Here is a 115,343-nt window from a genome sequence, read left to right on the forward strand (position 1 = left end):
TGCAAAACGGTAAAGTAAAATGGTTTAACAACGAAAAAGGCTTTGGTTTTATCGAAGTTGAGGGTGGCGACGACGTATTCGTACATTTCAGCGCGATCCAAGGCGAAGGCTTCAAATCATTAGAAGAAGGCCAAGAAGTTTCTTTCGAAATCGTTGAAGGAAACCGTGGACCACAAGCAGCTAACGTAGTAAAACTATAATCCTAACTTATAATGACCAATCAAAGGCTGACGAATCTCGTCAGCCTTTTTATTTATTTAAGTTTATTCCCGTATTCTTGCAGCTTTTCCCCCACGGTACATTGGGAAATACAAAAACGATGCGCCACTCTTCGCCCGCCTTCTTTCTTTAGCTGCTGATGCAAAAAACAGCCATCACAGTATTGATTAATCATGCTTTCTACTTGGCTAAACAGTTCCTTTCTAACTGAATGCTTCATTTACTGATTATCACCCTCTTTTCATAGAATTAGCGTTTTGGCGAAGATTTCTTTCCCTTCTAATGCCTGGGTGGCCAATTTATCCGCTTCCTTGTTATCCTTTCTTGGTATAACCGTATATTTTGGCAGCAATCCTAACACCTTCATTTTTTCTTCAATCCGATCAAGCCAGGCATTAAGCGTTTCCTCATAACAAGGCCATTCCCCTTCAAGCTGCTTTAATACACCCTGGGAATCTCCTTTAAATTCACAGGATAGGTGATGAACACCCAAATCCTCTAGAATATTTAATGCATAATAAAAAGCGGCATATTCTGCTTCATTGTTGGTTTCCATTTCATCAACCCGCTCGTTGGCACGGATGCGATATTTCTTTTTTCCTTGCCTAAAAAAGATAACAGCTCCTAGCCCTGCCTGATTGGTTTCCTTGTGAAATCCGCCGTCAAAAAAAACAGTAATCTCGTGGGGATCTTCTTCAATCTCTGTTAACAGTTTTTTCATTTCTTTTATAATCCAAGTTGTCCCTTTTTCATCATAAACATACAACTCACTCACTTTGCCGGTTCCCTCAAGTTCCTCACCCATTTGTAATGCCAATTCCCCCGAAATCCACTCAGATGAACATCGGACTTTTTCATTACTACTCTTTACCTTATAGTTCCACTCAAGCCTATATTTCATTGTTTTCAGCCTCTCAAAAATGATTTTCACGCTTTTACCAATTAGCTTATTCATTAAGCCACTAGAATATATATTATTATCATACCCATTTAAGCAGCCTGAAAATATTTTCCCGCATCAATGTGATAAAATATGTTAAACTTTCATTATTATATTATTGGGGGAATCACCATTGATTGAAATCTATATTGATGGGGCAAGTGCCGGTAATCCTGGCCTGAGCGGGGCTGGAATTTTTATTAAGGGAAACGGCATCACAGAAAAATATTCGGTCCCGCTTGGCAATATGACAAACCATGAGGCAGAATTTCATGCTTTTATTGAAGCGCTAAAAATATGCATAAAGAAGGGCTTTATCCATTCGGTCGTCTCATTTCGGACGGATTCCGAATTAGTGAATAAGTCTTTTGAAAAAGCATTTGTAAAAAATAAATTGTATGCCCCACTGCTTAAAGAAGCCCTTGATTTAACGAAAGAGATTGATTTATTTTTTATGAAATGGATCCCAAGTAGTGAGAACAAAGTGGCCGATGAACTGGCACGACTGGCGATACGAAAAAACACTAGCGAGGAGCCCAATATATCCATATGAAAAAACCCATATTTGCAGATTTAAGTCTGCTTCTTGTCACGTTTATCTGGGGCACAACCTTTGTGTTAGTCCAAAATGCGATTGATTTCCTGCCACCCTTTGCCTTTAACGGAATCCGCTTTTTCATTGCAGCGCTTTTGCTCATCCTATGCCTACTAGTATTTGAGAAAAAGCAGCTTAAACAATTGAATCTGAAATTAATTGGCTCGGGTGTGTTTATTGGATTTTGGCTATTTCTTGGTTATGTCTCACAAACCATCGGCCTATTATATACCACTACATCAAAGGCGGGATTTATCACAGGCCTTAGTGTCGTTTTGGTCCCCTTATTCTCGATGTTTTTACTCAAGCAGTATCCAAGTAAAAATGCCATTATAGGAGTTTTTACGGCAACAATTGGCTTATTTTTGCTTACCATGACTGACGTAGCATCATTAAATATTGGTGATGGATTTGTGTTTATTTGTGCGATTAGCTTTGCGATGCATATTATTTTAACCGGCAAATTTAGCAGTCAGTACCCAACCCTATTATTAACAGCTATTCAAATTTCAACCGTTGCCATCCTGTCGATGGGATCTTCGTTTATTTTTGAAGATTGGAAAAGGTCACTTACGTTAGACGTTCTTTTATCACAAAATGTCATCACTGCCTTAATTATAACGAGTGTGTTTGCTACCGCGCTTGCCTTCTTTATTCAAACAAATTTTCAAAAATATACATCGGCAACAAGGGTGGCATTAATTTTTGCGATGGAACCGGTTTTTGCGGCAATTGCCGGCTATTTTTGGGCTCAGGAACGATTAGCTATTGGCGCTCTTTTCGGTTGCGGCCTTATTTTTATGGGAATGATTTTCGCCGAACTCCCAGTAAATAGAATTCCATTGCTGAGAAAAAGCAAAGAACTTGAAGGTTAACGAAAAAACTCCCTGTTTATGGGAGTTTTTGATTTATATCACAAGTAAATCTTGTTCCGTCACAAAATCAATCGCTGCTTGTCGCGTATGAATCTCGTTTGCAATGAATGTTTCCAGCAATGACATATAGAAACTTCCATCAAAACTCTTTTGTGCCTTTAACGTTAACTCAATTGCAGTATTCATCATTTCATCGGAAGCATTTGTATAATGTTTCCCAAAGAAAATAAAGCCAATAGCATCTTCTTGAAATAGAAATCCCTTTCCTTTCAAGTAATGCAAATACTCTTCAACCGTCCGCACTGACCACCCATTCCTCTCTCCCAATTTTCTAAAAATATCCCTTTAAAATCTTAACCTAAAATTCAAGGCTTTTCTATTCTTTTTTGTACATAAATGGCCAATCACTCCGACGGCAATTCCAAGCAACGCACCGCCAATAACTTCATCCGGCTGGTGACCTAACATTTCTTTTAGCTTTTTTGGAGTTTCTTGTTTAAATTCCACACTTTCTTCTTTGTGAATTTTTTCAATTAATTCGTTCATTGAATTTACTTTTAGAGTGAGCTCACCTGTTTGCCTCCGGACACCTTGTGCATCGTACATGACAATTAATCCATAGACAAGTGAGAGCGCAAAGTCAAAGGTCGGCAGCCCCCTTTGTAAGGCAATATAGGTGGTTAACGTGGAAACTCCCGCGGAATGCGAACTAGGCATGCCACCCGTTCCAAAAAATAGTTCAGGCCGCCATTCTTTCTTTTTAAAATAATGAATGGGAATTTTTACCCCTTGGGCAAGTCCAATACTTAAAAGGGCTAAATAAACGCCTTTGTTCATTTTTTCATCACCTCTGCCATTATTGTTAGAGATCCCGAGTTAGATTATTCCTAATGGAAATACTACCTATAATGGGAGGTGATTTGTTATGAGTAATAATGCTAAGAGAAACCGCGGCGTGAAGGCACATGGAGTAAATCCACAAGGCTATGGACAAGATGCGGAGTTTGCGGAGGAACCAAAAAGCAAACTGGAAAATGCAGCAAAAAAAAAGAATACGAAATAATACTTATGTAGTCCTGGCTGTCCCCTTGCCTGAGACAGCCAGCTAGCAAAATCCTGTTACAGAGGTTCCAAGTAAAACTTTATTTCCATTGCGGCAGCCGAAGCAATCTGTTTTGCTAGTTCTGGTGTGTCGGAGGAAGCTATGACATATGCATAGCGGTCGCCAAGCGAATAGGGTTTTGTTAAGATTGCCCCCATTCTTGGCTTTACGAACACCTCCACTACCCCTTCATAGGCAGATGCGATATTTTGACCGGTTACCTTTATTAATTTCCCTCTAATATCAATCGTTACAAATTTGGCATACACGTGCCTGGCGCTGGTTTTTTCTAATGAAGGTGCCTCACCTAGGGAAAGTTTAATTATTTCTTTTACTAAATGAATGCCTGTACCTTCCTGAATAATTCGGTTCATCGCCCCGCCTGACATTCTCGGATTAATTTCAATTAATTTCCACTCCCCATCCACATGCCGCATTTCTAAATGACATGAGCCATTTACTAATCCAAGATGCTCGATCACGCTTGTAACAGCAGCTTCTAATTTAGCATAGTCCTGTTCCGATAACGCAACAGGGTATAAATACCCCGTGACAATAAATCGGTCACCTTGCTGAATTTCTTGTTCAATGACGGCCACTATGGATAGTTCCCCTTTGTAAACAAATACTTCAATCAAATATTGCGTTCCCTCCAAATATTCTTCCACTAAAAGGGATGTTTTTGGGTATTTCCTTCTCAGAAAGCGCAGACTATCTTTCAATTCTGAAATGGAGGAAGCAAGTATGACGTCTTTTGAACCATTTGAAGCAGGGGATTTTATGATAAGCGGCAATTCATCTTGAGACCAGGTAGCAAATGGAAGGATAGGTTGATCGTGTGTAAGTATTGAATATCTCGGGGAAATGGGGAGCGATTTTAACTCTTCACGAAAGCGCGTTTTGTCTTCCATAATCGCTAAAGCTGATGCCGTTTGCGAAACAAGTCCTAATTTGCTTGCAATCCTCGCTGCCAATGACACAAAGGGATCGATAAAACTTAATACAGCAGCAATTTGCTTTTTATCCTTTTGTAATTCCTCTAGAATGACGAGGATATTTTCTTCATTCATTAAATTCTCTTCATAAATTATCTGATGAACTTCCGGGAAATCCTCTCTTTTCGATAGGAAACCCACTCTATTTGTTAATAGAATCGTGCAATAGCCCATTTGAGTGGAAGTAATTAGTGCTTCCCTGCTCGACCCTGATTTATTACATCCGATAAAAACGATGGTTTCCATGCCGATCATTCATCCCTAAAAATTAGTGATATATTTATTATCCTATTAATGTTAGACACAAGAGTTCTCGAAAATTTCGCCTATTTAAAAAGGTTGTCTCATATCGAGACAACCTTTTAAACTAAGAAATAATGAGTTCATCGAACGGGAGCAGCCGCTGGATACCGCGAAGCTCAATTTCCATCAATTTATTTACCGCTTTTTCTTTTTCAATTTTTAGCCCTGCCTCTTCTAAGGCACAGCTGACAGGAACATCACATTTTATTTCAGCAAGAATCCTTGAGAGGTGAAGCATATCTAAATCCTGCTCAATTTTCGTCTTATTGGATTTTGATAGCCGGTCCAAGTTCGAAATGATCCCCTCAACATGGTCAAATTCCTGTAAAAGTTTCAATGCAGTCTTTTCACCAATTCCCCTTACTCCTGGATAATTATCGCTCGTATCACCCATTAGTGCTTTTAAGTCAATCATCTGCCGAGGAGTAATTCCTTTTTCCTCAAAGAAGGTTTGCGGTGTGTGAACAAGATAATTCCCATACCCCTTTTTCAACAGAATGACAGAGATGCTTTCATCAAGGAGCTGAAGGATATCCTGGTCACCGGTTAAAATCGATACATGCGCATGATCCTTCATTTGACTAGCAATGGTGCCGATGCAATCATCCGCCTCATAGCCTGCTAATCCAATATTAGGAATATCAAAGGAAGCGACGACCTCTTTTACTAGGTCAAATTGCGGGATCAATTCAACTGGTGCCTCCCCGCGATTTCCTTTATAATCCGCAAATAACTCTGTGCGAAAGGTTTTACTGCCCATATCCCAGCAAACAGCCAGGTGTGACGGTTTAAATGAAGATACTGCTGTAAATAAATGTTTTATAAAGCCATGGATTCCATTTGTCGGAATTCCTTTAGAATTTATCATAAATTGACCTGACACGGCCGTAGCATAAAAAGCACGGAATAATAGGGCCATTCCATCAACAAGCATAAGTGAAGGCTTTTGATTTTCCATTTTTTCAGTCCCCCTTATTAAGAAAAGCGCAAGCGCCTTGGTCAGCCTCAGGCATAGCACAAGACGAGCCGGCCGAAAGGTTGCATTTTACCTTTTGGACGGATTGGCTTGTGACCTCGAGGGGCTAGGCGCTGGAGCTAGACATATATAAACAACACGGGTACCATTATAACATAAGATGAGCCTGAGAATTATTCAATTTTATTCTCCTTATAGGAAATCCAATCGCTAAAGCTGCCAACATATAACTTTACCTTTTCGAAACCAGCCTCTTTTAAGGTGAGGAAATTCGGCACTGCCGTAACACCTGAGCCGCAATAAACAATAATTTCACTATCAGGATTGATATCTGAAAACCTTTGTTTTTGTTCATCAATTGGTAAATATTGATTGTTCGTTAATCCCTTCATCCACGGCTTATTGATCGCACTGGGGATATGACCTGCCTTTTTATCAATTGGCTCTTCCAAACCCAGATACCGCTTTTCTTCACGGGAATCAATTAGGATTTTGTTTTGTTTTTCAACTGCTATCTTTACTTCTTCAACGTCCGCAAGCAATTCTGGTCTCAGATTAACATGTAGATTTCCTTTTTCAAAGGCAGGGATAACTACTGTTATGGGATTATTGTCTTGCAGCCATCCTTTATAACCGCCATCAAGGACGTACACATGATCATGACCAAGATAGTGAAGAAGCCACCAAAACCGAGCAGCAAAGGATCCTTCACCGTTATCATAAGCAATGACAGTTGTGTCAGTGCCAATACCCGCCTTCCTTAATTTCTCAGCCAAATCAGCAATATCTGGCAGTGGATGCCGGCCTCCATGCTCCCCAACCGGAGATGACAAATCCCGTTCTAAATCAAAAAAGACTGCACCGGGAACATGACCGCTTAAGTAGTCCAGTCTTCCTTTTTCCGGTTCTGCCAAAGAAAATCGGCAATCGACAATTCTTACATTCATTTCATTAAAATTTTTCAGTAACCATTCATTGTTTTTTACGTATTTCATGCCTGTGCCCCCTCAATTATCTAATTCCTCCAAAAGCCTTTGTTGAATCCCAGTTAAAAGCTCGATGGAAACGCCGCCTTCCAAGGCCGAAAGAAGACTTAAATAGAAATCAGCCGCCTCCTCACTGGTTTGCGTTACTAAACAGGCGAATTCACTGTTTAGTTCTGTTGCATAATGAGTGTTTAATCGGCCGGATTCCTGCTTCAAATAACTGTCCGCAAGACCGGATAGGATATGATTTAGTTCATCACTCATGAGTTTCTTTTCATTTTTTTCGAAAAAGGAACGCGGATTTTTAAAATAGGACATGGCCTTAGCGAATATCTGCTGATCGATATCAATAAAGGCACTTGAAAAATTAATTTCCATACTTTCGCTTTTTTCAAATGCAGAAAAGGAAAGGTCTTGGTTAATTTCTAACAGGTTTCGATGGAGCCCTATTTGATAATCCATTAGCAGCCTACCCATGAAGCGATCTAATCTAACGGTTGTTGCTCGCATTTCTTGGGCAAAATCATAACCTAGGCTTTCAAGAAATTCGTCGAGTGCAGTTTGCAGTGCTTTTTTTAGATTGCGCCCATCGTCCCGGAGTGTAGACGGATTAAAAGCCTCTTTAAAGAAATCACCAAAACGCAGGAAAACCCTTTGTTTAATATAGAACACTAATTCTTCTGCTTCCATTTGCAAACGCTTTTGCATCGTCTCGGCTGTTTGTTTCTCTATTAATGCCTTGATCTGCGCCTTTTGCATTTCCATTTCGGTTCTTTTTTGTTCCTTTACTGATTGATCCTCATTTGAGCTTTGAATAAGTTTGCCCACCAATTCATTTACTCGGCTCAATTCTCTCTCAGCTGCTGAAATGCTCATTTCCGTTAAATCATTCGAAATAAAGTGATAAAATTTCTCTTCAAACTGACCCATTCCAGAATTCACAGCAGGTGTTACATTCAATTTTTCCTTGATGGCCAGCAAACTTGATACTGGGTAAAGATGTGGATTCCTTATTCCATATTTCATTAACTGTTCCGCAACATAATCAGAAACCGTTTCCTGTTCTTCGTCATTTTCAGCAAGATCAATGGCATTAATGATGAAAAACATTTTATCCATTTGGAACGATTCCTTCACACGTCCTAACTGGATTAAAAATTCACGGTCGGCTTTTGAAAATGCATGATTGTAATAGGTAACAAATAGGATTGCATCTGAGTTTTTAATATAATCAAAAGCAACACCTGTATGGCGAGCGTTAATGGAATCCGCTCCCGGTGTATCGACAAGGGTAATTCCCTTTTGGGTTAACTCACAATCGTAGTACAATTCAATCCATTCAACATAACAGGACTTTTCTTCCTTTGCGACAAATTCCTGAAAATCATCTAAATCTGTTTCAAGTAAGGTTCCAAGTACTGGTACAAAGGCAGTATTTCCTCTTTTAAATGCCTGCAGAAAGGCAAAATGGGTTTTCTCCAGTACCCCTTCCTGCCCTTTCTCAAGCGTAATTTGGTCAATCATTTTAGCGGCTGCAGCGAAATCACCGGCATGTAAATCAAAAACCTTTAAAGCACGATTCACATCTTCAAGCATGATATCCTTGTCTTTGAACTTCACCAATACGGTTCCATGTGGATGTTCAGCTGAAACCGGCTTAATCTTATTGATGGCAGCTGTTGTCGGATTTGGCGATACCGGTAATACTTTTTCACCCATTAATGCATTAGCAAAAGAAGATTTACCAGCACTAAAGGCACCAAATAATGCAACAGTAAAGCCTTTATTTTCTAGCCTGTCTGCTTTATCCGTTAATTCCTTTGCCAGCTTCTGAAAACCGGGCAATGGCTTTATTAGTTCCGATGCATGAAGAAGTCGTTTAGTAGTATTCTTCAAACGTCCTTCACCGTGACCAATTTCCATTGATTTTTTTTCAATACCGTTTGGGGATTTACTGATTTTATCAGCCTTTTTCGGTTCTTGTTTTATAGGATTAGTTTCCCCCATGGAATTGATCACTTCAAATTCTTCATCTTCAATTTCAAAGAGCTTATAGACATCATCTTTCAAAGGGATATTAGATTGGATAAAAAGATCATCGATTGTTTTTTCTCGTAAAAAAATAGTTTGTTCGTACTTGTTAAGCTCTTCTAATGCTTTTACATATCGCTCAATTTTACTAAATTCTTTTTCATATTGTTCTTTTAACTTGGCCGTTTGACTTTTTAAGGCCTCAAAGAAGCTCGCTTTTATTTCTACAAGTTGATTTCTTCCAATCCTTTTAATCTCATTGGCAACATCCTCGGTATAGTGGAGGACATAATCTCCTGTTACACGGGCTCCCGGTTTCACTGTGTTGGTTACAATATCGATTGGGACAGGGATGGAGTAGGATTGCGCTAAGCTTTGAAGCTCACCATGATTAAGTTCAGTTTCCTTTAAGGTTTTAAGCAGAAATTCTCGTAAATGCCACTCTAGCTGTAATTTTGTTTTTTCAAGCAGATCCTGATAAAAACTGTCCAGCCTTTTATTCTTCTCTTCTAAAGTCTTTTGCTTTGTAAACATGAAACCCACTTTAAATTCCGGCTGGCAAGCTTCTAAATAGCTTTCAGCTAATTCTCGCGTTTGAAACGGCAAAAGATAGGCATTTTTCATGATTTGGGCAATGGAATGATCAAATTCCTGTTCTTTATGCATAGAACCTTCTTTTATCATGTGTAGCGTAGACGATAATTTTTGATAAGAAGCTGTTAAATCCTGTTTTTCTTGCTCGGTTAATTCATCTAGGATTTCAAAGGTGGTGGTTAGCTTCTCCCCTTCAATCTTATTTGCTTGATTAACATGATCTTGCGCAATTTTCCTTAAGGAATGCAATATGGATGGAACCAGTAATTGATCCTTCGCGGCCAATTTTTCGGCAATAAATGCCTGTAGCTGCTGGAATTCATTATAAGGGTGATCTTTATGCTTTAATGATGTATAAAAAATCCTTGGGGGTTTGACTCCCCATGAAGCAAACGAATTCACCACACTCTTTTGAAAGTCAGAAAAACTTAATTCCTCGTCCTTGTGTTTATCAATCTGGTTAATGACTAAATAAACGTCTTTTCCTGCTTCTGACAATTCCTTGGTAAATAAAAAATTCAACTCTGCTTGGACATGATTGTAATCCATCACATAAAAGATTAGATCGGCCAGATGGATCGCAGATTCCGTAGCAATTCGGTGTGCATCATCAGCAGAATCGATTCCCGGTGTATCCATAATCACTGTATTTGAAGGCAGACGTGAATCGCTATGACTAATCTCTAATTCTTCGATTTTGTCTCCGTCCTTACAAAAGTTTTTCACTATTTCATAATCGTATGGTGCTAAATAAAGCCTAGGCTTATCATTTTTAAAAAATACTTTCGCGTAATCTTCACCTGATTTTACTTTCACTAGGTTTGCGCTTGTCGGTATCGGACTTGATGGTAGTAACTTTTCTCCGACGACTTGATTGATCATAGTAGATTTTCCAGCGGAAAAATGCCCGCAGAATGCAATTAGAAATTCTCGATTTTCTAATTTATGTGCTAGTTGCTTTACCTTATTAGCCTGTATTGGATCATGCTGTTCACTTAAATATTCATATATTGAAGCGATTTTTTGTTTTAATGATTGAATTGTTTCTTGCTGATTGGCTGTTTGCACCATTTTTGATTATTCCCCTTAACAACTTAGTAATATTTTTTATTTTATACGATAATTCAAACTTTTCCTATCTTGACATCCCATTTGTTAAAACAATTTTTAACAGCAAAAAGGCCAAGGTCTAGAACCTTGGCCAAGTTATGAAACTTTTTTTATTGGGTAACATTTTTTAAAACGTGCTTCATGACAAATGCATAGACAATAACCGTACAGCCGACAAACGCAAAAGCCATATGTAACACCCCTTATCAGACTCTCACCTGAGAATGATTTTCATTAATGAGTTTATTTTAACACGGCTGATAATCATTTTCAATCCCCACCAAGGAACTGTCACAATCATTTATCAATTCTTGGGATAAAGCGATGGCAGTCCTTAAAGGCTCCATCATATTCTGTTAATGCACGTAGTGCCTTTTCCTCCTCAGGGATCCGAATCATTAGCATGATGACATTTAATAATGTAAAAAGAAATGCGGTATAGTATGCGGTAAACAGCAAGGGCACAACGAGCAATTCAATCGCGACAACAAAATAATTGGGGTGTTTTAAAAAGCGGTATGGCCCTTTTCTAACCACTTTAGCACCCGCTAGAACAAGAATTTTTGTGTTCCAATACATGCCGAGAGTGGCAAGTGCCCAGATCCTTATAAACTGAGCAAAACAAAATAGGCAAAGGACAATTGGCCAAATGGGTGATAGCAGTCGATTAAGCAACACCTTTTCCGTTATGAATACGAGAAAAAACAGCACATGCATCGCTACCATATATTTATAGTGTCTTTTACCAAACTCAACTGCTCCATGGCGCTTCATCCATTTTTCATTTCTCTTGGCAATAAATAGTTCCACCACGCGCTGAAGGATAACAAAACTTAGGAATAGGATAAATGGAATGAGGTCATTCATTTAACTCCACCTCAGTAGGAGTAATTCCGAGCTAAAGCCCGGCCCAAGTGCGGTTGCAAGACCCATTGTGTTTTTAGGAATGTCCATCTCCATATATCGCTTTAATACAAAAAGAATCGTTGCTGAAGACATATTTCCAAATTGCTTTAAAACCTCTAAAGAGATTTCATTCATCGAAGGCGGAATATCCAGTGCCAATTCATAAGCATCAAGCACTTTTTTTCCACCGGGATGGGCAATGAAACAATCGATTTGATCAAGTTGTATGTTGTTCTCCGCTAAAAAGCACTTTACATTTGGCTTCAGCCAGCCTTCGACAATATGAGGGATATCACGAGAAAAGACAACGAATAATCCCGAATTTCTTAATTCCCAGCCCATCACATCTAAGGAATCAGGCATAAGTGTCGATTGCGTTGCGATGATCCCGGGTGATGCGGCCTTCTTGTTAAACTCCTCTGCTTTAGCTTCATCACCGCAAACCAATGCACAGGCAATTCCATCGGAAAAAAGAGATGTTCCAATAAGATTACTTTTTGACAGGTCATTCTTTTGAAACGTGAGGCTGCAAAGCTCAACAGATAGGACAATCACTTTTGCCTTTGGAAATGCTAAGCAATAGTCAAATGCCCTTGATAATCCGACTGCCCCGCCGGCACAGCCAAGCCCCCAGATCGGCACCCTTTTTGTATGCGGGTTGAAGGGCAATAGATTCATAATTCTTGCTTCAATACTTGGCGTTGAAATGCCCGTGGATGAGATAAAAAAAATAGCGTCAATCTTTTCGCAAGGAATGTTCTTTTGAAGGAAATTTTGGTCATTTAAACAGGTCACAATGGCTTCTTTTCCTAATTCCACCGCCGACTCAATATAGGCATTGTTCTTCTCTTCAAAGGTATGATTTGCTTTAAACCATTCTAAATCTTTGACAAAATGGCGTTTTTCTATTTGACCGTTCTGAAAGGCTTTTAACAGTCTGTCAATATCTTTAAAGGAGTCGGCAAAGAGTTCTCTTGCAAACTCAGATGCTTCGTTTTGGGTAATTTCAAAAGGGGGACTGACCACTGAAACGGAAATAATGGCAGGCATCATCATTCTCCTTCGACATATGTATAGGTATTTTTTCCAATATCTAGCGAATTATTCGGGAGAAGTCTCCTGTTTAGTGGCAAAAAAAAAAGCTCCCCTTTTGTCAGGGAAGCAAACGTTTTGAAGGTTGTTGTTGTGCACTTCAATTATAACGCGGATGATGATTTTCATCATTACATAATCATTTCCAATTTCTATTATTGCTTTTCTGATTGCTTTTGAACTTCGATCATGATTTTATTACTTGCCAATGATCCGCAAACGTTACAGTATTCTACTTTATTATATAAAAGGCGACATTGTTCGCAATAATATTTTTCCACAAAAGACCACTCACTTCTTAAGGAGATTAACAGATCTACTTCTATTTTATTTTTGGAATTCAATAATGTGAATGTATTTTTAAATCAAGGCAATATAGTTTGTGAACCATTAATCAATTACTTTTATCACAGCTCGAGTGTGATAGTTCACATTTTCTTCACATTTACTCTTTGTTAATTGTGATATAAATCACTGTTACATCAAGTTTATAACATTAACATAGTAGATACCTAAGGAATGAACAATTTGTGAACTTCGGAATTTGATATTTTACTTTCGCAATTGTTTTGTATTATGAAAGAGAACTTATTTATTTAAATCCATTTTTAGAAGGGGGTCACAGGGGATGGCGAAAGCGGAACTGAAAACTAAGCAAAAGACAGAAGTGGAAGACAGCTCCTCTCTCAAAGGGACATTAGCGTCCGTTTTCATGTTGGGAGCATTTATTATTGTCACCTGGGTAGGCGTTTACTACCTATTCGTAGATCGTTTTTAATTGATTGAAGGGGGAAAAAATGATGCACATGCATAAATTAGAAAAGATTTGGCTGACGTTCGGAATTAGCTGCCTTGTTATTTTCTTGGCAGTCATTGGTGTAAGTGCCTTCTATCTTGGCAACAAACCACCGAGCTGTTTAACGACAATTAATCCTGAAAAAGTGGATGAAACGAAACCATTTGATAAACCAGGCCTACATAAAGTAGAGGGAAAAGACTGGGACTATGAATTAGTATATGTTGCAGCTGCTTTCTCTTATAGTCCGGCTAAAGTGGAAGTGCCGCTTGGCGCAAAGGTAAAAGTCATTGCCACCACAAAAGACGTCGTTCATGGCTTCGAAATGGCTGGGACTAATGTTAACATGATGCTTGAACCGGGATATGTTAGCGAATATACGACAACATTTGATAAAGCTGGCGAATATTTAATAGTTTGTAATGAATACTGTGGTGCTGGGCACCATTTAATGAGTTCGATGATTGAGGTGGTAAAATAATGGTTAACACTACAGCTACAAAAGTAAAAGTCGACCCTCGTGATGCAAAGCTTTCCATGGCACATTTCTTTGTTGCGTTTTCGGCACTTGCCCTTGGCGGATTAATGGGTCTCCTGCAAACCTTAGTACGTTCAGGTAAATGGGAGCTTCCATGGGGAATTGATTACTATCAAATTTTAACGGTTCATGGTGTTTTAATGGGTCTTGTCTTAACAACCTTCTTTATTATGGGTTTTCAATATGCTGCTGTCAGCAGAACAACCGGAGGTCATTCGAACGCTGCTAGACGAACTGGCTGGATTGGCTTCTGGATTATGTTACTCGGAACTTTAATGGCAGCAACAATGGTTCTCCTTAAGGAAGCATCGGTACTTTACACTTTCTATGCGCCACTTAAAGCACACTGGATTTTTTACTTGGGATTAACATTCGTGATTGTCGGCAGTTGGATAGATGGTGCGGCGCAAATCATGACATATGCTAGATGGCGGAAAAATAATCCTGGTCAACCAAGTCCATTACTAAGCTTTATGGCAGTAATCAATACTGTTATGTGGATTGTAGCGACATTAGGTGTTGCTGCAACGGTTTTATTCCAACTACTTCCTTGGTCACTTGGATTAGTTGATACTGTTGATGTCCTAGTCAGTCGTACATTGTTCTGGTATTTCGGTCACCCATTAGTGTATTTTTGGTTATTGCCAGCATATATGTGTTGGTATGCGATTATTCCAAAAATTATCGGTGGTAAGATTTTCTCAGATTCGTTAGCACGCTTGTCATTTATCTTATTCTTGCTTTTTTCCATTCCGGTTGGTTTCCACCACCAATTAACAGAGCCAGGTATTGATCCTGCTTGGAAGTTTTTCCAAGTAATCCTGACGTTCATGGTTGTTATTCCATCATTAATGACTGCCTTCTCACTTTTCGCAACCTTTGAGAGATACGGGCGTTCTAAAGGTGCTACAGGTTTGTTTGGCTGGTTTAAAGTGCTTCCATGGGGCGATGCCCGCTTTATTGTTCCATTTATCGGGATGGCTTCGTTTATCCCTGCCGGTGCCGGCGGAATCATCAATGCTTCTAACCAAATGGACCAAGTCGTGCATAACACCATTTGGATCACAGGTCACTTCCATTTAACAGCAGCAACTTCCGTTGTGTTAACATTCTTTGGAATTTCCTATTGGTTAGTTCCGCATTTAACTGGACGTAAATTAACGAAAGCAATGAATAAATTAGGCATTATCCAGGCATGGGTTTGGTTCATTGGGATGGTATTCATGTCAGGTTCAATGCATATCCAAGGCCTGCTTGGCGGGCCAAGACGTTCTGCCTTCTCTACCTACGGCGGTGCAAAGCAAGCGGCCGAGTGGATTCCATATCAAATCGCTCAGGCTGTTGGCGGATCGATTTTATTCCTTGGGATTATTTTAGTGCTAATCATTTTTGTGAACCTTGCCTTCTTTGCTCCTAAAGAGGAGGAAGAATTCCCTGTTGCTGAAGCAGAAAACATGGGAGAAAAAGCACCAATGGTATTCGAAAACTGGAAATTATGGCTTGGCATTACAGCCGCTCTCATTTTATTCGCTTACACGATACCGTTTATCGATATCATTCAAAATGCACCTCCAGGCTCAAAAGGATTCCAGACTTGGAGTAAATGGTAAAAGGAAAAGCGGAAGCGCCTTGCTAAGGCGCTGGAGCTGGACAATACAGAAAGAGCTTCAATCTATGTGATTGAAGCCCTTTTTTTATTATTTATTTCGTACTTTTTTATAGGACGATTAATGAGTAGAACTGACATTAGGATCAAGATTGTGCCCACGGCCTGGATGGCTCCAAAACCTTCTGCATACAGAAAAACACTTAATATCGTAGCTACAACAGGTTCTACGGTGGCAATGATAGCTGCTTTACTGCCCTCCACTTTTTCAAGCCCTTTTGTGTACAATAAATAAGCAATTACTGTTGGGAAAAGTCCCAGACCGATTCCGTATAGGACGATCTCCCCGCTAATAAGAAGATTCCATTTATCCCAGAGATGTGTCACGGGCAGTAAGACAAGCGATGCAACCATAAAGGTGTACAATGTTACCGTAAAGGTGGGATACTTTTTTAAGGCAAACTTGCCAAATATCGTATATAAGGCATATCCAAAGCCTGCTCCAAGCCCTATCAGAACCCCAATTGGCCGAATGGCTGCAGTAGCATTTAGATTGACACCTGCGACCAATACGCAGCCTGCAATTGTCGCGAAAACGGATAGTATTTTTGTTGCATCCATTTTTTCCTTTAAAAATAAATAGGACAATATCGTCACAAAGGCCGGTGCTGTATACAATAAAATCACGGCAAGAGACAAATTCATTTGATTAATGGCGGAAAAATAACACCAATTGAATAAGACGATACTGCAGATCCCCGTGCCAATAAACAGCCCAATGTCAGGGAATTTGATTTTCATTTGCGGCCGGTATTTTACTGCACCAATCAGTCCTAGCAAAATTGCCGCAGTGACAACCCTGATGGTAACTATCTCCATTGGGGTAAATCCAGCATCAGTAAGTTTCCTCACAAAGATGGCAATCATCCCCCACAATGATGCACTTATCACAATGAAGATAACCGGAATGACCTTCTTCAATTTAACTGATAAACCTTTCCATATTTCTCATAAAGGTACTCAATTAAATACTTCGCATTAAGGCCTTCACCAGTGATATCCTGTAAGATTTCAAGCGGCTTTTTCATTTTGCCGTATTGATGGATATTTTTCGTCAGCCATTCCTTAATAGGCAGCAAATTTCCTTCCTCTACTAATTGATCGAAGCTCGGAATTTCTTCAAGCATTTTATGCTTAAATTGTGCTGCATACATATACCCTAAGGCATAGGAAGGGAAATAACCGAAGCTGCCTCCAGCCCAGTGAACATCCTGAAGGACGCCCAACGCGTCATTTTCAGGGCGAATGCCTAGGTATTCTTCGTACTTGTCATTCCAAATTTTCGGCAGATCCTTCACTTCTATTTCATCATTAAATAACCCTTTTTCAATTTCATAGCGGATGATTACATGGAGTGGATAGGTTAATTCATCTGCTTCAATGCGAATGAGTGATGGTTTTGATTCATTAATAGCGCGGTAAAATTCTTCCAATTTAACTTGATCAAACTGACCATCTGCATAATCCTTCAATAGGTCGTAGTTATTTTTCCAAAATGAAAAACTTCGTCCTAGAATATTCTCATAGAAAAGTGACTGTGATTCGTGAATTCCCATTGAAGTACCGGAACAAAGCGGTGTCCCAATTAGGTCTGCTGAAATATTTTGTTCGTATAGGGCATGACCGCCTTCGTGAATCGTCCCAAAAACTGCAGTACGGAAGTCATTTTCGTCATACTTTGTGGTAACACGGACATCACCAGGGTTTAATCCGATCGCAAAAGGATGAACGGTTTCATCCAGTCTGCCTGCATTGAAGTTATAGCCCATTTTTTCAAGGATCTTCAGGCTTAATTCCCGCTGATTTTCCTTTGGAAAATTCTTAAATAGAAAGTCCGTTTTAGGATGATGGTTTGATTCCGCAATCCGTTTAACCAATGGGACAATTTTTTCCCTTAATTCACCAAACACTTGATCCAATACTTCCATTGTCACGTCGGGTTCGTATATATCTAACAATACATTATACTTATTCTTCTCGTGGCCCCAATAGCTAATGAATCGTTTTGTCATCGCTACCAGCTTCTCTAGGTACGGACTGAACAAAGCAAAATCAGCCTTTTCCTTTGCTTGCTCCCAGACACTTTCCGCTTTTGATTGGAGAATGACAAATTCTTTATATTCTTCGACCGGGACTTTCTTGTTTCGTTCATATTCTTTTTTACATTCTTCCAAAATTTTGCTCGTCTTTTCAGACAGCAGCTGTTTTGATAAATTGGCTATGTATGCGGCCATTTCTTCAGAAGTGGACATTTTAAATACCTCGGATGAGAGCATTCCAATCACTTCTGAGCGTTGTTCCACAGCCTGCTTCGGGGCACCTGTTCTAAGATCCCAGTAAATCAATCCCAGTGCCTCATTATAAGCGGACATTTTTTTCACATATTCCAAGAATTCTTTCTCTAATTGATCAATACCCATGTAAATCCCCCTCTTTTACTGACAGTTAAATTTTATCATATTTTTCTGAAAAATGGATGTTACATGGTAGTAATGTGGAAAAAAAACAACAGAAACGGATTTCTGTTGTAAAATATAAAGTATAGGAAAAAGAGGATGTTACTTGGAAAAAAATTCACGTAAAATGATGAGAGAGGGTTAAGTGCCCCGTTGTTTCAAAGACACTAACACCAGAAATTACTTCTTACTAATGGCAACTTTCCATGTTTCTGGACCTTCTTCAAGGTACTCCCAAGAAAACTGCTCAGGTCTTTCCAACATGAATTGATATAAAAGCGGTCTCGGGTCATGGTCATTAACAATCATCATCATCTCGCCAGATGCCAATTCATCAAAACCGTTAAAAATAGTAGGATGTTTTTCCTTTGGTGGAAAATCTGGCACGTTGATTACTTTTGCGTAGGTTTGCATTATTATCACTCCTTATAGTTTGTTAATTTCTACTTTATTATAAAGAAACTATTATTTAGTTTTAGTGCACCGCATCACACCTAGAACATGATTTTATTAATACTATTGCTGTCAGGGGGAATGGGTCTTGAAAGAATTATTGGGGATTTGTAAATGCTGCAACAAAGAAGTCTATTGTTTAGATGGATTTTTTAACGGCGTCCATTCGGAAGAAAAAGAGATTTATTGTTTTGAATGTTATGAAAGTCTAAAAGTTGAAAAAGAAAATCCGCAAAGCTAAGCTTTGCGGATTTTCATATCTTTTATTCCTCATCAAGCGATAAGTCTCTAACAGGAAGCTTTTCCCCTTCTTGATGTGTTGGTTTCCGTAAATTAAACAGCGCTTTTATACAGAATACCACTAATACCACTACACCAATAAGGAAAATGGTGTCAGGCACCGCACGCCAAGTTAATAATGTTTGCACGATATCCTTTTGCAGGAAGGAAGCAGAACGAGATGTAGCGTATCCGTGATTGAAGGCTTCTTTAATTTGGATGATCCCGACTGGAAGCAGGGATAAAAAGACCATTCCGGCAAGGCCAACGTTTAACATAATACAGCTGAATTTAAGCCACTTATCGGTTTCTTTCTTAAGACCCGCTCTAATTCCTCGATAAACAATAAACAGCCAGATAAACATACCGGCAATCAAGATCAGTTGCCAAATGCGTCCAAGCTCGATATATTCCCAGCCAGAGTGTCCAAACAAGAACCAGTTATTTCCTAAGTAGCCGTTTGCTCCAAGCCACTCACCAACCATACTACCGACAACAAGGACAACCAACGCCCAAAATAAAATATCGACGAGTAATCCTTGTTTCTTTGGCTCGTAACCGCCGACAAGCGGGGCAACGTAAATACCCATCCCAAGCCATGCCGTTGCAATCCAGAAAATAGCAAGTTGCAAATGATACCCTTTTGTAATATTGAACGGTAGAATATCATGAATCCACTTTATTCCAAAGAAACTATCAGGCTCTATGTAATAGTGTGCTAGTAATGCCCCAAACATGCACTGGACAAGAAATAAGGCTGAAACGATAACAAAATATTTGCCGCTCTTTACTTGAGAGCTTGTCACAGGCATTTTCCGTAAATCAATTTGAGGGAAATTTCCGTCTTTATATGCTTATTGCATACTAAATTGATAGCGGTAGAAAACAAATAAAATAATTCCCAGCACTAAAACAAAAATGGTGATACTTGCACCACTCCACTAAACAGCAGAGAAGGATAAGTGGTTTCCGGCATCTTCGTAGTAAGGCCAGTTATTTGTATATGTGATGTTATCCCCTTTCCGAACTGTACTAGAAAGCCAAGCTGTCCAGAAAAAGAAATCAGATATTTGTGTAATTTGATCGCCTTTTGCAACATAGGCACGATCTGTTTTCGGCATATCGCTTTCTTTAATAAGATTTGCCTTTAATCCCCAGTTGTCACCTTTCGTAAAGATTTCTAAGTAATGCGCTCTTACCTTTTCAAGCCCGAAAGCTTGTGCATCTGTTAGCACCATCGTATCTTTATTACTGTCATAGCGATTTTTGCGCATTTCTTTAATTACGTTATTTTTAATAACGATTTTTTCATCTTCTTTTAATGAAGAAAAGTCTTTTCCAAACTTGTCATTTGCTTTAAAATCCTGCATTCCTTCCGTATAAAGCTTTAGGGATTCAGCCGTATAGTCTGGCCCCATATAGGAACCGTGTCCTAAAACGGTACCGTAGTCCATCAATCCGTACTTTTGAAAAACTGCCTGTCCCCCCATAATGGAATCTTTCGTAAAAAGAACATCACCTTTTTCATTCGTAACCTCTAGCGGTCTTGGGGCTTGTTCTTTAAATATCCAATAGCCGCCAACAAGTAAAACGGTGAAGCTAATTAAAATGGTGGCAATTAATACAGATTTTAAGAGGCCATTTTTATTGGTCTTCAACACTTTATTGGTTGACGTCCTGTGTTGTATTTCCATGCTATTCATCCTTTCTATTTGCAATACAAACTGTATTTTAGCTTTGAAAAAGACAGCATAAAGTGAAGATCTTCATTTCATCGCTGTGATAATTGTCACACTTGAAAAACTTTTTTCACAAAGTCACAATGAGAATTATTTTCAATAAATATGATCTACCTATGATGGAGGTCACATATTCGATTTTCAATCATTGCTACAATGTAACTAAATCGAATTAATAATATGAAGGTGATGTTAATGAAGCAGGAGGACATAGTAAAACGGTTGTCCGAAGTCCCTATCTTCAAGGAATTATCTGCTGAAGAGCTTGATCCAATCGTAAAAATTGCACAGACTCGCTTTTATAAACACAAAATGTATATTTTTATGCAGGATGATCGACTTGACCGCGTGTTTTTTATTCATAGTGGGAAAATCAAAATTTACAAAACCGATCAATCAGGTAAAGAACAATTAATTTCCGTCCTGGAACCGGGAGAAATGTTTCCGCATGCCGGCTTTTTCAGAAAAGGGAATTTCCCAGCGCATGCTGAAGTGATGGAAGATGCGAATCTCATTGTCATTCCAATTGATAAATTTGAAGAAATCCTCCTAACCTATCCGGAACTTTGCATTAAGCTTTTTAAAGTGTTGGGAGAAAAGATTGTTGACCTGCAGGGAAGATTGGAAGCACAAGTTCTCCATAATACGTACGAACAAATTATCTTACTTCTTATTAGACTATGTGAATCAAATGCTGAAAGGATCGGGGATGGTTTCAAGCTGACAACCCAGTTCACCAACCGGGAATTAGCCAATATGATTGGCACATCAAGAGAAACCGTCAGCAGAACCATTAATCATGTAAAAAAGAAGGATTTTGTGATCCAGGATGAAGACGGGTTTTACTTAATCAACCGGGAAGCATTACAAAACGAGGTATTCTATTAATAAAAAAGTTTTTTCAATTAAAAATAGAAGGAGCTGTAAAGCAAATGGAACAAAGAATCATTGAAATAGATGTACGTGAGGATTTAAAAAATAAAATAGAACCCTTTCAAAAAATTATGGAAGCTGTAAAGGAATGTAAAGAAGAGAACGATGTTTTTATTCTTCATGCTCCGTTTAAGCCTGTTCCCCTTTTCGCGGTATTAAAGGCACAAGGGTTTACACATGAGGAAGAAGAACTTGATAAGAAGCATTGGAAGGTAACGTTTACTAAGAAAGGATGACCTGAAATGATATTAGATAATCGTGGTTTAGAGCCGCCTCAGCCAATGATGAGGACCTTAGCAGCCTTAGAAACACTTGGGGAAAATGAGGTTTTGACGATTATTAATGATAGAAGACCGATGTTCCTTTATGAGCAGCTTGAAGAATTAGGTTACCGGCAGCGCACAGAACCACAAGACGATGGAAGCTTTAAAATCGAGATCTTTCGCTAAGAAGGTGTACTATTATGGTTCCTCAAAATATGGGGAGTGAAACAAATATTAAACTTCCTTTCTCATTTATCTTTTTTAGTTTAATTTCACTTGTCCTTTCCCAAATTCTATTACTTGTAAATGGACAATTGATGGCAGACGGGAGCTTTAGGATCCCGCAAATCTGGTCATCAGCCCATTTATTAGTGCTGGGCTGGGCGTTAATGGTCGCAATGGGTGCGATGTACCAGCTGGTACCTGTGGCATTCCTAACGAAAATATGGAATGAGAAATTCGGTTTTGTTCAATTTTTCGTAACTGCAGCCGGCATTGCCACATTCTCGGGGATGCTCTATTGGTCACCGAAAGATGCCTTAATACCCGGTATCATCACATTAATTGGGATATTAATGTTTTTATTTCAAATGTTTATGACTTTAAAAGCACAAGCGAAACCAACCATTTTAACCGCATTTGTCGGGACGGCATTAATTTGTTTGTTTATGACGATTTCATTAGGGATTACATTGGTCTATTGCTTAAAAACGGGGTTTGGTGCTGAATACTATCAACCGATTTTTAAAAGCCATTTATTAATGGGTGTTACCGGCTGGTTTACCCTGTTAATTTTCGGATTTTCCTATAAGATGGTACCAATGTTTTCTTTGTCCCATGGATTCCCAATGGTACAGGCAAAATATGTTTATGGATTTTATGTTACCGGTCTTGTTGCAACATTGATTTCTTTCTTTACCGATAGCAGTATCTTGTTGAAATTTGGGTTCTTTTTATTATTTGCAGGCTTTTCCATTTTTAGCTGGCATATTAGCATTATCATCAAAAAAAGATTAAAGAAAAAGCTGGATAAACCATTTACGTTTTCTTTAATTGCCATTGGGTTAGGTTCTATCATTCATTTGGCCGCATTTGTATTATTGTGGAGTCACCATTTTAGTGCACTTATCGGCCCGCTTATCTATCTTTATCTTTTACTTTGGATTGTCCTAAGCATTGTCGGATATTTATATAAAATTGCTCCATTCCTTTGGTGGACGTATAAATACAGTAATGAAATTGGTAAAGCAAAGGTTCCGACGTTAAAAGAGATGATGAATGAAAAAATCATTACCCCTGTCCTTTCCATCTTTATTGCGGCAGTTCTTATTGTGTTTTGTGCATTGGCCATGAAGTCAGCCCTGCTCTTTAACATTGGACAGTTCGTACTATCAATCATGTTTATCATAATCGCAGTTAGTATCTTAAGCGTTCTAAAAAAATAGTGAGGTGTTTATCATGAATTTAGAAGAAAGAATCCTTGAAGAATTAAAAAGTGTTTATGATCCGGAATTAAATATCAACGTTGTGGATTTAGGCTTAATTTATGGTATTGGGATTACTGATGAGAACGATGTTACCATTACGATGACCCTGACAACACCTGGATGCCCGCTTCATGACAGCATTACAAGAGGTGTACGCTATTCTGTCGAAGGAATCGAAGAAACTAGAAATGTAGAGGTTAATCTTGTCTGGGAGCCAGCTTGGTCACCTGACAAAATGACCGCAGAAGGGAAAAGTTATTTAGGGATGAGATAAACAGAGAAAAGCTGAAGCTGGACAAAAAAGCAGGAAGCACTCGTAAAGAGAGCTTCCTGCTTTTTTAACCTTCTGTTGGTGTTGTTGGCAGTGCTTCTGTAACACTTTGTAAAACAAAAGAATCGATTTCTTCATCTATCATGATATGAACCGTTCCCCGGTCATGCTCACTTCGAATTAATCGTCCTATACCCTGACGCAACCTGAGAAGCATATACGGTAAATCAACCTCTAAGAATGGATTATCTACCCCTTCTCTCTTTGCCGTAAAAACCGGATCATTTGGCGGGAAAGGAAGTGAAAAAATCAAGACATTTTCAAGTGATCTTCCTGGAATATCAAGACCTTCCCAGAGATGAATGGAACAAAGTATCGCATGCTCCTCATTTTGAAATTTCGAAACGAGAGTGCTGATCTCCTCTTCCCCTTCAAAATAAATGGGATAGGAAATGACCCCTGCCATCTGCTTTTTAAGCTCTGACAATTCTTCCTTATTATTTAAAAGAATCAGGGCCCGGCCTTCTGATTGCTGTACCATTTTTATCAGATAATAAATTTTATCTTCCATGCTGCCTTTTGGAAACCGCGGGAGGAAGATGTCCATCTTTTCATCATAGGCAAATGGTGAGGCAACTGTAAAGGATAGGTAATCCTTCACCCCAAGACTATTTGCAATATAATCAAAGGATTTTTGATTTGACAGTGTTGCTGATGAGAATATAAACGGCTTTTGCTGTGAGAACACTTCTTCACGCATCACTTCTTCGACCATTTTCGGCATAATTACAAGTGTCCGTTCGCCGCCACCTTCTTCAAACCAGGTGATCCCGTTCAGTTCTTGTAGGAATAGTGATAACGAGTAGGTGATTTGCTCCAAATATTCCTCAACAATTTTTAAATCATATTCATTAATGACAAATAACTCACTTTCAAAAACAAGCTCCTCTTCCAAGGCTTGCAGAGTTGAAAGTAACTTCCTGCACGTCTTTAATACCAGGGGATGCTTCGTAATGATTTGTTTTTCAGAGCCTTTTTGCAGCACAGAAAATTGGGAAATGGAGTCAAAAAACGCTTCATTGTCTAAAAGGGCATCTTCTATCGTGTACAATGTTTTTTCACGGACTTCATTTTCCATTAACCTTGTAAGGAGTGTATCCAACGTATAATCTGTAAAACGGTAGCTTAATGCTTTTTGCGCCGCATATTCCAGAAGATGGCCTTCATCAAATACAACGGAGGAATGCTCCGGTAAAAGCGGCAGCTGTCCCTCACGCTTTCTCGATTCCTTTGTCCAAATATGTTCCATATAAAAGTCATGAGAACAGATAATTAAATCAGTTGAATGTCTGTAAAATTCCCGGTGCAATGTCAATCCGCAGCGATGACGTTTATCACAGGAAAAACAATCCTGCAGAGGATCCCAATTGAGATTGCTCCATAATTCATCAGTTAAATGAGGATAATCGCGTCTGTCACCGTATCTTTCAAAAGACTGCATTGAGCCTTCCATGTGGATAAAATCGGGCAGTTTTTGATAAATATCGGATATCTCATCTGAAAAATCTTGATTCCGAACCTGATCAAGTTTCTTAAGACACAAGTATTGATCCCGCGATTTTGCCAGGCGAGTATCAATATTTAACCCAAGTACCTTCTCAAGCTTGGCAATATCCCCTTCTTTTTTCACTAGCTGCTCGATAAGAGACTCGTCCGCACAGGCGATTACTGCGGGCCTATTTGTGTACCTTGCATACATAATGGAATAGAGCAAATAAACAATTGTTTTCCCGGTTCCAACACCCGCTTCTGCGAACATTATTTTTTTATCCTTGAAGGCTTTTTCTAATTGAAAAGCCATATAAATTTGTTCATCCCTTAGTTCAAATCCGGCTTCAGGCAAGATATCATAAAATAGATCACCAATCCACTCGGCTAATTTATCATAAAAGGATTCTGTTTTGGAAACTTCAAACGGCATCCGGTTTTGCATGTTGACCCTCCCCTAAAAAGAATAGCGCCAAAAATGACGCTAACTGTTAATCATTCTTGTATGGTTAATTTGTTTTAATTACTTTGACGTGGAGGTCTTTTTCCCCAATATTGATATAAATCTGTACGGATAAATCCATTAAACAGTTTGCGTTTCTTTGTTGCTGGTTTACCGTAAAGTTGCTCAAATCCTTCATTCGAGGTCATGATATAGATGGACCAGGTGTCAAGCTTACTGAATGCCTGTCCCATTTCCTTATACATCTGCTCCACAGCCTTTTTATCCCCCAGTCGTTCACCGTAAGGAGGGTTTCCAACAATCACCCCGTATTCCTTGCTTGTTGAAATATCTCTGACCTGCATTTGCTTAAACTGAATGATATCAGCAAAACCAGCCTCGAAAGCATTCTCTTGAGCGATTTTTACCATTCGGTGGTCAATATCAGAACCGGTAATGTCTAAAGGCTGATCGTAATTTGCCAAATCTTCGGCTTCATTCCGTGCTGCATCCCAAATCGTGGGTGATATCCATTTCCAGCCTTCTGAAACAAATTCACGGTTAAAACCTGGTGCAATATTTTGTCCGATCATTGCCGCTTCAATCGGAATTGTCCCTGAGCCGCAGAATGGGTCGATAAAGGGACTGTCAGCCTTCCAATTAGTTAACATCACAAGGGCGGCTGCAAGTGTTTCCTTTAAAGGAGCTTCACCTTGGTCAATACGGTAGCCACGTTTATGAAGCCCTTGACCGCTTGTATCAATGGTGATGGTTGCAACATCCTTTAGCAAGGCGACTTCAATCCGGTAAAGGGCACCTGTTTCCTCAAACCAGGTACTCCGTTTATAGTGTTTTTTCAGACGTTCCACTACTGCCTTTTTGACGATCGCTTGGCAATCAGAAACACTAAAAAGTTTCGATTTTACAGATTTCCCGATGACAGGAAATTCCGCATCTTCAGGCAGGAATTCTTCCCATGGCAGTGCTTTAGTCTTTTCAAATAATTCATCAAAGGTAAATGCCTTGAATTCACCCACCTTGATTTTTATTCTGTCAGCCGTTCTGAGCCACAAATTACTGCGGGCAATTGCAGTTTCGTCCCCTGTATAGGTAACCTTGCCATTCTCAACCTCACAGTCGTAACCTAACGACCTAACCTCTTTTGCTACTAAGGCCTCAAGTCCCATCGCCGCTGTAGCAATTATTTGATAATTTCCCATTTTTTCACCCTTAAAGTTAAATTGTTATGTATGTTCCATTTTCTATTTGTTAAGATATATTCGCTACCATTATTGACAAAAAACTTATCTGAAATGCAATTATAACCAATAAAAAAGCTCCCCATATCAGGAGAGCCGTTACATCCTAGCATACTATCCCATTAATAACGTTCTGTAAGCCATGTTCTGTACCAGAGTACTGCAAACGGCAAAAATGCCTCGTACTTAGGTGGTAATCATCTATCTACAGATCCTCATTGGAATCTGTCCTTCTCCTCGTTCAATTCCTCAGAGAAAGCGCCCCTACCATAATTTGGGTTTCTCGCTCGTGGGGTTTACCCGTTCCACCCTTTCTATTTCTAGAAAGGCTACGTCACTGTGGCACTTTTATAGGTATTCATACCATATCCAAGAAGGACTTAGGTATTTTCCCGGCCGTCAGCTGAGTATACACCCAACTGCCCTAGCTTATCTTTTCGCTAGGCACGAACACTACGAGCATCTCAGCCCGTGCGAGCATGGACTTTCCTCAACAAATAGCATGAAGCTATATTGCAGCGATTACCCGAACGTCATTAATGATACTTTATTATTATATGTATTTCCTGCTGTTTATTCAATAGTTTTTATTAGGAAATCCCGGTACAATTTGTCAATCGTATAATTTACTGCCAAAAACATGCTTTTCCAGATTAGATAATCGTTTTAAAATATCAAAATTTGTCGTACCTGCAGGTTGCGCCACGGGCTGTCGCTTCGATGACTCCTCAAGCTGTTTACGTAGTCTTAGGTTTTCTTGCTGCAGATCCTCTATTTCTTGATGGAACGTTTCATAATCTTTAATAATTAAATCCAAGAATTTATCGACATCTTCTTGTTTATAACCTCTAACACCTGTCTTAAACTCTTTTTCTAAAATATCCTTAGCTGTTAATTTCACTTTATCAGCCAACATTCAAATCACCTCAAGTTTAGCCAATCATTACCTATTATTTTTTCAAAAATAAGTCCTTTTGTCAATTTCTTTTGTTTTTAAATTAAACTGCCTATAAATTCCCTAAAAATCAGACTGTTTAATTTGCTCTTCCTCCACAACCATTTGTAAATCGTAAAATGTGATCAACTCAATTGGGTATGACTGTTTTCTCTGATATTGAACGGCCATTTCGTATATATATTTCGGGCTACCTTCCTTTTCTTGATCGTAAAGAAGAAGGAGTCCATCGCTCTTTTCGATAAAGAATTGATTTTTCAAGCGAAATTGCCACGGCTTCTCATACCCCTTTTTCGATACGGAGTCGATGTAATCTGCCCCAGCCAAAACAGATTCGTACCATTCCTTATTTATTTCATTCCAAGATGACTCTTGGTCAAGAAACGGCGTGATTACTGCTAGCTTTAACTCAGGAAACTCCATCTGCAAATCAAATACAACCTCTGCTGCCCAAAGCTCTACCCCCAATTGACCGCTGATCAAAACCCATTCTAACCCTTCTTCGATTATTGGCAGCAATGATTTCTTTAATGCAGCCTTAATATAAAAAACAGATGGATGGTCTTTTTTAAAAATGCCTAATTCAAATGGTTTATAACCTGAAATGGCCAGTACTTTACTCAAGAATGTTCTCCTTACCTAAAATTTTTTTTAAAATGGACAAACATTTTTTTTTAAAAAGCATATCATAAAAGTAAACAACAATAAAAAGCAAGGGCTAAAGAGCCCTTGCAAATCACATAAACCCTGTTAAGGTCTAGGTCCCATAAATGGTCCCGGTGCGAAGCCTGGGCCGCCTGGTGCGAAGCCTGGGCCTCCAAACCCTGGGCCTCCCATTCCAAAACCTGGACCTCCTGCTCCGAACCCTGGACCTCCCATTCCGAAGCCTGGGCCTCCAGCCCCGAAACCTGGGGCACACGGGTTACAACAGTTGATATGCTGATTGCATACATCTTCACAGCATGAAGCCGTTTCTGTACAGTAATGTTTATGTTGGTACATATGATGATTGACAGTTGTAACGTGTGTTGGATGAATATGCGGCACCACCGTTGTTGAGAAAGTGTTGTTCACAATCTGCTGAGTCGGATGAATGACTGGCGGTGCGAAATTTGTTCCTAGATACATATTTTTGCTCTCCCTTCAAATATTCTGTTTACATTAACAGCCTATGATAGGGGAGTTACTCTTGTACTAAGGAAAATACCTATTTTTCATTCAACAGACGATATTAGGTAAAATAATTTTTATGATTTTCTTACAGCATCGAATAAAAGCTATCTTTTAAGCTTGTAAAAACAACGGCAGTAAGGCAGACAACGATAAAAAATAAAAATAAAATCGTTTTATACATATTACCAGCTCCATAAGGTTTTAATGGTCGCTTTTTCACAACCCAATTTCACATTTTACCGTTTTCATCTAGGATAAACAATATGGAATTACTGGATTTCATCATAAAATTATTAAGATTTTGTGACATATTTTCGTTCTAGCCGTTTTAGCCTTTTTTCAAACTGATCTAATGTCATGTGACTCTTCCATTTAGTCGGAGTATTAGATTGTGTTATTTGTGTTATCGCTTTCTGACAATAAACTATAGCAAGTTTATAATCTATAATTCGATGCTCATGAATTTTAGCAAGCTCCAATAATGCCTCTGAGCTCATCTGAATTTCACCGCAATCGACAACCTCAAGGAACAATTTCCGCGCATTTTCCCAATTCCGTTCTTTTTTGTGCTGAAATGCCAAAATATGCTTTGCCTGATAGGATGTAGGATCTTTGCCGTTTGTCAGTTTGCTTAATACTTTTTCTGCTTCGTTTTTTTCTCCTAACGAGACAAACCAACGCCCCACTTCATAGATTTCAGGTCTTGTTTGATTCCGGTCAATCCCATGAAGTTGGAAAGTTAAATGGCTGTATAATGTAACGAGCGATAAAATGTCGATTTCATTATGTTTAAGAACTCCGAGCATGCCTTCAGGCTTTTTACTTTCAATAAAATCAAAATAAATCATAGGCGCCAAAAAGCCGGGAATATCGTCCGTTCTTTCCACCCCTAAAACCTCTTTCTCCACAATTGCCAGTTTCATCCGGTCTAATTTATGTTTCCAAAGTCTTCTTGCCGCATGAAAAAGATCAAAATGACCAAATTCAGGCAGCTTCGGAACATGCTCCCTTACAAGGGTATGCCTTGTCTTTACCTGGGGCCAATCAAACGATTTTCCATTGTAGGTAACAAGCGTACGATAATTCACTTTTTCTAAAAAGCTTTGATATAGAGGAACTTCTGCACCCGGATGCGGTAGAATATGCTGTCTTAGGACTAACTGGTCACCTGCAATACTGGCATATCCAAGAATAAAAATCGTATTCCCAACCCCGCCGCCAAGTCCGGTTGTTTCCGTGTCAAAAAAGAACAAATCTCCAGCCTGATGACCCTGTGCCGATAATGGGTGACTGATTGGCTCCTTATTCCAAATGTCAACTGCAGTGAGAAAATCTCGAAAGCAATAATGCCCGTGCTGTTGTGAGAGTGGATATTTCACTTCCCTTATTAAGCAATAATTTTCATCGATAAAATAGGGATAAACATTTTCTTGCTCCCATTTTTTACGAAAAGGCACTTCCGTTACTAACGGAACGGAGGGTTGCAAAATTTTTTCCGGTGCAGTCCGGGCGGATAAATGAGGCTTTAGGCGATCTAACTTACTCTTTAATGACATGGCAGTACATCCTTATCAAGATTGGAAGGTTGTAAAAACGCATCAATTATTTTTAAGACATCCATTTTTGCCATTTCACCAACGGTGTCTGCTCCAATACACGAAGGACAGCCAGACTCACATTGGCAGCTATTAATCATTTTCCTTGTTTCAGCAAAAACCTCTGGCATCCCGCCATAAATTTTTTCACTTAAACCAATTCCTCCCGGATACCGATCATAAAAAAAGACAGAAGGCTTTTCATTATGATCTGCTTTTACTTGCGGGATGACATGAATATCCTGCGGGTCAGCCATCACGAATAATGGTGCAATATGATTTAACGCATGTGCCGTCCCAACAAGACCTTGCTCCAATCGTTCATGCCCCAATTCAGTTAGCGGCTTATTTAATGAAATCCATGCTGCATTCGTATGAAGCTCCTCTTCCGGGAGATGAATCGGGCCTGACCCGATATTTTCATGTGTTTCGAATTTAATCTTTTTAAAAATGGTTGCCATCGCCCTGACACTAACGTCCCCATAGCCGATCTCAGCTTCCACCATTGATTGAAGCTTGTCTTCCTCCAACACCTTTAATTGGACAGCTAAATTAGCATCGGTAAAATAGTCGACATCTACTTCCCTGACAAACGCCTTTTTCTCCTCCCAATCAAGTTTCTCTACCTGGAATTGCGTACCCTGATGTAAATAAATAGCTTCATCGTGGAGAAGCGTCATTGCGGAAAAGCGATCCATTTCGCCAATAACTTTTACATTCGCTACATCTGATTGATCAACAATAATGACATTTTCCTGTGAGGCAGATCGTAAGCTAATGTTATGTGCCGGAAAAGAATCATTCATCCAATACCATTTATCTCCATTACGGTAAAGAACCCGTTCCTCTGTTAAATACTCTAGCAATTCATCGGCCTCGACATTACCAAACTGTTCTCCCAGCTTAAATGGGAGTTCATAGGCCGCACATTTCATGTGATCGATTAAAATAATGAGGTTATCGGGATTAATTCTTGCTGTTTCCGGACTTTTATTAAAAAAGTAATCGGGGTTCTGAATGATATATTGATCGAGCGGGCTAGAACTCGCCACCATGATGACTAGTGCTTCTCCATGCCGTCTTCCTGCTCTCCCAGCTTGCTGCCAGGCACTGGAAATAGTCCCTGGATACCCTGTCATGATACAAACCTGCAGCTGGCCGATGTCGACACCTAATTCAAGGGCATTCGTACTGACAACCCCATAGATGTCTCCTGAACGCAGACCCTTTTCAATTTTTCTTCTTTCAGTTGGCAGGTATCCACCGCGATATCCCATGATTGATTTTGCACCCAACTGATTTTTCACCAATTCCTGGAGATAAGTTAGTATAATTTCTACTCTTACCCTGCTTCTCGCAAAAATAATGGTTTGAATTTTATTTTTTAATAGTTCACCAGCAATTTTTCGAACCTCTAAGGTGGCACTCCTTCTTATATTCAATGGTTTATTGACGATTGGCGGATTATAGAAGAGAAAATGCTTCGTCCCACTTGGTGCACCGTTATTATCAATTAAACACATTTTTTCTTCCGTAAGAATTTCGGCGTGCTCCAATGGGTTTGCAATTGTTGCAGAGGTGCATATAAACACAGGATTACTGCCGTAATAATGGCAAATCCGTTTTAGCCTTCTAATGACATTGGCTACATGGCTGCCAAACACGCCGCGGTAAGTATGGAGTTCATCAATAACAACAAATTTAAGATTTTCAAACAACGATACCCATTTTGTATGGTGCGGCAGGATGGCCGAGTGGAGCATGTCAGGGTTTGTAATCACCACATGCCCCGCCTGTCTTACCCTTTGCCGGATATTCGCTGGTGTATCCCCATCATACGTGTAGCTGTTAATCTCAACACCCGCAGCTTGTATGATTTCATTAATTTCACTTTTTTGATCTTGGGCAAGTGCTTTAGTTGGAAACATATACAGCGCCCTTGATTCAGGGTTTGCAAGAATCGTTTGCAAGACTGGCAGATTATAGCAAAGAGTTTTTCCGGACGCCGTCGGAGTTACCGCAACAATACTATTCCCGTTGGTGATTTTCTCATATGCTGATTGTTGATGTGTATACAGCTTTTCAATTCCCTTACTTTGCAGGGCTTTTATTAACACCGGATGTAAATCTTCTGGAAACGACATTTCCTCTGCCGGCTTTTCTTCAATAGTCTTCCAGGTGACAATATTCTCTTTAAATTGATCATTTATTTTTAAATCATTTAGTATTTCTTGCAGGCTCTTTTTTATTTTCATGGTCTCACCTCATACCCTTATTTTACCGAATGAACGTTCGTTGTTAAAGTATTATAAGAAATTTATTATCGTTATCCTGCTGGAACATTCCTCCAATCAAAAATGAAAACATTTCTTCTTTAAAAAAACATGAAGGAATTTAAACATTTGCCGAATATTTGGTACAATAGATGGTAACTGAAAAGAAGTTGAAGGTGATAGAATGAAAATAGAAGAAATCAAAAGGGTACTCGCTGTTTTTACTCTTTTTCGCGAATTAACTGATTTTGAATTAACGAAGGTCGCTGATATCGCAATTACGAGGGACTGGCAAAAACAAAGTCATGTTTTTCTTCAGGGTGATCCGCTTGAAAATGTTTACTTTGTTTTTGATGGTAAAATCAAAATCTATAAGAGTGACGTGAACGGGAAAGAACAAATTGTTGCTATGGCCAAAAAGGGTGAAATGTTCCCACATGTCGGATTTTTCAGAAAAGGAGAATACCCTGCCTATGCAGAGGTACTTGAGCCATCAACGCTTATTGCTGTTCCAATTTCAAAATTTGAATCAGTATTGATTGAAAATCCCGAGCTTTGTATCAAGGTATTTAAGGTGCTTGGTGAGAAAATAGTTGATTTGCAGGATAGACTTGAGGAACAAATTCTTAATAATACATACGAACAAATTGTCAAGCTTCTCATTAGACTTGCGCAAAATCATGGGATGGAGCAAGAAGATGGTACAATCCTATTAAAGTCTGAATTCACTAACAAGGATCTTGCCAATATGATTGGAACTACACGGGAAACGATTAGCCGCACGTTAACAAAAATGAAAAAAGATGAGCTAATCGAAGTAGATGAGACCGGAAATATGATTGTCGATGTCGAAATTCTTATGGAAGAAATAAACTTAATTTAATGGTGAAACACCGCTGCTACGTTTGCAGCGGTTTTTTTCGATTTATGTTTTGCGATAATTTGACGGCACCTACCTAGATTTTCCGCATATTATAGGAAGTAAAATATTGGAGAGAGAGGGAATGATTATGTCATCCAAGCTTCCGAGTGATAAAAACAACCCAAAAAAGCCGATTCCTGAACCATTTCGTGAACTAGTAAAATCGATGAACGATTTTTTTACTGAAAAACCAGTCCGTGGATTTTTACAATCCATTGATGACTTTTTCAAAACCCCATTTCCGGTTACTGCAGGTTTTCCGGTGGAAACAGTTGAAACAGGAAAGGAATATATTATTTCAGCCGAGCTACCAGGTATAAAAAGAGAACAAATCCAGTTAAATATTACCGGAAACTATATAACAATTTCTGTTGAAAATAATGAGTTAGAAACAGTGGAAAATGATCAATCACAAGTTTACCGTCGAAAATTTGTTCGACAACATTCGTCAAGAACGATATCCCTCCCACATGCAATTAATGAAAAAATGGTGAAAGCATCGTACCGAGATGGCTTATTACAAATTCGTATCCCACAAGAAAAAGGGAAGATTATTGAAATTGAAGAATAAGCCATTAAAACTAGTAACTTGAAATGAGAAAAGACGGCTTATGAAAGCCGTCTTTTCTATGTCGCTTTAAAGAATCCTCCAAAACCTTTGACAAGCGAGGAAACTTGGTTTACCGCATTCACCATTGTCCCAGCTGTATTAACCATTTTATTAAAATCCACCGACCCGTCCTGTGATTTGAAGGAATTCATGATGGATTTCACACCGCCTGGTTGTTTCGGCAGCATGTTTTGTTTTGGATAGGGGTTCATCATTGGATACCCATTCATTGGCATAAAGGGCTGCTGTTGAACCATCTCCTCCTTCGGCTGTAGCGGGTTTTGAAAAAGAAACTGGGAATCCTTTTGAGAATACTGCTGATTCTGGTATGGTACATTTTGGGGCACGTATCCCGGTTGATAGTTTTGCGCAAATGGCTGCATACCTTGCGGGTAGTATGGGTTTTGCGATTGTTGGAAGGCCATCCAATCATAATTTTGAGGCTGCGTTTGATATGGAATCGGTTGATTTCGATTAAAAAAATGTTGCTGGTTCCATTGTTGACTATTTGGAACTTGGTGCATCATTTGCCCCGAGTATCCATAATGAACGTATTGATTTGGTCTCTCTTTAGTTAACATGGGCAAACATCTCCTCCACAAATATCTCTATTACAGATTATGAAGGTTCGAAATGAAAGGTGATTATTTTAAAACTTTTGTTAATGTCTAATTAAGAGAGATTTTGTCTAAAGTTTAAATATTTTAAAAACTAGAAATCCTTTTATTTCGTGTTAGGATAAAGAAAATGATGAAGGAGGAGCTATTTATGAACATTCGTGAATTAAAAGGCAAATTTATTCAAAGTCGGGATTACAACACAGATGACGTTAACACACTAATGGATTTTGCAAAGAAAGCGTATATTCACAACGAAATTAGTATCAAAGAATATCGCCTTCTTGTCCGCGAGCTTGAAAGCCAGGGCGCAGGATTACCTGAAATGGATAATGAAAACTCCCTCATCAAACATTCTTAAATCATCATTTAAAGAGATGCAAAAAAAAGCATCTCTTTTCTATTTTATTGCTTAATCTCTTTTACTACTTCTAAAAGAAAATATTCAACGGTACGTTGGGAATTTAAGAACCTTGATTTACTAGTTTTCGAAAAAAAGGCTTGAATGGAAAGCTGTTCGATATGTTCTGAAGTCGTATCGATCTGCTTCAAATGCAGGTATTTATGATTTGACCTGGAAAGCCATTCATTCATTACCTTTTTCCACTGATCATTAATAACACTTACTTCATTGGCAAATGGTTTAATGACATCCTCAAAATCATGTGTAATTCCTTTCTCTCTTCCCTCTTGGTAATACTTTAAAAATAAACGGTTATACTCTAATAGTTTTTCCGTTAGGTAAAGAATTTCTTCAGACATTTTCATATTTCCCTTCCAAATCTCCAAAATAAAAAGTAGCAAAGGTTCATTATGCTACTCTCATTCAATACTATCATGTTTAGTTGTAATTAAAAGCCTAATTCTAGCTTTAATGGTTTAGGGATCTGGTTTAGGTTCGAATCAGGAAGGTCATTAGCTATTTTATATTCCATGTCAGACAGCATTTGGACAGGGACAGATATTTTTTCTTGCTGCTCCCTGTTTAAATTAATACGATGGTCGGAGAAGGATGCCTCTAAAACTGACTCCAATTCCTCTAATTGATCGTATATTTCCGTAAGCATCGTAAGTAGTTTTTCCTTTTCGGACAATGGCTTATTCATTATTAAAACCCTCCCATGCGATTTTCTATATGGTATTATTCTCCTTCTATCCTTGACATCCTTCCCACTTGACAAAACTAGAAGAAGTTCGGCAAAGAAAGTGGCAATTTGCATATATTCCGTTAACTTTCGACAGAATAGTATTGGAGGTGTTTTTATGTCAAAAAAGAAAAATCAAACCAATAAACAAACACAATCTGAAACAGAAAAAAGAGTAGGCTATGGCGATAAAAAAATAGAAGGGCCAGACAGACCTTCAACATAGAAAAGCGGAAGGCGCCCGGAGCTGGACAATATGAACTAGAATGAAAAAAGCAAGGATTCCCTTCCTTGCTTTTTTTATTTCCATTTTTCCAATTCCAATACCTTGTGAATCGAGAGCAATAACTGCAGCTGATTTGATTTCGTAAAGTACCAATCGGTCAGATGAATGGGGTGTCGGTGCCGTACGGGGTGATGAAGCCACTTGGGAGAGACTCTTCGGTGTTTGCTCCAATCTTCATAGATGTGCTGATTATGCGCAATAACAGGGAAACTCGTCCGCAGCAACGGTGTATTACGCTTGGTCTTTATTTTAAAATATTGTTCGTAATCATATCTTGAACCTGTATGAGGAGTCTTTTCAGCGAATTCTAGAAAATAAGGAAACAGTCTCGGATGGAAAAGAATATTTGCCAGTCTTTTTCCTAAGTTAATCCTTTTAGAAAGAGATTTAAACCCGTTTGCACTAGCCCCATAAACTTCTCCTCCACATGTTGGAAATAGGACACTACTAAAATGAAGCCAGTCTTGAAAGGAAAAAATCATTGACCGAAATACCTTTTTCTTATAGACGGGATGTTCAATAACCGGAGTTTGGATGACATTTTGCTCATTAATAATTAATGCAGTTGTTAACCGTTTCCGGTCATTCTCCTTCCAATACCCATACCATTCTTTTTGGATAAATGCTGAAACATTGAAATAAGGAAGTAAATGAAACATTGGCCGATTTATTTTCGTCGAATATTGGTAGAGCAATAACTGGGGGAAAACATCATGGAAAATAAGCCAATTGGCCCGCTCATATGTAAGGAATAGCTGTTTTCTCACCTTTACATCTAATAGTTGAGGGAAAATGGATCCTTCGAGGTCACACATATTCCATCCACCATTTCTAGAAACCATACTAGCTAGAAAGGACCATATAATATCTGGATTCTTTTTAAAAAAATGAAAGTAGGCGTTAGTTCTCGAGATATTATCGATATTCCTTTTTCCCGTTTCACTTCGAATTTGACGGATGATTGTTTGTTCCTGTATTGTAAGATGATTCATATTCATCTTCCTTATATTTTTAGTAGAGTTTAAGCAAAAATGATATTAAAATCATGTATGAAAAATGAATCATGCTTATATTTGATAATCACGGTACAATTATTATTAGCGTGTGTAAGTGAAAATTTTTTATACACCCCAATCTTGCTAAGATTTGGTATGATAAAGAATAGCTTGAGAGGTGCTAATCATGAATGTTAACTATCCTAATGGAAAAAAGTATAAACCGATACAGCTTGATAATGATCTTTCCTTAAAAAAGAAGAAAAACGGTTCGTATAGTAATAGAGGGATGACACTTGAAGAAGATTTAAATGAGACAAATGAATATTATCGGGAAAGAAAAATTGCGGTTATACATAAAAAGCCAACACCTGTTCAGATTGTACAGGTAGATTACCCAAATCGAAGTGCGGCCGTGATTAAGGAAGCCTATTTTAAATTAGCGTCAACGACTGACTATAATGGGGTATACAATGGAAAGTATATTGATTTTGAAGCAAAGGAAACACAAAACCCCACCTCTTTTCCGTTAAAAAACTTCCATCAACACCAAGTAGAGCATATGGAAGAAGTGATGAATCAAGGAGGAGTATGCTTTGTTATTCTCCGGTTTTCAAGATTTGAGCAAGTTTATTTTCTTGAAGCAAAACACTTGTTGAACTATTGGAACAGAATGATGAATGGCGGAAGAAAATCGATTACAAAAGAAGAAATTGAACAAAATGGTCATCGCATTCCACTTGGATTTCAACCAAGAATTGACTATATTAAAATAGTAGATACACTTGAGAAGGTTAGAAAGGAAGGAATTTCATAATGTCTGAAAAATATCAATCAAGAGAGGAGCGGCGAAAGAACCTCCAATCAAAGAGCAAGGGCAAGCCAAAAGCCAAGAAAAAAACCGGCGGGCTATTTAAGAAAATCTTTCTCAGTCTTATTGTCCTTGGTATCGTTGGTATTCTTGCAGGAGTTGGTACTTTCGCCTATTTAGTAAAGGATGCTCCTAAACTTGACCCAAAACTATTAAAAGACCCGATCCCTTCAAAAATTTTAGATAAAGATCAAAAATTGATTTATGAAGTTGGAGCTGTTAATCGCGAATATGTAAATTATAAAGATATACCAAAAGTACTTGAAAATGCAGTATTAGCAACCGAGGATTATCGTTTTTACAAACACCATGGGATCGATCCGATTCGCCTCGGCGGTGCCGTTTTAGCTAACTTCCAGCGTGGATTTGGTGCAGAAGGCGGCAGTACCATCACCCAACAGGTGGTAAAGAATGTATTTTTAACACGAGAAAAGACGATAACAAGGAAAGTTCAGGAAGCTTGGCTCTCTTATGAACTTGAACAACAATACACGAAGCATCAAATTTTTGAAATGTATGCCAATAAGGTTTATGTATCTCAAAACAGTCATGGACTTGCCACTGCAGCAAAAATCTATTATGGGAAATCATTAAAAGAGTTAACACTTGCTGAAGCTGCTCAAATAGCTGGGATGCCGCAAAGTCCAAATAATTATAATCCGTTTGACCATCCAGATTTGGCGGAAAAAAGGCGGAATATTGTCTTAACACTGATGGATCAGCATGGCTTCATTTCAAAACAAGAAATGGAAGAAGCGAAAAAGGTTTCAGTTGCTGCCACGGTCTTAAAACCGGAACAGCGGACAGTGGACGAAAAGCCTTTCGATTCCTTTGTCGATGCTGTCATTGATGAAGTAAAAGAAACAACTGATTTTGATATTTTTACAGATGGTTTAACGATCCAAACGACATTAGATAGAGAAGCACAAACGTATGTTTATAATATGTTAAATTCTCAAGATATCATTAAATACCCTGATGAGGCATTCCAAGCCGGGATTGCCCTCCTTGATACGAAAACAGGGGAAATTCGTGCCATCGGCGGTGGGCGGAATCAGCAGGTAAAGCGTGGATTTAACTATGCAATCGATTCGAAAAGACAACCAGGTTCAACCATCAAACCTGTCCTTGATTACGGCCCAGCGATTGAATATTTAAACTGGGGCACGTATGAAATGATTGAGGATAAGCAGATGACCTATTCCACAGGGAAAAAGTTTGGAAACTGGAACAATAAATATATGGGCCCCATGACAATCAGAACGGCTCTGCAATTATCCAGGAACACCCCTGCGGTTCAAGCCCTACAACAGGTTGGCTTGGATAAAGCAAAAGACTTTGCTGTTAATTTGGGCATTCCATTAAAAGAGATTTTTGAATCATATGCAATTGGCGGTTTTGGCGGGAAAACCATTGGTGTTTCCCCTCTCGAAATGGCTGGTGCCTACAGTGCTTTTGGCAATAATGGTTTTTACACTAAGCCTCATGCCGTTTCGAAAATTACGTTGCGTGACGGTACGGTGATTAGCACAACACCTGAACCAAAAATCGTCATGAAGGATTCAACTGCCTTTATGATTACGGATATGATGAAGAGTGTGCTTGTTTCTCCTGGTACCGGTACATTGGCAAAAGTACCTGGTCTTCCGATTGCTGGAAAAACAGGAACAACCAATTATACAGAAGATGAAATACAGAAATGGGGCATTAAAGGAAGTTCTCCTGTACCTGATGCGTGGTTTACCGGTTATACTACCAATTATACAGCTTCCATTTGGACGGGATATGAGAATCGAAAGACACCAATAACAAGAGTCGAAGACCAAAGAATTGCACAATTAATCTTTAAAAATTTAATGGCCTATGTCTCAAAGGATATCGATACACCAGATTTCACCATGCCAAATAGTGTCCAAAAGGTCAGAATTGAAAAAGGCTCGATGCCTGCAGTACTAGCCAGTGAATTTACACCAGACAGTGAAGTGAGTATAGAATATGCCGCAAAGGGGCATGCACCTAAAAAGGTTTCTGAGAAATATAACAAACTTGGGGCTCCTGTAAACCCAATTGCAAAGTATGATGATGTCAATAAAAATATTGTATTAACTTGGGAGTATCCAAATCCCAATAACGTTGCAGTTCAGTTTGATCTGACGATCGATAATGCTTCAGCACCAGGGCATCTTGTTCAAACTGAAAACAGCCTTACAATCCCAGCAATTCCTGGCGAGAAATATACTTTTACTATCTTGGCTATTAGCGGTGATAAAAAGAGTGATTCTGTTTCAACCTCTATTGAAATTCCAAAGCCTGAAAAGGAAAAAGAGCAAGATAATCAAAGTGGCGATGGGAATAATGGAAATAATGGTAATGATAATAATGGTAACGCTAATAATGGCAACGCTAATAATGGCAACGGCAATAATGGCAACGGCAATAATGGCAACGGTAATAATGGCAACGGTAATAATGGTCACGGCGGTGGCCAAGGTGGAACAACTCCGCCGGTTACCACCCCTGAAAATCCAGCCAGTGGTCAGGGAACTGGTTCACCGGGAACCTAATAACATGTAAAGAACGTCTAGGCTACAAGCCTAGACGTTCTTTTTTACGATATTTTTTTTTGCAAACAGCTTTTCCTGTTCAACCATAAGCTCCGAAAGCTGACGGTAGGAATGGTATAATGCTGGCCTGGCTTTAATGAATGCTAATCTTTCATCAATATTTACAGGCTTATACGTTAACTGATGATTGGGAATGGAATCATTTGGTGTTAAGGCTCCTTCATTTGTCCAAAGCAAAAATTGCTCGAATAAGCCAATTCCTTTTTCCATCCATTTACTTGCATTTTTCGTGTCACGTTCTTGGAATAATTGATTAAGATGGTTTTTAATGTTTTCCCATTCTTCCAGTAATCTAGAAATTTCCTCTGATCGTTTAGCCATGGAAAGTGACCTTACCTTTCATCCTTTTCTTGCCTTCTCTGCATAACTCTAATAACGGACAGCTTGGACACTGAGGATTTTGAGCCTTACAATGATAGCGTCCAAAAAAGATTAAGCGGTGATGGGTCACCGACCATTCCTCTTTTGGAATTTTCCTCATTAATGTTTTCTCCACTTCCAATACTGAATCCTTCCAGCGGCAAATCCCAAGGCGTTTACTTACCCGCTCCACGTGGGTATCCACAGCAATAGCGGGAATGTTATAGGCTACCGACACAACAACATTTGCTGTTTTTCTGCCTACCCCGGAAAGCTTGGTCAACTCATCCCTGTCCATGGGGATTTCCCCATTATATTCATCGAGAACCATTCGGCACAAGCTCTGAATATTTTTGGCTTTATTACGGTAAAGGCCGATGGAACGAATATCATTTTGCAGCTCTTCAAGCGGAACCTGTAAGTAATCTTCTGGCGTTTTATATTTCTTAAATAATTCCTTCGTCACTTTATTAACAAGCGCGTCGGTACATTGCGCCGATAATGAAACAGCTATAATTAGTTCAAATGGATTGGAATGATGTAATTCACAATGGGCATCCGGGAACATTTTACCCATTTCATCCAAACAATAACGAATTTGCGTATTATTCAGCAAAAATATCACCTTCACTTGCTATGAAATGAAATAAAATAAAACGAGAGAAGATCCCCTCGTTCATTATTGCTCAAGCCAATTGTAAAATGGGACTGTCGGTTGATGGTTTTCATCCTTAGTAATTACTTTTTGTGTTTGTTTTTGGCGGAATTTGCGGCCATGATTTTTCGCTTGCTCAATAGTTTTAATTCCATTTTTCTTCCATTCGAAAAGAATTCTATCAATATAGCGGAAATTTAATTTTCCTGACATGACGGATTCACGCAGGGCAGCTTTTATGATCATCGGGTCATGATGGTCATCATCCATCCACATGCCAAGCGATTCACATTCAAATGGTGATAAGGGACGGCCAAATTCATTCTCAAAACAAGTGTACAGGTCGGTTTCATCGGTCTTTTTATCCATTGCTTTAGCAGCATTATTATTGATCATAAACAAGTCAATGAGTTTTTCCCACAATGGTTTCACGGTGTATTTCTCAAAACGAATTCCATCATTCGAGTATTGATCAATAATTTCAATAAAACCTCTTTGAATTAGTCTTCTAAGCATTTCATTACATTCTAAGATGGAAACCGTCATTCTGGCAGAAAGTTCTTCCGGAGTGGGAAATTCGTTTCCTTTTTCTATGAAGGTTAGGATATTTAATAATAGAACTAGTTCAGTTTCGTTTAAATTAAGATTACGGTATTCGGAAAGCAAAATGGAAGGTATAGTAATATTCCCTTCCTCAAGCCATGCTAAAATATTTGATTTCATTTAAAGGACACCTCCAAATAAGTATAACACGAACCATCACTCCGAGTAAGGGTAATAGGTATCCATCTTTGGAAAGGAAAGCAAAAAGCCTGCAGGGTGCAGACTTTTTTGTTATTTGTCCTAGTACTTTGATTCAACAAACTGGTGAATTCGTGCTACTGCTGCTTCTAATTGCTCAAGTGATGTTGCATACGATAGACGAATATTATCTGGCGTACCGAAGCCGGAGCCCGGAATAACCGCCACTTTGGCTTCGACTAGCAGAGATTCCACAAAGGCATCTACATGATTGTATCCAGTCATTTCTGCCGCCTGCTTTACATTTGGGTACAAATAAAAAGCACCTTCCGGCTTCACACATGTGAATCCGGGAATGGCAACTAATTTATCATAAATAATTTCTAATCTTTTTTCAAATGCTTGTCGCATTTCTTCCACTGGTTCCTGTGGACCGTTGTAGGCAGCGATTGCTGCGTATTGAGCAGTAGTTGTCGGATTTGATGTACTATGACTGGCGAGGTTTGTCATCGCCTCCACAATCTGTTTATTACCGGCAGCATAGCCAATTCTCCAGCCTGTCATTGAATGGGACTTGGAAACACCATTAATGACAATAGTTTGTTCTTTAAGCTCGGGTGACAGTTCCGCGATGGAGACATGCTTTGCACCAAAATAAACGAGCTTTTCATAAATTTCATCTGAGACAATTAGAATATCTTTCTCAAGGCAAACTTTACCCAATTCGCGAAGCTCCTCTGCGGAATACAAGACCCCTGTAGGATTGCTCGGTGAATTGATGATGACTGCTTTTGTCTTGTCTGTAATAGCCTCTCTTAGTTGTTGCGGCGAAATCTTAAATTGATTTTGTTCATACCCTTCAATATAGACAGGTGCACCCCCAGCTAATTTAACTTGTTCGGGATAGCTTACCCAATATGGAGTCGGAATGATCACTTCATCCCCATCATTTAAGAGTACCTGAAATAAAGTATACAGAACATGTTTTGCCCCATTGCCAACAATAATTTCATTTGGCTTATAGGATAATCCTTGATCCGCTTCAAACTTTCTGATTATTGCTTGTTTTAAAGCGGGCAATCCTGCAGAGGGTGTATATTTTGTATGTCCTGCATTCATTGAATGCGTTGCCGCATCTAAAATATGCTGCGGTGTATTAAAATCAGGTTCACCTGCTCCTAAACCGATGACATCTTCCCCTTGTTCCTTAAGTTCCTTTGCTTTTGCCGTAATGGCTAATGTAGATGACGGTGTAAGTGCCATCACCCGATTTGCTAGTTTCACTGCCATTTCTTTTCCTCCATTCCCCAACCATTCTATAAATTTTCAATTTTTTTAAGCCACTCACCTGTTTCAAAGTGAACATAATAATAATTTATTAAATTATTGTCAGAACGGTAATAAATTTCCCATAATGGAATGTTTTTTTCCATTCCCAACCGAACTGAAATAATTTTTTGCGGGTTTCTTTCTTGCAATAGTTTTTGAACAGCTTCCTCTTTTGACAATCCATCTTTCGCTTTTTTGACAAAAACCTTTTTACTTTTATTAGGGATCCAGACGATGACCTTTTCACCCTTCTTATTATTGCCTTCAATCACATTGATTGCCTCTAGCCCATTGTATATATGAAAATCCTGCACTTTGCTTATTTGAACCTTTTTATTTGCCAATGTAATAGCTTTTTTTTCAGCCACTTTTATTGGTTCAACTGCAGAAAAATATACCTTTATTAACATTCCAATAATAACTACTACAAATAATCCGAGGAAAATAATCCACTTTTTCATTCTACTCACTTCTTTATGTACGATATATAGTAAAAATTGCTTTACTTTGATCTTCTCGATCAAGGGCAAGTCCAAACATTAGATCCTTTTGCTTTAAGGTACGATTTAGGGCATCAACAATTTTATATAAATCAGAACTGTATTGGATTTTAACAGTTGATAAAACTTCAATTCTACTTTCCATCCATATTTCTCCTTTTTTCTACTTTACCACTATTTTTGAAGAATCTTTCTAATTATTATAACAGGATAAAACACGATGTGCTGAGAATCTTAACTAAATTAAATGAATTTTTTTCTTGCTTTTATTCTCCTGCAACAACTGGAATGGTAATAACCTCATAGTTTGATTCAGTAAATTTAATGGTTATCGTACCGTGTTTCTTTGTAAAATACACCTCTGACCAAATACCATGCAATTCATGTAATATATCTGCATATGGCCCATACCCCTTGGGAGAAAAAAGGATGGATATTTGTGGATTAATATAGGTAATTAATTGATCAGATAATGAGACTTCCTTATTATTGTTAAGAATCTTAAAAACATTGACATCTTTAAGATTCTTCTTTAGTAGCGTTTGTTCCGCACGTTGGGTGAAGGAAGTCATTAAAAAAATGTTATGTTGGAAAAAATTCAGCAGTAGATCCATTCCTTCATTTTCTTCATTCCCAACGAATTGAGCTTCAACAGTCATCCCAGGCAGGATTTCTTTTTTTGCACCTTCCACCCATGTAACCATTGATGTTGGAAGGGATTGATCAATATTTTTAGCTAATTGTTCCGATAGTTCCGGAGTTGTAATGATTTCCTTTATGTTATATTCGGTAATCAATTGATTAAGTGTGTTATATGAAAGATCCTGCCCATCATTTGTTAAGAAAAGAGCCGAAAGCTCCTTCACATTATAAAGAGAAAGCCAACTAGCTAATTCAGCTTTCGCTCCCTTCCCACCCACATTAACCAATATATTTTCACTATTTGGCCCTTGAATGAGTGTTGCTTCACCTTTAGACAAAGCCAAAAACGTCACCGCTGCTTCATGCTCTTTCATTTTTAAATCGATATGCTCAATTTTACTAGAAATAGCTGTTTCAGCCTTTGCAATAAAGGTGCTTGAAATAAATAGGCTTAAGATCATAAGCAATATTTTCATACACATACGCCTCCTATTATCAAATAGGATGTGTAATTTTCCATATTTTATCATAACCAAGTTGGAATAATTTCCACCAGTTCATCAATCGCCCCATTTTTTACCGGTATTTCTGGAATTGATTGTAAAAAGGATTTTCCGTATTTGGTCGTAACAATCCTTCTATCAAAGACAAACATGATCCCACGATCTTTTTCCGTCCGGATTAACCGGCCAAATCCTTGTTTGAAACGAAGGATTGCTTCGGGCAGTGAATATTCGGTAAAAGAATTGCCGCCACGAGTACCGATTAACTGACATTTCGCCTCTGTCAATGGTTCGTCAGGCGGGCTAAATGGAAGCCTTACAATCACTAGACAGGATAGGTCTTCACCAGGAATATCCACCCCTTCCCAGAAACTGCTCGTCCCCAGTAAAATAGCCTTATCATAGCGCTGAAAATTCCTTGTCAGCCTCGTGCGGCTGCCACTCGTAATACCTTGAGCAATGAGGACATACTCATCCAGGAAGCCGCTTTCCTTTATCAACTCATACGTTTTCTTGAGCATGTCATATGCTGTGAAAAGGATTAGCATTCTTCCTTTAGTTGCTTCAGCAATCGTGATGATATGTTCGGTAATCGCAATCACATACTCTTCCAATGTCACACTTTTAATTTCCGGTAAATCATCCGGAATAAACAACTGTACTTGATCCTTATAGTGAAACGGTGAAGGTATGGTTATTTGCCTAGTTGAAACAGCATCAAGGCCAAGTTCAGTCATGATATAATCAAATGAATTATTGACTGATAATGTTGCAGATGTTAGCACAACTGCCTTTTTTGCACGAAAAAATTTCTCCTTAAGCTGTTCTGCAACAAATGCCGGCTGAGCGATAAAAGTGGTTATATTTTGCGGCGCACGAATATCCATTTCAATCCATTTTACATCTTTTGTTTCTTTAATAAAGCAATTATTCACTGTATTCCGCAGCTCGCCAAGCTCATTTACGAATGTATAAGTTTCTTCGATTTTATTATCTTCTTTGCTACTTAACGCCTTTTTCCCATTTTTAATCAAGCTGAGACGTTCAATAATAGCTGAGTGTAAATCTTTAAGTAAAAAGGAAAACCTCTCAGCACAATGGACAAGTGCCTTTTTTTCCTTCCCGCTATCAGAATCAGACAATCGTACCTTAATACGATTAATCCCCTTTTTATTGCTAAGCTTTGTTTTTGCGTAAAGGGCAATCAGTTTAAAGAACTCATCCATTTCGTAGGTAAGGTCAATCATCAATTGGTTCAGCTCGAAAGCATGAATCAGTTTTGTCTCTTGTTTAGGTAGAGAAGTGATTAGCTTTTCCAACTCATAAAAGAGCTGTTTTTGTTCATACAAACCAAATTGACCTAGGAGCATCCTTGAAGATAAATAATCTAATGAATATCCAAAAAACTGGCTCGCCACCTTTTCGAGGTGATGTCCTTCATCAATCACCACAAAATCAGCAGCAGGTAAAATAGAACCTTCACCTTTAAGATCACTTAATAATAAAGAGTGGTTGGTAATGATAATATCAGCAGCATGAGCTTTGTTTTTTGCTCTATAATAAAAGTCTCTTTCCTGCCAGCCTTTATTTTGCAAAAAGACATTAGGTTCATCCTTGATTTTGTTCCAATAAAGGAGGCCGCCGCTTGAGAGATTCAATTCATCCTTATCACCGGTGTCCGTTTCAGTCAGCCAAACGAGAATTTGCATTTTTGTTAAGGTAGTATCATAATTATCGTTTTCTTCCATCAGCGATTGATGAAATTTTTCTAGGCTTAAATAGTGGTTCCTTCCTTTAAGAAGAACAGAATTGATGTTAAATGGAAGAATTTTAGCCAGAAGCGGAATTTCTTTATTCAAAATCTGTTCCTGCAATTGAATAGTATGTGTACTTACAATTACGGGAAGATTACGTAGTTTTGAAAAATAGGCAATCGGCAAAAGGTAACCAAGTGATTTACCGACTCCTGTTCCCGCTTCGATTAACGTATTCCTTTGGGTCTGAAATGATTCGTAAACAGCGTCCATCATCTGAAATTGGCCGGATCGCTTTTCAAAGAATTGAAAGCCGTGTTTGATCATCTCTATTTTATCTTCATCACTTGCAGGGTAAAAAGCCTCTTTTTCCTCCGACTCTAAGCCAACTTCTACAGAATTTTTTTTTAAGGCTAAATCGTTATATACTTCAATAGAATCTGGTAATTGCTCCCGCATTTCCCCCGCCGTATCGGCCAATTCATCTAGCAGCTGCTGGAGATCGCTTTTTAACCCTCCCGATAATTGCGTAATTTGCCTAATCGTTAGTTGCGGCAAGGAAGCTAATCGCTCTAACAAAAGGAGAAATAATTCAGCTGTAACCAGGGCATCACTGTCGGCCTGGTGCGGCCTGTCATGATTCAAGTTCTCTTGCTCGGCTAAATCAGAAAGTTTATAGCCATCCGCGGTAGGATATAAAATTCTTGCCATTTCCACTGTATCTAATACAGAACCGAAAAATCCTTCGCATCCTGCTTCAATTAATTCTTCTTGCAGAAAAGACAGATCAAATAATACATTATGGGCAACAAAATAAGCCCCATCAAGCAAAGATGTAACTTTCTCAGCAATTTCTGAAAACAACGGTGCACCTTTGACCATATCATCGTTTATTCCAGTCAATTCTTCTATAAATGGCGGAATCGCTTTTTTAGGATTGAGAAGCGATGAAAACTTTTCCGTGATCTTCCCGTTTTCAATGACCACAGCAGCAAATTGAATAATCCTATCCCCTTTTTTCGGGAGATTTCCTGTGGTCTCCAGATCTATGACAACAAATTTATTTAACATTTCATTTACACCCCAAACCTCGTTCCTTACACCGTAGCACAAAGAACTTTAAAAAGTAATAGAAAACAAACTTATATTGATTCAAATTCTACCATTGTCTTACTAAAAATTAAAATAAAAGAAAAAGAAGAAGGGGCCCTCCCAATGAATGGGGGCCCCCTCCCTGTTACATAATTGTCAGTGCCGGTTCCTGATAGATAAGTTCCTTAATTCGATTATTTTCATCCATTATCGCTACTTTTGGGGTGTGTGTTTGGATCTTTTCCTCTGGGACAAGTGCATAGGAAATAATTATGACAATATCCCCCTCTTGAACTAGGCGTGCTGCCGCGCCATTTAAACAAATAACTCCGCTTCCTCTTTTGCCGGGAATAATATATGTTTCTAGGCGGGCACCATTGTTGTTATTTACAATTTGCACTTTCTCATTTGCCGCCATTCCGACAGCATCAATAATATCCTCATCTATGGTAATACTGCCAACATAGTTTAAATTAGCCTCTGTAACGGTTGCACGGTGGATTTTTCCATTCATCATCGTTCGAAACAAGAGTATTCCTCCCTGATGTCACTAAAATTTTTGTCTAATCTATTTGAATAATGAAATTGTCTATTAAACGAACTTTAGAGAATTTTACCGCAAGTGCAATGATAATGGTACCCTCTAATTTTTCCAATGGTTTTAATTGTGGATATGAGAATATTTCAACATAATCAATTTGTCCATTAGACCCACCAGTGATTATATCGGTAATCAAGCTAATTAGTTTCAAAGGGCTCTGCTCACCATGTTCGATTGCTTTTTTAGCTATTTGCAGGCTTTTAAAAAGAACGGTTGCTTGTTGTCTTTCATCTTGTAATAGATTAACATTGCGAGAACTCTTTGCAAGGCCGTCAGCTTCACGAACAATGTCAACAGCGATTAACTCGATGGGGAAATTGAAATCAGTAATTAATCCATCAACAACTGCCACTTGCTGGGCATCCTTTTTTCCAAAATAAGCCCTTGTTGGTGTGATGATATTAAATAGTTTTGTTAGAACGGTAGCAACCCCGTCAAAATGTCCTGGACGCGACTCACCGCACAATACGTCCGTTCGTTCTTGTACAACTGCCCGTACTGAAGGTACATGTGGATACATTTCCTCTTCTGACGGGTAAAAAACGAAATCTACCTTTTCCGCCTCCGCCAAGGCACGGTCGCGTTCAAAATCGCGAGGATAGGTTGAAAAATCCTCTGTTGGGCCAAATTGCAGCGGATTAACAAAAATACTTAAGACGACGATATCATTTTCTTTTCTTGCTTGCTTAAGGAGTGTTAAATGCCCTTCATGCAGAAATCCCATCGTAGGGACAAAGCCAATCGTTTTCCCCAGTCCTTTTTGTTTCCCTATTTCACTCTGCATGTCCTTAATGGCAGTCATGACTTTCATTGTTTGCCACCATAAAGTACCTTCAGTTCCTCTTCTTTCATTGTGAAGGAGTGCCTATCCTCAGGAAATTGTTTATTCTTCACATCTGAGGCATAGGCTTGGATTGATTCAATCATGAATGGATTGACCGCATGGTATTGCTTTACGAACTTTGGTACCCTGTCGACTCCATAGCCTAAAATATCGTGATAGACAAGCACCTGTCCGTCCACATAAAGCCCGGCTCCAATTCCGATCACAGGTATGGAAATCGAACTAGCTACTTCTTCTGCCAGTTGCTTCGGTACACATTCCAAGACAAGTGCGAATGCACCAGATTCTTCAATAGTTTTCGCATCTTCTATTAACTTTTTCGCTGCTGTGGCATCCTTTCCTTGTACTTTATACCCGCCTAATACCCCGACAGATTGTGGTGTCAATCCTAAATGACCACACACAGGGATGCCTGCCTTTGTGAGCGCCGCAATTTTCTCGACTACCTCATCTGCCCCTTCAAGTTTAACGGCATGTGCCCCAGCCTCTTGTAAAAGTCTTCCGGCATTTATTAATGTATCCTTAATCGATAAATGATAGGTTAAAAATGGGAGATCAGTGACAATAAATGTATCCTTTGCTCCTCGTTTAACCGCTTTCGTATGATGAATCATGTCTTCCATTGTCACGGGAATAGTGGAGTCATAACCGAGTACAACCATTCCAAGTGAATCTCCGACTAAGATGACGTCTACTCCGCCTTGTTCTGCTTGTTTAGCTGACGGAAAATCGTAGGCGGTTAACATGACAACTTTTTCTCCATTTTCCTTCATTTTTAAAAAGTCCGTTGTTTGCTTCATCATTTTTTCCCTCCTTAAAGTATGGGAGAGGTGATAAAACGAGTTTGCAAAGCAAATAAAAAAGATCCTTCTGTAGGCAGAGGATCTTTGTTTCTCTTTGCATGTTCCATCCCTCTGTCCCGGTCCGATAATCGGATCTAGGCAGAAACCTTTTTAATTTTGATTTTCATTTTACAAAAGGTGCAGTTCTTAAAAGATACTGCCCAAGAAAATTATATACAAATATTCTGAAAAGGGCAAGCACAGTAATTAAACTTCTATGTCTGCAGAATAAATATGGTGGATGTAACCTGTTTCATCCTCCAATATTAATACCCCATCATCTGTAATTCCCAGCGCTTTTCCTTCGATGACATTTGTTAATGTTCTAGCTTTTAGAATTTTACCAATACTAACAGCATGACCTTCCCATAAAAGCTTAATAGGAAAAAAACCTTGTTCTAAGTAAAGCATATACAATTTTTCAAAGTGCTTGAAAAAACTTCTGATTAATCCAGCTCGAGACATCAATTCTCCTTTTTCAATCGCAAGGGAACTAGCCTTTTCCTGAAGTTCACGTGGGAAATCTTCCATCTTTTGATTTACATTGATGCCAATTCCAATAATAATTGAATGAATCCGATCGGCTTCGGCATGTAATTCTGTTAAGATTCCGGTCACTTTTTTGCCCGCTAATAAAATATCATTGGGCCATTTTATTTCCGGCTGTAGTCCTGTTTCCTCTTCAATTGCATGAACAATTGCTACCGCAGTTAAAAGTGTCAACTGCGGTGCTTTCGTGAGCGGGATATTTGGCCTTAGAATGAGACTCATCCATATTCCAGTATATTTAGGAGAATGCCATGTTCTGTTCATTCTTCCTTTCCCGGACAGTTGTTCTTCCGCAATAATGACAGTTCCTTCGGGGACATTCTCATTGGAAAGAAGTTTGGCAATTATTTGTGTGGATTCGACACTTTCTTCATAATAGATGTTCCTGCCGATCAAATTGGTTTGTAAGCCTAACCTAATTTCGTCCGCTGTGATTCTTTCAGGTGTTTTGACCACTCGATAGCCTTTATTTCTTACAGCTTCTAACTCAAAGCCTTCTTTTCTTAATTCCTCTATATGCTTCCAAACCGCTGTCCTTGAGCAGCCAATTAGGTCTGCTAGATACTGCCCCGATAAAAAGGTTTCACCGGCATTCGTAAAGGCATCTAGTAGTTTTATTCTAATTTCTGACACCTTTTAAGCCACTCCTTAATCGTTTTCTTATCATTTTCTACCGTTTCATTAATGACCGCCTGTTCAATTTTCAACAGGGTTTCCTTTACCCACGGGCCTCCCTGTTGATTAAACCATTCCATTAAGTCGCTTCCTGTTACAGCCAAACTAGAGAGTTGTTTAATCGGGAGCTTTTGGTATAGATTAAGCCAGTATTGAAGGGATTCTGACCCGTTTAATCCATTTATCTTGTTGTACAGCTTTTCAGTTGAGGTAATGGTGTCACTGCCCGCAGAATATAAATCATAAACGGACCATTCCTGTTCAAGCCTTTTTTCAACAAAAAACAAAATTTGCTGAATATCTTTTATTTCTTTCATCGGCAGCCGCCAATCTCTTAGAAACGTCTCAATGGCTTTTCCCTTCACGCTTAAACAAAAAAGAAGTAATGACCACATTTCTTTTTTTGTTAAACCATCACAGTCGAAGTCTACTAATTTTTCAATCAGCTTCTTTTGATCGGCTAAACCAGGTAAAAAAGAAAATATATTTGTTTCCAGTAAAATCTCTATTGCCTTATTGCAGTTTTTCCCAACAAGCAACTTTTCAAACTCTGCTCTTTTTCGTTCTACTGCAATATTTTGGAGCAACGGAACAAGTTCTGCTAAAGCATGACGGGTTTCCTCTTCAATAGAGAAGGAGAGCTGGCTGACAAAGCGAACCGCTCTCATCATCCTTAAAGCATCTTCTTGAAAACGATTATTTGCAGAACCCACAGTCCTAATCACATTTTCCCTGATTGCCAGTTGACCATTAAAAGGGTCAATTAGTGTCCCATCGCGATCCATGGCAATGGCATTCATGGTGAAATCCCTGCGCTGCAGATCCTCATTTAGATTGCGAATAAACGAGACCTCTTTAGGCCTTCGGTAATCCTGGTACTCACCTTCAGTCCGAAAGGTGGTAATTTCATAGGATTGCTGATTGACTAAAACGAGAACAGTTCCATGTTCGATTCCGATATCAACCGTTTTCGGGAAAATTTCTTTCACTTCTTCGGGTGTTGCTGATGTTGCAATGTCAACATCACTAATCGTCTTATTCAACAAATAATCTCTAACAGAGCCACCTACAAAATAGGCCTCATATCCGGCATCTTCTAACCTTTTTAAAACGGGGATGGCTGATAAAAATGGTTCTTTCATCTTTTTCACCTAATTCAGCAGTTTATAATAAAGCTGCTCATATTGTTCAACGATTTGTTCAGCCTTAAATTTTGTTCGAACGGTATTCACTGACGCTTGAGAAAATTGTTGGTGAAGCACGTTATCAGTTAAGAGAGAAATGGACTTTTCCGCTATATCACCAATATCCGTTAGTTCACAAATATATCCGTTTTCTCCATGTTGAATCACCTCAGGAATACCACCGACATTTGTCCCGATGCATGGTACACCGCATGCCATTGCCTCAAGCGCAACAAGACCAAAGCTCTCTTTTTCCGACAATAATAGCATGAGATCACTAATAGAATACAATTCCTCAAGATTTTCTTGTTTACCAAGGAAGATCACTTGATCCTCAATCGAGAGCTTTCTGACAAGTTTACAAACGAGGGTCATTTCAGGACCATCGCCGACAAGCAGTAATTTTGCCGGCATTGCCGCAGAAACCTTAGCAAATGTTTTCACAACATCCTGTACCCGCTTGACCGCGCGAAAATTAGAGACATGAATAATGACTTTTTCCTCTTCTTTAATCTGCAATTGCGCCTTTAAGTCAGCAGCATCAGTTTTTTGATAGATTCGTTCATCAATAAAATTATAGACTGTTTCAATTTGTTTATCTGGATTAATGAGCTCATAGGTTTGATTCACTAAGGAATTGGAAACGGCAGTTACGGTATCTGATTTTTCAATTCCGAATTTAATCGCATTTGTTAATGATGGATCATAGCCTAAAACCGTAATATCCGTTCCGTGCAAGGTCGTAACAATTTTAATATCCCTGTTGGACATTTGCTTGGCTAAAATGGCACAAACGGCATGTGGAATGGCATAATGGACATGAAGAATATCCAACTTTTCCCGATTCGCTACCTCTGCCATTTTACTAGCTAACGCAATATCGTAAGGCGCATATTGAAAAACAGAATATTGATTCACATCAACTTGATGGTAATAAATGTTGTGGTACATTCTATTTAACCGAAAAGGAAGACTCGATGAAATAAAGTGAATTTCATGTCCTTTTTCAGCTAGCATCTTGCCTAACTCTGTGGCAACTACGCCCGAACCGCCCACAGTTGGGTAGCAGGTAATTCCAATTTTAAGTTTCCTCATCTTTATTCTCCTATCAAATCATGCTTCAGAAGGATTGGAACCTTCGCTTTGAAGCCCTCAGCATAGGTTACTCCGACCAGTTTTCCAAACATTCTTTCCCTTGCTTCTACTGTTTCAATATAGCCATTCACAAGCGGAGTATTGTAGCTTTGCTCCGATAATTCAAATTGGCTTTGATAGGCACGTAATGCCGCCAGTTTTTTATCGATGAATGATGAAATATCCACAGTAAAATCTGGTGTATGAAAACCATTAATCATGTAAAAATAGACCTTTTCGACTCGATGTGGGTCGGCACATCTATCGGTTTTATACTTTCTTATTCCCGCAGAAAAAACTGCTTCCTCAACAAGCCTGGCACAATTCCCATGATCTGGATGGCGATCCTCAAAATAAGGTGCAAATACCACTTGCGGCTTGTATAATCGAATAACATCTGCAATTTTCCTAATATACTCCTCGTTAAGAAGTAATCCTCTATCGGGAAAACCAAGTGAAATCCGAACTGATACAGCTAAAATATCAGCTGCACGGGCAGCTTCCTCTTTTCTTAACATTACATTCCCATTTGAGGAAAGATCAGCATCTGTTAAATCACAAATCCCAATCTGTTTTCCTTCAGATGCTAGTTTCGCGATGGTTCCAGCCATGCCGATTTCTACATCATCGGCATGGGCACCAAAAGCGAGAATATGTACATGCTTATCCTTCATTACCCTCACCATTCTCTTTGACGACGTTTCTCCATTCCAATAAACCCATTTCTAAACCTCTTATTAGTAATTCAGCTGAACCCATATTCGTAGCAAGAGGAATAGCATAGACATCACAAAGTCTGACAAGAGCCGTAACATCCGGTTCATGGGGCTGGGCCGTTAATGGATCCCGAAAGAAGAAAATGGCATCCATTTGATTATTTGCAATCCTTGCGCCAATTTCCTGGTCTCCGCCTAATGGACCTGATTTAAAACGAGTTAAGCTTAATCCAGTTGCTTCATTAATTCTTAAGCCAGTTGTACCGGTTGCAAACAATTTGTGTTTTTTAAAAATCTCTTGATATGCCGTTACAAATTGGACTAAGTCATTTTTCTTTTGATCATGTGCGATTAAGGCAATATTCATAAACTGACTCCTAACCTAAAATATTTTCTAGTCCGTAAACAAAGGTATTTTGATCCACGACCGTTTCAACAGCGACTTTTACTCCTGACATAAATGAGCCGCGGTGATAGGAATCATGGCGCACTGTTAATGTTTGTCCATCAGCTCCAAATAACACCTGTTGATGGGCTATGAGTCCAGGCAAGCGAACAGAATGAATATGCATTCCATCATGTTCCGCACCTCTTGCCCCTTGCAAGGTTTCTTTTTCATTTGGATGCCCTTGTTTTTTGGCTTCCCTCACTACTGATATCATTTCCGCTGTTTTTACCGCCGTCCCGGACGGAGCATCTAGCTTTTGGTCATGGTGCATTTCGATAATTTCAACATCGCTAAAATATTTTGCAGCCATTTGCGAGAACTTCATCATTAAGACCGCACCAATCGCAAAATTTGGTGCTATGATACAGCCAAGCCCTTTTTCCTGACAAATTTGCTGTAGTTCTTCTAGATCTTCCTTTGAAAAGCCTGTTGTTCCAACTACAGGGCGAACATTGTATTCAAGGGCCGTTTTAGCGTGGTGCATGCCCACTTCTGGTGTGGTTAGGTCGATTAAGACATCTGCCCCTACATTTTGCAGGCAATTGTGAATATCCGTATAAATTGGTACATTAGAAATTGCATGAAAGCCTTCAACGTCACTTAGCATCATGCCATCATACTTATGATCAATGGCAGCAACCAGCTGAAAATGTTCTGTATTGGTTACTAATTTCACCGCTTCACTGCCCATACGACCGCGCGGCCCAGCAATGATAATCTTAATAGGGTACATGTTCTTCACTCCATATTTTCTTTGTCTATTCTTGTCCAACGGTTTTTATCACGCGTATTAAATTTATTCATCACATAATCATGAGCCTCTTCCAAATCGATGTTTAAGGCATTAGCAAAGCAAATGAGCACAAATAGGAGATCACCAAGCTCCTCTTCAATCGCCTTTTCGGTCTCACTGGATTTCTTCGGCTTTTCACCATAATAATGATTTACTTCTCTTGCCAGCTCCCCAAGCTCTTCGGTTAGTCTAGCAAGCATCGCTAATGGACTGAAATAACCTTCTTTAAATTGGCTTATATATGTATCGACTTCGACCTGCAAGTCTTTTATCGATTTTCTATCGGTCATTGATTCCCCACCTCTTTTTCTTGAACGACCAAAATTACTTTGATATATCTCTTTTTTATGTTAGCTAAATTATGACCGATTTACAAATGTTTTTGTTTTATTCACGCTCTTTTCCATTGCTCATTGCCCTAGTACTATTAATTCGCTATAATAAAAACCGCCATATGAGAGAAAATATGGCAGAGGAGGAAGGCTCATGCTATTCGGACTTAAATATAAAAATATCCTGTTTATCCTATTTGGAACAGCGATAATGTCATTTGGCCTTGTTAATTTTAATATGCAAAATAAGCTTGCCGAAGGCGGATTCACGGGTATTACACTGCTTTTCTATGGATTGTTCAAATGGGATCCATCCTATACAAACTTAATCTTGAATATTCCTGTATTTTTTATCGGCTGGAAGTTGTTAGGGAGAAATACCTTTTTATATACCATTATCGGAACTGTTGGTGTATCAATCTTTCTATGGATTTTTCAGCGTTACCCAATAGATATGCCGCTGCAGCATGATTTAACGTTAGCAGCCTTGTTTGCGGGTGTCTTCACGGGGATTGGCTTAGGTATTATTTTTCGTTTTGGAGGAACCACAGGGGGAGTCGATATTATTGCCAGACTCGTCCAAAAATATGCAGGTTGGAACATGGGGAAAACAATGTTTTTATTTGATGCCTGTGTAATTATCCTTTCACTCACATACATATCATATAAACAAGCCATGTATACACTTGTTGCTGTTTTTGTCGGCGCAAAAGTTATTGATTTCATGCAGGAGGGCGCATATTCTGCAAGAGGTGCGATGATTATTTCGGAAAATAATCCCCTAATTGCTGATAAAATTATGGAGGACATGGGACGCGGTGTCACCGCACTACGGGGATATGGTTCCTATACAAAGAATGAACGAGATGTTTTATATTGTGTTGTTGCCAAAAACGAATTGATCCGCCTTAAAAACCTAATTACCTCCGTTGACCCGCATGCATTTATATCTATCTCGGTTGTACATGATGTTCTCGGCGAAGGATTTACACTTGATGAAAATAAAATGCCAATAAAAGATTAAAAAGGCAATATCCGCTTTATATTGTGCGGACATTGCCTTTTTTATCTTCCATCCTATTAGTCTCTTGAGCGATTTTTTTTCTGATTCTTATCACCCTGGTACTTTCTCCAGCCTACGTAAGATAATGTCATGATAATAATACTTCCGGTTGAAATGATGACCCACCAAAGCGAAGGGTCAGCTTCATCCTCTTCCATATTGGCAAACAGACTTTTTAAATCTGTGTCTAGCGCATTCAGCTCAAGTTGGCTTTTTGAATTTGTAATAACCTCGGAACGATATTCATTTATAAAATCAATCCGGGCATCTAATCTTTGAATATTTTCTACCGGTACATCTATTTTCATACTAGGGTATATAACATTATATAACGATAAAAAGGTGTTAAAGTTTGTATGGAAATGAGCCGTATCACCATTTTCGGCTGCCTCTTTTGCCTGGTGAAAAGCGGTCATAATTTGTTCTTCCATTTCTGTCCATAAAGGTTGATGACTAGTTGCTAAGGCATCAATAACAAGACGAAATTTTGTTAGTTTATTTATTCTTTCCTCATATTTCATGTTGGGGCTAACAGCCGCTTCCATTGCTTCATCATGAGAGGTATGAACAATTCTAACCTCGTCCATTGATAGGGGTTTCGTTGTCCCCGTAATACTTGTAAATTGGGCTGAAAAATAATCTAATAATTTTTTTGCATCTTCATATCTTTGAAATTTCACCATTTGAAGAGCTTCATCGGAGATATCATCCAGCTTCTCCATTGGCGTTTGCTGTTCAGCATTTACAGTTATGGGAGTGAGCATAATGATAATTGCTAAAAAAAATAACCATCTGATTTTCAATCCTGTCCCCCCTTTCATTACTAATAAAATGTATGTAGGGGTGGACAAGGTTAGACCATCTTCAAGTATTTATTTTTAGTTTAAATCTATTAGGCCTTATAGCAAAATAATAGGCAAGTCCTAGCGAAAGAATGGAAAGCCAGAAGGTAAAATAGCCAATTTGGGCTGTATATTGATCAAGCAATGAATAGCTCGGCATCATGAAAAAAACATAATCTATTACATCATTGTGGAGTGTCCATACCGCTGTGATGATTAAATGCCACCATTTAAACCGATAGAAAGGTGCATATAATAATCCTTGTACTGCCATGGCAAAATGAGAGAAGATTAGCATATATCCCACCAAATCCAGTTCACCTTGAACAAAATAAACAAGAATGTTCATGACAACGGCCCATATTCCATATTTAAAAAGCGTAACAATCGCAAGTGCTTCCATAAACGGCCAGTTTCTCCGAAGTAAAAAGGCGATTAGAACAAAAACAAAAAATAAGCTGGCGGTCGGACTGTCGGGTACAAAGGCAAGAAAAATCCCGGGGGTTTCCTTTAGCTGCCACCCGTACCAATAGTACCCATAAATAGTTCCGGCAATATTCACAATAAGCAACAGTTTTAAAACAGATCGATTTGCTAAGAAAGGGTAAATTAAGCGCACCTGCACACCTCTTTTCATCATGGAAATTAATATGAAAAAAAACTGACGATCTTTTCGTCAGCTTTTTTGTCATTCAACTATTTACCAAGGCCTGAGATAAATTCAGACAGTTTCTTTAGCTGTTCGTCATCACCTTTAAAGATTCCCGGTGGCATTTTGCCGCCTTTACCTTCTTTAGCAATCTTCGCCACTTCCTCAGCTGATAAGCCAGTTCCAATCAATGTTGGAGCCCCAGCACCACCCTGAAAACTATCACCATGGCAGGTTAGACATGTATTATCATTTGCAATTTTGTAGCCATCACTAGTTTTATCGATATCGACTTTTGCGACAATTTTACCTTGGCGCTCTGCAGCAGCCCAGTCATGTGTTGCAACGGATTGCCAAGTTAAAAATACGGTTGCAGCTAATGCTAAAAGCATAAATCCGGTAGCAAGCGGGCGTTTTCTTGCACGGCGTTCAGGTCCATTATCAAGGAATGGTGCTAATAATAAACCTCCAAATGCTAGTCCCGGTATAATCATAGCTCCGATAACGGTGTATGGTCCCGATGCATACGTATATTTCAATAATTGATACAAGAATAAGAAATACCAGTCTGGTAATGGGATATAGCCTGTATCAGTTGGATCCGCTATCCTTTCAAGCGGTGCCGGATGTGCCACTGTTAAACTTAAAAAGCCGACAAGAAAAACTGCACCTATCATCCATTCTTTTAAAAGGAAGTTAGGCCAGAATGCCTCTGTTTTACCAGGGTATTCTGAGTAATCTTTTGGGAGCATTCGTTTGCGTGATTCAGGTGCTGGAACACGCGAGTCACCAACGAACTTCATACCTTTTCCGCGATGCATTGAGCAATCCCCCTCCTTTTTCCGTAGAGATAAAAAACGTAAAGATAAAAACCGGTTTTATAGCGGTCCTGAAATACCTTGTCTACGAATCATTATGAAGTGCGCTGCCATTAATCCAAATAAGGCTGCTGGTAAAAAGAACACGTGGATAGCAAAGAAACGGGTTAATGTTTGTGCCCCTACGATATGTTCATGACCTGCAAGTAATACCTTGACATAGCTGCCAATAAATGGTGTTGCTTCTGCGATTTGCAGACCAACTTTTGTTGCGAACAACGCTTTCATATCCCAAGGTAATAAATAACCTGTGAAACCTAATCCCAGCATGACGAAGAAAATTAAAACTCCGACAATCCAGTTCAATTCACGAGGTTTCTTATAAGCGCCTTGGAAAAAGACGCGTAATGTATGTAAAAACAACATTACAAGTACTAAACTTGCACCCCAGTGATGCATTCCACGTACAATTTGTCCAAAAGCAACTTCATTTTGAAGATAATAAACAGATTCCCAAGCGTTTTTAATGTCCGGTACATAGTACATTGTTAAGAACATACCGGAAAGAATTTGAATGACTGTTACGAAGAATGTCAGACCTCCAAAGCAATATACAAACGCACTAAAATGATGCGCAGGGTTAACATGCTCAGGAACCTCATGGTCTGCGATATCGCGCCACAAAGGCGTAATATCTAAACGTTCATCTACCCAATCGTAAATTTTGTTTAACAATGATTACGCCTCCTTCCGTGGTTCAGCTTTACCTAAGTATAGGAAACCATCTTTTTCCTTGAATGGATATACATCAAGTGGTGCCAGCGGTGGTGTACCAGCAATGTTTTTACCATTCTTCTCGTACCGGCCATAGTGACATGGACAGAAAAATTGACCCGGATGTTCCTTATCGGTATTCCAGTTAACCGTACAGCCTAAATGTTTACATACAGGTGATAGGGCTACAATTTTATCTGACTTATCATCACGATAAACCCAGGCAGTATTGGTTACTTCTGACTCATACCATGCATCCTTTTGTTTGAAGGTAAAGTCAACTCGAACCGGCTCAGCTGTTAAGTCTGAAACCTTTTGCTTTGTTGCGATGAAATCACCGCCAGCCTCTGCCTTTAAAACTGGATCTACAGCAAAACGCACCATCGGCATTAACATGCCTGCTGCCATAAAACCGCCTACACCAGTTAATGTGTAGCTTAAAAATTGACGTCTTGAAACGCGCTCTTTACTCATGCTTATCCCCCCCTCTTTTCACGAAGTTAAGTCCAGCGGACAATTAATTAAACACATATAAAACTAGGACATAACAATGATATATCAATCTTCAAGTAAGGTCAATATCATACTATTTTAAAAACATATAATCTGAAGATTTTTACGCCTAATCCTGCCATTTTTGTGTGAAGAGGATGAGTAGCTGCTTTACTTGGCTATCAATCATCTCCATTTTCTGGGAATCATTCATCTGCTCTAGCGGAAGTGATGGAAGCCATATTAACGAACCGCCTAGTTTCTGTTCATGTGTACGCCAATCGAGCTCAGATGTTATGTAAAATATGTGTTTAAATTCACTTTTGCTAATGTCTTCCTCCCATTGCAACAAATCACTTAATACTTTTTCATGATCACCATTTTTCAGATACGTAAATGGGGGAAATAATAATATTCTTCCGGTAAACTGTCTTTCTAGATGGCTTGTTAATAGTGTGATAAATTCAGCGTTTGCGGCTGATTGCTTCATCTCCCCCCCGACTGATACCGAATATAATGGTACAACAGCTGTATCCACATACTCCTTAGCATTTATGTATGTCTCTATATCTTTCGGAATCCACTTCATTTTATGCACCAATCCTTTTTCTTAGCTAGTCCAATCATATCATTATCTTCAACCATAATAAAAGATAAAGATGAAAAAGGAAGTCTGCTTATCGCAAACTCCCTTTTTGTTCAGTCACCATTAGTTTATTTAATTTTTCCGTTAATAGCTGAAAAGCTACTCGGTCTTGTTTATCAAGTGCTTCATCAATTAATTTCAGTAATTTTTCACGGTGAAAACGTTCGATACTATGCTGCAGCAATTGTTCTGCAATGACTCCATCCTTTTCATTGACCTGTAAATGTTTCGGTACGAATGGATTTTCTTCAAGAACTGCCGCATATTGGTGTGCTTGATTGGAGGCATGAAAATTTAATTGAATAAAAATATCCTCATCTCGATTCAGCCGAATGTCATGAAACGATTTCTCAGCATCAGTTGTCATGACATTTTCTTTATAAAAGCGAAACGGCACTTTATCGACACAATGCGTTGACATAATCAAACCGCGCGGGCAATACTGTGCTTGCTCAACAAAATGTACCTTTTCCATTAGTTGATCGTGGCTCATTAAGTAATTCAGAATCCACACACATTCTCTTCTTTTTAATTGATAATGATTTAAAAACCAGCGTATAAAATCCTTCTTCTCGTTGACAGAAACAGGGGTTGCCATGATAGTTTCCCTCCTCTGCATAATCAGCTTTTTTTATTTCTACTAATTGGTTAAACGTTCAAGCACATCCATATACTCGCCATTCGATGGGTCTGTACTTAGCAGCTGTTTAAAAATTTCGGCGGCGCGGGCCGTCTTTCCTTCTTCAATAAGAAAATATCCGTAATCCTGTAAAAAGGCATCATTATTCTTTAAAAAAGTATATGCACTTTCATATTTGTCTAATGCGTAAGAAAATTCTTCAAGTTTATCGTAAGCAAGAGCTAAGTCCCAAAGAATCTGCGGTTCCGCATCTTCTGTAATATCAAGCTGGGATATTAACTCAATAACATCCTCATATCGTTCTTGCTGAAAAAAGAGCTTATTTAATGTAATTGCAGCATCGATAAAGCCGGGGTCTAAGGCAAGGGCCTCCCGAATATATTGTACTGCTTCATCCACTCTCCCAAGCTTCAATGCTATTTTCCCGCCGTAGAAAAATAATTCTTTATTAAATTCATCCTGCCCAATGCCCTCTTTAATTGTCTGGAAACTGTTTTCAAGCTCTTCTTCCCGTTCATAGCTTAGCGCTAGGTGTAAATAAAGTGAATGATATTCGGGGTCAAGCTCCTTTAACTCAGTGAACTTTTCAATAGCTGTCCGATTGTATCCTGCTTGAAGGGCTGTTAAGGCATAGCCGAATAGCGTGTTAATCTCTAACTTTTCATCTAGTGCCTGACCATAATAAGTAAGTGCCTCTTCAAAAGCTCCGGAGGCACTTAAAAGATCTGCCATCCGTCCATGGATATTAACACCGGCAATTTCGCTTTCCTCTTTTAAAACTAGTTCAAAAGCAGCCATCGCCTTATTAATTTCACCTTGCTCACTATAAAGCTCTCCTAAGGCAAAATCAATAATAACCTCATCCGGCAATAATTCTTTCGCTGTTAAAAGCTTTCGTTCACAAACTTCAAAAAGACCTTGGATTTGATAAAGATCTGCTAATAATAATAATGACTGTCCATAATTTACATCCTGCTCCGAGATCTTTTCTAAGACAAGGATGGCTTCCTCTTCTTCTCCTGCTTCCACTAATATTTCACCTAACAACACAAGAAGTTCACCCTCTTCAGGGTAACTTTCCAATAGGCTTTCAACTAAGGCCTTCGCTTCCACTAAAAATCCATACTGGAATAATTCTTCTCCAAGAAGGAACTTTTCTTCATGATTTCCACTTTTTAATACTTGATTATATTCCTTTAAGGCCTCATTATGTTGACCATTTTCTAACATATTGATAATTTTATTAACTCGATCCATTGACTATTACCTCTCGTTCGCCTTGATTTACAAAGAAAAAAAAGCCGGGGTTTTCACCTTAACATGTTCTCCATTACCAGATTTAAATAAAACCGTATTACCTGCGCGGACAACCTTTCCTTTGTGAACTGTAACTACTAGTCTATCACTATGATAATGAAATAAACTTACTTCATCAACCTTCTTGATTTCTCTTCCCTTTAAAAATAAGTTATAACTTAATTCAGTACCATTCATAAGGCTGGCTTTCTGCGGGTATAATCCGATTTTGTTTAATACAGGAATAGACAATGGCTGGCCTTCTTCTATTACCTCATAGAGCGCCGGGATTTTTTCTTTTTGTATGATAGTATTCCATTTCGACAAAACGGCCTTCTCTTCCTTCTTTTGTGAACAAGAAATTAATGGAATAAATGGGCTGTTGAATGGGAACATTGCCTCCCTAATCCATCCCCAAGGAATTTTCTCCAATTCGTTTGGGTCTTTTAGATCAACAAAGATAGCAGGAACCTTTTCTTTTTTACAACTTCTTATTAGTGTTGGGGTAATTAATCGTAATGGAATTTTAATCCCAATCATAAAATCAACTGGGCTGCTTATTAATGCCATTTTCATTGCTGTTATTTTTTCCTTTAGTTCATGCTCGTATAAAAGGTCAACATAAGTTAACAATGTGGTACATCCTTTTAACAAATAATGATCAATCAAAAAAGTCTTTAAATCTTGAAAAGATCCTTGATGCGGAATTTTTGAGCTTAAAAGGACATAGGTTGGGGTCATAATATAAGGCTCTACGTTCATCTTTATTAATTGATATCGTTTGAAACCAGCTTGAATGGCAGTTATTCGGTCATCTTTTATTAATAGTGAACATGTATGAAGCTCTCTGTTTTTAAGGATATTGGCATTTTCAATGATATACAACGGCCCTACCACCCTTTTCCTCTTTAAGACAGGCTATGCGGAAAATCCGAAAACTATGACATTCAAACAACATCCTATTATTTATTCCATAAAAAAAAGCCGCATTAATATGCAGCTTTCAGCGGATAAGGTTATTTAAATGGGCGAAGAAGTTCGGATAAGAAACAGATATGGCTTCTGGTTGTTCCAGTTCAACATTATTCCTGCATAGAAGTGCCGCGATTGATAACATCATACCAATCCGGTGATCGCCATGACTAGAAACACTGCCCCCATTTAATTGTGTTTTCCCATGGATAACCATTCCATCGTCCGTCGCTTCAATTGAAGCACCTAATTTTCTTAGTTCATCGACAACAGTATCAATGCGATTTGTTTCTTTTACCTTTAATTCTTCCGCATCTTTAATCACCGTTGTACCTTCAGCTTGTGTTGCCAAAAGGGCAATAATCGGAATTTCATCAATTAGTTTGGGAATTAAATCCCCTTCAACAACTGTAGCCTTCAGATTGGATGTCTTAATAATCAGGTCACCGACTGGTTCAAATGAGTGGTCTTCCTTTTGAATAATCTCTAAATCCGCACCCATCTTCTTCATTACCTCGATAATTCCCGTTCGAGTTGGATTAAGTCCGACATTTTTTAACACAATTTCACTTTCCGGAATAATTGCCCCGGCAACAAGGAAGAAGGCCGCTGAGGATATGTCTCCAGGAACGTGAATGGTGGCACCTGTCAGATTTTGTCCGCCTTTGACAGTAATCGCTTGGTTATCCTTGTCGATTTCTCCGCCAAATTTTCGAATCATTCTTTCCGTATGATCGCGGGTTTCAGCAGGTTCGATAATCGTGCTTTCTCCCTCAGCTTGCAGGGCTGCTAAAATTAATGCAGATTTTACCTGCGCACTAGCTACCGGAAGCTTGTATTGGATCGGAGTTAACTGCCCTCCCCGGATTGAAATAGGAGTAAAGGCACCGTCTTTCCGCCCGTCAATCTTTGCTCCCATTTTGGCTAATGGACCTGTTACCCTTGTCATAGGCCGTTTTCCGATTGACTCATCACCCACCAAAGTCGAGAAAAAAGGTCTCCCGGCCAAAATCCCCATTAATAACCGAATAGTTGTTCCGGAATTGCCTACATCCAAGACTTCGTTCGGTTCTGTTAATCCCTCAAAACCATTACCGATAATCCGGATCTGGTTGTCAGCTTCCTCGATTGTGACCCCAAGCTTCCGAAAGCATGATATCGTACTTAAACAGTCATCACCAGGCAAAAAGTTAGTAATCTTTGTTTCTCCATGTGCGATTGATCCAAACATAACAGATCTATGCGAGATGGATTTATCTCCTGGAATCGTTATCTCACCAAATAATCGCTTTATACTAGTTTTCAGTTTTAATGATGCCATTAAAAATCACCTTTTTACAATCATTTTATGTGCCTACGGATGTTGCAAAGCTTGTATAAATTCCAATACATCGTTCAGCCTTTTGCCGATCCTCTTCTGTTTGAAAGCTTATGACTAAAACTCCAATAATATCTTCACGAGTTTCCAGAATACGAATATTTGTGATACTGATATTTTCCTTTGCTAAATAACCGGTTATTTCGGAAATCACACCTGGGTAATCGGGGATATCGACAAATAAATCGTAAAATGCAGGAATAGCTCCTTTTTCTTTCTGCGGTAATCCGTCACGAAATTTCTTAGCCTGTTTAAAATAATCTAATATAGCATCACTTTTTTCTTTTTCCAGTAGTGTTTTAATCCCATTCATTTCGTCCTGCCATTGATCAAGCAGTTCAATTAATGTATCACGGTTATGCAGCAAAATATCCTTCCACATTTCCGGACTGCTTGAAGCAATCCGCGTGATATCTCTGAATCCGCCTGCAGCGAGACGGGGAATGAGACTTTCTGCTTCCGCTATTTTTTCAGTTTGTCTGACAATCGACGCCGCGATAATATGAGGAAAATGACTCACAACCCCTGTTAGATAATCATGGTTTTCTGGTGTGACAGTTAAAAATTTTGCATTTGTTCCAATTAGCCATTCTTTTAATAACTCAACTTTGTATTCTTCAATTAGATTTCCAGGAGTTAACAAGTAAAATGCGTTTTCAAATAAAATTTCCTTTGCCGCGGAAACACCACTTTTATGTGAACCCGCCATTGGGTGGCCGCCAATAAAAGTTATTCCCTTTTGCAATAAGCTAGCGGCGCTTTCGACAATTTTGCTTTTTGTACTTCCTGTATCTGTCACAATTACCTTTGGATTAAGAGGAAGTTCAGCTAATAGCTGAATAATTTCCTTTGTTTCATTTACGGGTGCGGCAATAATGATTAAATCAGCATCAATAGCGCCATCAGAAATATTCCCGGCAATTTCATCAATGACACCCAGCATTTTTGCAAGCCTTGCCTGTTCACTATTTATATCAAATCCTACAACCACGGCATCCTGATGTTCCTTTTTGATACATAAGGCTAAGGAACCACCAATTAATCCTAAGCCAATCACAAAAACCCGGCCATTCAATTTTAAATCCCCCTAGTTAGTGCAAACTACTCTCCTCAGTTTGCCTCTAAAAATTCGCTCAATGCCGTTAGGACACCTTCGTTTTGTTCAGAAGAACCAACGGTAATTCTAACTGCTGTCGGAAAGCCGAGAGCATTTCCAGAACGGACGATATATCCTCTCTCTTGCAAATATTGGAAAATCTTATCTCCATCCACTTTAAAATCAATTAAGATAAAATTGGTTTGCGTAGGATAATAGTCCAGCTGGTGCTGTTCGCAGAATTCATAAAACTGTGCCACACCTTGTCTATTTTTCTCTTTGCAATCTTCGACAAACCCTTGATCCTTAATAGCTTCACTAGCTGCTAATTGACCTAGTGAATTGACATTAAACGGCTCCCTAGCTGGCTCAAGGGCCTTGACAATAGAACGGTTAGCCACCCCATAGCCAACCCTTAATGCAGCAAGTCCGTATATTTTTGAAAAAGTTCTAAGGACAATAAGGTTGTCATATTTCCGTGTCAGGCTGATGGAATTGTAGTAATCTTCTGCTACTACATATTCATAATAAGCCTCATCCAGCACAATAAGAATGTGTGAAGGAACCTGTTCTAAAAATGGGATTAATTTATGTTCCGGTATATATGTACCCGTTGGGTTATTTGGGCTGCAAAGCCAGATGACGTTTGTTGTTTCGTCAATAGCTTCAAGCATCGCATCTAAATTATGGTTTCCTTCGACAAGAGGTATTTCCTTAATTATTGCCCCATCTATTACAGCGTTGTGCTTATATTGAGAAAATGTCTGATCAGCCATAATCGTACTGGCATTTGGATGAAGCAGGGCTCTAGAAATCATTTGAATCAAATTATCAGAACCATTTCCTAAAATGATTTCATCCTTTTCAACCTGCAAAAACACCGAAAGTGTCTCTCTTAAATGAGTAGCATATCCGTCAGGATAGATTGCTAAACTTGTTTGATAGGATTCAAGAGCTGCAAGCACCTCTTGAGAGCATCCAAAAGGATTTTCATTTGAAGCTAGCTTAACAATCTTATCCAAGTTAAATTGTTTTTTTACTGCCTCAATTGATTTTCCTGGCTGATAAGGAGTCAATGATAATAATTGTTCTTTCCATCTCATTTTTCCTACTCCCTTCGTATCGAACATCTTGTTTTTTTCTTAACAAATCTTTTATTACACTAAACTGCTGCCAAGGTCAGGTCTTAATACTTTTGCCCCTTTTAAATAGACATGAACTATTTCTTCCTGCGGGACGCTTGTATTCACATGCATCATTACTCTGACACACATTTTTAAAGAATTAACTACAGGTATTTCCCTCATACACACGACAGGCACATACGTCCATCCTGCAAATTTCCTCATTGCCTTTGCCGGAAAGACAGCATTAATGTCTTCTGTGGTTGAAATAAATACGGAGGCGACGGAATCCGGTTGAATATGATTGGCTTCAATCATTTTCGCAAAGAGCTCCCCTGTGGCATCGAGAATGTCTTCCTCAGTATTTTCACTGACCGTCGTTGCTCCCCTCACCCCTCTAATCATGGTAAAAAATCCCCCTTAAATTTAAAAACTTTTTAATTCATTCAATAATACCGATTCAGATATTTCCTCAAGTCTAGGCTGCCCTACACTATCCAGCAGCACAAATCGAATAGACTCGCCTACTGATTTCTTATCCTGTTTCATTTTGCTAATCAAACGCTCAAATGAAAGCTGTCCGGGTATGTCAGTCTCATATCCCAGTGATTTAACCCAATCAACAAACTCAGATAATTGAAAGTTCATTCCCAGCAATTTGTTACTTAATTTTAAAGCATAAATCATTCCAATCATAACCGCTTCACCATGAGTAAAATTTCCATATCCCATTTCAGATTCAATGGCATGTCCAAGTGTATGTCCTAAATTCAAAAAGACGCGTACACCAGTTTCTCTTTCATCCTGGGAAACAAATTCGTTTTTTATCCTGATCCCTTTTACTAAGGAATCCGATAATTGCGATAATGGTAAAGAATTCAAATCATGTATATTGGTTTTTAGCCAAAGATAGAAATCAGAATCAGCAATTAGCGCGTGTTTAATAACCTCAGCAAACCCTGAGCGAACTTCTTGGATTGGCAGCGTTTTTAATAATTCAAGGTCATAAAATACTGCTTCTGGCTGATGAAATGCACCAATCATATTTTTACCTAAGGGGTGATTGATGGCCACTTTTCCACCGACAGCACTATCATGGGCAAGGATAGTAGTTGGGATTTGAATAAAAGGAATTCCCCTCATAAAGGAAGCAGCGACGAACCCTGACAGGTCACCAACAGCACCACCGCCAAATGAAAGAATGACGGATTTTCGATCCAATCGATTCTCAAGTGCCGCAGAAAGGGCATCATAATATACTTCAAAGGTTTTTGCCTTTTCCCCGCTTGGTGCGGTAAAAATAACGGGATTCCATTCTTTCAAAACGACCAATAATTTTTCAAGATGCAGTTTCTCAACCGTTTCATCTGTCATAATTAATACTCTTGTTAGATTAGTAAAATGGGTGGATAAGAATGTGCCAAGTTCCTTTCTAACCCCTTCTCCAACAAAGACAGGATATTTTTTGGACGCTGTTTGGATTTGAATGGTTTCCATTAAAAATCCCTCGCATATTCACGCTGCCTATTAATTTCATCGGCAAAGGTTTCAAATCGGTCACTGTAAAATTGTTCAATAAGGGCGTTTGCAAGCTCCCAGGCAACGACATGCTCTGCAACAACTGCTGCAGCAGGTACAGCACAGCTGTCAGAACGTTCAACGCTCGCCGCAAACGGCTCTTTCGTTTCGATATCAACACTCATTAATGGTTTATAAAGTGTTGGGATTGGTTTCATTACGCCTCTCACGACAATTGGCATTCCAGTAGTCATTCCGCCTTCAAACCCGCCAAGCCGGTTTGTTTTGCGGTAATATCCTCTTTCCTTGTCCCAAAGAATCTCATCATGGACTTCACTTCCAGGTTTTCTTGCCGCTTCAAACCCAATACCAATCTCTACACCTTTAAAGGCATTAATACTCATAATGGCTGCTGCTAATTTCCCATCTAATTTACGATCGTAATGAACATAGCTCCCCACTCCTGCCGGCATTCCCGTTGCAATAACCTCAACTACCCCGCCAATAGAGTCACCATTTTTCTTTGCTTCGTCGATTGCATTCATCATTTCCTGTTCTACATTTGGGTCAGCAACTCTTACAGGAGAACTTTCTGTTCGTTCTTTTAACTCAGTTGTCGACAAAGAAGAATCTACATTTGCTTTAATTCCACCAATTTCGATAACATGTGCTACAAGCTCAATCCCAACTAAAGATAAAAGCTTCTTGGCAACAGCACCTGCTGCCACGCGAACGGTTGTCTCTCGTGCTGAGGATCGTTCCAGTACATTTCTCATATCCCTGTGGCCATATTTAATCGCGCCATTTAAATCGGCATGACCAGGTCTTGCCCGCGTTACCTTTCGTTTTATTTCTTCCTCTTCTCCTTCTTCAATCGCCTCAATACCCATAATTTTTGTCCAGTGCTTCCAGTCATTGTTTTTCACTACTAAAGCAATTGGAGACCCGAGTGTTTTTCCATGACGAACACCAGAAACAATTTCTGCTGTATCTTTTTCTATTTGCATGCGTCTTCCACGGCCATGGCCTTTTTGACGTCTAGCCAGTTCATCGTTAATATCTGTGGCCTCAAGCGGCATCCCTGCTGGCAGGCCCTCTAAAATTGTTGTCAGCTGCGGCCCATGGGATTCCCCAGCCGTTAGGTATCTCATTCCCATACTCTTTCCCCCTTCAACTCATTAAAGAAATTATGTATCAATATATCATATCATGCTTAATAAACATAGTATAATAATTCAGAAAATTTTTGTAAACGCGTACAAAAAAAGCGCTTGTATAGTGATATACAAGTGCCTTTTTAGGTTAGATTAATAAATCCATTCGTTTACTAACTTAGAGTACTCAACTACTCCAGTATCTTTAAAAAACAAGCCGATTTCACGCTCTGCGCTTGTAGGTGAATCAGAGCCATGAATCACATTCTTACCAACTGTTAGGCCAAAATCTCCGCGAATAGTACCAGGCGCAGCATCCTTTGGATTAGTTGCTCCCATCATTTGGCGGGCAGTTGCAATTACATTTTCTCCTTGCCATACCATTGCAAAAACAGGACCGGATGTAATGAAATCTACAAGTTCACCAAAGAATGGGCGTTCCTTATGTTCACCATAATGTTCTTCAGCAAGTTCAGTTGGAATGCTCATTAATTTAGCTCCGACTAATTGGAAGCCCTTTCTCTCAAATCGTGCAACGATTTCACCAATAAGATTACGCTGAACGCCATCAGGCTTGACCATTAAAAAAGTTTTTTCCATGAATTCCACTCCTAATTGATTATGTATATTGATTGTTTCTTCCGAGAACAATCCATGGAAAATGTTATCACTTTTTTGAATATTTAGCAACATAGAAAAATCTGATTTTCCTTTGTGCCATTCAAAGACTTACGTTAGAATTTTCGTCTGCCAATATATTTCGCAATATCCCGCAGTGTTTTTTTAGCTTTATTTTCCGGAAGTTCTTCTAAAATAGTCAAAGCTTTTTTTAAATATTGATCACTTAAAGCAAATGACTTTTCGATAGCACCAGATTGTTTGATAAGGGAAATGATGTTAGAAATATCCTCAGGAGCCATATTCTCGTTAACCTTTTCAATTTCCCTCTTGATCTCGCCCATTTCCATTGCGTAAAGAGCCGGAGCCGTAATATTCCCTTGTAACAGATCACTGCCTGCAGGTTTTCCTAATGCCTTCTCCGTTGAAGTAAAATCTAATATATCATCGATGATTTGATAGGACATTCCCACATAATAGCCAAAACGGTAAAGCCTCTTATGGAGGGCTTCTTCAACACCCGAGGCAATTGCCCCTAATTGGCAGCTGACAGCAATTAACAAGGCTGTTTTCCTTTTGATTCGACGAAGATAATCTCGAAGGTTTTGATTAAATCGGTATTTATCTTTTATCTGCTGAATTTCCCCCACGCTCACTTCAACCATGGTATTTGCTAAAATTTTATGGGCAGCAGGGTTTTCGATATTTGTCATTAATTCTAAAGCAAGGGCAAAAACAAAGTCGCCGGTATACATTGCGATTTTATTATCCCATTTTGATTTAACTGTTGGCTGGCCTCTGCGAAGATCAGCGTCATCAATCACATCATCATGGACAAGGGATGCCATATGAATGAGTTCAAGAGCAACAGCGACATTTTTCATTACATGTATATCATAATGGCCAAATTTACCTGCAAGTAAAACAAAAACAGGACGAATTCTTTTTCCTCCGGCTTGTAATGTATGCATGGACGCCTGTTTCAAAAGATTAGACTCAGTTTTGATTGTCTCTTCCAATTCTTTTTCGATTATGTTAATATCCGAATTCAAAAATGAATACATCATTTTTAATTTCATTTGTATTCACCCAGCTTTTCATCCTGTCTTCAACTTAAATGAATTATTTTTTTTTGCCAATATGCACAGCTGCCGCACCGCCACTATAACCCTTGAACTTCACATCTTTAAAGCCTGCTTGTTCAAACATTTTGGCAAGTTCCCTCATTCCAGGAAAATCACGTGCTGATTCATGAAGCCATGCATATTCCCTAAAGCTCTTCGCTAACAACTTTCCGAATAATGGCATGATGAAGCGGAAATAAAAATAGTAAAGTTGTTTATATCCGATTAAGGTAGGCTGTGATGTCTCAAGACAGACAGCAATACCACCTGGTTTTACCACGCGATGCATTTCTTTCAATACCTGCAGATAATCCGGGACATTCCTTAATCCAAAGCCAATTGTAACATAATCAAAGCTATTATCAGGAAAAGGAAGTTCCATTGCATTGCCGTGAATCAGCTTTACCTGTTCAAGCCCAAGGTCTTTAACCTTTTCAATCCCCACATTTAACATATTTTGACTAAAGTCTAAACCCGTTACCTCACCTTTAGAGCCAACTGCTTCAGCTAAGGCAATGGTCCAATCGGCCGTTCCGCAACAAACATCGAGAGCTTTTGAACCAGGCTGAACATTCATTCTTTTCATGGTGTCTTTCCGCCACTTGATGTGCTGCTGAAAACTAATAACCGAGTTCATTTTATCATAGTTATCAGATATCTTTTCAAACACATTGTGAACGCGCTGTTCTTTCGATTGCTGCATGTTTTACCCTTCTTCCACAAAAGTTTTCGCATTTGGCTGATATTGATTCAACAAAAACGTAACCTTCTTTTCAAGCATGTCATTTAAGTAAGGAAGCTGTTTTAATCCTCTTTCTATCACTTCTTTCGAAAGTTCTAGATAGTTGTCGCAAATCTGTACTAAATGATTCCGTTGTCCGCTTGATAATTCTTCCAACCTTAATTTATTTCCAGGGAAGCTCATAGTTTTCAATGTTTCAAACAAAACGGAGCTTTCCGAAAGAAAATATTGCTTTTTCTCATGCAATAACCGTTTAAATAAAAATAAATGAGCAAGGAAGTCATTCCAAAAATCCACTTTAAAATATTCGGAGAGCTTTGTAAGTAAGGCACTTTCTATCCGCATGATGCTTGCCATCAATTTTTCTATTCCCTCAGGTTTATTATGGTAAATAAAAACCTTATTTTCGTTGACTTCTTTTACCCCTTTTGAAAGTGATTTAATCATCATGATATCTTCCGATTCAGCAAGTAATTTATAATACAAACCACTGAAATAATCACCGGCAAGAACAGTTAATTGACGACCTTTTTCATCCTTTGTTGAATTGGAAATATGTTCATGGGTATCAAGGGCAATTTGTATTAACATCGTTGACAATGCATAGTTCTTGATTTCGTTAAAGGACAATTCGAGTCGGTCCATTATGGAGATGAGGATAAGGAGCTTATCTTCGTCAATAATAGGAGTTTCAATATATGTGAGCAAATAGGAGTCAAAAGCCCTTTTTTCAATCTGCTCCCTAATAATTGTATATTTTTGTCGAATATCCTGCACGCTAATCACCCTTGCTTCCCCGAAGTTAAATATTTATGTATCTTTATTTTTTATTTAAAGGAAAAATTCATGCCCATAAAAAGAAGGAAAATAATCATCTGACTTCTATAAGGCAGACATCATTATAACATAAAAGGCATCATATGGGCAGAAATTCACAAAATAAACATCTGTATGTGACTTTGAATTATTCCCCATTTCAATAAAGAGGAGGTTCTTATTTCTTTGTTTCGCTTTCGAGTTCACCAAACTGAGTCAGAATTTTTGCGTTTCCCCTAATTTTTATTGCTGAAGTATGCTCAGTAAATTGAGCAATCAGTACTTCTCCTTTATCAAGCTTTTCTGAATGATGGAATTTCGTATCTGTTCCTCTGGTTAATCCAATGACATTGACACCATCATCAATTGCTTTTATGACGATGTAATCATTATTTTGCTGATTGCGCTTTTCCATTATAAACACCTCATATTATTTAATTAAGGAGAGTACTTCAGAGCGGGCGATGGCATCATCTGCAAGAACACCGCGAACTGCTGTAGTTACTGTTTTAGAGCCAGGTTTTTTAACACCGCGCATTGTCATGCACATATGCTCTGCTTCGACTACGACCATTACCCCATGCGGCTCTAACTTCTCCATCATGCTTTCTGCTATGGTCGAGGTAATCCGTTCTTGAAGTTGTGGTCTCTTGGCTACCGCTTCAACTGCACGTGCTAATTTACTTAATCCTGTAACACGACCATTTCGCGGAATATAAGCAACATGCGCTTTACCAAAGAATGGGACAAGGTGGTGTTCACACATTGAATAAAAAGGGATATCCTTCACTAAAACTAGTTCTTCGTGGTCTTCGCTAAAAATAGTTTCAAAATGCTGCTTTGGATCCTCATTTAATCCGCTGAACACTTCTTCATACATTTTCGCCACTCTTTTTGGTGTATCAAGCAATCCTTCTCTATTCGGGTTTTCACCAATTGCTTCTAATATTAAACGTACCGCATCTTCAATTTGGGCACGGTTCACTTCTGGCATACTGAATTCCTCCTATGTATATCAATCAAGTATAGACAACAACTACATATTAGCATAATCCCATCTTTGCAGGCAAAAAAGAAAAAAGGCCATGGACTTTCTCCATGACCTTTTTGCTTTAGCATGCCGCTTAAAGCAATAATTTATGTAATTATTTTACTGCGTCTTTAAGCGCTTTACCTGGTTTGAAAGCTGGTACTTTGCTTGCAGCGATTTCAATTTCATCGCCTGTTTGAGGGTTACGCCCTTTACGCGCTGCGCGCTCGCGTACTTCAAAGTTACCAAAACCGATTAATTGTACCTTATCACCATTTTTTAAAGCATCTAAAATCGCATCAAAAACAGCATCAACTGCTTTTGTAGCGTCCTTTTTAGAAAGCTCGCTTGCTTCAGCTACTGCATTAATAAGTTCTGTCTTGTTCATGCCATTCACCTCCTCCCAAATAAATTATCAAGATTCGTAAATAAGATTACTTATCTACATTTCTAAACAATTTTTCTAATTTCTATACGTCATAGCGCGGTTTTATTACCAAATTAATACATTATGACCACTATCATTAAGGTAAATCTACTTTTTTATTGAAAACCCTATGAAATAAGGGGTTCAAGCACTATAACGTAATTCTGTTAAAAGATTATCATAATCAATTCAGCATATCAAGAAGATTTCATGAAATAATGGTAATCTTTTCTTTCATTCAACAAAATTCTACCAAATTCCGCTTTTTTGATAAGAAAATTGACAAAAAAAAGACTCCGAATGGGAGTCGAAGGCTAAAGGATAATGGCAATTAAGCCACCAGATCCTTCGTTTATGATTCTTTCTAATGTTTCTTTTAGTTTATATCTTGCATTCTCCGGCATTAAGGAAAGCTTGGCTTGGATTCCCTCACGGACAATAGAACTTAAACTGCGCCCGAAGATATCAGAATTCCAAATTGATAATGGATCGTCCTCGAAATCCTGCATGAGGTAGCGGACTAGCTCCTCGCTTTGCTTTTCGGTACCGATAATGGGGGCAAATTCCGATTCTACATCGACTTTTATCATGTGTATCGATGGTGCCACGGCTCTTAGCCTTACCCCAAACCTTGCACCCTGACGTATGATTTCCGGTTCTTCCAGACTCATATCAGCTAAACTTGGTGAGGCAATCCCGTATCCCGTTTGTTTCACCATTTTTATAGCATCGGCAATATGATCATACTCTGCTTTTGCATGAGCAAAATCCTGCATAAGTTCCAGAAGATGATCCTTTCCTCTGATTTCTACCCCGACAATTTCTTTTAAAATATCATCATATAATTCATCCGGGGCAATTAAATCAATTTCAGCCACCCCTGTACCCATCTCAATACCGGCTAAACCCGCCCGTTCAATGAATTCAAAGTCACTAAACTGCTGGACAACATAGTCCACATCTCGTAATCTCTTGATATCTTTTACTGTTTCTTTCACTGCCTCTTGATAGCTTTCGCGGAGCCAATGGTTTTCCCTCAAGACCATTACCCAGCTTGGCAAGTTGACATTGACTTCAAGTACTGGAAACTCATATAGTGCCTCCCGAAGGACATTGAGGACGTCGCTGTCACGCATGCTTTCCACACTCATGGCGATAACAGGGATATCATATTTTTCAGCTAAACTTGATCTTAGTGTTTCAGTGCTTGGGTGGTATGGCTGCGCACTGTTCACCACCATAATAAATGGCTTGCCAACCTCCTTCAGCTCATTAATCACTCTTTCTTCCGCCTCAATGTAGTTACTTCGTGGAATCTCACCAATAGTTCCATCAGTTGTAACCACTACTCCAATGGTGGAATGTTCTTGGATGACTTTTCTTGTGCCAATTTCAGCGGCTTCATGAAATGGGATCGGCTCTTCATACCAAGGGGTGGTAATCATTCGCGGCCCATTTTCATCCTCATAGCCTTTAGCCCCCGGTACGGTGTACCCGACACAATCCACAAGTCTGATATTAACATTCAGGCCCTCGTCAACATGAACAGTTGCTGCCTGATTTGGGACAAATTTAGGCTCAGTTGTCATAATTGTTTTTCCGGCAGCACTTTGCGGCAGCTCATCAAGTGCCCGTGATCTTTCTGCTTCACTGTGTATATTCGGTAAAACAACAAGCTCCATAAATTTTTTAATAAATGTGGATTTTCCTGTTCGTACAGCACCTACTACTCCTAAATAAATATCACCGCCAGTTCTTTCGGCAATATCCTTAAAAATATCGACCTTTTCCAAGTGATCCCCTCCCGATCATAGAGTAAAGTGGGATAATAACATCCATTTTAGGTATTTTTGGACAATATATGTTTATGACGTTGTCCTATCTAGTTATGACACTTTTCTAAAATTTTTTACCTCCTTACTATAAATTCACATGGTGCAAGATTATCTTTATTTCGCTGAACATTTGTTTTTATGGAGGGTTTCTAACTATGGTCACGGGTATGGAACTATAAAAGCCCCTACCACGATATTATTTTTCTACATAAAAAAACCCTTCTCCTACAATATATTTCATAGGAGAAGGGTTATGACTATTCTTCTAAAAATACAGGCTCCTCACCTTTGGAATCGAGCGTGTAAGGCAAGGAATATGCAGGAACAAACATCGATTCATTCACTAAAATAAAGCGAATATCTTCACCCGGTTCTAGATCTGCTTTCGTGTTCTTGAGTGCCTGATAAAGGTCTGGTCGGTAATCCACGTATACTTCAGCATCCCCTGTTACGACCAAGGAGAGGTTTTGGTTAGTGAATGGACTAACAACATATGGCGGCTTCTCATACCCTAATTGTTTATAATCCAGCGAAAATACATTTTTGGCTATCTGTTTTTTATAGGGCGGAAAACCGTTAGATTTTATTCTTAATTTAATATCACGGATAGTTTCTGTCATCCGCAGGTCAAATAACTTAACAGTTGGATTCGTTTCCACATCAACTAGGACGTATTGAAAAACGCCGCCGCTTTCAAAGGCATTTCCCGGCGGTTCAGCCATATATTGTGGGGCGATTTTTTTAAATTCAATCGGATATTTTTGAAAAATCGGTGTATCAGCATCCCTTGTTTTAATTGGCAGAATACCGCCATTGTCCTTTTTAAAGTCATCTACAGCCGTTTGAACTGCTAGGATTTGATCTTTATAAGGGGTTTGATTCTGCGCTAATTCTTCTTTTGGGTACATACATCCCGATAACAGCATCACTGTTACAACAAGAAAAATGCCCAGCCATTTTTTTTTCATAAAATCACCTTTTATCTATGTAGTTAATCCCGTTAACCGAGGAATACAATCAATAGGCTCAATCCGGCAACAACCAGAAATACATAAGCAATAATCGCTGTGATAACCCGGAGAACCCCTTTTAACTTATACCTGCTTAAATAAATCGTTATGATCGCAAGAAACATCAGTGCCATACCAGCGACCGATATCCACATTTTTATCATACCTGGCGACAAACTTCATTCCCCCTTTTCCGACTGCTATTATAGCACAAGAAGAGCGAAAGCGCCCGTTTAGCTGCGTATAGACTGGAGCGCTTCGACTGAGATAAAGGAAACACGGAGAGCGTAAGCGATTCGATGTTGACTTATCGTAGGGAGAAGAGCGAAGTCTACTAGCTGCTGGGCGCTGTAGCTGGACAATTCTCAAAGTCGAAGTTTATTAACTCAACAAAAAAATCTGAAGTAAAGAGGGGCGAATTCTCTACTTCAGATCATTAGACTAAATAACCCAATCTCCAGCGTCATCCTACCAGGATGCTTCTTCGTTGCATTGTATGCAATAAAGGTAAAAAGCGCGTCATGTGAATGCCTAATTTAATCAGAAAAGGGCACATTTTTAGCCTTCAGTATACTTTTCATCCAGCACATTTACTAAATCTTCCATCTCATGTGTTTTTCCGCGGGCCATTAACACGTCCACAGCATCCTTAGCGTTCTTACCGTTAAATAAAACATTATAAAGTACCGTGGTTATTGGCATATTAACATCATATTTTTTAGCAAGCTGATAGGCCGCTTTCGTTGTTCTGACACCCTCGACAACCATTCCCATATTATCAAGAACTTCATCAAGCGTTTGTCCCTTACCAAGCAAATTACCGGCTCTCCAATTCCTTGAATGGACGCTGGTACAGGTAACAATTAAATCACCTATTCCTGTTAGACCGGAAAACGTTAACGGATTGGCGCCCATTTTCGTCCCAAGGCGGGCTATTTCCGCTAATCCACGGGTCATCAATGCTGCCTTGGCGTTATCACCATAGCCAAGCCCATCAGTAATACCGGCAGCTAAGGCAATGATATTCTTTAAGGCACCGCCAATTTCAACTCCGATTACATCAGAATTCGTGTATACACGAAAATTATGGTTGATAAATAAATCCTGGATTTTTTCAGCAGCCTCCATATTTTCAGAAGCGACAGTAACCGTTGTGGGATGCCTGAGGCTAACCTCTTCAGCGTGACTCGGGCCGGATAAGACGACAATATCTTTTAAGAGTTCTTTTGGCATTTCTTCTTTGATCATTTCGGTTATGCGTAAAAGGGTATCAGGCTCAATTCCTTTACTTACATGGGCAATTGTAATGGAATCTGCTTGTACTGCACGGATTTTCCCGAGAACTTCACGTATGGCCTTAGTCGGAACCGCTAAGATAACCGTGTCCACTCCCGCTAAAGCATCACTTAAGGAAGCATAGGCGACAATCAATTCCGGCAGCGCAATTTCAGGTAAATATTTTTTATTCGTGTGAAACCCATTGATTTCCTTCACCTGGTCTTCCTTATGGCTCCATAGACGAACTTCATGTGCATTATCTGCCAGTACAATTGCTAAAGCTGTACCCCAGCTCCCAGCGCCCACAACTGCTATGGCTGCTTTTTTATTCTGCATGAAAAGTACACCCGCCTTATCTTTATTTTCTTTCTCTCGCATAAATTTTGATAGGGGTTCCCTCGAATCCAAAAGCATCTCTAATTCGATTCTCAAGAAAGCGCTCATAGGAAAAATGCATTAATTCAGGTTCATTGACAAAGACCACAAATGTAGGAGGCTTGATTGCCACTTGGGTCGCATAATAAATTTTCAAACGTTTCCCTTTGTCAGTCGGCGCCGGATTCATCGCAATTGCGTCCATAATTACGTCATTTAAGACACTTGTCTCAACCCGCATGGAGTGGTTTTCACTTGCAGTATTGATCATTGGCAGCAGGGTATGAATCCGCTTTTTCGTTTTCGCAGATAAAAATACAATTGGAGCATAACTAAGAAAAAGAAAATGTTCCCTAATCTTTTGTTCTAGCTCTTTCATTGTCTTCTCATCTTTTTCAATCGCATCCCATTTATTGACCACGATGACAACGGCACGGCCTGCCTCATGGGCGTATCCGGCAATCTTCTTGTCCTGCTCAATGATCCCTTCTTCGGCATTAATAACCACAAGCACGACATCGGAACGTTCAATCGCCCTCAGCGCACGGAGAACACTATATTTTTCTGTTGTTTCATATACTTTACCTTTTTTTCTAATTCCCGCGGTATCAATAATGACATATTTATCACCATTATACGTATAGGGTGAATCGACGGCATCACGTGTTGTTCCGGCAATATCGCTGACAATTACACGATCTTCGCCCAAAATAGCGTTAACAAGTGATGACTTTCCGACGTTAGGCCGTCCAATTAAGGAAAACTTGACCACATCATCATCATAATCTAATTGCTTGTTTTTTGGAAAGTGTTTTGCTGCCTCGTCCAATAAATCGCCAAGTCCCAGACCGTGTGAACCGGAAATGGGGATGGGTTCACCGAAACCAAGTGCATAAAAATCATAAATTTGTTCGCGCATTTCGGGGTTATCGATTTTATTAACCCCTAAAACAATCGGCTTTTTAGATTTATATAATATTTTAGCCACTTCTTCATCCGCAGCGGTTACTCCTTCTCGTCCATTAGTTAAGAAGATAATCACGTCTGCCTCATCAATCGCCACTTCCGCCTGCTGACGAATTTGCTCGAGAAACGGTTCATCACCAATATCAATTCCACCCGTATCAATTATATTAAATTCATGCGTCAACCACTCACCGGAACTGTAAATTCTATCTCTTGTTACTCCTGGAATATCCTCCACGATAGAAATACGCTCACCGGCAATTCGATTAAAAATCGTTGATTTCCCAACATTGGGACGTCCTACAATGGCAATAACTGGTTTTACCATTCTGATCGCCATCCTTTCTTATATTAAAAATATTTATTGTTATGTTAGCAAATCATCCATAAGTTCTTATTAAGTAAAGAAACCCTTCTGTCATCTAGAAGGGCCTAACTTTATTATTTTAACAATGTTAACCCTTTCCCGCAATGGAAACCTTAATAAGAGTCTTTTCAGGACGATTTTTGTTTTCCTTTTTCAAAAAAGTGAAAATGATTTTGAGAGATACTTCCTGCGTTTTCCAAAAGGCTCCAACCGACGAGCAATACAACAATTAAGGCACAACCATCTAAATACTCAAAAGCTCCAATTGGATATGGAAAAGGAAATTTATTTAAGATAAACGCATATAAAAATTCTCCCTGCATGGTGCCGATCATGATAATCAGCAATCGTCCCTTTAATGTTTTTTGCAATAGGATGACAAGATATCCAAAAATAATTCCCATCATCCATTCCTTTTTAAAGATAATCCAAACAGGATCAAAGACCTCAAATAAATGGAAGGTTACATAAGCAATTGACACGATTAATGAACAAATAAAATAATAGATGATTGCTCGACGTTTTTCCCCGCTTAAGAAGAAATAAGAAGTGATTAATAAAAACAAACCACCCGCCTTTATTTCAAAGCTCCCTGCCACAAACTGAAAATTAGATAAAAACAGCAAAATGAGGATGATAGCTGATAGTTTTAACCGGTATGGATTTTTTTTATTTTGTAAAAATGTCAGGTATACCCAAAAGGACCAGCATATCCAATAAAACATGGCGCCTTCCATATCATTCACCTCCTATTCTTATCATTATTGGTAATCTTTATGTACTTTAATACTTCTTAGAATAATATTTCCAATGTGAATCATCTTATTAAGAGGAGGTGTGGATGAATGGGAAAAGACCGCCAAGAAAAAAAGTTAAAAGCAAGTAGAAGAGTGGAGTCAGACCGCGATCAGGCGTTACACTATCCAGGCGCAACCAAGCTTTCAAGCCCTGAAGAGGCACGGGGTTTAAATGATGGAAAAAGATAAGAAAAAGCTCTCGCGGGTGCGAGAGCTTTATTCTATCCTACGCTGGCTATATTGTTTTGTATCGATTCCTCTTTGATTCAACCAATGGAACGTTTCGCCGAAGATGATAAGTGGAGCCTTTTGTAAATCAGAAATGGTTTTAGCTCCTAAAGAAGTCATAATTAAAACTAATTCTTTGTGGAGTGATTCGATTTCTTCCTCTAATGCTTCTACCCCTTGCTCGACAAGAATCTGCAAGAAAGAACCTGCCATCCCAATCCCATTTGCCCCCATTGCGATCCCCTTAGCAATGTCAAGTCCAGTATTAAAACCACCAGAGCCAATTACGGATATTTTTTCAGAAGCATTTGCTGCTTCCATAATAGAGATTGGCGTTGGGATACCCCATTCATTAAAAAATGAGATCATTCTATCTCGCCGCTTATTTTCAATTTCTGCAAAATTTGTTCCCCCAGCACCGCCGACATCAACCGCAGCCACACCCACTGATGAAAGAGACTCAACCGTTTCCTTTCCCACTCCAAAACCTACTTCTTTGACAATAACAGGAACATCTACCTTGTTGACAATATTATCAATTCTTTTTAAGGCATCAGTAAAATCCCGATCACCCTCTGGCATGGTCAGTTCTTGTATAACATTCAAATGGATTTGCAGTGCATTGGCCGCAACCATGTCAATCGCCATCTTGGCTTGATCAACTGTTGCCTCGCTGCCTAAATTCGCTATTATGATCCCATTAGGGTTCTCTTTTCGAACGATCTCATAAGTATATCGCTCACCCTTATCCTTTAAAGCGGACATTTGCGAACCAACAGCCATAGCCAGGCCAGTACTTTTGGCAGCAATTGCTAATTCTTTGTTGATTCGATGGGTTTTTTCTCCACCGCCGCCAGTCATCGCATTGATAAAAATTGGCGAACTTAAAGAAAGTTCGCCAATTGAGTGGTCTAATCGAACATCGTTCACACTGATATTCGGTAAGCTTTGATGAATAAATTTGATTTCATCGAAAACTGATGAACTGTTTTGCCTATTTTGTAGGGCAAAGCGAATGTGATCCCATTTTCGTTCAGATCTAGACACAAAAATCACCATTATTTTCTTAGATTCTTTAACTTATCTCCAATAACTTCACCAAGTTGAAAGCCTTTTGATTCCTCTGGAAGTTCATAATCGAAATTTCCTTCTTCCTCTTTCTCAAGCAATTCTTTAATGCTTAAAGACAGACGTTGATCTTGTTCGTTCGCATCAAGTACCTTAACTTTAACCTCTTGCCCTTCCTTTAGAACCTCATGCGGCGTTCCAATGTGTTTATGAGCAATTTGAGAAATATGAACAAGACCTTCTACACCAGGAAAAACTTCGACAAATGCACCATATGAGACTAATCTTTTTACTTTACCGTCTAAAATACTGCCTTTAGGTGCTTTTTCAGAAATGTTAGACCATGGCCCAGGCAGTGTTTCCTTAATTGATAAAGAAATTCTTTCATTATCACGATCGACACTTAATACCTTTACTTGAACCTGTTGACCTTCATGAACCACGTCTGTTGGTTTATCTACATGTTCATAGGATAATTGGGATATATGAACTAGACCGTCGATACCGCCGATATCAACGAATGCCCCAAAATCAGTAATTCTTTGAACTGTCCCATCGATTACTTGACCCGCTTTAAGCGCACCAAGAATATTTTGTTTTTGTTTTCCCTTTTCTTGCTCCACAACTGCTCGATGCGAAAGGATTAAGCGGTTCTTTTCTTTATCAAGTTCCACAATTTTAAAAGAAAGTGAACGTCCTTTGTAATCGCTGAAATCCTCGACAAAATGTGCTTCAACTAAAGAGGCCGGAACAAATCCACGGACACCAAGATCCACTACCAAACCGCCTTTAACAACGTCTTTTACCTCTGTTTCAAAAACTTCACCATTTTGGAATTGCTGTTCTAAATGATCCCAGGCTTTTTCTGCATCAACTTTCCTTTTAGAAAGGATAAGTGCTTCTTCCTCCACTTTTAAAACTTCCAGCTCTAACTCATCGCCTTCAGCAGCGGCATCGGATGCTTTTTCAATATGAAGGCTAGATAACTCACTGATAGGGATAATTCCATCTAATTTACTGCCTTGAACAGCCACAAGTACCTGTTTTTCTTCTACCTTCGTAACTTGTCCGGTTACTTTATCCCCAATTTCAAAGTTCTTCACTTCTACTTGATTTAATTCTTCCGACATATGTATTCCTCCTTAATCCATTTACTCTAAAAATCTATATATGATCTGGCGAATGCAGCACAGCAGACACCACATATAAAATAAACCAATTGCAGAGAATATTCAAAAAAAATCTCTTTTTATTAACTTCTTACAAATAACCTTTTTTGTCAAGCAGAAGCTATTGATGCTCTTTTATAAGTTTATGAATTTCTGACATAATTAATTCAGTAACCTGATCAGCTGAAGCTTTTGTTTTTCTCATTTCGTCCATATCAATTGGTTTGCCATAAACCACTTTTAATTTTTTAAAACTTTTATAAGGACCTATAACTGCACAAGGAACAACCTGCGCTTCTGATCTTGAAGCAAAAAATCCTGCTCCGGAAAGACCTTTCCCTAATTCTCCGGTTTTGCTTCTAGTCCCCTCTGGAAAAAGACCGAAAACGTTGCCCTCTTTAAGAATCTTTAAGCCTGTGCGAAGTGCTTCCCGATCGCTTAAGCCTCTTTTTACTGGGAAGGCATTACATTTCCTAACAATGGCCCCCAAAACAGGGACATTGAAAACCTCTTCCTTCGCCATATAGTGAATAGGCCTGGGAGCCATAATCCCAACTATGATCGGATCAAAATTATGGATATGATTGGAGCAAAGCAACACGCCGCCCTCTTTAGGGAAATTTTCTACTCCAATCGCTTCAACCCTGTACCACGGTTTAAAAACAGTATAAACCACTGACCTTGCAAATGCGTAAAACGTCACACTTATCCAATCCTTTCGTGCACAAGAGCCATAATTTTTTCTACAACTTCAGGAATGGTCAATGAGGTGGTGTCGATTTCAATTGCATCATCGGCTTTTTTCAATGGAGCTACATCTCTTTCCGAGTCAATTTTATCTCTACGTGCAATTTCTTCTTTTAATTTTTCTAAATCGGAAGGGAACCCTTTCTGTAAATTTTCTGTATATCGTCTTTCCGCCCTTTCCTCAACACTTGCCAGTAAAAATACTTTTACTTCCGCTTCTGGCAATACATGCGTTCCGATATCCCGTCCATCCATCACAACACCACCTTCTGTAGCGAATGCTTGCTGCCTTCTGACCATTTCTCGGCGAACCTTCGGATGGATGGAAACGATGGAAACATTATTGGTTACCTCTGATGTACGAATCTCATTTGTAACATCTTTATTGTCAAGATAGACTAGTTGACCTTTATTTGAAGGCAGGAGTTTAATATCAGTTGAAAGCAGCGTGTCTAAAAGTGCAACTTCCTCATTAAGTTCCAGTTGGTTAACAATAGCCTTATATGTTAATGCCCGGTACATCGCACCCGTATCAATATATACATATGATAGTTTTTCCGCCACGATTTTTGCTACTGTGCTCTTTCCGGCTGCAGCAGGTCCATCAATTGCGATTGATAATCTCTTTTTCATAAATCCTCCTAAAGCAAAAAGTTTGTCTCATAAGCTGTCTCTATATATTTTACCATAAGTTATTAAAATGCCCCCCTATTTTAGCATTTTAACAATAAAAAAAAGCAGGCAGCCTGCTTTATTTTTCACCTTGAAAGGTTTGAATAATTTCTGTAAAAATATCTTCGTTTACCCCTTCGTATTTAGTCAGTTGTTTAATTTGCGGAAAGACATCCAATTGATGAAACAAAAGCTGAGATAAGAAGAGAAAGATAAACTGGACAATTACAATCTTTACTAATAATCCTTCCACCTTTTCCATTGAAATCACTCCAATGCCCATATATGTATATTATTGGATTTTCGGACTTTATTATTCAATGTAAAAAGGGAAAAGCAAATGCTTTTCCTTATAGAACATCTTCGTAAATGGCCTCGGCATTTTTCAACTTTTCAACTTCTTCTTCAAATCCATCTTTTGCATTAATAAAAATTCGATAGGTATCATTACCAATAGTCCCTAGGAATTCGTAGCATAATACCTCTTCATTTAAATCGTTCATAATCATCGCCTCACGGTTTTCCAATACCTTGAGGTTAGGATTAACCTTTGCACGTGCCTGTTCCAAGGTAATCGCAGGTTTTTCAATCGTTCTAGTTTGGAAAGATTTTAAATAATCCTCAGCCGATACGCCAATAATATCGCCATTATCCAGCGCTACTTTTACCTTTACCGCTTCTGGATAAATTCGTACCCCATTAATATTTGTAACAAAATTGAAGACGCCGATATTATCATACTGAGTACTTTCAAAAACCTCTAAATCCTTGAATCCTGTTTCCTTTAAAAATGCAGCGGCCTTATTGTCAGCTTCATTAAGACTAAACTTTTGTTCCTTTATATCACGGTTATTAATAAACCAAATAGGGTGACCGGCTTTTTTGGTAATATCCATACTAGCTTCTTGCCTGGTTTGTTTATTTTTAATAGAAACGCTATAAAAACCATAGTCGGAACCTTTTCCATTCTCAGTTACTTTTACTTCCGTGTTTCCATCAAACTTCATATACTTTTTGGCGACCTGAATGGCATCATTCCGTGTAATGGTTTTTCCTTTGATCTTTTTGAAATTTTCATCCTTCTTTTGCATATTCATAAATGTCGGCCCAAAGTCAGATTCCTCATAGCTTGATACTGTTTTTTCAACCGTTTTGAAGCCATCAATTATCGTATTATCAGTCGATTCTTTTCCCGATGCAAGGGCTAACTCGACATCCATCCAGCGCAGGTTATTCTTTAATACCATATGCTGGACATTTCGGAGTTCATTCTGAATATCGCCTGACTTCGTATAAAGCCCCTTTAGTGTTTCATATTCCTTATCTGTTAATGGTTCATTTCCTAAATCTCTTACTGCCGTTCGGTAGCTGAAATTGCCGATATTCGCTAAAAATTCCTCTGTCTTATTAAAAGGCAGCAATGTTAATGGCAGCTGCCCAACATCACCATGTGCCTGCGAAGTTAATCGCCAAACCTCTATTAAGGATGGGGACAAGGTATCCTTAGAATTCATGGCAAGGGTTGTTCCAATTTTATCGTGGAGAATATCCATCCGGTAGGAAAGGTTATGGAATGCCCTTTGATAATTGTTTTCGGCGTTTAACAAGATTGCATTTTTTTCTTGGTGTTCCTGGTAGCCCCAATAAGCAGTGCCCGCCACACCTACAGCAAGAACACCGATTAATATTCCTCTAATCAATTCTAATCACCTCTCTACTTGCAGAAAATATGCTGCCCTATTCGTTTGATTTGTGGTCTTCCCCATATCCAGCCACTGGTAGCTGTATCCGGATTAAAGTAATAAAGTGCCTCACCCGTTGGATCCCATCCATTAATAGCATCTATTACCGCTTTTTTTGCCGTTTCATTGGGTGTCAACCAAATCTGCCCATCGGCAACCGCTGTAAAAGCTCCCGGTTCAAAAATCACTCCTGAAACAGTGCTAGGAAATGAAGCACTATTGACACGGTTCAATATTACAGCTGCTACGGCAACTTGGCCTATATATGGTTCACCCCTCGATTCCCCATGAACAGCGTTTGCCATTAAGCGGATATCATTTTGCGAAAAACCGGCTGGAGTATTTGCTGCCGTCGGCTTCTTCGGAGCAGCTTGTGGTGGTGCCGGTTTAGTTGCTGGTGCCTTGTTTGCTGGAGCTTTAGGACTTGGGGCACTCTGCTTGCTTTGATCAACTCCACCGTAATGAGTAAACTTATTCCCAGATTTCATTTGATTTTTTACAAACTGCTGGTCGTATTTACTTGCTTTGGTTAACTTTTCTTTCGTTTTGGCACCGGCCAATCCGTCTATTGGCAGCCCGAATTCATTTTGAAAGTTTCTAAGTGCCCAATATGTTCCCCATCCAAATACTCCATCAATTTTTCCCTTATAAAAGCCAATATATTGGAGCCTTGATTGAAGTTCAATGACATCATCGCCAACAGCTCCTTTTTGGATTACCTGATTAGAGAAGGCCTGAACCCTTTGATTCTCCATCAAAGATATTGGCATAACACAGAAAAAGAATAGGATGAAGTATTTAATTAGGTTGTTTTTCTTCATCATGGAAATTTAACCCCCATCTGAATCTTTTTAGCAGTAACCCTATTTTTTGTTTTATTGGTGTTTTTATTCCATTTTATGAAGAATAAATAAAAAAACCCTTCATTTAGGAATGAAGGGTCTTCCGTACAGGATATTGTTTGTTAAAATGATTGGCACTTAATATTTTTGCTTTTTTCACCTTTCTTAAACCAAACCACCAAAGGAAAATCATAAACGGAAAAATAATAAACAGCCAATGTTCTAGTGAAATCAAAATGAAATCATAAAACCCATGCAATATAAAAGGCAAAAGCAAAGAGAACAGGATCCATTTGGCTTTATTTCCTTCCGTAAACTTTGCTTTTCCAAGATAAAAGCCCATAATTACACCAAATAGGGCATGGCTTGATACCGGTAATAAGGCACGCGTCATCGCATGTTCAATCCCGTTGGCAATTAAATAAAAGATATTTTCGACTGTAGCAAATCCAAGGGAAACAGATACTCCATATACAATTCCATCAAAGGGTTCATCAAATTCGACATGCTGATATATGGCATAGAAAAGAATGAACCACTTAAAAAATTCTTCTAGTAGACTTGAACTAAAAAAGGCATCAATCAGATTCGATTTAAGCAAATGCTCTACATCAAAGACATGTTGGATAAACATGATAGGAAACACCAAAAGGGCTCCATAAATAAATGTCCTTAGTACAAAGGAAATTGGCTCTGGCTCGTATTCATCTTTTAAATAAAAATAACTTAACAATGCCAGTCCTGGAGCAACACCGGCAGATAAAATTCCCAGCATGATGAACCTACTTTCCAATCCTTTTCCCTTATCGTAACACGGAACCGATGTAAAGAAAATGAAAGATTGATTCCATTTTAAGTGTTAAAAATTAATAGACTCTAAACCGCTCGCTAATGCTACAGCCAATTTAATCCTTGCTTTTTTCGAGTCATTGTCACTTCCCAGAATGACACCTTTTTTATAAAGGTCATAAGCACTTCCCTCATAATCATAGGTTGTGTATACAGCCCCTTCCTCTGCACTCGTTGTAATAACTAGTTTTATCCCCTCTTTAATGGACTTTTCAATTTCCTCCATCATCATAGGAGCCACCTGACCTCTTCCAACTCCTTCTAGAACAATTCCGCTTACTCCCGCCTCTCTGGCGGCCTTAATAAATTTTCCATCCGCTCCAATATAGCATTTAATAATCTCCACTTGCGGGACCTGAGTTTTCATTTCATAGTATTCTCTTTTAAGGGGTTTTTGAAAGACATGAACCCGGTCATTGTCAATAATCCCGAGATAACCGAATCCAAAAACGTTAAAACCCTGTATATTAGATGCATGTTCCTTTTTCACATATCTGGCAGCAAATATTCGCTCATTAAAAACAACAACAGTACCAGCATTATGTAAATCGGCAGAACAAGCTGAATAAATAGCGTGCCTCAAGTTAATATATACATCGCTTCCCAAATCTTCAGGCGAGCGTTGTGAGCCCGTTACAACCACTGGTCTGTAATCATTTATCGTTAAGTCAAGAAAATAGGCTGTTTCCTCCATGGTGTCCGTTCCATGAGTTACAACAACACCAGAAACCGCCTCATCTTTAAAATAATCTTCTATTTTATTTTTTAGAACAACTAAATCATCAAAGGTAATATGAATGCTTGCCTTCTGAAAAACAGATTCTACAATTACTTCAATATCATTTGGTAAATTACACATGGCCGCCAGCTCTTCACCCGTTAATGCACCAGAAGCTAATTTACCTGATACCTTATTCGTTTTACTTGCAATGGTTCCGCCTGTTGTTAATAGAACAACTTTATTCATGACTTATCATCCTTTGGGTTCTTTTTCTAAAATATCACGCGCTATTTGTCCGCCATGGAAACGTCCATTTTCGATAAAAATTTCATTTGCATTATTCCCTGCAGCAATTACACCTGCAATATAAATCCCCTCGATGTTCGTCTCCATTGTCTCCGGGTCAAATAGGGGTCTTCCCGTCCCCTCATCAATTTTCACACCCATAGTTTTTAAGAATTGATGGTCTGGATGGTAGCCGGTCATGGCAAAAACAAAATCATTGTTAATCGTTTTTTGTTCACCGTCTTTTTTATATACGACCTGATTTTCAGTAATTTCTTTAACAGCCGCGCCAAACTCCATAACTATTGTTCCACTTTTCACTAAGGCTTCAAATTCCGGAAGAATCCATGGTTTAATGCTTGGTGAATATTCCGTGCCACGGTACAAAACAGTTACCCTTGCACCGGCTTTAACAAGTTCAAGCGCTGCATCTACACTGGAATTTTTCCCTCCAATTACACAAACATCCTGATCGAAATAGGGGTGAGCCTCTTTAAAATAATGGAAAACCTTTGGCAGGTCTTCGCCTGGAACATCCATAAAGTTCGGGTGATCATAGTAACCTGTTGCAATGATGACATAATTTGCACAATAGGTTTTTTTATCGGTAGTAACATACAATTGTTGATCCAGTTTGGACACTTTTATGACTGTTTCAAAGGCGTTAATACGGAGCTGCTTACGCTTGGCTACCTCCCGATAATAGACAAGCGCCTGGTTTCTTTTAGGCTTGTAGCTATCGGTCACAAACGCCATACCGCCAATTTCTAATTTTTCGCTCGTACTAAAAAAGGTTTGATGTGTTGGATAATGGTAGATAGAATTAACCACATTCCCCTTTTCAATAATTAATGGCTTTTTCCCCAATTCCTGTAATGAAATAGCTGCGGCTAAACCGCAGGGTCCTCCGCCAATTATAATTATATCTTCTGATTGCAAATGGATACACTCCTCGTTACGATTCGAAATAAAAAAACTCCCACCTTGTATATGATAGGAGTTTTTTTATTATAATTCAATGTAGAGCACTTAAATCCAACCTCTGAAGCGGCTTGCTTCTGCCATTTTTCTAACCCCGACCATATAGGCAGCAAGTCTCATATCAACACGGCGTGTTTGGGCAGTATCGTAAATATTTTTAAATGATTTCACTAATATTTTTTCGAGTTTTTCTTCCACTTCTTCTTCTGTCCAATAATAACCTTGGTTATTTTGAACCCACTCAAAGTACGAAACAGTAACTCCACCCGCTGATGCTAATACATCCGGAACAAGAAGGATCCCACGTTCTGTTAAAATTTCTGTAGCCTCTAATGTAGTTGGACCATTTGCTGCCTCGACCACGATGCTCGCACGAATATTATGGGCATTGTCAGCAGTAATTTGATTTTCAATTGCAGCAGGTACGAGAATATCGCATTCAAGTTCAAGCAATTCTTTATTTGTAATTGTATTATTAAATAATTTTGTAACGGTTCCAAAGCTATCTCGTCTATCCAATAGATAATCAATATCAAGACCGTTTGGATCATGTAATGCTCCGTAGGCATCGGAAATACCGATTACTTTCGCTCCAGCATCATGCATGAATTTTGATAAATAGCTCCCCGCGTTACCGAAACCTTGGATCACAACCCTTGCACCTTCAATTTGAATGCCTTTCTTTTTTGCTGCTTCACGGATACAGATCGTTACACCTTTTGCCGTTGCTGATTCACGTCCATGTGAACCCCCTAATACAAGCGGCTTTCCGGTAATAAAGCCAGGAGAATTGAATTCATCGATTCGGCTATATTCATCCATCATCCAAGCCATGATTTGTGAATTGGTAAACACGTCTGGTGCCGGAATATCCTTCGTTGGTCCAACAATTTGGCTTATTGCTCGTACGTACCCCCGGCTTAATCTTTCAAGCTCTCTGAAGGACATATCACGCGGATCACAAACAATACCGCCCTTTCCTCCGCCATACGGAAGGTCGACGATGCCGCACTTCAAGCTCATCCAGATTGAGAGGGCTTTCACTTCTGTTTCGGTCACACCTGGGTGAAAACGAATTCCGCCCTTTGTTGGCCCAACTGAATCATTATGTTGTGCACGGTATCCCGTAAATATTTTGGTTGATCCGTCATCCATTCTAACTGGAATTTTAACTGTCATCATACGTAACGGCTCTTTCAAGAGCTCGTATACCTCTTCTGGATAACCTAACTTCTCAAGGGCTTTATGAATTACTGTTTGTGTTGATTTCAACACATCATTTTTTTCCACTTGATTAGTCTTTTCTGTACCATTTTCGGCTACCATTTGTAATCCTCCTAAGAAATCACTTTAACGAATGTTGTCCGCTTTCAGTCACAAGTATACACGTTTAATTGATTTATGCAAGATGAAAACCACACAATTATGTATTTTTCAACGCATAGTTGAAACCGCTCCCAATTACGTTTTGTCCCTTTTAAAAATTTAAAAGGGGCAAGGGCCCCTTTTTATTTTTTACCCTTATATTATTTTATTTAAAATAATGGAGAATGGTTTCCACTGCCCCATATTTAATGATTTGTTTCCCGTATTCAGCAAGTACAAACGGGCTTAGAATAGAGGGGTTTCCAAATTCCGATAAAATACTGGCTGCCCTTTCTTTTTTCGCGGCATCTACTTGATCCATCAAAAGATAATAGTAATTATGGTACGAATACAAGCTCCCGCCAAATAATTCTATATTTGACAGCCTTTTTGAAAGTCCAATAACATCCTCAAATTCTTTAAACTCAAATAGGAGTTCTTGACAACCTTCCACCCTTACCTGCATTTCAATATACCCATCATATAGTAAATCTTCATCATCAACTTTTACTTCATCAACAGTAATAATCAATATCATCCCTTGTGCCTGAAGGGAGAAAATTTCAACCGCTACTGACCCTTGGATATCAACATCAAATTCCTCGCTGGCCTCTTCCAACATATCATGAAAGAGCTGATTCCATTTACTTGAATCCTTCCAAATATCTTCTTTGGAAAGCCCCCTATCAAACAAATCATCAGAGGTTAAAAAAATTTTGATTTTATTGGTCGTTAAGCGTTCTAAGCGCATGCTTTTGCCCCCTGCCGTGACATAACTCTTGTTTTCAGTGTATGCCTTAGGGTTCTATTGGTGAATTGTCTATATCATCCTGATTTTTCTGTTCCTCTTTGAAGGGTAATGAGGTGTGATTCTGCAGGCGCCCCTAGCCTTAAGGGAAGAGCGGTGGTACCATAACCATTGCTTATAAAAAGAATAGTGTTATTTAATTTTTTTATTCCCCCCTTTTTATATGGACTATAGCCGAAAAGATGGATCTGACCCCCATGAGTATGTCCGCTTAACACCAAGCGTATTTCATGCTCAGGTATAATTTTTTTCATGATTGCCGGAATATGACTGGCCATTATTTTGAAACTATTTACCTCGGCATCTAACAGGGCCAAATCAAGGCGGTCACGCTCCTGACTCATGTCATCTACCCCAAGCAAACACAATTTTTCCCCAAGTGGTGATTCAAATGTTACTGCTGTATTAGCTAACACCTTTACCCCTAAGTCGAGTAGAATGGCATCCAATTTTCGAAAATCCACTTCATAATCATTGTTACCCCAAACAAAATAAACAGGGCCAACCTGTTTTAATTTCACTAAATTCGTTTTCACTTTTTCAAATGGAACCCCTTTTTCGGTTAAATCCCCTCCGATAATGACGAGATCTGCCTTTCCCTTTACTTTATCAATAATGAGATCTGATATTGTCCGCTTATGAATATCCGAAATAAAGAAAATTGTCACTTTGCCAAATGATGCCGGAAAATCTGAAAATACTAATTCCTGCTCGACTACTTTATTTAAAAATGCTTCACGTACCATATACAGGAGGAGTAGGAATCCCCCTATCAAAATGAAAAGTCCAAACCAAAACAAAATCATCTTTTCTTTTCCCCTTTTCCTTACTTTACGTTTACGGAAATCATACCATAAAGGAGGCTTCAACTAAAAAAACAAAAACCCCCCATACAATGTATGAAGGGAAAATCAATCTTGCCCTAATTATTCGTCCTCTTGAATACTTAAAATTCGGAACCCGTGCTCCTCAAGTTTCTTAGTAAACCTGTCTATATTATCTTTCTTTTCAATCTTCATCACAATTCTTCGGACAAGTTTATCCGTTTCATCAAAGGTTACTAGTGAAATAATATGTTCATGGAATTGATGAGCAATTTCCGAAAGGCGGGCTATCCGACCTTCTGTTTCAACTGATGTAAAGGCAATCCTTACACCAGGCCGGTTTACACCAAATGCACTTTCAAAGGAACTGATCACATCTGACCTTGTTACAACCCCAAGGAAATTTTTGTTTCCATCAACAACCGCTAATAATGGGAAATCCTTCAAATCCAGGAGAGTCCTTTCAAATAACTCCCCTCCTTCTAAATATTTATTTTGATATGAAACAATACCTTGAACAAGGGTTGAGGTTAAATATTCCTCTTTTTGTAGATTAGAAAGAAAATAACCCTCATATATATTAAATCTTGTCGCAACGCCCAGATACTTACTACCTTGTAAAACAGGTAATCCATCAATTTGATGCTTTTCTAATAATGACAATGCCTCTTTCAACGTAACATCTGCTTGAGCAGTAAAAGATTCATGCTTAGGTATCATAATATTTTTTACGAACAATTCCCATCACCCCATTGTAATAATCCTTACATCTTCATTATACTTCGCCAAGCTCTGAAAAAATCCTTTAATATATTAAAGATTTATGTCATGTAACACGAAATCACTCATATGATTAACTGATGCTGAATATAGGGAGGGCTACAATGAATACACACCATAAATCGTATCATCCTTATGCGAGTCCGTTTGACCCTTGTAAACCAATCACAACAAAAACCTATTCTACCCCGCCACATTTATATATGGCGTTTCAACCACCAAATCTTCCTCAATTTACACCACTCGAAGCCTTACGAGCCGGTACGCTTTGGAAGGATCTTTATGATCCATACTTCAATTCCGCTGAGAAAGCCAAAGGGGGAATGGCTCCATGAAACAAGTTCCTGCTGAATACTATCAATTAATGGAGCAGCTCCAGGCGGTCGACTTTGTTTTAGTCGAGTTAACCCTTTACTTAGATACACATAACGATGACCTTGAAGCCATCCATCAATTTAACCATTATGCCAAGGAAAGAAAACGATTAAAAAAGGAATTTGAAAGCCAATTTGGGCCGCTATTACAATTTGGTAATAGTTATTCAGGCTATCCTTGGAACTGGGACGATACGCCTTGGCCGTGGCAAGTTTAAAAGGGGAGGGATGAAATGGATGTGGGTTTATGAGAAGAAATTACAGTATCCTGTTCGCGTCAGTACCTGTAACCCAACACTAGCCAAGTATTTAATTGAGCAATATGGAGGTGCTGATGGAGAGCTTGCAGCTGCACTCCGCTATTTGAACCAAAGATATACGATCCCTGATAAAGTAATAGGTCTTTTAACAGATATCGGTACCGAGGAATTTGCCCATCTCGAAATGATAGCCACCATGGTGTATAAATTAACAAAAGATGCAACACCGGAGCAAATGAAAGCAGCAGGGCTCGGAGCTCACTATGCCGATCATGACAGTGCCTTATACTATCATAATGCTGCTGGAGCACCTTTTACAGCTACCTATATTACCGCAAAAGGAGATCCAATTGCTGATTTATATGAAGATATTGCGGCAGAAGAAAAGGCTCGGGCCACATACCAGTGGTTGATTAACATCAGTGATGATCCTGATATTAACGATAGTCTGCGTTTTTTACGTGAACGTGAAATAATCCATTCATTAAGATTCCGCGAAGCGGTAGAAATATTAAAAGAAGAGCAAGGCAAAAAGACAATCTTTTAATAAAAATAAGAAGCAGCCATCATTCTGCTTCTTATTTTTTTTCGTGGTAAAGATTAATATCGTACTGCTTTTTCATCATTTCAAAAACAATGTGGCGGTTCTTCCATTCCTCTTCTCTTTTCCACAAATCCTTACTTCGGTCAACAATTTCACACCGTAATTCCTGATATTCCTTTTCTTTCTTTTCCTTTTGTTGTTTTAACAGATTCATCACGCCTAACCCGATAAGAGTTATCGTGATCAAGAGAACTGCCGCTGCATCATTTAATGTTGCCGATAACACGGATAAAAAGGAATAAGAATAGTGTTTGAAGATTGTTACATAGAAATATAGCATAAAAATAAAGGCAAAAAAAAGTGTTCCATATATCGAAATAAAATGCCACATTTTAGTGTCGTCAAACTTCTTCTTCTTTTTTCTAACGTTTTCTAACATTTGCTTCGTTGCTTGGTCCGTGTATTCAAGTAATTGGATTGGAGAATCCATTTGTTATCACCCTCCATTTCTCCTATATACTTATGACCTTGTCCCAAAAATTATGTTTTAAAAAAGACAAAAAAACCGATCGAAGTGATCGGCTAGTTGTTTAACGGTATTTTCAAGACTTGACCAACATAAATTTCTTCACCCTGAAGCTTATTTGCCTTTTTGATAATATCGATTCCTTTTTGAGATTGGTAGTACTTCATCGAAATCTTATAGAGTGTATCTTGCTTGGTAACAGTATGATAAATGACCTTATTTGTTTCGCTTTTGACAGGTTCTGGCTGCGGCTGACTATTTTTATCTGTCACCTGCTTATTGGCAGCATCATTATTTGAACTTGGTGCCGGAACAGATGGAGTCGATGGGACACTCGAAACAGGTTGTTCCGCTACATCCTGAGGCACTTCGCTATTTTCCTCCGCTACACCCGAACCATCTGTATCCTGATTTGGTTCTGTTTCCTCAGATTTCTCGGAAATGATTTCGTCTTCAGCATTGGATTTATCAAGATTAATGGTTTCATATCCTACCGAGCTCCCGGACGTCTTCTCGGTTCCATTCACTTTCTTCCCACTATCCCTATAGGAAATCACACTAAAAATGATGATAGGAAGGAGGATAAAACACAAGACCAATAGTCGAATGAGTGGATATTTTAGCTTCCATTTTGTTTTTTTCTTTTTTTGACGGTGTACTTGCTCTCTTGGAGGTAACTTATTACTGTTACCGTCGTCTACTTTATCATTTATTTTTTGAATCCGCTGCTTTAGCCTTTCGGCTTGGTCTCTGTATGGTTCTTCCTTATTCACGGAGCTCGCCTCCCTGTTCATCCCAAACGGTGGTACGTCTAAATTTAATATATAAACCTAAGAGAAAATCAATCAAAAAATGCATAATGATGGTTACTGCCAAATTCCCAGTCCATTCGTAAATCATTCCAATTACAAAACTAAGCAGGACAATATTTATAAATAGAAACCAATTAAAGAGGTACCGATAATGAATAATAGCAAAAATAATACTGGCTAGAATTAGACCCACTTTTGTTTGGATGATACCTCGGAAGAGTAATTCCTCACTAAACGCAACAAAAAATGCAATCACAAAAATATGAAAAACACTTTTATTTTTAAAAATTCTTTCATTTAATCCCCCATCATCATAGTAGGAGGGAGGCAGCAGGTTCATTAAGACTAAATCGGTTATGACAACGGCAACGCCTGCAGGAATACCGATTGTTACAATATTTAAGTCATCCAGTTGGATCTGATCTAAATACGAAAAATGATCAAACAATAGAAAGCCTAAAATAAACGAGATTCCTACGAGAATGATTTGTGTAACATATAAATGAGAAAGGAGCTCTTTATCCGTTAAACCTGCGATTAATTCATGATACTTCTGTTTCATTCTCTCAACTCACTATTGATTAATATTTTGGCAAGATAATCCTTCCACTTTTCTTCACTAGTTTTCAAAGGTGAAGTTTTTGCTGTAGTCAGATAATCATTTAACTCCAGCCCACAAATATCACAGCAGGAGGAAACCTTCTTACACAATCTTTCATCAAAATATCCTAAGATAAATTCTCGTCTGCACGAGGCAGATTCCACCCATCTTTTCATTAGAAAGACATTATTGATCTTAGCACCTAATCTTTCCTTAACAAATTCCTTTATCTTGGTCTTTACTATTTCAGGGGAACTAGCCCCTTCGAGTGGATTAAGAAAGTCCTCAATTATTCTCCATTGAGTGTCCGAAAAACCACCAAGCTCTTTTAAGTGCTGACTATATTCTATCCTGCCATCGATTAATGGTTCTTCGTGCTGTACATGTGCAAAAAACCAGTCAATTTGCTGTTCTGATGGTAATTCCCCTTCTGCAAGCTGAAGCGGAAGTTGTTCGTCACCATTTGCGTATAAAAGAATTGCGACACTCGGGTTCCCATCACGGCCTGCCCTGCCGATTTCCTGAAGATATGATTCTATTTGCATCGGCATATGATAATGGATGATGAAGCGAATATTTTCCTTGTTTATTCCCATTCCAAAGGCACTTGTCGCACATATGACATCCAACTGGTTATGAATAAACTGCTGCTGAATTAAAATTCTGGAGTTTTGATCCACTCCGCCGTGATAGGCCATTGCGCGGCAAATACCCTTTTCTTCAAGTAACGCGGCCATTTGTTCCGCTGCCTTTTTACTAGAAAAATAAATAATCCCAGGCTTTTGCAGTCCTGAAACAAGATCAATAACCCGATTTTGTTTATCCCGATAATCAGTTGTTTTTTCAACTTGAAAAGCAATATTTGGGCGATCAATAGTGGATACTATTCTTACCATTTCTTTAAGTCCAAGTGAAGAAGAAATATCATCTAGAACCTTATTTGTGGCTGTTGCTGTGAGTGCAAGGGTTAGGGGATTCCCTAACTTTTCACGTATGTCTCCTAATTTCGAATAATCAGGGCGAAAGTCAAAGCCCCATTGTGATATACAATGTGCTTCATCGACAACAAATAACGAAATCGTTAGTTGCTGTAGCATCCTCATAATAAATGGAACCCGGAGCATTTCGGGAGAAATGAAGATAAACTTATACTCCCTTAACTGCCGAAGTGCATTATTTCTTTCTGCCGGAGATAGAAATGAATTCAATGCAATGACCCGTTTCTCACCAAAGCGTTTAAATTGTTCAACTTGATCCTGCATAAGGGAAAGCAGCGGAGAAATGATTAAAGTTTGTCCCGGAAGGATAAGCCCTGGAAGTTGATAACACAAGGTTTTTCCCGTTCCTGTTGGCAGCATAGCTAACGTATGCTTTCCCGCAAGCACCGATGAAATAACTTCCTTCTGGCCTGTTTTAAATGACTGATACCCAAAGTACTTTTTTAACAGTGATTCTATTTCCATTCCCTATCACCATACTTCGCCAACACCAATCGTATTTGAAAATACGTGGCTGACTGCAATTGATCCTTAATTAGCTTAAGTTGCCTAGTTCCCATTCGCCTGGAAATTTCAATTATTTTTATTTGTAATTCTTTATCTACATAGGGGTCGATGGAGAAATGATTGACACTTAAAGCAAATTCAACAAAATGATCTTCAATAGTACTTAATTTTAATTTCCTGAATTTTGCAATCATGTCAGGAGAATATCCCTCATTTAATAGCGCCAACGTTTTCCTAGATGAAATAGTTAACTCATCATTTTGGTTCAAGTCCTTGATTAGGATGGCTAATATTCTAAAACGTGCGGGATTCCGCATAATGGTTTGCAACAAAAAATGAAGGGTATGAATAAATCCAATATGATAATCATGAATGTCCATATTTAATTTCTTTGCTGTCTGTATTGAAGTTAGCCCAATTTGCTCGAAACCCGTTAACCGAAACACCAAAATAGCGGGATTAATTTCCTCAGTCTCATCGAAGCATGTGATCAACTCCGTGAAAACCATGTCCCCTAACTCATTCCTTGATATTCTCATTTCTTTTATTGCAGCTTTTAACCACAGGTGAACATCCTTGTTTTTTTGGATAGGTTGGTACCTCGCCTCACCAAAAATAAGATTCGAAGTAACCTGAATAAATAAGGATAATCTTTCCCAAAACAACGAAGTAAACGGCTGATACCCCCAGCCATTTAAATAGGGTGGCACTGGATGGCTTTCTAAAATTGACTTTCCAGTGTTGGTAAGAATGTATTGTTGTTCTCCGCAGTGGTTAATCCACTCATTTTTGCACATGGAATGAATGATTTCATCAAAGGAGTCCCTTGTTAATGTGTCATAAATTCCAAAAAACCTTTTTAAAGAAAATAAATGAGCATCTTGAATAGTTTGCGATGACTTTTTTCCATTAATAAGGTGAAAGATGGAATAAATTGTCCGTTCATTATTTAATTGTGTTAAACAATATAGAATGATGGCTTCCAACTGCAGCATATGCCCCACCACATTTTTCTTCATTTTTATCGACAAATTCCCCATTATTTCTATTTTTATTTTAACATGAAATGTAGATTCTTGCTGATTAAAAAATGAAAGATTAAGTAAATCAAAATAACAAACCACAGTTTTAATAGTATTTTTCTATTGAAAAGTTGCCCATACAGTTTTACAATAGAGAGGAGTAATGCGTTTCCATTTTTAATATGGAAAATGAGCTAGAATAATTTTTGTTATTTAACTGGGAGGTTTTTTTTCATGGCAAAGTATACTATTGTTGACAAGGAAACTTGCATCGCATGTGGTGCATGTGGCGCAGCAGCACCAGATATTTATGATTATGATGATGAAGGCATTGCATATGTTACACTTGACGATAACGAAGGTATTGTTGAAATTCCAGATGTGTTAATCGATGACATGATGGATGCTTTTGAAGGCTGCCCAACAGATTCAATCAAAGTAGCTGACGAATCATTCGATGGTAACCCAACAAAATTCGAATAATATTTTGTCAAAAAAATATTTTTAAGCTACTAATCCCCGTCTTTTATAGGCGGGGTTTATTTATTTAATGGTAAAAAAGCAGCAGGGGCTCATGTGTGAGTGACCCCTGCTGCTTTTTTTATGCACTTTTTATGGCTGAAAATTTATTAATCCATGTCTGCATTTTAATAAATAATAGCATAAAGATGAAGGACATCATGACACCTTTTAAGATGTTAAAAGGTAAAATCGCAGGTACTACCAAGTTTCTCATGTCTGGAAATCCCATAAGAACCGTATAGGCAGGTAAAATAATGAAGTAATTCAAAATACTCATCACAACGGCCATTATGACGGTTCCTGCGATTAAACCAATTGTCATACCCTTTTTCGTTTTTAGTTTGTTATATACAAAATAGGTTGGCAGGATAAACACAATTCCCGCTAAGAAATTGGCAATATGACCAACAGGGATTCCCGTTGGGCTTCCTGTCGCAATATAATTAAGGACATTTTTAAAAAACTCAACTAATATTCCTGCAATTGGCCCAAAAATTAAAGTGGCAATTAACGCTGGGATGTCGCTGAAATCAACAAATAAGAAATTAGGAAATAGTGGCAGCGGGAAATTTAGTAGCATTAAAAGATATGCTATACTGCTCAGCATTCCAATTGAAACATAAGCCTTTACTGATATTTTCTTTGTTTTCTTCATTTTCTTCATCTTCCTCTCTCCTTTTTTGATCCATCGTGTAAGGAAGAGAGGTTCAGCAAAATGGGCGGCCAAGTAAATAAAAATCCCTCAAGTCATTCACTTGAGGGAGCTCACGAAGGCACGCTTAATAAACGTTCGTTGCTTCAGCATTTTTTGAACGTCTGCAGAACCTCCATCTTCTCCCATCCAGACTATACTGTCGGCTTTGGAATCACACCAAATCCTGCCTATAAAAGGCTCGCGGGCTCAGGAGCATTGCTCCAATACCGCCGATCGGGAATTTCACCCTGCCCCGAAGATAGATCGATATTAAATTACAACTTTATTATACTAAAGAAATTCCCTTTTGTTAAGTAAAAAATATCCTGCTAACAAAGGTTAGCAGGTTTTTCAGAATATTAATCAACAATTAATAGTTGATTTGGCTTAATGAGATCCGATGTTAGATTGTTTATTGACTTTATTCTATTTATAGAAATGTTTTGTTTATGGGCAATAGAGTACAATGTGTCCCCTTGTTTAACAATGTATTTTTCTTTATTTGCTTCTGATGAACCTTCATCTATAAGTGGGTGGGTGCTTGCTGCTAACACATTATTACTAATACCTGCGACACCAGCCTGAACGGATTCACCAACATCTGCTTTACCTAATAGACTTTCCGGATCCAGTGCATATTTCTTATCGTATCTCCATTCGATTTGATGGGCTTCAAAATGGAGATGGGTTCCTGTTGCTTGGCCAGTCCCACCCATTTTCCCAATCACATCACCCTGTTTAACCTTTTGACCAACCGAAACGTCCCGCTTATTTAAATGGGCATAAACGGTGACAAAATTACTTAAGTGTTTTATAAAAACAACATGACCATATGTATTCGAATAATATGACTTAACAACCGTCCCACCATCAACGGTCATTACGGGTGTATCCAATTTACCCGCTATATCGATTCCTTTATGGGTTCCCTGCCTTGTTCCATATTTATCGGAAATGACACCGTCTGCCGGCCATATCCAGTGTTCTTCCATGCCATTTTGTGCCTGCAAACCCGAAGCCTCTGAATGTTTGCCGCCTAAAAATAATAAACTGATAAACAGTGCCATAATGATGGCAATTAAAAACCTTTTTATGTAGTCAAGCATGCTTACAATTTCCTCCTTATATATCTTGTCCTCTCCTCCACACCATATGTTCATGAATTCACGTTTAGAACATATTGCCGCATCAGAGACCGACATGAGCATACTTGTTATAATTTGGAGTCCTTCCAAATTTTATTCATAAAAAAAATCAACCGGGTTGGTTGATTTTTAACATTCATTCTATATTTCGTAAATTAGGTGCTACTGGCACCTTGATATCCTTTGATAAATTGAAGGAACCAATAGCTGGAATGGCAGAATCCTTTATGACTACCTTTTCAATCCCAAATTCCTTTGCTGTCAAAAGTAGTGCCTCGAGAGAAGATGATGACTGCTGGTTGTCTTGTAGATTTGCATTTCCCCTTAGTGAGACAAATAATGTTTTGTCAGAGACTGATAATTCATGTAACGGCATTATGGACTTCAGGGAGCTCTTTAAACCTAATAAGGGCTGATCAGATTTCATCACTTCTATTGCAGTATTTATATCGTTAAACGTCTCAATTGTTGGAGTAAGAAATGGAAGGTCACTACCTTCTGGATAATAAAATAAGTACGCATGCCTTTTATCAGGAACAACATCCACTTCTTCAAGCTTGCCGTAATTCCCTAATTCAATTCCTGGGTTACCGTTTGTTGAAAACTTTATTTTTTTAAGATTGCTATTAGAGGAAATATCCCTTTTTAATACATTAATAAAATTTGTTTCACTGGTTGAACCTTGTCCGTATTGATGATTGGAAGGAACATCAACCCAAACGCTGCTATTATTATTATCAAGCTCCATCGTCCCATTTAAAGGATAAAATTCTGATAATCCCCATTCTTCTTCCGTTAAAACGGGCATTTTCTTAGTATATTGAGTAAGCCAGGGTTGGCCTCCCGTACTCTTTGCGATAATAGAAACAGGAATTAGAATTTGCACTTGTGGATCTGGAATCCAGTAAGTGAATACAGTAGTCCCCTTCTCCAATTCATCCTCATAAATGGCCGTTTTTATACTCTCAGCTTTCATTACGCTTGGCTGTTCTGTTTCTGAATACGCCTTCTTCTTTGGTAAGGCGTCATTTTTTTCCACGGCTGGGGTTAAATCCCTTGAAGTCATCTTCATTTCTTGATTTGCTGTGGATTTTTCATCTTGCGTCTTATCAAAGGAGAAATTTGTCCCATCCATTAATTTTGGTGCCAGGATGAAAAATAAAAGCAATGCGGCTGCAGCAGCTATGCCAGGCAAAAGCCATGATTTTATTTTACGCCGTTTTAAGGAAAGATTTTGGTAAATGTCACGAGGATTGCGATGATCTAGTATTTTCGGCATCTGCCTTAATAATTCTTCGAGCTCATTATCGCTCCACTCTGACTTTTTCACTTGTTACTCCCTCCTTTTCATAAAATAATTCCATCTGCTTCTTCAAAACCTTTAAGGAGCGGTGTTGTGTGGTCTTTACCTTACTTTCCGTCCAGCCCAGTGCTAGGGCAGTCTCAGAAATGGATAAATCCTGTAAATAACGCAGAATGATAACAGACCGTTGATCCAGTGTACAATACTCAAGACATTTGTATATCCACCGGATTTCTTCCTTCTGTACAGTAATTTCTTCAGGTATCGGATTCTCATCCTTTACTTGATTGGTTGACCAATCAAATTTTTCAAGTAATCTTTCCTTCCAGCCCTTTTGTTTACGGAAAAAGTCAATGGCAACATTCCTTGCAATCGAAAACAGCCATGTTTTTTCACTGCTTTTCCCTTCAAAACGATGATAAGACTTAAATACCCGAATATAGACTTCTTGAACAAGATCCTCTGCCTGTTCTTTGTCTCTAACCATATAAAATAGAAATTGAAAAACGTCATGATGATATTTTTGATATAGCTCATCGAAAACGGAGTCCATCAATTCCCCTCCCCGTTCATTTATATTAGTCGATGTTTATGTATAAAAAGTTTCACCCTTTTAAATATAGACGTTTTTTGGCCAGATTGGAAGGTATTTGTAAAAGGTTAAATTCAATTACACATAAAAAAAGCGGAAGCATCAAATAGACGCTTCCACTCTTAATTGTTCCTTGTGAATCAAGAACAATCGGCAAAATGATTGTTTATTTTACTTTTTTCGTGGAAGCAGGAAGGAAAATGTTGTTCCTTGTCCCATTTTACTTTGCACGGAAATATGGCCCCGATGGGCATCAATAATATTCTTCACAATTGCAAGCCCAAGTCCTGTTCCCGCTCTTCCCCTCGTCCTCGCTTTATCCGCTTTATAAAAGCGTTCAAAAACAAACGGCAGATCTTCCGCAGGGATCCCAGAGCCGGAATCTTTTACTTCCATTCTTATTCCATTGTCTTCTGACGTTACTGTTAATGAAACAGCTCCACCTTTTGGTGTATGCCTTATTGCATTATCGATTAAGTTCGTCAACACCTGTTCAATTCGATCAGGGTCAAATATAAACGCAGTAACCCCATCTTCTAAATCCGCATTCAACACAATTTCATTATCCTTTGCCAATCCCTGAAATTTATGGATAATTCGATTGATAAAGGTAGAAATTTCAATATCCTCCATCGATAAATGAATATGTCCTGCTTCCATTCGGGCAAGGTCCAGCAATTCATTAACCAGCCGTCCCATTCGCAATGATTCATCATAGATGACTTTGGCCATTTCTTTTTTCTCTTCCTGTGATTCAGCGATATCATCCACAATCGCTTCACTGTACCCTTGTAACATGGAAATTGGTGTTCTAAGTTCATGTGAAACATTGGCGATGAAGTCTTTCCTCATTTTATCCAATTGTCTTTCCTCAGTCATATCCCTTAGAACCGCTACTGCTCCACGGATAAATTGATTACTATATAGAGGACTTACCAAAATGACCCAATGCCGCCCTTGTAGGGAAATCTCACCAATTTGTTCTTTTTCAGTATCTACCGCCCGTTGAAAAAGCTCCATTACTTGTGATGGGATTGACTCCGAATCAGAGGCAAATCCCCCTTTTTCGTAATACCAATATTGTAAAAAGCGATCTGCCGGAGGATTCGTAATCAGAATCGTTCCATCTCGATTAAAGGTGATAACCCCGTCGGCCATACTACTTAAAATACTAGCTAGCTGTTCTTTTTCCTGGTTAAGGGCATTCATATTAAATTTCAACTGCCTGCCCATCTGGTTAAAGGCCGTTGCCAGTTCGCCAATTTCATCATGAGTCAGGATTGGGACTTTCGTATCAAATTTTCCTCGAGCCACTTCAAATGCAGCCTCCCTCATCTTTCTTAACGGCGCTGTGATTCGTGTAGATAGGAAGAAGGCAAAAATAGTGGTTAAAATAATGGCCACACCGGCTACAAGTAATATAAATTTTGTTGCGGAATGTGAGGTTTCCTGCATGTCTTCTAACGACTGATAAATAAATACCGCACCATTTTTCCCACCAGGGAGATGGAGCGGGACACCAATAATGGAATAATTAGTATCCTTAATGCCATTCTTTATTGAAAGGTTGGAAATCTTTTCAACTTTTTTGTTATTGTGAAATATTTTCTTTAAATCTGGGTCTTTATTAATATCCTTAATGGACAACTTTTTGGTATCATCAGTATTTGGAGAATAATAAACCTCATCTTCATTCTTTACAACGACCACTTTTGTGACATCATCGATAAATTCCCAGGATATTTCTAAACCAAGTGATAATTTATCAGGATGTTTTTCTAAAACATAGGAAATTTTTTCCGCTGTATCCGTTAAGTCCTTTTTTGTTTGATCAATGTTGTAATTTTGGAAGAATTCCAATAGCATGACAGTTAAAATAAACAGTATGAACGATACCAGCAATAGGATGGTAAACCAAAGTTTACCAACTACACTTCTCAAAAAGGTCATTCATTTACAACCTCAAATTTGTAGCCTACTCCCCAAACCGTTACAATCATCCTTGCAGCCTGTTCAGACACCTTATTTAATTTTTCGCGAAGACGTTTTACGTGCGTATCAACCGTTCGTAAATCACCGAAAAATTCATAATGCCAAACTTCTTTCAGTAATTGTTCGCGATCAAACACCTTATCCGGTGCTTTTGCTAGGAAATAAAGTAATTCGTATTCTTTGGGAGTTAAGCTTACTTCCTTGCCGTCTGCTAACACTCTGTGAGCATCATTGTCAATCGTTAAATGTGGAAAGACAATGACATCCTTTGTCGTTGTTTCGGTTTGCAAATAGCTGGTTTGCGATGATCTTCTTAATAGCGCTTTTACACGCAGCACTACTTCCCGTGGGCTAAATGGTTTAACAATATAGTCATCAGTCCCCACTTCAAAGCCTTGAACGCGATTGATTTCTTCACCTTTCGCGGTTAACATAATAACGGGAGTTGCCTTTTTTTCTCTTAATACACGACAAACCTCAATGCCATCCTTGCCAGGCATCATTAAGTCAAGCAGAATAACATCATAGTCATTTGCAATTGCTTTTGTTAACGCTTCGTTTCCATCCTCTGCTTCATCGATTATATATTCTTCACGTTCTAAATACATTTTTAATAAACGGCGAATTCTTTCTTCATCATCTACAACTAAAATTTTCACGTCTTTTTCCATTATTAATCCCCCCATGAAGTTTATTGTACAAAATGGCATGGTATTTTTCTATATTTTCACGGTAATTACTGCTTTTAAAAGTGTCAAAAATTTGACAGCGAAAAGCGGAGGCGCCTTGGTCAGCCCCGACAGGCATAAGACGACCCGCGAGGAGGCAGTTCCCCAGCCACCACAGTGGGGCGGCTTATGTCCCGAGGGGCTAGGCGCTGAAGCTGGACAATTCTCAAAGTTGCCATTGTTAAAAAAAAGCCTCCACTCTTTATAAAAGGTGAAGGCTATAAAATTTAAAATTAACCTGCATAAGAATGAAGCCCAGCAATAACCAAGTTAACAGCTACCAGGTTAAACATAATAATAACAAAGCCAATTACGGCTAACCATGCAGATTTTTCACCATGCCATCCCTTGGAGAGACGAAGATGCATAAATGCTGCATAGAATAACCACGTGATCAGCGCCCAAACTTCTTTCGGATCCCAACCCCAGAACCTGGACCAAGCCATTTGCGCCCAAATCATGGCAAAAATGAGTGCCCCTAACGTAAATACAGGGAAGCCGATTAACACTGAACGGTAACTAATCTCATCAACAAAGTCAAGTTTAATATTTTTTACAAGCGGCTGAAGCGCTGCTGCAATCCGCTTCCTTAAGATTAATCTAATAAGGCCATAAAGTACTAGACCTGACATTAATGACCAAATAACGGTATTCGCCTTTTTTGCATTAATGAAAGCCGGCATTTCAATTAACGGTTTAAAGCCTTCCTTTGTCAGCAATTCGCTATCATGCGGTCCAGTAATAGCTGGCATTTTATATTCTACTACAGCCTGTGTGCCGTGTTTATCAGTCCAATTGAATTTCTCGTGATAACCGATCCCTGAAAATACAGATGACACCACGACAAATCCAAGTACTGTAACTAATGAAAACATGACCATTTCTAGCCAAAAGGTTCGTTTGGTTGATTTTGTTTGATCAATTGCCTTTACAAGATAGATCAGCCCCGCTGCAAAGCTAATCGCTAAGATGGCTTCCCCAATCGCTGCAGTAGTCACATGAATATGAAGCCAATAACTTTGCAATGCCGGTATTAACGGCGTAATATCCCTAGGAAACATACTTGCATAGGCAATAACTAGAATTGCCACCGGCATTGTAAATAATCCAAGCAAAGTTGTTCGATAAATAAAATAAATAACAATAAATGCACCAACAAGGGCCATCCCAAAAAATGTCGTAAACTCAAACATATTACTTACTGGAGCGTGACCCGCTGCAATCCATCTGGTAATAAAATAACCAAGCTGCGATATAAAACCGATTATCGTTAAAAATACGGCAATTGTCCCCCAGCGATTGGTTCCTTTCTTTCCGTTCATGTCCTTTTTTGATTTAATCGATCCACCATAAAACAGTATAGAAACTAAATAAAGTATAAAAGCAATAAATAACAAATTACTACTTAGTGCTGCCAACTAGACGCCCTCCTTGTCCGTATTTTCCCGTTGAAGCTGATCCTCTGGTATGTTAAGCATTGTATCTGTTAATACCATTTCAATTTCCCGCTTTATACCATACCAATTTTTATTCGTGTGGGCTGCAATCCAAACTTGTCCATTCTTGTTTTGAATCCAGATTCGGCGATGGTTCCAGTATGCACCCTGTATGACACCAATCATAAAAAGAATACCGCCTAAAATAATTGCCCATAAGGAAGAATCTTTGCGGACAGTAAACCCTGAAACATTTTTGGTTTCAATTCCTTTAAAAGCCATCTTATACGTATTGTTACCAAAAGGCTCGATTGTTTGCTTGATGGCCACAAAACTCGTTTCCGGTTCTTTATCTGGAGTAGTGATTTGAAAGACAAAAGCAGGATTGTTAGGTACACGAGATTTTGTCGTTGGCTCCTTATTCTTATCAAATTCAAAATCCGGAAAATAATTTAGAATCTTAACAGAATAGCCGTCACCTAGATCATACTTAGCCTTTGGATCCTCAAGATTGATGTCTACTTCTCCAAAAGTCTGATTTGTCTCTTTATTCGTCAGCAAAAAGTTCATCTGTTTTAACTCACTTCTAAATGAGGATTGGAAAACAGAATAACCATCAAAGGATAGTGGATGATTAACTCGAACTTTATATTCTTTTACCTTCTTTAATTCCGGCTTCTCACCAGGAAGATTCTGACCCATCCGTTCATATAAAACGACGTTAGATTGATAGTTCTTAACAACATCACCCGCCTGCTCAATCGCCTTTTCGAAGGTTTTATTTTCATTTTTATCGTAATGCTGTAGAATAAATTGATTATTTTTCAAGTAGAACTTTTCACCTGTTTCGGGGACCACTGCTGTTTCTCCCTCTTTTACCCAAAGGTTCTCATTCACATAAACACCAGGAATAAACCGGAGCATCCCGCCAAATAAAAAGATAATTAAACCCACATGGTTTACATACGGTCCCCACCTGGAAAATCGCCCTTTTTCAGCTAACAGATCGCCATTTTCTTCCCGAACATGATAGCGTCTATTCTTTAAATGCTGCTTAATTGTCGTGAAATCATTTTCGCCAACGTTTTCATTTACACCAAATACCCTCTGGCGCTTTAAAAAACCTTCGTGCCTAGTGACTCTCTGGGCTTTTAATGCCTTATATAACGGGACAACTCGATCAAGACTACAAATAACAAGGGAAATGCCAATCATGGCGATTAATAATAAGTACCACCATGAACCATACAAATCATGCAAACCTAATTTGTAATATAATTTTCCAAACCAACCGTACTCCTGCTCATAATACACATCTGCCGGCAGATTAATATACATCTCCTGCGGCAGAATAGTGCCAAGAATGGAAGCGAGTAAGGTAATAATAATCAGCCAAACACCGACTTTAACCGATGAGAAGAAATTCCAAATTTTATCGATAAAGGTTTTGCTATAGGTTTGAGAGCGGCGAGCACTCCCTTCGTAGCGCATATCAAGAAGTTCTTTATTATTGCTATCTCGTTCATCGAGCACTTTTCCACATGCTTCACATAACACGGTTCCATGCGGATTCACATGCCGGCATTCACATTTCACATCGTTCATTTTAAAAAACTCCCTACAATCCCCTATGGTTTTATTTTCTCCATAAACTCCTTGATTTTGTATTCGGTTAATTCACCGGTATAATATTGTACCACCTTACCATTTTTATCAATTAAAAATGTTGCCGGCAACAGATCAACACCGTACACATTCATGACTTCTTTTTCTTTATCAATCATAATCGGGAAATCAAGCTTAAGACGTTCAGCAAATTGATTAACGGCAAGTTCTGGCTCCTGTATATCGACAGATAAAACTTGCACACCATTATCTTTATACTGATGGTATTGATTATTAATATACGGCATTTCTTTCTTACACGGAGGGCACCACGTTCCCCAGAAATTTAAAAATACTCCCTGACCACGGTAATCAGAAAGACGGTGCTTGTTTCCTTGCATATCGACTAAGACAAAATCAGGTGCTTGATCACCTTGAGAGACCTTTTGTTTATTATCTTTTGTAAGATTTGAATAAAGCGAATAGGCAACGGCTGCACCTAGTACAAGTAAAATAATTGTTCTAATCACTAATCGCCGTTTCTTCATAAAAAAACCTCCAGTAAATCACATAACACAGTCGTCTTAAATTATAGCACTTTCCAATATCGGCATAGTGTTAAGGAAAGTGGTATTTGTGACGATTTTATGACTTTTTCTTAAGTTTATCCAATGCAAGGGCCCTCAATTGCTTTACCTCATGAGGAGTCAGCTCTCTTGCCTCTCCTGTTTTTAAACCGTTTAATGTCAAGAAGCCATACCGTTCACGCTTTAATTTCAGAACCTCATTCCCAATAGCCTCAAACATTCTTCTAACTTGACGATTTCGCCCTTCATGAATCGTAATTTCAACAATCGCGGTTTGTTTTTTCTTATCTACCGATAGTAAATTGACTTTTGCAGGTGCCGTTTTGCCATCCTCAAGACGAATCCCTTTTTCCAATTTCCTCAGGTTTTCTCTTAATGGAATGCCTTTTATTTTCGCAACATACACTTTGTCCAATTCATTCTTTGGATGCATAAGCAAATTGGCAAATTCCCCGTCATTTGTTAGCAGCAGCAAACCGGAGGTATCATAGTCAAGGCGCCCGACAGGGAAAATTCGTTCTTTAAAATGGGAAAAGAAATCTGTGACTACCTTCCTGCCCTTATCATCACTTACACTTGAAATAACCCCTCTTGGTTTATATAAAAGAAAATAAACAGGTTCTTCTTTCTCAATCTGTATTTCATTTACCTCTACTTTATCGGAAGGAGAAACCTTCACTCCAAGCTCTGTAACCACTTTTCCATTTACTTTTACTCTTCCTTCTTTTATTAACTCCTCGGATTTTCTTCTAGAAGCAATACCCGCTCGAGCTATTACCTTTTGTAATCTTTCCATTCAGTTCACCTCAAAATTTTTCCGATAGATATAATCTCATAGGTAAAAAGGAGTGATTCCTATTTACAACGGAAGCCTATTTGCTATTCTATCCTAATGAATTATGACACAATTTCTCCACTTTTCAAAGTAACGGGTATTAAATTAACGGAAAAAGAAAAAAGCATGTCCCAAAAGGAACATACCCAATCTTAAACCCTATTTTGTGCCAAAAATAAAAGTTACAATAATAATGGAGACGATAATTCCCACTACGTCTGCAAGAAGTCCTACCTTTAGTGCATCCCCCATTTTTTTAATCCCAACGGCACCGAAATAAACGGTTAAAACGTAAAAGGTAGTATCCGTACTTCCTTGCAGCACGGATGCAAGACGGCCAATAAAAGAATCAGGGCCATAGGAGGCAATTAAATCACTTGTCATTCCAAGAGCGGCTGTACCTGAAATCGGTCTAATAATGAGCAATGGAACAATTTCTGCGGGGATTCCCATCATTTTCATCACTGGTCTGATCCAATTCATTAAAGCGTCTAAAGCACCAGATGCACGAAAAATGGAGATTGCGACCAACATTCCAACTAAAAAAGGTATGATTGATACGGCAATTTTAATCCCTTCTTTTCCACCCTCAACAAAACTTTCGTAAGTTGGCACCTTTTTAAGAGTTCCATATAAAAGAATAAACCCAATTAACAAAGGAATAAAAGTTAGCGAAATTTTAGCAAATATCTCCATAACCTAAATCATCCTTTTCGGCTTCTGCGATAATAAAAATAGCGGTCTATCAGCACTGCTCCAATTGCCGATAGGATGGTCGCAATAATGGTTGGGACAACGATTTCGGTTGGTGATGCAGAATGATAATTCATTCTAATTGCGATCACCGTTGTGGGAATAATGGTAATGCTGGCAGTATTGATTGCCAGAAAGGTCACCATCGACCTGCTTGCTTCATCTTTTCCGCCATTTAATTTCTTTAACTCCTCCATCGCTTTTATTCCCAGTGGTGTGGCGGCATTTCCTAAGCCAAACATGTTGGATATCATATTTGACAAGATATAGCCCATTGCCGGGTGTTTAGGAGGAACCTCAGGAAATAAAATTTTCACTAGCGGGCGAAATAGCTTTGACAGCTTTTCAAGAAGCCCGGATTCTTCGGCTATCCGCATCATGCCAAGCCAGAAAACAAGTACACTGATAAGACCGATACAAAGGATCACTGCTTCCTTAGCACCATCAAAAACAGCCTTATTCACCGCCTCCATTGTCCCATTGATCAATGCAAAAACAATACCGACGATTGTCATAAAGACCCAAATATAATTAACCATTAGAATTCACACCGATGACCGAAAGAAAAATTTCTTTAACAAAATCAAACAGCCCTTTTTTCTTCTTTTTTTCTTGATTGACTTGGAAGTAAATTGGTGTTTCCTGGACAACCTTCCCATCTAAATATATTGCTGCTTTCCCGACTATTTCTTCATTTTTAGAACTCGTCCATTTTTTCTTAGGTTTAAATAATTTATACTTCACTGAAAACAAAGCCATTTCATCATTAGTTGCTGGATAAACAATTGACTTTTTTACAAACAAATGATCCTTATAGTATTTGTTTTTTATTGCATCGATTTTCCCCTTAACTAACACCTCGGCCATATCAAACCCCTTAAATCCGCCTTCATACATGGAAATATGATCATTCCAATCGTTCGAATCATTTAAGGTAACCGCAATTAGATTCATATCTCCTTTTGTTGCGGTTGTAACTAGCGTTCGTTTCGCACGTTTTGTAAAGCCCGTCTTTCCGCCTGTACAATATTTATATTTTGATAGCAGACGATTCTTGTTTTTCCATTCCCTGTCCCAATTTTCTGTTGGATTTGGGGCTTTATATACCTTGGTACCTGAAATTTTTTGAAAGGTTTTATTTTTCATTGCATAGCGCATGAGGATGGCCATATCATATGCCGTTGAATAATGATTTTCATGATCATCAAGTCCGTGCGGATTGGCGAAATGGGTATTATGCATCCCAATTTCCTTTGCCTTTTGATTCATTAAATAGACAAAGCCATCCAAACTTCCCCCTACATGCTCGGCGATTGCCACTGCTGTGTCATTTCCGGATCTTAGCATCAAACCATAGACAAGATGATTAAGCTTTATTTTTTCTCCTGGTTTTAAATATACTGACGACCCCTCGGCATGGGTTGCCTTTTCACTCACTTTAACCGTTTGATTCATTTTTCCCGATTCAATTGCGAGAATGGCAGTCATGATTTTTGTTATACTTGCAATTCTCCTTTTGGTGTGTGCATCCTTCTCAAAGAGAACTCGTCCAGTTTTTTGCTCTAATAGGACGGCGCTAGCAGCACTGACTCCGAGGGTGGCATCAACCTTCTGAGGAATGTTTACAATCAATAGTGAGACTATGAGGGAAAGTGTCACTAGCTTCAAAATCATTTTCATTGGTTTAACCTCGTCTCCTTCTAATCTGTCTACTTGTAAGCTTATAGCTTTGTACAAGTTTATGCGGGACGGGTTCTTATAAGAACAAGAAAACTCGCCTTTCGACGAGTCTTCAAATGGGAACAGCTCTAAAAAGCTGGCCATTTTATATCTGCAGCTTTTTCAAACCTTATTTCAACATCATGCCAATTGACTATATTCCACCATTTATCCACGTACTCCGCCCTGTTGTTTTTGTATTGGAGATAATAGGCATGCTCCCAAACATCGAGAACAAGGAGAGGA

127 protein-coding genes, 1 other RNA gene, 1 pseudogene and 1 riboswitch (2 of these 130 running past the window's edge) are annotated in these 115,343 nt (G+C 38.7%); of the genes and pseudogenes, 24 read left to right on the forward strand and 105 right to left on the reverse strand.

Translation table 11 applies throughout. The features are described from left to right. On the forward strand, window positions 1–200 hold the 3' portion of the coding sequence (gene cspD / locus BABA_RS08720) for a cold-shock protein CspD (RefSeq protein ID WP_007084796.1). Its footprint begins 1 nt before the window's first position; only the last 200 of its 201 coding nucleotides appear in the window; the start codon is cut by the window's left edge — 2 of its three bases fall inside, at window positions 1–2; it ends in the stop codon at window positions 198–200. Between the two features lie 53 nt (window positions 201–253). Here the strand turns inward: cspD and BABA_RS08725 are convergent, their stop codons facing one another. Further along, window positions 254–439, reverse strand: coding sequence for a zinc-finger domain-containing protein (locus BABA_RS08725; RefSeq protein ID WP_007084797.1), 186 nt, complete (start codon window positions 437–439; stop codon window positions 254–256). A gap of 21 nt (window positions 440–460) precedes the next feature. After that, window positions 461–1,120: a reverse transcriptase-like protein gene (locus tag BABA_RS08730; RefSeq protein WP_040345799.1), complete on the reverse strand. Its 660-nt coding sequence runs from the start codon at window positions 1,118–1,120 to the stop codon at window positions 461–463. A gap of 172 nt (window positions 1,121–1,292) precedes the next feature. Here BABA_RS08730 and BABA_RS08735 point away from each other — a divergent pair, with 172 nt between their 5' ends. Both BABA_RS08735 and BABA_RS08740 read left to right on the forward strand, forming a co-directional pair. Continuing rightward, complete coding sequence (locus BABA_RS08735) at window positions 1,293–1,712, forward strand: reverse transcriptase-like protein (protein WP_007084799.1); 420 nt, start codon at window positions 1,293–1,295, stop codon at window positions 1,710–1,712. Next, window positions 1,709–2,629, forward strand: coding sequence for a DMT family transporter (locus BABA_RS08740; RefSeq protein WP_007084800.1), 921 nt, complete (start codon window positions 1,709–1,711; stop codon window positions 2,627–2,629). Before BABA_RS08735 ends, BABA_RS08740 begins: the two co-directional genes overlap by 4 nt. 33 nt (window positions 2,630–2,662) lie before the next feature. Here the strand turns inward: BABA_RS08740 and BABA_RS08745 are convergent, their stop codons facing one another. Further along, on the reverse strand, window positions 2,663–2,932 hold the full coding sequence (locus tag BABA_RS08745) for a DUF6123 family protein (protein WP_007084801.1): 270 nt from the start codon (window positions 2,930–2,932) through the stop codon (window positions 2,663–2,665). 42 nt (window positions 2,933–2,974) lie between these two features. After that, the gene (locus BABA_RS08750; RefSeq protein WP_007084802.1) at window positions 2,975–3,466 is read right to left on the reverse strand and encodes a divergent PAP2 family protein; all 492 of its coding nucleotides are present in this window, start codon (window positions 3,464–3,466) and stop codon (window positions 2,975–2,977) included. An 88-nt stretch (window positions 3,467–3,554) separates the two neighbouring features. Here BABA_RS08750 and sspL point away from each other — a divergent pair, with 88 nt between their 5' ends. Beyond that, entirely contained in the window at window positions 3,555–3,692 is a 138-nt protein-coding gene (gene sspL / locus BABA_RS08755) for a small, acid-soluble spore protein L (RefSeq protein WP_007084803.1), read from the forward strand. A 56-nt stretch (window positions 3,693–3,748) separates the two neighbouring features. On the opposite strand, the gene BABA_RS08760 is transcribed toward sspL, so the two are convergent. From BABA_RS08760 to BABA_RS08785, 6 genes are all read right to left on the reverse strand, one after another. Beyond that, window positions 3,749–4,972, reverse strand: coding sequence for an ATP-grasp domain-containing protein (locus BABA_RS08760; RefSeq protein ID WP_007084804.1), 1,224 nt, complete (start codon window positions 4,970–4,972; stop codon window positions 3,749–3,751). A gap of 121 nt (window positions 4,973–5,093) precedes the next feature. Next, window positions 5,094–5,987, reverse strand: a complete 894-nt coding sequence (locus tag BABA_RS08765) for a 5'-3' exonuclease (RefSeq protein WP_007084805.1) — start codon at window positions 5,985–5,987, stop codon at window positions 5,094–5,096. 191 nt (window positions 5,988–6,178) lie between these two features. Beyond that, complete coding sequence (locus BABA_RS08770) at window positions 6,179–7,000, reverse strand: sulfurtransferase (protein WP_007084806.1); 822 nt, start codon at window positions 6,998–7,000, stop codon at window positions 6,179–6,181. Window positions 7,001–7,012: 12 nt separating this feature from the next. After that, window positions 7,013–10,687 carry a dynamin family protein gene (locus tag BABA_RS08775; RefSeq protein ID WP_007084807.1) on the reverse strand — a complete coding sequence of 1,225 codons (3,675 nt, stop codon included), beginning with the start codon at window positions 10,685–10,687 and terminating at the stop codon, window positions 7,013–7,015. 336 nt (window positions 10,688–11,023) lie between these two features. Continuing rightward, the gene (locus BABA_RS08780) at window positions 11,024–11,593 is read right to left on the reverse strand and encodes an isoprenylcysteine carboxyl methyltransferase family protein (RefSeq protein ID WP_007084808.1); all 570 of its coding nucleotides are present in this window, start codon (window positions 11,591–11,593) and stop codon (window positions 11,024–11,026) included. Beyond that, window positions 11,594–12,682 (reverse strand): type III polyketide synthase, encoded by a 1,089-nt coding sequence (locus BABA_RS08785; protein ID WP_007084809.1) that lies wholly within the window; start codon window positions 12,680–12,682, stop codon window positions 11,594–11,596. A gap of 670 nt (window positions 12,683–13,352) precedes the next feature. On the opposite strand from BABA_RS08785, the gene BABA_RS08790 reads away from it, so the two are divergent. From BABA_RS08790 to BABA_RS08800, 3 genes are read left to right on the forward strand one after another with little or no spacing between them, the layout of a single operon-like run. Beyond that, window positions 13,353–13,502: a cytochrome c oxidase subunit 2A gene (locus BABA_RS08790; RefSeq protein ID WP_007084810.1), complete on the forward strand. Its 150-nt coding sequence runs from the start codon at window positions 13,353–13,355 to the stop codon at window positions 13,500–13,502. 22 nt (window positions 13,503–13,524) lie between these two features. Next, a complete protein-coding gene (locus BABA_RS08795) occupies window positions 13,525–14,001 on the forward strand; it encodes a cytochrome c oxidase subunit II (protein WP_007084811.1) in 477 nt (158 codons plus the stop codon). Continuing rightward, window positions 14,001–15,668, forward strand: a complete 1,668-nt coding sequence (locus tag BABA_RS08800; RefSeq protein ID WP_007084812.1) for a b(o/a)3-type cytochrome-c oxidase subunit 1 — start codon at window positions 14,001–14,003, stop codon at window positions 15,666–15,668. The genes BABA_RS08795 and BABA_RS08800 overlap by 1 nt, the downstream gene beginning before the upstream one ends. 62 nt (window positions 15,669–15,730) lie before the next feature. On the opposite strand, the gene BABA_RS08805 is transcribed toward BABA_RS08800, so the two are convergent. The 3 genes from BABA_RS08805 to BABA_RS08815 all read right to left on the reverse strand — a co-directional run bounded on the left by BABA_RS08805 (window position 15,731) and on the right by BABA_RS08815 (window position 18,594). Further along, entirely contained in the window at window positions 15,731–16,645 is a 915-nt protein-coding gene (locus tag BABA_RS08805) for a DMT family transporter (RefSeq protein WP_007084813.1), read from the reverse strand. Continuing rightward, a complete protein-coding gene (locus BABA_RS08810; RefSeq protein ID WP_007084814.1) occupies window positions 16,642–18,144 on the reverse strand; it encodes a carboxypeptidase M32 in 1,503 nt (500 codons plus the stop codon). Before BABA_RS08810 ends, BABA_RS08805 begins: the two co-directional genes overlap by 4 nt. Before the next feature lie 216 nt (window positions 18,145–18,360). Then, window positions 18,361–18,594 carry a DUF2249 domain-containing protein gene (locus BABA_RS08815; RefSeq protein ID WP_007084815.1) on the reverse strand — a complete coding sequence of 78 codons (234 nt, stop codon included), beginning with the start codon at window positions 18,592–18,594 and terminating at the stop codon, window positions 18,361–18,363. Window positions 18,595–18,721: 127 nt separating this feature from the next. Between BABA_RS08815 and BABA_RS27680 the strand changes: the two genes are divergently transcribed. After that, window positions 18,722–18,874 (forward strand): hypothetical protein, encoded by a 153-nt coding sequence (locus tag BABA_RS27680; RefSeq protein ID WP_007084816.1) that lies wholly within the window; start codon window positions 18,722–18,724, stop codon window positions 18,872–18,874. A 22-nt stretch (window positions 18,875–18,896) separates the two neighbouring features. On the opposite strand, the pseudogene BABA_RS08820 reads toward BABA_RS27680, so the two are convergent. Then, window positions 18,897–20,606: pseudogene (locus tag BABA_RS08820) on the reverse strand (cbb3-type cytochrome c oxidase subunit I). Between the two features lie 240 nt (window positions 20,607–20,846). Between BABA_RS08820 and BABA_RS08825 the strand changes: the two are divergent. Genes BABA_RS08825 through BABA_RS08845 form a run of 5 tightly spaced genes read left to right on the forward strand, consistent with a single transcriptional unit; the run spans window position 20,847 to window position 23,608 of the window. Further along, entirely contained in the window at window positions 20,847–21,539 is a 693-nt protein-coding gene (locus BABA_RS08825; RefSeq protein ID WP_007084817.1) for a Crp/Fnr family transcriptional regulator, read from the forward strand. A 44-nt stretch (window positions 21,540–21,583) separates the two neighbouring features. Next, window positions 21,584–21,820, forward strand: a complete 237-nt coding sequence (locus tag BABA_RS08830; protein ID WP_007084818.1) for a DUF2249 domain-containing protein — start codon at window positions 21,584–21,586, stop codon at window positions 21,818–21,820. 6 nt (window positions 21,821–21,826) lie between these two features. Further along, entirely contained in the window at window positions 21,827–22,033 is a 207-nt protein-coding gene (locus tag BABA_RS08835; protein WP_007084819.1) for a DUF2249 domain-containing protein, read from the forward strand. Between the two features lie 14 nt (window positions 22,034–22,047). Then, a complete protein-coding gene (locus tag BABA_RS08840) occupies window positions 22,048–23,292 on the forward strand; it encodes a hypothetical protein (protein WP_007084820.1) in 1,245 nt (414 codons plus the stop codon). 13 nt (window positions 23,293–23,305) lie between these two features. Then, window positions 23,306–23,608, forward strand: coding sequence for a metal-sulfur cluster assembly factor (locus tag BABA_RS08845; protein WP_007084821.1), 303 nt, complete (start codon window positions 23,306–23,308; stop codon window positions 23,606–23,608). Window positions 23,609–23,672: 64 nt separating this feature from the next. On the opposite strand, the gene BABA_RS08850 is transcribed toward BABA_RS08845, so the two are convergent. The 8 genes from BABA_RS08850 to BABA_RS08880 all read right to left on the reverse strand — a co-directional run bounded on the left by BABA_RS08850 (window position 23,673) and on the right by BABA_RS08880 (window position 32,832). Further along, the gene (locus BABA_RS08850; protein ID WP_007084822.1) at window positions 23,673–25,598 is read right to left on the reverse strand and encodes an ATP-dependent DNA helicase; all 1,926 of its coding nucleotides are present in this window, start codon (window positions 25,596–25,598) and stop codon (window positions 23,673–23,675) included. Between the two features lie 74 nt (window positions 25,599–25,672). Then, window positions 25,673–26,815 (reverse strand): THUMP domain-containing class I SAM-dependent RNA methyltransferase, encoded by a 1,143-nt coding sequence (locus BABA_RS08855; protein WP_007084823.1) that lies wholly within the window; start codon window positions 26,813–26,815, stop codon window positions 25,673–25,675. Between the two features lie 170 nt (window positions 26,816–26,985). Continuing rightward, an RNA gene (rnpB, locus tag BABA_RS26455) (RNase P RNA component class B) lies at window positions 26,986–27,388 on the reverse strand. Between the two features lie 79 nt (window positions 27,389–27,467). Beyond that, window positions 27,468–27,770: a cell division regulator GpsB gene (gpsB, locus tag BABA_RS08860; protein ID WP_007084824.1), complete on the reverse strand. Its 303-nt coding sequence runs from the start codon at window positions 27,768–27,770 to the stop codon at window positions 27,468–27,470. 102 nt (window positions 27,771–27,872) lie between these two features. Continuing rightward, window positions 27,873–28,433: an SLOG family protein gene (locus BABA_RS08865; protein WP_007084825.1), complete on the reverse strand. Its 561-nt coding sequence runs from the start codon at window positions 28,431–28,433 to the stop codon at window positions 27,873–27,875. Window positions 28,434–28,559: 126 nt separating this feature from the next. Continuing rightward, window positions 28,560–28,937 (reverse strand): CotD family spore coat protein, encoded by a 378-nt coding sequence (locus BABA_RS26000; protein ID WP_007084826.1) that lies wholly within the window; start codon window positions 28,935–28,937, stop codon window positions 28,560–28,562. 338 nt (window positions 28,938–29,275) lie between these two features. After that, window positions 29,276–30,538, reverse strand: a complete 1,263-nt coding sequence (locus tag BABA_RS08875) for a ribonuclease H-like domain-containing protein (protein WP_007084827.1) — start codon at window positions 30,536–30,538, stop codon at window positions 29,276–29,278. Continuing rightward, a complete protein-coding gene (locus tag BABA_RS08880; protein ID WP_007084828.1) occupies window positions 30,529–32,832 on the reverse strand; it encodes a DEAD/DEAH box helicase in 2,304 nt (767 codons plus the stop codon). The genes BABA_RS08875 and BABA_RS08880 overlap by 10 nt, the downstream gene beginning before the upstream one ends. Window positions 32,833–33,034: 202 nt before the next feature. Here BABA_RS08880 and BABA_RS08885 point away from each other — a divergent pair, with 202 nt between their 5' ends. Both BABA_RS08885 and BABA_RS08890 read left to right on the forward strand, forming a co-directional pair. Beyond that, on the forward strand, window positions 33,035–33,733 hold the full coding sequence (locus BABA_RS08885) for a Crp/Fnr family transcriptional regulator (protein WP_007084829.1): 699 nt from the start codon (window positions 33,035–33,037) through the stop codon (window positions 33,731–33,733). Between the two features lie 127 nt (window positions 33,734–33,860). Next, window positions 33,861–34,343: an Hsp20/alpha crystallin family protein gene (locus BABA_RS08890; protein WP_040345806.1), complete on the forward strand. Its 483-nt coding sequence runs from the start codon at window positions 33,861–33,863 to the stop codon at window positions 34,341–34,343. 56 nt (window positions 34,344–34,399) lie between these two features. Here BABA_RS08890 and BABA_RS08895 read toward each other — a convergent pair whose 3' ends face one another. Beyond that, window positions 34,400–34,963, reverse strand: a complete 564-nt coding sequence (locus BABA_RS08895) for a YppG family protein (protein ID WP_007084831.1) — start codon at window positions 34,961–34,963, stop codon at window positions 34,400–34,402. Between the two features lie 187 nt (window positions 34,964–35,150). On the opposite strand from BABA_RS08895, the gene yppF reads away from it, so the two are divergent. Further along, a complete protein-coding gene (gene yppF / locus BABA_RS08900; RefSeq protein WP_007084832.1) occupies window positions 35,151–35,360 on the forward strand; it encodes a YppF family protein in 210 nt (69 codons plus the stop codon). A 44-nt stretch (window positions 35,361–35,404) separates the two neighbouring features. On the opposite strand, the gene BABA_RS08905 is transcribed toward yppF, so the two are convergent. The 3 genes from BABA_RS08905 to BABA_RS08915 form a co-directional block, all read right to left on the reverse strand. Next, a complete protein-coding gene (locus tag BABA_RS08905) occupies window positions 35,405–35,761 on the reverse strand; it encodes a DUF1798 family protein (RefSeq protein ID WP_007084833.1) in 357 nt (118 codons plus the stop codon). Between the two features lie 89 nt (window positions 35,762–35,850). Continuing rightward, on the reverse strand, window positions 35,851–36,105 hold the full coding sequence (locus tag BABA_RS08910) for a hypothetical protein (protein WP_007084834.1): 255 nt from the start codon (window positions 36,103–36,105) through the stop codon (window positions 35,851–35,853). Window positions 36,106–36,444: 339 nt separating this feature from the next. Then, entirely contained in the window at window positions 36,445–37,422 is a 978-nt protein-coding gene (locus tag BABA_RS08915) for a DUF2515 domain-containing protein (protein ID WP_007084835.1), read from the reverse strand. Between the two features lie 190 nt (window positions 37,423–37,612). Here BABA_RS08915 and recU point away from each other — a divergent pair, with 190 nt between their 5' ends. Together recU and BABA_RS08925 are read left to right on the forward strand one after the other, a co-directional pair. Next, window positions 37,613–38,242, forward strand: a complete 630-nt coding sequence (gene recU, locus BABA_RS08920) for a Holliday junction resolvase RecU (protein WP_007084836.1) — start codon at window positions 37,613–37,615, stop codon at window positions 38,240–38,242. Then, window positions 38,242–40,860 (forward strand): transglycosylase domain-containing protein, encoded by a 2,619-nt coding sequence (locus BABA_RS08925; protein WP_007084837.1) that lies wholly within the window; start codon window positions 38,242–38,244, stop codon window positions 40,858–40,860. Before recU ends, BABA_RS08925 begins: the two co-directional genes overlap by 1 nt. 30 nt (window positions 40,861–40,890) lie before the next feature. On the opposite strand, the gene BABA_RS08930 is transcribed toward BABA_RS08925, so the two are convergent. The 18 genes from BABA_RS08930 to BABA_RS09010 form a co-directional block, all read right to left on the reverse strand. Further along, window positions 40,891–41,241, reverse strand: coding sequence for a YpoC family protein (locus tag BABA_RS08930; protein ID WP_007084838.1), 351 nt, complete (start codon window positions 41,239–41,241; stop codon window positions 40,891–40,893). After that, window positions 41,234–41,896: an endonuclease III gene (nth, locus tag BABA_RS08935; RefSeq protein ID WP_007084839.1), complete on the reverse strand. Its 663-nt coding sequence runs from the start codon at window positions 41,894–41,896 to the stop codon at window positions 41,234–41,236. The genes BABA_RS08930 and nth overlap by 8 nt, the downstream gene beginning before the upstream one ends. A gap of 63 nt (window positions 41,897–41,959) precedes the next feature. Next, complete coding sequence (locus BABA_RS08940) at window positions 41,960–42,658, reverse strand: DnaD domain-containing protein (protein WP_007084840.1); 699 nt, start codon at window positions 42,656–42,658, stop codon at window positions 41,960–41,962. A 120-nt stretch (window positions 42,659–42,778) separates the two neighbouring features. Continuing rightward, on the reverse strand, window positions 42,779–43,960 hold the full coding sequence (locus tag BABA_RS08945) for a pyridoxal phosphate-dependent aminotransferase (RefSeq protein ID WP_007084841.1): 1,182 nt from the start codon (window positions 43,958–43,960) through the stop codon (window positions 42,779–42,781). A gap of 32 nt (window positions 43,961–43,992) precedes the next feature. Further along, window positions 43,993–44,466, reverse strand: coding sequence for a cell wall elongation regulator TseB-like domain-containing protein (locus BABA_RS08950; protein WP_007084842.1), 474 nt, complete (start codon window positions 44,464–44,466; stop codon window positions 43,993–43,995). Between the two features lie 13 nt (window positions 44,467–44,479). After that, window positions 44,480–44,650: a YpmA family protein gene (locus BABA_RS26460; protein ID WP_007084843.1), complete on the reverse strand. Its 171-nt coding sequence runs from the start codon at window positions 44,648–44,650 to the stop codon at window positions 44,480–44,482. A gap of 121 nt (window positions 44,651–44,771) precedes the next feature. Beyond that, window positions 44,772–45,623, reverse strand: a complete 852-nt coding sequence (locus BABA_RS08955; RefSeq protein WP_007084844.1) for a ComEC/Rec2 family competence protein — start codon at window positions 45,621–45,623, stop codon at window positions 44,772–44,774. A 50-nt stretch (window positions 45,624–45,673) separates the two neighbouring features. Continuing rightward, the gene (gene dinG / locus BABA_RS08960) at window positions 45,674–48,475 is read right to left on the reverse strand and encodes an ATP-dependent DNA helicase DinG (RefSeq protein WP_007084845.1); all 2,802 of its coding nucleotides are present in this window, start codon (window positions 48,473–48,475) and stop codon (window positions 45,674–45,676) included. 166 nt (window positions 48,476–48,641) lie between these two features. Continuing rightward, window positions 48,642–49,025 (reverse strand): aspartate 1-decarboxylase, encoded by a 384-nt coding sequence (gene panD, locus BABA_RS08965; protein WP_007084846.1) that lies wholly within the window; start codon window positions 49,023–49,025, stop codon window positions 48,642–48,644. Window positions 49,026–49,059: 34 nt separating this feature from the next. Beyond that, a complete protein-coding gene (gene panC, locus BABA_RS08970; protein ID WP_007084847.1) occupies window positions 49,060–49,908 on the reverse strand; it encodes a pantoate--beta-alanine ligase in 849 nt (282 codons plus the stop codon). Next, complete coding sequence (gene panB, locus BABA_RS08975) at window positions 49,905–50,741, reverse strand: 3-methyl-2-oxobutanoate hydroxymethyltransferase (RefSeq protein WP_007084848.1); 837 nt, start codon at window positions 50,739–50,741, stop codon at window positions 49,905–49,907. Before panB ends, panC begins: the two co-directional genes overlap by 4 nt. A gap of 249 nt (window positions 50,742–50,990) precedes the next feature. Further along, the gene (locus BABA_RS08980) at window positions 50,991–51,965 is read right to left on the reverse strand and encodes a biotin--[acetyl-CoA-carboxylase] ligase (protein ID WP_007084849.1); all 975 of its coding nucleotides are present in this window, start codon (window positions 51,963–51,965) and stop codon (window positions 50,991–50,993) included. Next, a complete protein-coding gene (locus tag BABA_RS08985; protein WP_007084850.1) occupies window positions 51,947–53,149 on the reverse strand; it encodes a CCA tRNA nucleotidyltransferase in 1,203 nt (400 codons plus the stop codon). Before BABA_RS08985 ends, BABA_RS08980 begins: the two co-directional genes overlap by 19 nt. Window positions 53,150–53,158: 9 nt before the next feature. Beyond that, the gene (bshA, locus tag BABA_RS08990) at window positions 53,159–54,286 is read right to left on the reverse strand and encodes an N-acetyl-alpha-D-glucosaminyl L-malate synthase BshA (RefSeq protein WP_007084851.1); all 1,128 of its coding nucleotides are present in this window, start codon (window positions 54,284–54,286) and stop codon (window positions 53,159–53,161) included. A gap of 2 nt (window positions 54,287–54,288) precedes the next feature. Further along, window positions 54,289–54,999 (reverse strand): bacillithiol biosynthesis deacetylase BshB1, encoded by a 711-nt coding sequence (bshB1, locus tag BABA_RS08995; RefSeq protein WP_007084852.1) that lies wholly within the window; start codon window positions 54,997–54,999, stop codon window positions 54,289–54,291. After that, window positions 54,989–55,408 (reverse strand): methylglyoxal synthase, encoded by a 420-nt coding sequence (gene mgsA / locus BABA_RS09000; RefSeq protein WP_007084853.1) that lies wholly within the window; start codon window positions 55,406–55,408, stop codon window positions 54,989–54,991. The genes bshB1 and mgsA overlap by 11 nt, the downstream gene beginning before the upstream one ends. 10 nt (window positions 55,409–55,418) lie before the next feature. Further along, window positions 55,419–56,222, reverse strand: a complete 804-nt coding sequence (gene dapB / locus BABA_RS09005; RefSeq protein ID WP_007084854.1) for a 4-hydroxy-tetrahydrodipicolinate reductase — start codon at window positions 56,220–56,222, stop codon at window positions 55,419–55,421. A 5-nt stretch (window positions 56,223–56,227) separates the two neighbouring features. Next, window positions 56,228–56,572, reverse strand: coding sequence for a nucleotide pyrophosphohydrolase (locus BABA_RS09010; protein ID WP_007084855.1), 345 nt, complete (start codon window positions 56,570–56,572; stop codon window positions 56,228–56,230). A gap of 196 nt (window positions 56,573–56,768) precedes the next feature. Between BABA_RS09010 and BABA_RS09015 the strand changes: the two genes are divergently transcribed. Further along, window positions 56,769–57,638 carry a YitT family protein gene (locus tag BABA_RS09015; protein ID WP_007084856.1) on the forward strand — a complete coding sequence of 290 codons (870 nt, stop codon included), beginning with the start codon at window positions 56,769–56,771 and terminating at the stop codon, window positions 57,636–57,638. A gap of 56 nt (window positions 57,639–57,694) precedes the next feature. Here BABA_RS09015 and ypjB read toward each other — a convergent pair whose 3' ends face one another. The 28 genes from ypjB to BABA_RS09155 form a co-directional block, all read right to left on the reverse strand. Next, entirely contained in the window at window positions 57,695–58,480 is a 786-nt protein-coding gene (gene ypjB / locus BABA_RS09020; RefSeq protein WP_007084857.1) for a sporulation protein YpjB, read from the reverse strand. A gap of 61 nt (window positions 58,481–58,541) precedes the next feature. Beyond that, window positions 58,542–59,138 (reverse strand): lipoprotein heptaprenylglyceryl N-acetyltransferase LhaT, encoded by a 597-nt coding sequence (gene lhaT / locus BABA_RS09025; protein ID WP_007084858.1) that lies wholly within the window; start codon window positions 59,136–59,138, stop codon window positions 58,542–58,544. A gap of 77 nt (window positions 59,139–59,215) precedes the next feature. Then, on the reverse strand, window positions 59,216–59,989 hold the full coding sequence (locus BABA_RS09030) for a menaquinol-cytochrome c reductase cytochrome b/c subunit (protein ID WP_007084859.1): 774 nt from the start codon (window positions 59,987–59,989) through the stop codon (window positions 59,216–59,218). A 57-nt stretch (window positions 59,990–60,046) separates the two neighbouring features. Beyond that, entirely contained in the window at window positions 60,047–60,721 is a 675-nt protein-coding gene (qcrB, locus tag BABA_RS09035) for a menaquinol-cytochrome c reductase cytochrome b subunit (RefSeq protein WP_007084860.1), read from the reverse strand. 3 nt (window positions 60,722–60,724) lie between these two features. Next, window positions 60,725–61,234 (reverse strand): QcrA and Rieske domain-containing protein, encoded by a 510-nt coding sequence (locus tag BABA_RS09040; RefSeq protein ID WP_040345764.1) that lies wholly within the window; start codon window positions 61,232–61,234, stop codon window positions 60,725–60,727. 148 nt (window positions 61,235–61,382) lie between these two features. Further along, window positions 61,383–61,841 (reverse strand): YpiF family protein, encoded by a 459-nt coding sequence (locus tag BABA_RS09045; protein WP_007084862.1) that lies wholly within the window; start codon window positions 61,839–61,841, stop codon window positions 61,383–61,385. Window positions 61,842–61,929: 88 nt separating this feature from the next. Beyond that, window positions 61,930–62,496, reverse strand: coding sequence for a ReoY family proteolytic degradation factor (locus tag BABA_RS09050; protein ID WP_007084863.1), 567 nt, complete (start codon window positions 62,494–62,496; stop codon window positions 61,930–61,932). A gap of 42 nt (window positions 62,497–62,538) precedes the next feature. Beyond that, a complete protein-coding gene (locus BABA_RS09055) occupies window positions 62,539–63,795 on the reverse strand; it encodes a tetratricopeptide repeat protein (protein ID WP_007084864.1) in 1,257 nt (418 codons plus the stop codon). A gap of 27 nt (window positions 63,796–63,822) precedes the next feature. After that, complete coding sequence (locus BABA_RS09060; protein ID WP_007084865.1) at window positions 63,823–64,719, reverse strand: hypothetical protein; 897 nt, start codon at window positions 64,717–64,719, stop codon at window positions 63,823–63,825. Window positions 64,720–64,837: 118 nt separating this feature from the next. After that, window positions 64,838–66,127, reverse strand: a complete 1,290-nt coding sequence (aroA, locus tag BABA_RS09065; protein ID WP_007084866.1) for a 3-phosphoshikimate 1-carboxyvinyltransferase — start codon at window positions 66,125–66,127, stop codon at window positions 64,838–64,840. A 25-nt stretch (window positions 66,128–66,152) separates the two neighbouring features. Further along, the gene (locus BABA_RS09070; RefSeq protein WP_007084867.1) at window positions 66,153–67,259 is read right to left on the reverse strand and encodes a prephenate dehydrogenase; all 1,107 of its coding nucleotides are present in this window, start codon (window positions 67,257–67,259) and stop codon (window positions 66,153–66,155) included. Window positions 67,260–67,294: 35 nt separating this feature from the next. Next, on the reverse strand, window positions 67,295–68,383 hold the full coding sequence (hisC, locus tag BABA_RS09075) for a histidinol-phosphate transaminase (RefSeq protein WP_007084868.1): 1,089 nt from the start codon (window positions 68,381–68,383) through the stop codon (window positions 67,295–67,297). A gap of 54 nt (window positions 68,384–68,437) precedes the next feature. Further along, complete coding sequence (aroH, locus tag BABA_RS09080) at window positions 68,438–68,809, reverse strand: chorismate mutase (RefSeq protein ID WP_007084869.1); 372 nt, start codon at window positions 68,807–68,809, stop codon at window positions 68,438–68,440. A 21-nt stretch (window positions 68,810–68,830) separates the two neighbouring features. Then, window positions 68,831–69,901: a 3-dehydroquinate synthase gene (gene aroB / locus BABA_RS09085; protein ID WP_007084870.1), complete on the reverse strand. Its 1,071-nt coding sequence runs from the start codon at window positions 69,899–69,901 to the stop codon at window positions 68,831–68,833. After that, entirely contained in the window at window positions 69,901–71,073 is a 1,173-nt protein-coding gene (gene aroC / locus BABA_RS09090) for a chorismate synthase (protein WP_007084871.1), read from the reverse strand. The genes aroB and aroC overlap by 1 nt, the downstream gene beginning before the upstream one ends. A gap of 156 nt (window positions 71,074–71,229) precedes the next feature. Continuing rightward, a complete protein-coding gene (gene ndk / locus BABA_RS09095; RefSeq protein ID WP_007084872.1) occupies window positions 71,230–71,676 on the reverse strand; it encodes a nucleoside-diphosphate kinase in 447 nt (148 codons plus the stop codon). Between the two features lie 134 nt (window positions 71,677–71,810). Then, on the reverse strand, window positions 71,811–72,773 hold the full coding sequence (hepT, locus tag BABA_RS09100) for a heptaprenyl diphosphate synthase component II (RefSeq protein ID WP_007084873.1): 963 nt from the start codon (window positions 72,771–72,773) through the stop codon (window positions 71,811–71,813). Between the two features lie 43 nt (window positions 72,774–72,816). Then, window positions 72,817–73,521, reverse strand: a complete 705-nt coding sequence (locus tag BABA_RS09105; protein WP_007084874.1) for a demethylmenaquinone methyltransferase — start codon at window positions 73,519–73,521, stop codon at window positions 72,817–72,819. 3 nt (window positions 73,522–73,524) lie between these two features. Next, window positions 73,525–74,346, reverse strand: coding sequence for a heptaprenyl diphosphate synthase component 1 (locus BABA_RS09110; RefSeq protein WP_235749628.1), 822 nt, complete (start codon window positions 74,344–74,346; stop codon window positions 73,525–73,527). Between the two features lie 208 nt (window positions 74,347–74,554). After that, window positions 74,555–74,791, reverse strand: a complete 237-nt coding sequence (gene mtrB, locus BABA_RS09115) for a trp RNA-binding attenuation protein MtrB (protein WP_007084876.1) — start codon at window positions 74,789–74,791, stop codon at window positions 74,555–74,557. 15 nt (window positions 74,792–74,806) lie between these two features. Continuing rightward, window positions 74,807–75,370 carry a GTP cyclohydrolase I FolE gene (gene folE / locus BABA_RS09120; protein ID WP_007084877.1) on the reverse strand — a complete coding sequence of 188 codons (564 nt, stop codon included), beginning with the start codon at window positions 75,368–75,370 and terminating at the stop codon, window positions 74,807–74,809. Window positions 75,371–75,521: 151 nt separating this feature from the next. After that, window positions 75,522–75,794, reverse strand: coding sequence for an HU family DNA-binding protein (locus BABA_RS09125; RefSeq protein WP_007084878.1), 273 nt, complete (start codon window positions 75,792–75,794; stop codon window positions 75,522–75,524). Between the two features lie 353 nt (window positions 75,795–76,147). Next, window positions 76,148–77,626, reverse strand: coding sequence for a stage IV sporulation protein A (spoIVA, locus tag BABA_RS09130; protein ID WP_007084879.1), 1,479 nt, complete (start codon window positions 77,624–77,626; stop codon window positions 76,148–76,150). A 299-nt stretch (window positions 77,627–77,925) separates the two neighbouring features. Then, window positions 77,926–78,636 carry a hypothetical protein gene (locus BABA_RS09135; protein ID WP_007084880.1) on the reverse strand — a complete coding sequence of 237 codons (711 nt, stop codon included), beginning with the start codon at window positions 78,634–78,636 and terminating at the stop codon, window positions 77,926–77,928. Window positions 78,637–78,668: 32 nt separating this feature from the next. After that, window positions 78,669–78,854, reverse strand: coding sequence for a DUF2768 domain-containing protein (locus tag BABA_RS09140; RefSeq protein ID WP_007084881.1), 186 nt, complete (start codon window positions 78,852–78,854; stop codon window positions 78,669–78,671). A 382-nt stretch (window positions 78,855–79,236) separates the two neighbouring features. Then, window positions 79,237–80,292, reverse strand: a complete 1,056-nt coding sequence (locus BABA_RS09145) for an NAD(P)H-dependent glycerol-3-phosphate dehydrogenase (RefSeq protein ID WP_040345813.1) — start codon at window positions 80,290–80,292, stop codon at window positions 79,237–79,239. 22 nt (window positions 80,293–80,314) lie between these two features. After that, complete coding sequence (gene der / locus BABA_RS09150; protein ID WP_007084883.1) at window positions 80,315–81,625, reverse strand: ribosome biogenesis GTPase Der; 1,311 nt, start codon at window positions 81,623–81,625, stop codon at window positions 80,315–80,317. Window positions 81,626–81,792: 167 nt separating this feature from the next. Continuing rightward, on the reverse strand, window positions 81,793–82,401 hold the full coding sequence (locus BABA_RS09155; protein WP_007084884.1) for a YphA family membrane protein: 609 nt from the start codon (window positions 82,399–82,401) through the stop codon (window positions 81,793–81,795). A gap of 108 nt (window positions 82,402–82,509) precedes the next feature. Between BABA_RS09155 and BABA_RS26465 the strand changes: the two genes are divergently transcribed. Continuing rightward, window positions 82,510–82,650, forward strand: coding sequence for a YpzI family protein (locus tag BABA_RS26465; protein WP_007084885.1), 141 nt, complete (start codon window positions 82,510–82,512; stop codon window positions 82,648–82,650). Between the two features lie 27 nt (window positions 82,651–82,677). On the opposite strand, the gene fni is transcribed toward BABA_RS26465, so the two are convergent. From fni to BABA_RS09225, 14 genes are all read right to left on the reverse strand, one after another. After that, window positions 82,678–83,736, reverse strand: a complete 1,059-nt coding sequence (gene fni / locus BABA_RS09160) for a type 2 isopentenyl-diphosphate Delta-isomerase (protein WP_040345816.1) — start codon at window positions 83,734–83,736, stop codon at window positions 82,678–82,680. A gap of 11 nt (window positions 83,737–83,747) precedes the next feature. Continuing rightward, entirely contained in the window at window positions 83,748–84,887 is a 1,140-nt protein-coding gene (gene rpsA, locus BABA_RS09165) for a 30S ribosomal protein S1 (protein ID WP_007084887.1), read from the reverse strand. 160 nt (window positions 84,888–85,047) lie between these two features. Continuing rightward, window positions 85,048–85,629, reverse strand: a complete 582-nt coding sequence (locus tag BABA_RS09170; RefSeq protein ID WP_007084888.1) for a lysophospholipid acyltransferase family protein — start codon at window positions 85,627–85,629, stop codon at window positions 85,048–85,050. Between the two features lie 2 nt (window positions 85,630–85,631). Next, window positions 85,632–86,306, reverse strand: coding sequence for a (d)CMP kinase (gene cmk / locus BABA_RS09175; RefSeq protein WP_007084889.1), 675 nt, complete (start codon window positions 86,304–86,306; stop codon window positions 85,632–85,634). A gap of 118 nt (window positions 86,307–86,424) precedes the next feature. Further along, window positions 86,425–86,607, reverse strand: coding sequence for a YpfB family protein (locus tag BABA_RS09180; protein WP_007084890.1), 183 nt, complete (start codon window positions 86,605–86,607; stop codon window positions 86,425–86,427). An 88-nt stretch (window positions 86,608–86,695) separates the two neighbouring features. After that, the gene (gene ypeB / locus BABA_RS09185; RefSeq protein ID WP_007084891.1) at window positions 86,696–88,045 is read right to left on the reverse strand and encodes a germination protein YpeB; all 1,350 of its coding nucleotides are present in this window, start codon (window positions 88,043–88,045) and stop codon (window positions 86,696–86,698) included. A gap of 14 nt (window positions 88,046–88,059) precedes the next feature. Next, window positions 88,060–88,857, reverse strand: a complete 798-nt coding sequence (sleB, locus tag BABA_RS09190) for a spore cortex-lytic enzyme (protein ID WP_420805989.1) — start codon at window positions 88,855–88,857, stop codon at window positions 88,060–88,062. A 157-nt stretch (window positions 88,858–89,014) separates the two neighbouring features. Continuing rightward, entirely contained in the window at window positions 89,015–89,704 is a 690-nt protein-coding gene (gene prsW / locus BABA_RS09195) for a glutamic-type intramembrane protease PrsW (protein WP_007084893.1), read from the reverse strand. 84 nt (window positions 89,705–89,788) lie between these two features. Then, window positions 89,789–90,745, reverse strand: a complete 957-nt coding sequence (locus BABA_RS09200) for an asparaginase (RefSeq protein WP_007084894.1) — start codon at window positions 90,743–90,745, stop codon at window positions 89,789–89,791. 6 nt (window positions 90,746–90,751) lie between these two features. Beyond that, entirely contained in the window at window positions 90,752–91,723 is a 972-nt protein-coding gene (locus tag BABA_RS09205; protein WP_007084895.1) for a YpdA family putative bacillithiol disulfide reductase, read from the reverse strand. A gap of 90 nt (window positions 91,724–91,813) precedes the next feature. Next, on the reverse strand, window positions 91,814–93,091 hold the full coding sequence (locus BABA_RS09210; protein WP_007084896.1) for a Glu/Leu/Phe/Val family dehydrogenase: 1,278 nt from the start codon (window positions 93,089–93,091) through the stop codon (window positions 91,814–91,816). A 205-nt stretch (window positions 93,092–93,296) separates the two neighbouring features. After that, the gene (locus tag BABA_RS09215; protein ID WP_007084897.1) at window positions 93,297–93,881 is read right to left on the reverse strand and encodes a genetic competence negative regulator; all 585 of its coding nucleotides are present in this window, start codon (window positions 93,879–93,881) and stop codon (window positions 93,297–93,299) included. 74 nt (window positions 93,882–93,955) lie between these two features. After that, on the reverse strand, window positions 93,956–94,744 hold the full coding sequence (locus BABA_RS09220) for a metallophosphoesterase (RefSeq protein WP_007084898.1): 789 nt from the start codon (window positions 94,742–94,744) through the stop codon (window positions 93,956–93,958). Window positions 94,745–94,864: 120 nt separating this feature from the next. Then, window positions 94,865–95,500 carry a CBS domain-containing protein gene (locus tag BABA_RS09225; RefSeq protein WP_007084899.1) on the reverse strand — a complete coding sequence of 212 codons (636 nt, stop codon included), beginning with the start codon at window positions 95,498–95,500 and terminating at the stop codon, window positions 94,865–94,867. A 146-nt stretch (window positions 95,501–95,646) separates the two neighbouring features. Between BABA_RS09225 and BABA_RS09230 the strand changes: the two genes are divergently transcribed. From BABA_RS09230 to cotJC, 3 genes are read left to right on the forward strand one after another with little or no spacing between them, the layout of a single operon-like run. Beyond that, entirely contained in the window at window positions 95,647–95,877 is a 231-nt protein-coding gene (locus BABA_RS09230; protein WP_007084900.1) for a spore coat associated protein CotJA, read from the forward strand. After that, window positions 95,874–96,134 carry a spore coat protein CotJB gene (locus tag BABA_RS09235; RefSeq protein ID WP_007084901.1) on the forward strand — a complete coding sequence of 87 codons (261 nt, stop codon included), beginning with the start codon at window positions 95,874–95,876 and terminating at the stop codon, window positions 96,132–96,134. The genes BABA_RS09230 and BABA_RS09235 overlap by 4 nt, the downstream gene beginning before the upstream one ends. Before the next feature lie 19 nt (window positions 96,135–96,153). Continuing rightward, a complete protein-coding gene (cotJC, locus tag BABA_RS09240) occupies window positions 96,154–96,723 on the forward strand; it encodes a spore coat protein CotJC (RefSeq protein ID WP_007084902.1) in 570 nt (189 codons plus the stop codon). 31 nt (window positions 96,724–96,754) lie between these two features. Here cotJC and BABA_RS09245 read toward each other — a convergent pair whose 3' ends face one another. From BABA_RS09245 to BABA_RS09265, 5 genes are all read right to left on the reverse strand, one after another. After that, the gene (locus BABA_RS09245; RefSeq protein ID WP_007084903.1) at window positions 96,755–97,210 is read right to left on the reverse strand and encodes a DUF2663 family protein; all 456 of its coding nucleotides are present in this window, start codon (window positions 97,208–97,210) and stop codon (window positions 96,755–96,757) included. A 92-nt stretch (window positions 97,211–97,302) separates the two neighbouring features. Continuing rightward, complete coding sequence (locus BABA_RS09250; RefSeq protein WP_007084904.1) at window positions 97,303–98,019, reverse strand: LysM peptidoglycan-binding domain-containing protein; 717 nt, start codon at window positions 98,017–98,019, stop codon at window positions 97,303–97,305. Next, complete coding sequence (locus tag BABA_RS09255; protein ID WP_007084905.1) at window positions 98,012–98,620, reverse strand: CPBP family intramembrane glutamic endopeptidase; 609 nt, start codon at window positions 98,618–98,620, stop codon at window positions 98,012–98,014. The genes BABA_RS09250 and BABA_RS09255 overlap by 8 nt, the downstream gene beginning before the upstream one ends. Next, the gene (locus BABA_RS09260; RefSeq protein WP_007084906.1) at window positions 98,617–100,122 is read right to left on the reverse strand and encodes a RecQ family ATP-dependent DNA helicase; all 1,506 of its coding nucleotides are present in this window, start codon (window positions 100,120–100,122) and stop codon (window positions 98,617–98,619) included. Before BABA_RS09260 ends, BABA_RS09255 begins: the two co-directional genes overlap by 4 nt. Further along, window positions 100,113–101,183, reverse strand: a complete 1,071-nt coding sequence (locus BABA_RS09265) for a YpbB family protein (protein ID WP_007084907.1) — start codon at window positions 101,181–101,183, stop codon at window positions 100,113–100,115. Before BABA_RS09265 ends, BABA_RS09260 begins: the two co-directional genes overlap by 10 nt. A gap of 237 nt (window positions 101,184–101,420) precedes the next feature. Between BABA_RS09265 and BABA_RS09270 the strand changes: the two genes are divergently transcribed. Further along, window positions 101,421–101,669 carry a ferredoxin gene (locus BABA_RS09270; protein ID WP_007084908.1) on the forward strand — a complete coding sequence of 83 codons (249 nt, stop codon included), beginning with the start codon at window positions 101,421–101,423 and terminating at the stop codon, window positions 101,667–101,669. 118 nt (window positions 101,670–101,787) lie between these two features. Here BABA_RS09270 and BABA_RS09275 read toward each other — a convergent pair whose 3' ends face one another. The 14 genes from BABA_RS09275 to BABA_RS09340 all read right to left on the reverse strand — a co-directional run. Beyond that, window positions 101,788–102,372, reverse strand: coding sequence for an ECF transporter S component (locus tag BABA_RS09275; RefSeq protein ID WP_007084909.1), 585 nt, complete (start codon window positions 102,370–102,372; stop codon window positions 101,788–101,790). A gap of 161 nt (window positions 102,373–102,533) precedes the next feature. Continuing rightward, window positions 102,534–102,667: riboswitch (FMN riboswitch) on the reverse strand. 94 nt (window positions 102,668–102,761) lie between these two features. Next, window positions 102,762–103,508, reverse strand: coding sequence for a peptidoglycan DD-metalloendopeptidase family protein (locus tag BABA_RS09280; protein ID WP_007084911.1), 747 nt, complete (start codon window positions 103,506–103,508; stop codon window positions 102,762–102,764). A 175-nt stretch (window positions 103,509–103,683) separates the two neighbouring features. Further along, window positions 103,684–104,877 carry a hypothetical protein gene (locus BABA_RS09285; RefSeq protein WP_007084912.1) on the reverse strand — a complete coding sequence of 398 codons (1,194 nt, stop codon included), beginning with the start codon at window positions 104,875–104,877 and terminating at the stop codon, window positions 103,684–103,686. After that, the gene (gene sigX, locus BABA_RS09290; protein WP_007084913.1) at window positions 104,852–105,403 is read right to left on the reverse strand and encodes an RNA polymerase sigma factor SigX; all 552 of its coding nucleotides are present in this window, start codon (window positions 105,401–105,403) and stop codon (window positions 104,852–104,854) included. The genes BABA_RS09285 and sigX overlap by 26 nt, the downstream gene beginning before the upstream one ends. A gap of 210 nt (window positions 105,404–105,613) precedes the next feature. Continuing rightward, window positions 105,614–107,392, reverse strand: coding sequence for an ATP-binding protein (locus BABA_RS09295; protein WP_007084914.1), 1,779 nt, complete (start codon window positions 107,390–107,392; stop codon window positions 105,614–105,616). Beyond that, on the reverse strand, window positions 107,389–108,105 hold the full coding sequence (locus BABA_RS09300; RefSeq protein WP_007084915.1) for a response regulator: 717 nt from the start codon (window positions 108,103–108,105) through the stop codon (window positions 107,389–107,391). Before BABA_RS09300 ends, BABA_RS09295 begins: the two co-directional genes overlap by 4 nt. A gap of 290 nt (window positions 108,106–108,395) precedes the next feature. Further along, on the reverse strand, window positions 108,396–109,580 hold the full coding sequence (gene ccsB / locus BABA_RS09305; protein WP_007084916.1) for a c-type cytochrome biogenesis protein CcsB: 1,185 nt from the start codon (window positions 109,578–109,580) through the stop codon (window positions 108,396–108,398). Beyond that, entirely contained in the window at window positions 109,581–111,203 is a 1,623-nt protein-coding gene (resB, locus tag BABA_RS09310; RefSeq protein WP_007084917.1) for a cytochrome c biogenesis protein ResB, read from the reverse strand. A gap of 23 nt (window positions 111,204–111,226) precedes the next feature. Beyond that, window positions 111,227–111,751, reverse strand: coding sequence for a thiol-disulfide oxidoreductase ResA (gene resA, locus BABA_RS09315; protein WP_007084918.1), 525 nt, complete (start codon window positions 111,749–111,751; stop codon window positions 111,227–111,229). 97 nt (window positions 111,752–111,848) lie between these two features. Continuing rightward, window positions 111,849–112,586 (reverse strand): 23S rRNA pseudouridine(2605) synthase RluB, encoded by a 738-nt coding sequence (gene rluB, locus BABA_RS09320; RefSeq protein ID WP_007084919.1) that lies wholly within the window; start codon window positions 112,584–112,586, stop codon window positions 111,849–111,851. A 198-nt stretch (window positions 112,587–112,784) separates the two neighbouring features. Beyond that, complete coding sequence (locus tag BABA_RS09325) at window positions 112,785–113,321, reverse strand: spore maturation protein (RefSeq protein ID WP_007084920.1); 537 nt, start codon at window positions 113,319–113,321, stop codon at window positions 112,785–112,787. Between the two features lie 8 nt (window positions 113,322–113,329). Further along, complete coding sequence (locus BABA_RS09330; protein WP_007084921.1) at window positions 113,330–113,917, reverse strand: nucleoside recognition domain-containing protein; 588 nt, start codon at window positions 113,915–113,917, stop codon at window positions 113,330–113,332. Beyond that, window positions 113,910–115,058, reverse strand: coding sequence for a D-alanyl-D-alanine carboxypeptidase family protein (locus tag BABA_RS09335; protein ID WP_007084922.1), 1,149 nt, complete (start codon window positions 115,056–115,058; stop codon window positions 113,910–113,912). Before BABA_RS09335 ends, BABA_RS09330 begins: the two co-directional genes overlap by 8 nt. A gap of 128 nt (window positions 115,059–115,186) precedes the next feature. Continuing rightward, window positions 115,187–115,343, reverse strand: the 3' portion of a protein-coding gene (locus tag BABA_RS09340) for a superoxide dismutase (RefSeq protein ID WP_007084923.1). Its footprint extends 734 nt past the window's final position; 157 of the gene's 891 nt are visible here — the last part of the coding sequence; the start codon falls outside the window, past its right edge; its stop codon occupies window positions 115,187–115,189.

This window comes from Neobacillus bataviensis LMG 21833, assembly GCF_000307875.1.
GTDB classification, from domain to species: Bacteria; Bacillota; Bacilli; order Bacillales; family Cytobacillaceae; genus Neobacillus; species Neobacillus bataviensis.

What these genes read in the sequence shown, in the direction of transcription:
- BABA_RS08725 (WP_007084797.1), bottom strand. Translation starts at nt 439, where the DNA reads ATGAAGCATTCAGTTAGAAAGGAACTGTTTAGCCAAGTAGAAAGCATG.
- BABA_RS08730 (WP_040345799.1), bottom strand. Translation starts at nt 1,120, where the DNA reads ATGAAATATAGGCTTGAGTGGAACTATAAGGTAAAGAGTAGTAATGAA.
- BABA_RS08740 (WP_007084800.1), top strand. Translation starts at nt 1,709, where the DNA reads ATGAAAAAACCCATATTTGCAGATTTAAGTCTGCTTCTTGTCACGTTT.
- BABA_RS08750 (WP_007084802.1), bottom strand. Translation starts at nt 3,466, where the DNA reads ATGAACAAAGGCGTTTATTTAGCCCTTTTAAGTATTGGACTTGCCCAA.
- sspL (WP_007084803.1), top strand. Translation starts at nt 3,555, where the DNA reads ATGAGTAATAATGCTAAGAGAAACCGCGGCGTGAAGGCACATGGAGTA.
- BABA_RS08760 (WP_007084804.1), bottom strand. Translation starts at nt 4,972, where the DNA reads ATGGAAACCATCGTTTTTATCGGATGTAATAAATCAGGGTCGAGCAGG.
- BABA_RS08765 (WP_007084805.1), bottom strand. Translation starts at nt 5,987, where the DNA reads ATGGAAAATCAAAAGCCTTCACTTATGCTTGTTGATGGAATGGCCCTA.
- BABA_RS08770 (WP_007084806.1), bottom strand. Translation starts at nt 7,000, where the DNA reads ATGAAATACGTAAAAAACAATGAATGGTTACTGAAAAATTTTAATGAA.
- BABA_RS08775 (WP_007084807.1), bottom strand. Translation starts at nt 10,687, where the DNA reads ATGGTGCAAACAGCCAATCAGCAAGAAACAATTCAATCATTAAAACAA.
- BABA_RS08780 (WP_007084808.1), bottom strand. Translation starts at nt 11,593, where the DNA reads ATGAATGACCTCATTCCATTTATCCTATTCCTAAGTTTTGTTATCCTT.
- BABA_RS08785 (WP_007084809.1), bottom strand. Translation starts at nt 12,682, where the DNA reads ATGCCTGCCATTATTTCCGTTTCAGTGGTCAGTCCCCCTTTTGAAATT.
- BABA_RS08790 (WP_007084810.1), top strand. Translation starts at nt 13,353, where the DNA reads ATGGCGAAAGCGGAACTGAAAACTAAGCAAAAGACAGAAGTGGAAGAC.
- BABA_RS08795 (WP_007084811.1), top strand. Translation starts at nt 13,525, where the DNA reads ATGCACATGCATAAATTAGAAAAGATTTGGCTGACGTTCGGAATTAGC.
- BABA_RS08800 (WP_007084812.1), top strand. Translation starts at nt 14,001, where the DNA reads ATGGTTAACACTACAGCTACAAAAGTAAAAGTCGACCCTCGTGATGCA.
- BABA_RS08810 (WP_007084814.1), bottom strand. Translation starts at nt 18,144, where the DNA reads ATGGGTATTGATCAATTAGAGAAAGAATTCTTGGAATATGTGAAAAAA.
- BABA_RS08815 (WP_007084815.1), bottom strand. Translation starts at nt 18,594, where the DNA reads ATGCAAACCTACGCAAAAGTAATCAACGTGCCAGATTTTCCACCAAAG.
- BABA_RS08825 (WP_007084817.1), top strand. Translation starts at nt 20,847, where the DNA reads ATGAAGCAGGAGGACATAGTAAAACGGTTGTCCGAAGTCCCTATCTTC.
- BABA_RS08830 (WP_007084818.1), top strand. Translation starts at nt 21,584, where the DNA reads ATGGAACAAAGAATCATTGAAATAGATGTACGTGAGGATTTAAAAAAT.
- BABA_RS08835 (WP_007084819.1), top strand. Translation starts at nt 21,827, where the DNA reads ATGATATTAGATAATCGTGGTTTAGAGCCGCCTCAGCCAATGATGAGG.
- BABA_RS08840 (WP_007084820.1), top strand. Translation starts at nt 22,048, where the DNA reads ATGGTTCCTCAAAATATGGGGAGTGAAACAAATATTAAACTTCCTTTC.
- BABA_RS08845 (WP_007084821.1), top strand. Translation starts at nt 23,306, where the DNA reads ATGAATTTAGAAGAAAGAATCCTTGAAGAATTAAAAAGTGTTTATGAT.
- BABA_RS08850 (WP_007084822.1), bottom strand. Translation starts at nt 25,598, where the DNA reads ATGCAAAACCGGATGCCGTTTGAAGTTTCCAAAACAGAATCCTTTTAT.
- BABA_RS08855 (WP_007084823.1), bottom strand. Translation starts at nt 26,815, where the DNA reads ATGGGAAATTATCAAATAATTGCTACAGCGGCGATGGGACTTGAGGCC.
- gpsB (WP_007084824.1), bottom strand. Translation starts at nt 27,770, where the DNA reads ATGTTGGCTGATAAAGTGAAATTAACAGCTAAGGATATTTTAGAAAAA.
- BABA_RS26000 (WP_007084826.1), bottom strand. Translation starts at nt 28,937, where the DNA reads ATGTATCTAGGAACAAATTTCGCACCGCCAGTCATTCATCCGACTCAG.
- BABA_RS08875 (WP_007084827.1), bottom strand. Translation starts at nt 30,538, where the DNA reads ATGTCATTAAAGAGTAAGTTAGATCGCCTAAAGCCTCATTTATCCGCC.
- BABA_RS08880 (WP_007084828.1), bottom strand. Translation starts at nt 32,832, where the DNA reads ATGAAAATAAAAAAGAGCCTGCAAGAAATACTAAATGATTTAAAAATA.
- BABA_RS08885 (WP_007084829.1), top strand. Translation starts at nt 33,035, where the DNA reads ATGAAAATAGAAGAAATCAAAAGGGTACTCGCTGTTTTTACTCTTTTT.
- BABA_RS08890 (WP_040345806.1), top strand. Translation starts at nt 33,861, where the DNA reads ATGTCATCCAAGCTTCCGAGTGATAAAAACAACCCAAAAAAGCCGATT.
- BABA_RS08895 (WP_007084831.1), bottom strand. Translation starts at nt 34,963, where the DNA reads ATGTTAACTAAAGAGAGACCAAATCAATACGTTCATTATGGATACTCG.
- yppF (WP_007084832.1), top strand. Translation starts at nt 35,151, where the DNA reads ATGAACATTCGTGAATTAAAAGGCAAATTTATTCAAAGTCGGGATTAC.
- BABA_RS08905 (WP_007084833.1), bottom strand. Translation starts at nt 35,761, where the DNA reads ATGTCTGAAGAAATTCTTTACCTAACGGAAAAACTATTAGAGTATAAC.
- BABA_RS08910 (WP_007084834.1), bottom strand. Translation starts at nt 36,105, where the DNA reads ATGAATAAGCCATTGTCCGAAAAGGAAAAACTACTTACGATGCTTACG.
- BABA_RS08915 (WP_007084835.1), bottom strand. Translation starts at nt 37,422, where the DNA reads ATGAATCATCTTACAATACAGGAACAAACAATCATCCGTCAAATTCGA.
- recU (WP_007084836.1), top strand. Translation starts at nt 37,613, where the DNA reads ATGAATGTTAACTATCCTAATGGAAAAAAGTATAAACCGATACAGCTT.
- BABA_RS08925 (WP_007084837.1), top strand. Translation starts at nt 38,242, where the DNA reads ATGTCTGAAAAATATCAATCAAGAGAGGAGCGGCGAAAGAACCTCCAA.
- BABA_RS08930 (WP_007084838.1), bottom strand. Translation starts at nt 41,241, where the DNA reads ATGGCTAAACGATCAGAGGAAATTTCTAGATTACTGGAAGAATGGGAA.
- BABA_RS08940 (WP_007084840.1), bottom strand. Translation starts at nt 42,658, where the DNA reads ATGAAATCAAATATTTTAGCATGGCTTGAGGAAGGGAATATTACTATA.
- BABA_RS08950 (WP_007084842.1), bottom strand. Translation starts at nt 44,466, where the DNA reads ATGAAAAAGTGGATTATTTTCCTCGGATTATTTGTAGTAGTTATTATT.
- BABA_RS26460 (WP_007084843.1), bottom strand. Translation starts at nt 44,650, where the DNA reads ATGGAAAGTAGAATTGAAGTTTTATCAACTGTTAAAATCCAATACAGT.
- BABA_RS08955 (WP_007084844.1), bottom strand. Translation starts at nt 45,623, where the DNA reads ATGAAAATATTGCTTATGATCTTAAGCCTATTTATTTCAAGCACCTTT.
- dinG (WP_007084845.1), bottom strand. Translation starts at nt 48,475, where the DNA reads ATGTTAAATAAATTTGTTGTCATAGATCTGGAGACCACAGGAAATCTC.
- panC (WP_007084847.1), bottom strand. Translation starts at nt 49,908, where the DNA reads ATGAAAGTCATGACTGCCATTAAGGACATGCAGAGTGAAATAGGGAAA.
- panB (WP_007084848.1), bottom strand. Translation starts at nt 50,741, where the DNA reads ATGAAGCAAACAACGGACTTTTTAAAAATGAAGGAAAATGGAGAAAAA.
- BABA_RS08985 (WP_007084850.1), bottom strand. Translation starts at nt 53,149, where the DNA reads ATGAAAGAACCATTTTTATCAGCCATCCCCGTTTTAAAAAGGTTAGAA.
- bshA (WP_007084851.1), bottom strand. Translation starts at nt 54,286, where the DNA reads ATGAGGAAACTTAAAATTGGAATTACCTGCTACCCAACTGTGGGCGGT.
- bshB1 (WP_007084852.1), bottom strand. Translation starts at nt 54,999, where the DNA reads ATGAAGGATAAGCATGTACATATTCTCGCTTTTGGTGCCCATGCCGAT.
- mgsA (WP_007084853.1), bottom strand. Translation starts at nt 55,408, where the DNA reads ATGAATATTGCCTTAATCGCACATGATCAAAAGAAAAATGACTTAGTC.
- dapB (WP_007084854.1), bottom strand. Translation starts at nt 56,222, where the DNA reads ATGTACCCTATTAAGATTATCATTGCTGGGCCGCGCGGTCGTATGGGC.
- BABA_RS09010 (WP_007084855.1), bottom strand. Translation starts at nt 56,572, where the DNA reads ATGACCGATAGAAAATCGATAAAAGACTTGCAGGTCGAAGTCGATACA.
- BABA_RS09015 (WP_007084856.1), top strand. Translation starts at nt 56,769, where the DNA reads ATGCTATTCGGACTTAAATATAAAAATATCCTGTTTATCCTATTTGGA.
- BABA_RS09030 (WP_007084859.1), bottom strand. Translation starts at nt 59,989, where the DNA reads ATGCATCGCGGAAAAGGTATGAAGTTCGTTGGTGACTCGCGTGTTCCA.
- BABA_RS09040 (WP_040345764.1), bottom strand. Translation starts at nt 61,234, where the DNA reads ATGAGTAAAGAGCGCGTTTCAAGACGTCAATTTTTAAGCTACACATTA.
- BABA_RS09045 (WP_007084862.1), bottom strand. Translation starts at nt 61,841, where the DNA reads ATGAAGTGGATTCCGAAAGATATAGAGACATACATAAATGCTAAGGAG.
- BABA_RS09050 (WP_007084863.1), bottom strand. Translation starts at nt 62,496, where the DNA reads ATGGCAACCCCTGTTTCTGTCAACGAGAAGAAGGATTTTATACGCTGG.
- BABA_RS09055 (WP_007084864.1), bottom strand. Translation starts at nt 63,795, where the DNA reads ATGGATCGAGTTAATAAAATTATCAATATGTTAGAAAATGGTCAACAT.
- aroA (WP_007084866.1), bottom strand. Translation starts at nt 66,127, where the DNA reads ATGGCATCATTAAAACTGAAAACTAGTATAAAGCGATTATTTGGTGAG.
- hisC (WP_007084868.1), bottom strand. Translation starts at nt 68,383, where the DNA reads ATGAGATGGAAAGAACAATTATTATCATTGACTCCTTATCAGCCAGGA.
- aroH (WP_007084869.1), bottom strand. Translation starts at nt 68,809, where the DNA reads ATGATTAGAGGGGTGAGGGGAGCAACGACGGTCAGTGAAAATACTGAG.
- aroB (WP_007084870.1), bottom strand. Translation starts at nt 69,901, where the DNA reads ATGGAAACCATTCAAATCCAAACAGCGTCCAAAAAATATCCTGTCTTT.
- aroC (WP_007084871.1), bottom strand. Translation starts at nt 71,073, where the DNA reads ATGAGATACCTAACGGCTGGGGAATCCCATGGGCCGCAGCTGACAACA.
- ndk (WP_007084872.1), bottom strand. Translation starts at nt 71,676, where the DNA reads ATGGAAAAAACTTTTTTAATGGTCAAGCCTGATGGCGTTCAGCGTAAT.
- hepT (WP_007084873.1), bottom strand. Translation starts at nt 72,773, where the DNA reads ATGAAATTAAAAATGATGTATTCATTTTTGAATTCGGATATTAACATA.
- BABA_RS09105 (WP_007084874.1), bottom strand. Translation starts at nt 73,521, where the DNA reads ATGCAGCAATCGAAAGAACAGCGCGTTCACAATGTGTTTGAAAAGATA.
- mtrB (WP_007084876.1), bottom strand. Translation starts at nt 74,791, where the DNA reads ATGGAAAAGCGCAATCAGCAAAATAATGATTACATCGTCATAAAAGCA.
- folE (WP_007084877.1), bottom strand. Translation starts at nt 75,370, where the DNA reads ATGCCAGAAGTGAACCGTGCCCAAATTGAAGATGCGGTACGTTTAATA.
- BABA_RS09125 (WP_007084878.1), bottom strand. Translation starts at nt 75,794, where the DNA reads ATGAACAAGACAGAACTTATTAATGCAGTAGCTGAAGCAAGCGAGCTT.
- BABA_RS09135 (WP_007084880.1), bottom strand. Translation starts at nt 78,636, where the DNA reads ATGAAAAAAAAATGGCTGGGCATTTTTCTTGTTGTAACAGTGATGCTG.
- BABA_RS09145 (WP_040345813.1), bottom strand. Translation starts at nt 80,292, where the DNA reads ATGCAGAATAAAAAAGCAGCCATAGCAGTTGTGGGCGCTGGGAGCTGG.
- der (WP_007084883.1), bottom strand. Translation starts at nt 81,625, where the DNA reads ATGGTAAAACCAGTTATTGCCATTGTAGGACGTCCCAATGTTGGGAAA.
- BABA_RS09155 (WP_007084884.1), bottom strand. Translation starts at nt 82,401, where the DNA reads ATGGAAGGCGCCATGTTTTATTGGATATGCTGGTCCTTTTGGGTATAC.
- BABA_RS26465 (WP_007084885.1), top strand. Translation starts at nt 82,510, where the DNA reads ATGGGAAAAGACCGCCAAGAAAAAAAGTTAAAAGCAAGTAGAAGAGTG.
- rpsA (WP_007084887.1), bottom strand. Translation starts at nt 84,887, where the DNA reads ATGTCGGAAGAATTAAATCAAGTAGAAGTGAAGAACTTTGAAATTGGG.
- cmk (WP_007084889.1), bottom strand. Translation starts at nt 86,306, where the DNA reads ATGAAAAAGAGATTATCAATCGCAATTGATGGACCTGCTGCAGCCGGA.
- BABA_RS09180 (WP_007084890.1), bottom strand. Translation starts at nt 86,607, where the DNA reads ATGGAAAAGGTGGAAGGATTATTAGTAAAGATTGTAATTGTCCAGTTT.
- sleB (WP_420805989.1), bottom strand. Translation starts at nt 88,857, where the DNA reads ATGCCAATATCTTTGATGGAGAATCAAAGGGTTCAGGCCTTCTCTAAT.
- prsW (WP_007084893.1), bottom strand. Translation starts at nt 89,704, where the DNA reads ATGCTGGGAATTTTATCTGCCGGTGTTGCTCCAGGACTGGCATTGTTA.
- BABA_RS09200 (WP_007084894.1), bottom strand. Translation starts at nt 90,745, where the DNA reads ATGAATAAAGTTGTTCTATTAACAACAGGCGGAACCATTGCAAGTAAA.
- BABA_RS09210 (WP_007084896.1), bottom strand. Translation starts at nt 93,091, where the DNA reads ATGGTAGCCGAAAATGGTACAGAAAAGACTAATCAAGTGGAAAAAAAT.
- BABA_RS09215 (WP_007084897.1), bottom strand. Translation starts at nt 93,881, where the DNA reads ATGCGCTTAGAACGCTTAACGACCAATAAAATCAAAATTTTTTTAACC.
- BABA_RS09220 (WP_007084898.1), bottom strand. Translation starts at nt 94,744, where the DNA reads ATGATTTTGTTTTGGTTTGGACTTTTCATTTTGATAGGGGGATTCCTA.
- BABA_RS09230 (WP_007084900.1), top strand. Translation starts at nt 95,647, where the DNA reads ATGAATACACACCATAAATCGTATCATCCTTATGCGAGTCCGTTTGAC.
- BABA_RS09235 (WP_007084901.1), top strand. Translation starts at nt 95,874, where the DNA reads ATGAAACAAGTTCCTGCTGAATACTATCAATTAATGGAGCAGCTCCAG.
- cotJC (WP_007084902.1), top strand. Translation starts at nt 96,154, where the DNA reads ATGTGGGTTTATGAGAAGAAATTACAGTATCCTGTTCGCGTCAGTACC.
- BABA_RS09245 (WP_007084903.1), bottom strand. Translation starts at nt 97,210, where the DNA reads ATGGATTCTCCAATCCAATTACTTGAATACACGGACCAAGCAACGAAG.
- BABA_RS09255 (WP_007084905.1), bottom strand. Translation starts at nt 98,620, where the DNA reads ATGAAACAGAAGTATCATGAATTAATCGCAGGTTTAACGGATAAAGAG.
- BABA_RS09260 (WP_007084906.1), bottom strand. Translation starts at nt 100,122, where the DNA reads ATGGAAATAGAATCACTGTTAAAAAAGTACTTTGGGTATCAGTCATTT.
- BABA_RS09265 (WP_007084907.1), bottom strand. Translation starts at nt 101,183, where the DNA reads ATGAAGAAAAATGTGGTGGGGCATATGCTGCAGTTGGAAGCCATCATT.
- BABA_RS09270 (WP_007084908.1), top strand. Translation starts at nt 101,421, where the DNA reads ATGGCAAAGTATACTATTGTTGACAAGGAAACTTGCATCGCATGTGGT.
- BABA_RS09275 (WP_007084909.1), bottom strand. Translation starts at nt 102,372, where the DNA reads ATGAAGAAAATGAAGAAAACAAAGAAAATATCAGTAAAGGCTTATGTT.
- BABA_RS09280 (WP_007084911.1), bottom strand. Translation starts at nt 103,508, where the DNA reads ATGCTTGACTACATAAAAAGGTTTTTAATTGCCATCATTATGGCACTG.
- sigX (WP_007084913.1), bottom strand. Translation starts at nt 105,403, where the DNA reads ATGGACTCCGTTTTCGATGAGCTATATCAAAAATATCATCATGACGTT.
- BABA_RS09295 (WP_007084914.1), bottom strand. Translation starts at nt 107,392, where the DNA reads ATGACCTTTTTGAGAAGTGTAGTTGGTAAACTTTGGTTTACCATCCTA.
- BABA_RS09300 (WP_007084915.1), bottom strand. Translation starts at nt 108,105, where the DNA reads ATGGAAAAAGACGTGAAAATTTTAGTTGTAGATGATGAAGAAAGAATT.
- resB (WP_007084917.1), bottom strand. Translation starts at nt 111,203, where the DNA reads ATGAACGATGTGAAATGTGAATGCCGGCATGTGAATCCGCATGGAACC.
- resA (WP_007084918.1), bottom strand. Translation starts at nt 111,751, where the DNA reads ATGAAGAAACGGCGATTAGTGATTAGAACAATTATTTTACTTGTACTA.
- rluB (WP_007084919.1), bottom strand. Translation starts at nt 112,586, where the DNA reads ATGGAAAGATTACAAAAGGTAATAGCTCGAGCGGGTATTGCTTCTAGA.
- BABA_RS09325 (WP_007084920.1), bottom strand. Translation starts at nt 113,321, where the DNA reads ATGGAGATATTTGCTAAAATTTCGCTAACTTTTATTCCTTTGTTAATT.
- BABA_RS09330 (WP_007084921.1), bottom strand. Translation starts at nt 113,917, where the DNA reads ATGGTTAATTATATTTGGGTCTTTATGACAATCGTCGGTATTGTTTTT.
- BABA_RS09335 (WP_007084922.1), bottom strand. Translation starts at nt 115,058, where the DNA reads ATGAAAATGATTTTGAAGCTAGTGACACTTTCCCTCATAGTCTCACTA.